At 58.2% G+C, this 111,667-nt stretch carries 112 protein-coding genes and 4 pseudogenes (1 of these 116 running past the window's edge); 51 read left to right on the top strand and 65 right to left on the bottom strand.

Annotation, left to right across the window (positions count from 1 at the left end; genetic code table 11):
• The 3 genes from phbB to yddG form a co-directional block, all read left to right on the top strand.
• Positions 1–351, top strand: partial view of an acetoacetyl-CoA reductase gene (gene phbB, locus ACR0LZ_RS05165; RefSeq protein WP_480748703.1) — the final stretch only. 372 nt of this gene lie to the left of the window's left edge; only the last 351 of its 723 coding nucleotides appear in the window; its start codon lies off the left edge, out of view; its stop codon occupies positions 349–351.
• Positions 352–654: 303 nt separating this feature from the next.
• Positions 655–1,602: a transcriptional regulator GcvA gene (locus tag ACR0LZ_RS05160; RefSeq protein WP_480748702.1), complete on the top strand. Its 948-nt coding sequence runs from the start codon at positions 655–657 to the stop codon at positions 1,600–1,602.
• A complete protein-coding gene (yddG, locus tag ACR0LZ_RS05155) occupies positions 1,599–2,465 on the top strand; it encodes an aromatic amino acid exporter YddG (RefSeq protein ID WP_480748701.1) in 867 nt (288 codons plus the stop codon). The genes ACR0LZ_RS05160 and yddG overlap by 4 nt, the downstream gene beginning before the upstream one ends.
• Here the strand turns inward: yddG and ACR0LZ_RS05150 are convergent.
• From ACR0LZ_RS05150 to ACR0LZ_RS05140, 3 genes are all read right to left on the bottom strand, one after another.
• A complete protein-coding gene (locus ACR0LZ_RS05150; protein WP_480748700.1) occupies positions 2,462–2,626 on the bottom strand; it encodes a YdcH family protein in 165 nt (54 codons plus the stop codon). The two genes, yddG and ACR0LZ_RS05150, sit on opposite strands and share 4 nt — an antisense overlap.
• 116 nt (positions 2,627–2,742) lie before the next feature.
• A complete protein-coding gene (locus ACR0LZ_RS05145) occupies positions 2,743–3,516 on the bottom strand; it encodes a tRNA1(Val) (adenine(37)-N6)-methyltransferase (protein ID WP_480748699.1) in 774 nt (257 codons plus the stop codon).
• Entirely contained in the window at positions 3,513–3,728 is a 216-nt protein-coding gene (locus ACR0LZ_RS05140; RefSeq protein ID WP_480748698.1) for a putative signal transducing protein, read from the bottom strand. The genes ACR0LZ_RS05145 and ACR0LZ_RS05140 overlap by 4 nt, the downstream gene beginning before the upstream one ends.
• 56 nt (positions 3,729–3,784) lie before the next feature.
• Here ACR0LZ_RS05140 and ACR0LZ_RS05135 point away from each other — a divergent pair, with 56 nt between their 5' ends.
• Positions 3,785–4,783 carry a polyprenyl synthetase family protein gene (locus ACR0LZ_RS05135; RefSeq protein WP_480748697.1) on the top strand — a complete coding sequence of 333 codons (999 nt, stop codon included), beginning with the start codon at positions 3,785–3,787 and terminating at the stop codon, positions 4,781–4,783.
• Here the strand turns inward: ACR0LZ_RS05135 and ACR0LZ_RS05130 are convergent.
• The 4 genes from ACR0LZ_RS05130 to soxR form a co-directional block, all read right to left on the bottom strand.
• Entirely contained in the window at positions 4,776–5,597 is an 822-nt protein-coding gene (locus tag ACR0LZ_RS05130; protein ID WP_480748696.1) for a 4-(cytidine 5'-diphospho)-2-C-methyl-D-erythritol kinase, read from the bottom strand. The two genes, ACR0LZ_RS05135 and ACR0LZ_RS05130, sit on opposite strands and share 8 nt — an antisense overlap.
• Positions 5,587–7,254: a tetratricopeptide repeat protein gene (locus ACR0LZ_RS05125; RefSeq protein WP_480748786.1), complete on the bottom strand. Its 1,668-nt coding sequence runs from the start codon at positions 7,252–7,254 to the stop codon at positions 5,587–5,589. The genes ACR0LZ_RS05130 and ACR0LZ_RS05125 overlap by 11 nt, the downstream gene beginning before the upstream one ends.
• 151 nt (positions 7,255–7,405) lie before the next feature.
• Positions 7,406–9,055: an electron transfer flavoprotein-ubiquinone oxidoreductase gene (locus ACR0LZ_RS05120; protein WP_480748695.1), complete on the bottom strand. Its 1,650-nt coding sequence runs from the start codon at positions 9,053–9,055 to the stop codon at positions 7,406–7,408.
• 136 nt (positions 9,056–9,191) lie between these two features.
• Positions 9,192–9,647, bottom strand: a complete 456-nt coding sequence (gene soxR / locus ACR0LZ_RS05115) for a redox-sensitive transcriptional activator SoxR (protein WP_480748694.1) — start codon at positions 9,645–9,647, stop codon at positions 9,192–9,194.
• Between the two features lie 90 nt (positions 9,648–9,737).
• Between soxR and ACR0LZ_RS05110 the strand changes: the two genes are divergently transcribed.
• From ACR0LZ_RS05110 to ACR0LZ_RS05100, 3 genes are all read left to right on the top strand, one after another.
• Entirely contained in the window at positions 9,738–10,118 is a 381-nt protein-coding gene (locus tag ACR0LZ_RS05110) for a VOC family protein (RefSeq protein ID WP_480748693.1), read from the top strand.
• Between the two features lie 135 nt (positions 10,119–10,253).
• Positions 10,254–10,724: a transcription elongation factor GreA gene (gene greA, locus ACR0LZ_RS05105; protein ID WP_480748692.1), complete on the top strand. Its 471-nt coding sequence runs from the start codon at positions 10,254–10,256 to the stop codon at positions 10,722–10,724.
• Between the two features lie 14 nt (positions 10,725–10,738).
• Complete coding sequence (locus ACR0LZ_RS05100; protein ID WP_480748691.1) at positions 10,739–11,743, top strand: hypothetical protein; 1,005 nt, start codon at positions 10,739–10,741, stop codon at positions 11,741–11,743.
• 15 nt (positions 11,744–11,758) lie between these two features.
• Here the strand turns inward: ACR0LZ_RS05100 and ACR0LZ_RS05095 are convergent, their stop codons facing one another.
• The 8 genes and pseudogenes from ACR0LZ_RS05095 to ACR0LZ_RS05060 all read right to left on the bottom strand — a co-directional run bounded on the left by ACR0LZ_RS05095 (position 11,759) and on the right by ACR0LZ_RS05060 (position 17,674).
• The gene (locus ACR0LZ_RS05095) at positions 11,759–13,828 is read right to left on the bottom strand and encodes a molybdenum cofactor synthesis domain-containing protein (RefSeq protein ID WP_480748690.1); all 2,070 of its coding nucleotides are present in this window, start codon (positions 13,826–13,828) and stop codon (positions 11,759–11,761) included.
• Positions 13,825–14,316, bottom strand: a complete 492-nt coding sequence (mobB, locus tag ACR0LZ_RS05090) for a molybdopterin-guanine dinucleotide biosynthesis protein B (RefSeq protein WP_480748689.1) — start codon at positions 14,314–14,316, stop codon at positions 13,825–13,827. The genes ACR0LZ_RS05095 and mobB overlap by 4 nt, the downstream gene beginning before the upstream one ends.
• A complete protein-coding gene (mobA, locus tag ACR0LZ_RS05085) occupies positions 14,313–14,954 on the bottom strand; it encodes a molybdenum cofactor guanylyltransferase MobA (protein WP_480748688.1) in 642 nt (213 codons plus the stop codon). The genes mobB and mobA overlap by 4 nt, the downstream gene beginning before the upstream one ends.
• Positions 14,955–15,014: 60 nt before the next feature.
• Positions 15,015–15,968 (bottom strand): AEC family transporter, encoded by a 954-nt coding sequence (locus tag ACR0LZ_RS05080; protein WP_480748687.1) that lies wholly within the window; start codon positions 15,966–15,968, stop codon positions 15,015–15,017.
• Between the two features lie 171 nt (positions 15,969–16,139).
• A pseudogene (locus ACR0LZ_RS05075) lies at positions 16,140–16,319 on the bottom strand (formate dehydrogenase accessory sulfurtransferase FdhD); the annotation flags it as partial.
• Position 16,320: 1 nt separating this feature from the next.
• A pseudogene (locus ACR0LZ_RS05070) lies at positions 16,321–16,389 on the bottom strand (molybdenum cofactor guanylyltransferase MobA); the annotation flags it as partial.
• Positions 16,386–16,730, bottom strand: a complete 345-nt coding sequence (locus ACR0LZ_RS05065) for a hypothetical protein (protein ID WP_480748686.1) — start codon at positions 16,728–16,730, stop codon at positions 16,386–16,388. The gene ACR0LZ_RS05065 and the pseudogene ACR0LZ_RS05070, both read right to left, overlap by 4 nt.
• A 5-nt stretch (positions 16,731–16,735) precedes the next feature.
• Positions 16,736–17,674 carry a formate dehydrogenase accessory sulfurtransferase FdhD gene (locus ACR0LZ_RS05060; RefSeq protein ID WP_480748685.1) on the bottom strand — a complete coding sequence of 313 codons (939 nt, stop codon included), beginning with the start codon at positions 17,672–17,674 and terminating at the stop codon, positions 16,736–16,738.
• On the opposite strand from ACR0LZ_RS05060, the gene ACR0LZ_RS05055 reads away from it, so the two are divergent.
• Together ACR0LZ_RS05055 and ACR0LZ_RS05050 are read left to right on the top strand one after the other, a co-directional pair.
• Positions 17,673–18,389 carry an AzlC family ABC transporter permease gene (locus ACR0LZ_RS05055; protein ID WP_480748684.1) on the top strand — a complete coding sequence of 239 codons (717 nt, stop codon included), beginning with the start codon at positions 17,673–17,675 and terminating at the stop codon, positions 18,387–18,389. The genes ACR0LZ_RS05060 and ACR0LZ_RS05055 overlap by 2 nt on opposite strands.
• On the top strand, positions 18,386–18,718 hold the full coding sequence (locus ACR0LZ_RS05050) for an AzlD domain-containing protein (RefSeq protein ID WP_480748683.1): 333 nt from the start codon (positions 18,386–18,388) through the stop codon (positions 18,716–18,718). Before ACR0LZ_RS05055 ends, ACR0LZ_RS05050 begins: the two co-directional genes overlap by 4 nt.
• A gap of 3 nt (positions 18,719–18,721) precedes the next feature.
• Here the strand turns inward: ACR0LZ_RS05050 and ACR0LZ_RS05045 are convergent, their stop codons facing one another.
• The 7 genes from ACR0LZ_RS05045 to ACR0LZ_RS05015 form a co-directional block, all read right to left on the bottom strand.
• Positions 18,722–19,351 (bottom strand): hypothetical protein, encoded by a 630-nt coding sequence (locus tag ACR0LZ_RS05045; protein ID WP_480748682.1) that lies wholly within the window; start codon positions 19,349–19,351, stop codon positions 18,722–18,724.
• Positions 19,352–19,367: 16 nt separating this feature from the next.
• Positions 19,368–19,502: an aa3-type cytochrome c oxidase subunit IV gene (locus ACR0LZ_RS05040; protein ID WP_480748681.1), complete on the bottom strand. Its 135-nt coding sequence runs from the start codon at positions 19,500–19,502 to the stop codon at positions 19,368–19,370.
• A 63-nt stretch (positions 19,503–19,565) separates the two neighbouring features.
• Entirely contained in the window at positions 19,566–20,126 is a 561-nt protein-coding gene (locus tag ACR0LZ_RS05035; RefSeq protein ID WP_480748680.1) for a hypothetical protein, read from the bottom strand.
• A complete protein-coding gene (locus ACR0LZ_RS05030; RefSeq protein WP_480748679.1) occupies positions 20,113–21,888 on the bottom strand; it encodes a glycerophosphodiester phosphodiesterase family protein in 1,776 nt (591 codons plus the stop codon). The genes ACR0LZ_RS05035 and ACR0LZ_RS05030 overlap by 14 nt, the downstream gene beginning before the upstream one ends.
• 124 nt (positions 21,889–22,012) lie before the next feature.
• Positions 22,013–22,465, bottom strand: a complete 453-nt coding sequence (locus ACR0LZ_RS05025; protein ID WP_480748678.1) for a DUF6173 family protein — start codon at positions 22,463–22,465, stop codon at positions 22,013–22,015.
• Positions 22,466–22,468: 3 nt separating this feature from the next.
• Positions 22,469–23,491, bottom strand: coding sequence for an MBL fold metallo-hydrolase (locus ACR0LZ_RS05020; RefSeq protein ID WP_480748677.1), 1,023 nt, complete (start codon positions 23,489–23,491; stop codon positions 22,469–22,471).
• A 23-nt stretch (positions 23,492–23,514) separates the two neighbouring features.
• Positions 23,515–25,218 (bottom strand): acyl-CoA dehydrogenase, encoded by a 1,704-nt coding sequence (locus tag ACR0LZ_RS05015; protein WP_480748676.1) that lies wholly within the window; start codon positions 25,216–25,218, stop codon positions 23,515–23,517.
• A gap of 137 nt (positions 25,219–25,355) precedes the next feature.
• Here ACR0LZ_RS05015 and ACR0LZ_RS05010 point away from each other — a divergent pair, with 137 nt between their 5' ends.
• The gene (locus tag ACR0LZ_RS05010) at positions 25,356–26,306 is read left to right on the top strand and encodes an L-threonylcarbamoyladenylate synthase (RefSeq protein ID WP_480748675.1); all 951 of its coding nucleotides are present in this window, start codon (positions 25,356–25,358) and stop codon (positions 26,304–26,306) included.
• Here ACR0LZ_RS05010 and ACR0LZ_RS05005 read toward each other — a convergent pair whose 3' ends face one another.
• On the bottom strand, positions 26,307–26,861 hold the full coding sequence (locus tag ACR0LZ_RS05005) for a YqgE/AlgH family protein (protein WP_480748674.1): 555 nt from the start codon (positions 26,859–26,861) through the stop codon (positions 26,307–26,309). It lies immediately after the preceding gene.
• Positions 26,862–27,006: 145 nt separating this feature from the next.
• Between ACR0LZ_RS05005 and ACR0LZ_RS05000 the strand changes: the two genes are divergently transcribed.
• Together ACR0LZ_RS05000 and ACR0LZ_RS04995 are read left to right on the top strand one after the other, a co-directional pair.
• Entirely contained in the window at positions 27,007–27,819 is an 813-nt protein-coding gene (locus tag ACR0LZ_RS05000) for a protein-disulfide reductase DsbD domain-containing protein (RefSeq protein WP_480748673.1), read from the top strand.
• A 3-nt stretch (positions 27,820–27,822) separates the two neighbouring features.
• Complete coding sequence (locus ACR0LZ_RS04995) at positions 27,823–28,248, top strand: NUDIX hydrolase (RefSeq protein WP_480748672.1); 426 nt, start codon at positions 27,823–27,825, stop codon at positions 28,246–28,248.
• Between the two features lie 9 nt (positions 28,249–28,257).
• Here the strand turns inward: ACR0LZ_RS04995 and ACR0LZ_RS04990 are convergent, their stop codons facing one another.
• From ACR0LZ_RS04990 to ACR0LZ_RS04965, 6 genes are all read right to left on the bottom strand, one after another.
• The gene (locus ACR0LZ_RS04990) at positions 28,258–31,659 is read right to left on the bottom strand and encodes an efflux RND transporter permease subunit (protein ID WP_480748671.1); all 3,402 of its coding nucleotides are present in this window, start codon (positions 31,657–31,659) and stop codon (positions 28,258–28,260) included.
• Between the two features lie 5 nt (positions 31,660–31,664).
• Positions 31,665–33,119 (bottom strand): efflux RND transporter periplasmic adaptor subunit, encoded by a 1,455-nt coding sequence (locus ACR0LZ_RS04985; protein WP_480748670.1) that lies wholly within the window; start codon positions 33,117–33,119, stop codon positions 31,665–31,667.
• Between the two features lie 107 nt (positions 33,120–33,226).
• Entirely contained in the window at positions 33,227–33,769 is a 543-nt protein-coding gene (moaB, locus tag ACR0LZ_RS04980) for a molybdenum cofactor biosynthesis protein B (RefSeq protein WP_480748669.1), read from the bottom strand.
• A 4-nt stretch (positions 33,770–33,773) separates the two neighbouring features.
• On the bottom strand, positions 33,774–34,394 hold the full coding sequence (locus tag ACR0LZ_RS04975) for a LysE family translocator (protein WP_480748668.1): 621 nt from the start codon (positions 34,392–34,394) through the stop codon (positions 33,774–33,776).
• Positions 34,391–34,987 (bottom strand): metallophosphoesterase family protein, encoded by a 597-nt coding sequence (locus tag ACR0LZ_RS04970; RefSeq protein WP_480748667.1) that lies wholly within the window; start codon positions 34,985–34,987, stop codon positions 34,391–34,393. Before ACR0LZ_RS04970 ends, ACR0LZ_RS04975 begins: the two co-directional genes overlap by 4 nt.
• On the bottom strand, positions 34,984–35,751 hold the full coding sequence (locus ACR0LZ_RS04965; RefSeq protein ID WP_480748666.1) for a uracil-DNA glycosylase: 768 nt from the start codon (positions 35,749–35,751) through the stop codon (positions 34,984–34,986). The genes ACR0LZ_RS04970 and ACR0LZ_RS04965 overlap by 4 nt, the downstream gene beginning before the upstream one ends.
• A 774-nt stretch (positions 35,752–36,525) precedes the next feature.
• Here ACR0LZ_RS04965 and ACR0LZ_RS04960 point away from each other — a divergent pair.
• The 8 genes from ACR0LZ_RS04960 (at position 36,526) to ACR0LZ_RS04925 (ending at position 42,423) form a co-directional block, all read left to right on the top strand.
• On the top strand, positions 36,526–37,461 hold the full coding sequence (locus ACR0LZ_RS04960) for an aspartate carbamoyltransferase catalytic subunit (RefSeq protein ID WP_480748665.1): 936 nt from the start codon (positions 36,526–36,528) through the stop codon (positions 37,459–37,461).
• On the top strand, positions 37,458–37,982 hold the full coding sequence (locus ACR0LZ_RS04955) for a hypothetical protein (protein ID WP_480748664.1): 525 nt from the start codon (positions 37,458–37,460) through the stop codon (positions 37,980–37,982). Before ACR0LZ_RS04960 ends, ACR0LZ_RS04955 begins: the two co-directional genes overlap by 4 nt.
• Positions 37,967–38,356, top strand: a complete 390-nt coding sequence (locus ACR0LZ_RS04950) for a hypothetical protein (protein WP_480748663.1) — start codon at positions 37,967–37,969, stop codon at positions 38,354–38,356. Before ACR0LZ_RS04955 ends, ACR0LZ_RS04950 begins: the two co-directional genes overlap by 16 nt.
• Entirely contained in the window at positions 38,353–38,805 is a 453-nt protein-coding gene (locus tag ACR0LZ_RS04945) for a hypothetical protein (RefSeq protein WP_480748662.1), read from the top strand. The genes ACR0LZ_RS04950 and ACR0LZ_RS04945 overlap by 4 nt, the downstream gene beginning before the upstream one ends.
• Positions 38,802–40,082: a dihydroorotase gene (pyrC, locus tag ACR0LZ_RS04940; protein ID WP_480748661.1), complete on the top strand. Its 1,281-nt coding sequence runs from the start codon at positions 38,802–38,804 to the stop codon at positions 40,080–40,082. The genes ACR0LZ_RS04945 and pyrC overlap by 4 nt, the downstream gene beginning before the upstream one ends.
• Complete coding sequence (plsY, locus tag ACR0LZ_RS04935) at positions 40,082–40,687, top strand: glycerol-3-phosphate 1-O-acyltransferase PlsY (protein WP_480748660.1); 606 nt, start codon at positions 40,082–40,084, stop codon at positions 40,685–40,687. Before pyrC ends, plsY begins: the two co-directional genes overlap by 1 nt.
• Before the next feature lie 457 nt (positions 40,688–41,144).
• Positions 41,145–41,621, top strand: coding sequence for a YHS domain-containing (seleno)protein (locus tag ACR0LZ_RS04930; RefSeq protein ID WP_480748659.1), 477 nt, complete (start codon positions 41,145–41,147; stop codon positions 41,619–41,621).
• Between the two features lie 268 nt (positions 41,622–41,889).
• The gene (locus tag ACR0LZ_RS04925; protein ID WP_480748658.1) at positions 41,890–42,423 is read left to right on the top strand and encodes an outer membrane protein; all 534 of its coding nucleotides are present in this window, start codon (positions 41,890–41,892) and stop codon (positions 42,421–42,423) included.
• A 71-nt stretch (positions 42,424–42,494) separates the two neighbouring features.
• Here ACR0LZ_RS04925 and ACR0LZ_RS04920 read toward each other — a convergent pair whose 3' ends face one another.
• The 4 genes from ACR0LZ_RS04920 to ACR0LZ_RS04905 form a co-directional block, all read right to left on the bottom strand.
• Positions 42,495–43,865, bottom strand: coding sequence for a glutamate--cysteine ligase (locus ACR0LZ_RS04920; protein ID WP_480748657.1), 1,371 nt, complete (start codon positions 43,863–43,865; stop codon positions 42,495–42,497).
• A 68-nt stretch (positions 43,866–43,933) separates the two neighbouring features.
• Entirely contained in the window at positions 43,934–44,461 is a 528-nt protein-coding gene (locus ACR0LZ_RS04915) for a hypothetical protein (RefSeq protein ID WP_480748656.1), read from the bottom strand.
• Positions 44,458–45,264, bottom strand: coding sequence for a hypothetical protein (locus tag ACR0LZ_RS04910; protein WP_480748655.1), 807 nt, complete (start codon positions 45,262–45,264; stop codon positions 44,458–44,460). Before ACR0LZ_RS04910 ends, ACR0LZ_RS04915 begins: the two co-directional genes overlap by 4 nt.
• Entirely contained in the window at positions 45,261–45,986 is a 726-nt protein-coding gene (locus ACR0LZ_RS04905; protein ID WP_480748654.1) for a 16S rRNA (uracil(1498)-N(3))-methyltransferase, read from the bottom strand. Before ACR0LZ_RS04905 ends, ACR0LZ_RS04910 begins: the two co-directional genes overlap by 4 nt.
• 12 nt (positions 45,987–45,998) lie before the next feature.
• On the opposite strand from ACR0LZ_RS04905, the gene ubiA reads away from it, so the two are divergent.
• The 3 genes from ubiA to ACR0LZ_RS04890 all read left to right on the top strand — a co-directional run bounded on the left by ubiA (position 45,999) and on the right by ACR0LZ_RS04890 (position 49,260).
• Positions 45,999–46,961, top strand: coding sequence for a 4-hydroxybenzoate octaprenyltransferase (ubiA, locus tag ACR0LZ_RS04900; RefSeq protein WP_480748653.1), 963 nt, complete (start codon positions 45,999–46,001; stop codon positions 46,959–46,961).
• A 66-nt stretch (positions 46,962–47,027) separates the two neighbouring features.
• Positions 47,028–48,944: an OmpA family protein gene (locus ACR0LZ_RS04895; RefSeq protein ID WP_480748652.1), complete on the top strand. Its 1,917-nt coding sequence runs from the start codon at positions 47,028–47,030 to the stop codon at positions 48,942–48,944.
• 1 nt (position 48,945) lies between these two features.
• Positions 48,946–49,260 (top strand): hypothetical protein, encoded by a 315-nt coding sequence (locus tag ACR0LZ_RS04890; RefSeq protein WP_480748651.1) that lies wholly within the window; start codon positions 48,946–48,948, stop codon positions 49,258–49,260.
• Between the two features lie 35 nt (positions 49,261–49,295).
• Here ACR0LZ_RS04890 and ACR0LZ_RS04885 read toward each other — a convergent pair whose 3' ends face one another.
• From ACR0LZ_RS04885 to pgsA, 3 genes are read right to left on the bottom strand one after another with little or no spacing between them, the layout of a single operon-like run.
• Positions 49,296–49,739 carry a molybdenum cofactor biosynthesis protein MoaE gene (locus tag ACR0LZ_RS04885; protein WP_480748650.1) on the bottom strand — a complete coding sequence of 148 codons (444 nt, stop codon included), beginning with the start codon at positions 49,737–49,739 and terminating at the stop codon, positions 49,296–49,298.
• A gap of 5 nt (positions 49,740–49,744) precedes the next feature.
• Positions 49,745–49,990, bottom strand: coding sequence for a molybdopterin converting factor subunit 1 (gene moaD / locus ACR0LZ_RS04880; protein ID WP_480748649.1), 246 nt, complete (start codon positions 49,988–49,990; stop codon positions 49,745–49,747).
• 3 nt (positions 49,991–49,993) lie between these two features.
• A complete protein-coding gene (pgsA, locus tag ACR0LZ_RS04875; RefSeq protein WP_480748648.1) occupies positions 49,994–50,662 on the bottom strand; it encodes a CDP-diacylglycerol--glycerol-3-phosphate 3-phosphatidyltransferase in 669 nt (222 codons plus the stop codon).
• A 174-nt stretch (positions 50,663–50,836) separates the two neighbouring features.
• On the opposite strand from pgsA, the gene ACR0LZ_RS04870 reads away from it, so the two are divergent.
• Positions 50,837–51,721, top strand: a complete 885-nt coding sequence (locus tag ACR0LZ_RS04870; RefSeq protein WP_480748647.1) for a DMT family transporter — start codon at positions 50,837–50,839, stop codon at positions 51,719–51,721.
• Here ACR0LZ_RS04870 and uvrC read toward each other — a convergent pair.
• The 7 genes from uvrC to ACR0LZ_RS04835 all read right to left on the bottom strand — a co-directional run bounded on the left by uvrC (position 51,718) and on the right by ACR0LZ_RS04835 (position 59,028).
• The gene (gene uvrC, locus ACR0LZ_RS04865; protein WP_480748646.1) at positions 51,718–53,592 is read right to left on the bottom strand and encodes an excinuclease ABC subunit UvrC; all 1,875 of its coding nucleotides are present in this window, start codon (positions 53,590–53,592) and stop codon (positions 51,718–51,720) included. The two genes, ACR0LZ_RS04870 and uvrC, sit on opposite strands and share 4 nt — an antisense overlap.
• A gap of 291 nt (positions 53,593–53,883) precedes the next feature.
• The gene (locus ACR0LZ_RS04860; protein ID WP_480748645.1) at positions 53,884–54,663 is read right to left on the bottom strand and encodes an SDR family oxidoreductase; all 780 of its coding nucleotides are present in this window, start codon (positions 54,661–54,663) and stop codon (positions 53,884–53,886) included.
• A 24-nt stretch (positions 54,664–54,687) separates the two neighbouring features.
• Positions 54,688–55,650: a calcium/sodium antiporter gene (locus ACR0LZ_RS04855; RefSeq protein WP_480748644.1), complete on the bottom strand. Its 963-nt coding sequence runs from the start codon at positions 55,648–55,650 to the stop codon at positions 54,688–54,690.
• A 168-nt stretch (positions 55,651–55,818) separates the two neighbouring features.
• A complete protein-coding gene (locus tag ACR0LZ_RS04850; RefSeq protein ID WP_480748643.1) occupies positions 55,819–56,616 on the bottom strand; it encodes a S49 family peptidase in 798 nt (265 codons plus the stop codon).
• A 115-nt stretch (positions 56,617–56,731) separates the two neighbouring features.
• A complete protein-coding gene (locus ACR0LZ_RS04845) occupies positions 56,732–57,493 on the bottom strand; it encodes an ABC transporter permease (RefSeq protein ID WP_480748642.1) in 762 nt (253 codons plus the stop codon).
• Entirely contained in the window at positions 57,490–58,419 is a 930-nt protein-coding gene (locus ACR0LZ_RS04840) for an ABC transporter ATP-binding protein (RefSeq protein ID WP_480748641.1), read from the bottom strand. Before ACR0LZ_RS04840 ends, ACR0LZ_RS04845 begins: the two co-directional genes overlap by 4 nt.
• Positions 58,420–58,509: 90 nt before the next feature.
• Positions 58,510–59,028: an SRPBCC family protein gene (locus ACR0LZ_RS04835; protein WP_480748640.1), complete on the bottom strand. Its 519-nt coding sequence runs from the start codon at positions 59,026–59,028 to the stop codon at positions 58,510–58,512.
• 167 nt (positions 59,029–59,195) lie between these two features.
• On the opposite strand from ACR0LZ_RS04835, the gene ACR0LZ_RS04830 reads away from it, so the two are divergent.
• Positions 59,196–60,176 (top strand): DMT family transporter, encoded by a 981-nt coding sequence (locus tag ACR0LZ_RS04830; RefSeq protein WP_480748639.1) that lies wholly within the window; start codon positions 59,196–59,198, stop codon positions 60,174–60,176.
• A gap of 7 nt (positions 60,177–60,183) precedes the next feature.
• On the opposite strand, the gene ACR0LZ_RS04825 is transcribed toward ACR0LZ_RS04830, so the two are convergent.
• The 5 genes and pseudogenes from ACR0LZ_RS04825 to ACR0LZ_RS04805 all read right to left on the bottom strand — a co-directional run bounded on the left by ACR0LZ_RS04825 (position 60,184) and on the right by ACR0LZ_RS04805 (position 66,011).
• Positions 60,184–62,415, bottom strand: coding sequence for a CHASE2 domain-containing protein (locus tag ACR0LZ_RS04825; protein WP_480748638.1), 2,232 nt, complete (start codon positions 62,413–62,415; stop codon positions 60,184–60,186).
• A gap of 5 nt (positions 62,416–62,420) precedes the next feature.
• The gene (locus ACR0LZ_RS04820; RefSeq protein ID WP_480748789.1) at positions 62,421–62,753 is read right to left on the bottom strand and encodes a hypothetical protein; all 333 of its coding nucleotides are present in this window, start codon (positions 62,751–62,753) and stop codon (positions 62,421–62,423) included.
• Between the two features lie 496 nt (positions 62,754–63,249).
• Positions 63,250–63,513, bottom strand: a pseudogene (locus ACR0LZ_RS04815) (FecR domain-containing protein); the annotation flags it as partial.
• 391 nt (positions 63,514–63,904) lie between these two features.
• Positions 63,905–64,381, bottom strand: coding sequence for an SsrA-binding protein SmpB (gene smpB / locus ACR0LZ_RS04810; RefSeq protein WP_480748637.1), 477 nt, complete (start codon positions 64,379–64,381; stop codon positions 63,905–63,907).
• A 154-nt stretch (positions 64,382–64,535) separates the two neighbouring features.
• Entirely contained in the window at positions 64,536–66,011 is a 1,476-nt protein-coding gene (locus tag ACR0LZ_RS04805; RefSeq protein ID WP_480748636.1) for an NAD-dependent succinate-semialdehyde dehydrogenase, read from the bottom strand.
• A 262-nt stretch (positions 66,012–66,273) separates the two neighbouring features.
• On the opposite strand from ACR0LZ_RS04805, the gene ACR0LZ_RS04800 reads away from it, so the two are divergent.
• The 8 genes from ACR0LZ_RS04800 (at position 66,274) to ACR0LZ_RS04765 (ending at position 75,162) form a co-directional block, all read left to right on the top strand.
• Entirely contained in the window at positions 66,274–67,482 is a 1,209-nt protein-coding gene (locus tag ACR0LZ_RS04800) for a M24 family metallopeptidase (protein WP_480748634.1), read from the top strand.
• Between the two features lie 251 nt (positions 67,483–67,733).
• On the top strand, positions 67,734–68,813 hold the full coding sequence (locus tag ACR0LZ_RS04795; RefSeq protein ID WP_480748633.1) for a hypothetical protein: 1,080 nt from the start codon (positions 67,734–67,736) through the stop codon (positions 68,811–68,813).
• 192 nt (positions 68,814–69,005) lie between these two features.
• Entirely contained in the window at positions 69,006–70,124 is a 1,119-nt protein-coding gene (locus tag ACR0LZ_RS04790) for a hypothetical protein (protein ID WP_480748632.1), read from the top strand.
• Positions 70,125–70,474: 350 nt separating this feature from the next.
• Positions 70,475–72,406, top strand: a complete 1,932-nt coding sequence (locus ACR0LZ_RS04785) for an AAA family ATPase (protein ID WP_480748631.1) — start codon at positions 70,475–70,477, stop codon at positions 72,404–72,406.
• A complete protein-coding gene (locus tag ACR0LZ_RS04780; protein ID WP_480748630.1) occupies positions 72,406–72,780 on the top strand; it encodes a hypothetical protein in 375 nt (124 codons plus the stop codon). Before ACR0LZ_RS04785 ends, ACR0LZ_RS04780 begins: the two co-directional genes overlap by 1 nt.
• 121 nt (positions 72,781–72,901) lie before the next feature.
• Positions 72,902–74,239 carry a DUF6638 family protein gene (locus ACR0LZ_RS04775; protein ID WP_480748629.1) on the top strand — a complete coding sequence of 446 codons (1,338 nt, stop codon included), beginning with the start codon at positions 72,902–72,904 and terminating at the stop codon, positions 74,237–74,239.
• Between the two features lies 1 nt (position 74,240).
• Positions 74,241–74,507 carry a hypothetical protein gene (locus ACR0LZ_RS04770; protein WP_480748628.1) on the top strand — a complete coding sequence of 89 codons (267 nt, stop codon included), beginning with the start codon at positions 74,241–74,243 and terminating at the stop codon, positions 74,505–74,507.
• A gap of 10 nt (positions 74,508–74,517) precedes the next feature.
• Entirely contained in the window at positions 74,518–75,162 is a 645-nt protein-coding gene (locus ACR0LZ_RS04765) for a DUF1523 family protein (protein ID WP_480748627.1), read from the top strand.
• 16 nt (positions 75,163–75,178) lie between these two features.
• On the opposite strand, the gene ACR0LZ_RS04760 is transcribed toward ACR0LZ_RS04765, so the two are convergent.
• The gene (locus ACR0LZ_RS04760) at positions 75,179–76,756 is read right to left on the bottom strand and encodes a DUF5928 domain-containing protein (RefSeq protein WP_480748626.1); all 1,578 of its coding nucleotides are present in this window, start codon (positions 76,754–76,756) and stop codon (positions 75,179–75,181) included.
• Positions 76,757–76,900: 144 nt separating this feature from the next.
• Here ACR0LZ_RS04760 and ACR0LZ_RS04755 point away from each other — a divergent pair, with 144 nt between their 5' ends.
• A complete protein-coding gene (locus tag ACR0LZ_RS04755; RefSeq protein WP_480748625.1) occupies positions 76,901–77,719 on the top strand; it encodes a sulfotransferase family protein in 819 nt (272 codons plus the stop codon).
• A 152-nt stretch (positions 77,720–77,871) separates the two neighbouring features.
• Here ACR0LZ_RS04755 and ilvD read toward each other — a convergent pair whose 3' ends face one another.
• Positions 77,872–79,704 (bottom strand): dihydroxy-acid dehydratase, encoded by a 1,833-nt coding sequence (gene ilvD / locus ACR0LZ_RS04750; RefSeq protein WP_480748624.1) that lies wholly within the window; start codon positions 79,702–79,704, stop codon positions 77,872–77,874.
• Positions 79,705–79,810: 106 nt separating this feature from the next.
• On the opposite strand from ilvD, the gene ACR0LZ_RS04745 reads away from it, so the two are divergent.
• From ACR0LZ_RS04745 to ACR0LZ_RS04735, 3 genes are all read left to right on the top strand, one after another.
• Entirely contained in the window at positions 79,811–80,362 is a 552-nt protein-coding gene (locus ACR0LZ_RS04745; protein WP_480748623.1) for a helix-turn-helix domain-containing protein, read from the top strand.
• A gap of 49 nt (positions 80,363–80,411) precedes the next feature.
• Complete coding sequence (locus ACR0LZ_RS04740) at positions 80,412–80,681, top strand: CBU_0592 family membrane protein (protein ID WP_480748622.1); 270 nt, start codon at positions 80,412–80,414, stop codon at positions 80,679–80,681.
• Positions 80,682–80,772: 91 nt separating this feature from the next.
• Complete coding sequence (locus ACR0LZ_RS04735) at positions 80,773–81,261, top strand: hypothetical protein (RefSeq protein ID WP_480748621.1); 489 nt, start codon at positions 80,773–80,775, stop codon at positions 81,259–81,261.
• A gap of 5 nt (positions 81,262–81,266) precedes the next feature.
• Here the strand turns inward: ACR0LZ_RS04735 and ACR0LZ_RS04730 are convergent, their stop codons facing one another.
• The gene (locus ACR0LZ_RS04730; protein WP_480748620.1) at positions 81,267–81,896 is read right to left on the bottom strand and encodes a ribonuclease T2 family protein; all 630 of its coding nucleotides are present in this window, start codon (positions 81,894–81,896) and stop codon (positions 81,267–81,269) included.
• A 129-nt stretch (positions 81,897–82,025) separates the two neighbouring features.
• Between ACR0LZ_RS04730 and ACR0LZ_RS04725 the strand changes: the two genes are divergently transcribed.
• A complete protein-coding gene (locus ACR0LZ_RS04725) occupies positions 82,026–82,793 on the top strand; it encodes a DUF1013 domain-containing protein (protein ID WP_480748619.1) in 768 nt (255 codons plus the stop codon).
• A 52-nt stretch (positions 82,794–82,845) separates the two neighbouring features.
• Entirely contained in the window at positions 82,846–83,235 is a 390-nt protein-coding gene (locus ACR0LZ_RS04720) for a hypothetical protein (RefSeq protein ID WP_480748618.1), read from the top strand.
• Between the two features lie 60 nt (positions 83,236–83,295).
• Here the strand turns inward: ACR0LZ_RS04720 and ACR0LZ_RS04715 are convergent, their stop codons facing one another.
• Positions 83,296–84,330 (bottom strand): permease, encoded by a 1,035-nt coding sequence (locus ACR0LZ_RS04715; RefSeq protein WP_480748617.1) that lies wholly within the window; start codon positions 84,328–84,330, stop codon positions 83,296–83,298.
• On the bottom strand, positions 84,323–84,631 hold the full coding sequence (locus tag ACR0LZ_RS04710) for an ArsR/SmtB family transcription factor (protein WP_480748616.1): 309 nt from the start codon (positions 84,629–84,631) through the stop codon (positions 84,323–84,325). Before ACR0LZ_RS04710 ends, ACR0LZ_RS04715 begins: the two co-directional genes overlap by 8 nt.
• 136 nt (positions 84,632–84,767) lie before the next feature.
• Between ACR0LZ_RS04710 and pdxR the strand changes: the two genes are divergently transcribed.
• The 7 genes from pdxR (at position 84,768) to ACR0LZ_RS04675 (ending at position 94,417) form a co-directional block, all read left to right on the top strand.
• Positions 84,768–86,228, top strand: coding sequence for a MocR-like pyridoxine biosynthesis transcription factor PdxR (pdxR, locus tag ACR0LZ_RS04705; protein WP_480748615.1), 1,461 nt, complete (start codon positions 84,768–84,770; stop codon positions 86,226–86,228).
• A gap of 130 nt (positions 86,229–86,358) precedes the next feature.
• Positions 86,359–88,131, top strand: coding sequence for a sulfoacetaldehyde acetyltransferase (gene xsc, locus ACR0LZ_RS04700; RefSeq protein WP_480748614.1), 1,773 nt, complete (start codon positions 86,359–86,361; stop codon positions 88,129–88,131).
• A gap of 3 nt (positions 88,132–88,134) precedes the next feature.
• A complete protein-coding gene (locus ACR0LZ_RS04695) occupies positions 88,135–88,881 on the top strand; it encodes a sulfite exporter TauE/SafE family protein (protein ID WP_480748613.1) in 747 nt (248 codons plus the stop codon).
• Positions 88,878–89,912 carry a phosphate acetyltransferase gene (pta, locus tag ACR0LZ_RS04690; protein ID WP_480748612.1) on the top strand — a complete coding sequence of 345 codons (1,035 nt, stop codon included), beginning with the start codon at positions 88,878–88,880 and terminating at the stop codon, positions 89,910–89,912. The genes ACR0LZ_RS04695 and pta overlap by 4 nt, the downstream gene beginning before the upstream one ends.
• Positions 89,913–89,976: 64 nt before the next feature.
• Positions 89,977–92,799, top strand: a complete 2,823-nt coding sequence (locus ACR0LZ_RS04685; protein WP_480748611.1) for a molybdopterin oxidoreductase family protein — start codon at positions 89,977–89,979, stop codon at positions 92,797–92,799.
• Entirely contained in the window at positions 92,796–93,545 is a 750-nt protein-coding gene (locus ACR0LZ_RS04680; protein ID WP_480748610.1) for a 4Fe-4S dicluster domain-containing protein, read from the top strand. Before ACR0LZ_RS04685 ends, ACR0LZ_RS04680 begins: the two co-directional genes overlap by 4 nt.
• Positions 93,545–94,417 (top strand): dimethyl sulfoxide reductase anchor subunit family protein, encoded by an 873-nt coding sequence (locus ACR0LZ_RS04675; RefSeq protein ID WP_480748609.1) that lies wholly within the window; start codon positions 93,545–93,547, stop codon positions 94,415–94,417. Before ACR0LZ_RS04680 ends, ACR0LZ_RS04675 begins: the two co-directional genes overlap by 1 nt.
• A gap of 99 nt (positions 94,418–94,516) precedes the next feature.
• On the opposite strand, the gene dapA is transcribed toward ACR0LZ_RS04675, so the two are convergent.
• Positions 94,517–95,389, bottom strand: a complete 873-nt coding sequence (gene dapA / locus ACR0LZ_RS04670) for a 4-hydroxy-tetrahydrodipicolinate synthase (protein ID WP_480748608.1) — start codon at positions 95,387–95,389, stop codon at positions 94,517–94,519.
• A 135-nt stretch (positions 95,390–95,524) separates the two neighbouring features.
• Here dapA and ACR0LZ_RS04665 point away from each other — a divergent pair, with 135 nt between their 5' ends.
• Positions 95,525–97,498, top strand: coding sequence for a lytic transglycosylase domain-containing protein (locus tag ACR0LZ_RS04665; protein ID WP_480748607.1), 1,974 nt, complete (start codon positions 95,525–95,527; stop codon positions 97,496–97,498).
• Here ACR0LZ_RS04665 and ACR0LZ_RS04660 read toward each other — a convergent pair.
• Both ACR0LZ_RS04660 and mnmC2 read right to left on the bottom strand, forming a co-directional pair.
• Positions 97,472–98,302 carry a DMT family transporter gene (locus ACR0LZ_RS04660; RefSeq protein WP_480748785.1) on the bottom strand — a complete coding sequence of 277 codons (831 nt, stop codon included), beginning with the start codon at positions 98,300–98,302 and terminating at the stop codon, positions 97,472–97,474. The two genes, ACR0LZ_RS04665 and ACR0LZ_RS04660, sit on opposite strands and share 27 nt — an antisense overlap.
• 35 nt (positions 98,303–98,337) lie before the next feature.
• Positions 98,338–99,003, bottom strand: coding sequence for a tRNA (5-methylaminomethyl-2-thiouridine)(34)-methyltransferase MnmC2 (mnmC2, locus tag ACR0LZ_RS04655; RefSeq protein WP_480748606.1), 666 nt, complete (start codon positions 99,001–99,003; stop codon positions 98,338–98,340).
• Between the two features lie 55 nt (positions 99,004–99,058).
• Between mnmC2 and ACR0LZ_RS04650 the strand changes: the two genes are divergently transcribed.
• Positions 99,059–100,093, top strand: a complete 1,035-nt coding sequence (locus tag ACR0LZ_RS04650) for an NAD(P)/FAD-dependent oxidoreductase (protein WP_480748605.1) — start codon at positions 99,059–99,061, stop codon at positions 100,091–100,093.
• Positions 100,090–100,569: a GNAT family N-acetyltransferase gene (locus ACR0LZ_RS04645; protein WP_480748604.1), complete on the top strand. Its 480-nt coding sequence runs from the start codon at positions 100,090–100,092 to the stop codon at positions 100,567–100,569. Before ACR0LZ_RS04650 ends, ACR0LZ_RS04645 begins: the two co-directional genes overlap by 4 nt.
• A 4-nt stretch (positions 100,570–100,573) precedes the next feature.
• On the opposite strand, the gene ACR0LZ_RS04640 is transcribed toward ACR0LZ_RS04645, so the two are convergent.
• The 5 genes from ACR0LZ_RS04640 to ACR0LZ_RS04620 all read right to left on the bottom strand — a co-directional run bounded on the left by ACR0LZ_RS04640 (position 100,574) and on the right by ACR0LZ_RS04620 (position 104,262).
• On the bottom strand, positions 100,574–101,377 hold the full coding sequence (locus tag ACR0LZ_RS04640) for an HTD2 family dehydratase (RefSeq protein WP_480748603.1): 804 nt from the start codon (positions 101,375–101,377) through the stop codon (positions 100,574–100,576).
• A 36-nt stretch (positions 101,378–101,413) separates the two neighbouring features.
• A complete protein-coding gene (locus ACR0LZ_RS04635) occupies positions 101,414–101,956 on the bottom strand; it encodes an NADPH-dependent FMN reductase (RefSeq protein WP_480748602.1) in 543 nt (180 codons plus the stop codon).
• Positions 101,957–102,097: 141 nt separating this feature from the next.
• The gene (locus tag ACR0LZ_RS04630) at positions 102,098–102,769 is read right to left on the bottom strand and encodes a YiaD family glycine zipper/OmpA-like lipoprotein (RefSeq protein WP_480748601.1); all 672 of its coding nucleotides are present in this window, start codon (positions 102,767–102,769) and stop codon (positions 102,098–102,100) included.
• A gap of 199 nt (positions 102,770–102,968) precedes the next feature.
• Positions 102,969–103,226 carry a hypothetical protein gene (locus tag ACR0LZ_RS04625; RefSeq protein WP_480748600.1) on the bottom strand — a complete coding sequence of 86 codons (258 nt, stop codon included), beginning with the start codon at positions 103,224–103,226 and terminating at the stop codon, positions 102,969–102,971.
• A 184-nt stretch (positions 103,227–103,410) separates the two neighbouring features.
• On the bottom strand, positions 103,411–104,262 hold the full coding sequence (locus tag ACR0LZ_RS04620) for a bifunctional helix-turn-helix domain-containing protein/methylated-DNA--[protein]-cysteine S-methyltransferase (protein WP_480748599.1): 852 nt from the start codon (positions 104,260–104,262) through the stop codon (positions 103,411–103,413).
• A 169-nt stretch (positions 104,263–104,431) separates the two neighbouring features.
• Between ACR0LZ_RS04620 and nth the strand changes: the two genes are divergently transcribed.
• Positions 104,432–105,076: an endonuclease III gene (gene nth, locus ACR0LZ_RS04615; RefSeq protein WP_480748598.1), complete on the top strand. Its 645-nt coding sequence runs from the start codon at positions 104,432–104,434 to the stop codon at positions 105,074–105,076.
• Positions 105,073–106,059 (top strand): adenosine kinase, encoded by a 987-nt coding sequence (locus tag ACR0LZ_RS04610; protein WP_480748597.1) that lies wholly within the window; start codon positions 105,073–105,075, stop codon positions 106,057–106,059. Before nth ends, ACR0LZ_RS04610 begins: the two co-directional genes overlap by 4 nt.
• Positions 106,060–106,176: 117 nt before the next feature.
• Here the strand turns inward: ACR0LZ_RS04610 and ACR0LZ_RS04605 are convergent, their stop codons facing one another.
• The 4 genes and pseudogenes from ACR0LZ_RS04605 to ACR0LZ_RS04590 form a co-directional block, all read right to left on the bottom strand.
• Entirely contained in the window at positions 106,177–107,709 is a 1,533-nt protein-coding gene (locus ACR0LZ_RS04605) for an amidohydrolase (RefSeq protein ID WP_480748596.1), read from the bottom strand.
• A 256-nt stretch (positions 107,710–107,965) separates the two neighbouring features.
• Positions 107,966–108,154, bottom strand: a pseudogene (locus ACR0LZ_RS04600) (DUF4399 domain-containing protein); the annotation flags it as partial.
• A 231-nt stretch (positions 108,155–108,385) separates the two neighbouring features.
• A complete protein-coding gene (locus tag ACR0LZ_RS04595; RefSeq protein ID WP_480748595.1) occupies positions 108,386–109,192 on the bottom strand; it encodes an isocitrate lyase/PEP mutase family protein in 807 nt (268 codons plus the stop codon).
• Between the two features lie 80 nt (positions 109,193–109,272).
• Positions 109,273–111,456 (bottom strand): transglycosylase domain-containing protein, encoded by a 2,184-nt coding sequence (locus tag ACR0LZ_RS04590; protein ID WP_480748594.1) that lies wholly within the window; start codon positions 111,454–111,456, stop codon positions 109,273–109,275.
• Positions 111,457–111,667: the final 211 nt, after the last annotated feature.

Here is a 111,667-nt window from a genome sequence, read left to right as displayed (position 1 = left end):
AAGTTTGGCCGCATCATCGTGATCAGCTCGATCAACGGTCAAAAAGGTCAGTTCGCACAGGTGAACTATGCCGCCACCAAGGCCGGCGATCTGGGTATCGTCAAATCTCTGGCTCAGGAAGGCGCACGCGCAGGCATCACCGCCAACGCGATCTGCCCCGGCTATATCGCCACCGAAATGGTGATGGCCGTGCCAGAGAAGGTGCGCGAGGCGATCATCGGCCAGATCCCCGCAGGCCGTCTGGGTGAACCCGAAGAAATCGCACGCTGCGTGACGTTCCTGGCATCCGACGATTCGCAGTTCATCAATGGCTCGACCATCTCGGCCAACGGCGCGCAGTTCTTCGTCTGAACACGAGCACCGGAAATGAAATCGGGCCGGTCCCAACGGACCGGCCCTTTTTTATCCCGTAAGAACGCGCGCGCTGCGTTCAGCGGGAACCCATGAACCATGCAATAACCCGTCTGACCGTTTTGCCTCGCTCTTCATGCGCGCGTCGAAACGCACACCGGGTCGCGGCCATGGCTGTCATCTCGATCATGTCTGGCATCCTTTCGATTCAGTATACTTTGACTTGCCATCAGCATGCGGCACTGTTTCATCTTCCACAAACGAGACTTTTCAACTCTTCGATTTAGTTTTACTTAACTGAGTATGAGTGACCGCCTTCCCCCTCTGACCGCCTTGCGCGCCTTTGATGCCGCCGCGCGTCACATGTCTTTCGCCAAGGCCGCGGACGAGTTGAATGTCACTCCGGCCGCCCTGTCCTTTCAGATCAAGTCGCTCGAAGACCACTTGGGCCGGCCGCTGTTTCGCCGCCTCAACCGTGCCGTCGAACTGACCAACGCGGGCAAGGCGCTGGCCCCCGGCGCGGCCGAAGGGTTCGCCACCCTGCAATCCGCGTGGACATCCACCCGCCGCCTGCTGGACAACACGACGCTCACGGTGACCGCAGGGCCAGCCCTGACCGCCAAATGGCTCGCGCCCCGCCTATACGAATTCGCCCGCGCGCATCCCGAAATCGATCTGCGGTTTTCGGCCACCCTGCGCAATCTGGACCTGAACCGGGACGACGTCGACGTCGCGATCCGCTTTGGCTATGTACAAGACGACGAGCTGTACTCGGTTCCGGTCAGAAAGGAGTGGCTGACACCGGTCATGACCCCTGATCTGGCCGAACGGTTCCCGACACCACAAAGCCTGACGCAGGCACCGCTGATCCATGACGATTCGATCGGCTTTCTGAACCCGCCCTGCGACTGGCCCACATGGTTTCGCGCCGTCGGAATCGATTTCACCCCGACCCATGGCGCCCATTTTTCGCACGCCGATCACGCCATAGACGCGGCTGTGGCGGGTGTCGGTGTCGCGCTGGGGCGGCGGCCAATGATCCTCAAGGACATGCTCGAGGGCCGGTTGGTCGCCCCTTTCAAGATTGCCATCGAGACCAGAGCCCGATTTCGGTTCCTATGCCTCAAAGGCGCCGAAACCCGCCCTCAAATCGCAGCATTCCGGGACTGGTTTCTTGCAGAGATAGAAAAGACCGCGCATATCTCGGACGAATTCGAAATCATACCGGTCGAGGATATTCCCCCGAAATGACCCGCAATCGCGCCACGACAATCGGCTTTGTCGCTGTCCTCCTTTGGGCACTGCTCGCCCTGTTCACCGTGGGTTCGACCCCGACGCCGCCGCTGCTGCTCAACGCGATCTGTTTCAGCATCGGCGGCACGCTGGGCCTGATCTGGACGGCACGGACCGGCGGGCTGTCGCAACTGAAGGATGTACGCTGGACGGTTTTTCTGTTCGGCGCGATGGGGTTGTTCGGCTATCACGCACTGTATTTTTCGGCGCTGCGCATGGCCCCAGCCGCCGAGGCTGGTCTGATTGCCTATCTCTGGCCCCTGCTCATCGTCCTGTTTTCGGGATTGCTGCCCGGAGAGCGCCTGCACGCTGGTCACCTGATCGGCGCCGTTCTTGGCTTTTCCGGCGCGGCGCTGATCATCACCGGCGGTGGAAGCGCCGGGTTTCAGGCTCAGTACCTTCCCGGCTATCTGCTGGCCCTGCTCTGCGCACTCACCTGGTCGGGCTATTCGGTTCTGTCCAGGCGATTGGGCAAGGTGCCCACCAGTTCGGTTGCGGTTTTCTGCGTTCTGACGGCACTTGCGTCATGGGGCCTGCATTTCGCGGTCGAAGAAACGGTCTGGCCGCAAACGACACTGGCCTGGGCCTCGTCTGTGGCACTCGGTCTCGGCCCCGTCGGGCTGGCCTTCTATGTCTGGGATATCGGGGTAAAACACGGCGACATTCAGATGCTCGGCACCAGTTCTTATGCTGCGCCGCTGTTGTCTACCTTAGTGCTGGTTCTGGCCGGTATCGCCGCGCCCTCCTGGGTGCTGGCGATCGCAGCTCTGCTGATAACCAGCGGTGCCGCCATCGCGGCACGCGCCAGCCTCAAATCTTAGCTTGAAAGACGTTCGATCTCTTCTTTCAGTTTGAGTTTCTGCTTCTTGAGTTGAGCGATGTGAAGATCATCGATACCTGGGGAGCGCTGGGCTTCTTCTACTTCGACACTGAGGTTAGCATGCTTCCGTTTCAGTTCGGTCAGATGTGCGCTCACGCTCATGGCGATCCTCCTTGTCAGTGATTTGTACAATTCAAGTTGAGCATATCGTATTCTGACTGTCACGCGGGATCAGCACCGAATCTGTCACAAATTCTTCAATTTCGGCCATTGGCCGCTTATCGTGTCTTGGGCCATTGCATAGGTGCCCCTTCGCGCTGAACCGCAGCGATTTCGGGCGTGTAATGATCCTCGTCGCGCAGGTGTTTCTCGCCCATGTGAAGAATCACCGGCGCGTGCAGAACAAACGCCGCCCGACCACCCTTTTGCGCCCGCAGGATCAACAACTCCGGTGCCCTGCCCAGACGTGGCGACAGGGGCAGGACCTCGACCGACCCCAACCTCCCCGTACAGGCGGCCAGCATTTCCGGCAAGCGGTCGGCACGCTGGATCATGTGCAAATAGCCGCGCGGCGCCAGACGTTTTGCCGCAACCGCGAACCACGTATCCAACGGCGTCCGCTCTCCCATGGCGACATGCCGCCCCGCATCTTTCGAAGGGCTGTGCGCGCCAGCACGGAAATACGGGGGGTTCGCAATGACATGGTCGAACTGGCGCTGGCGCAGATCAATGGGCAACTCGGCAAGATCCGCCTCCACGACCTCCAGGCCGACGCCGTTCTCCTCGCCATTGCGATGCGCCAGTTCCGCATAAGCTGGTTGCAGCTCCACACCGGTCAGGGTCATCCCGCCCACCCGTGCTGCCAGACACAGGATAGCCGCCCCTGCTCCGCACCCAAGCTCCAGCACCGATTGGCCCGCCCGCGCCGGAACCGATGCCGCCAGATAAACCGGATCGACACCGGCCCGATATCCCTTGTGCGGCTGCCACAGGCGGACACGTCCGCCAAGAAAATCGTTGCGGGTCAGATCGTGTTCCGCGAACCCCGTCATCGGCCCAACGGGATCTCGTTGTCTTTCATCGCCCGGACGGCCCGGTCGAAATCATCGACCCGCACCATCAGTCGGCGCGGGAATATCCCGATCCCGCCTTCAAGTACGCTCATATTTACGTCTATCTCAAAGCAGTCTATATCCTCGCCCCTAAGAAGAGCGGAAGCAAAAGCCATGATGGTCGGATCGGTGGTGCGCAGAAGTTCTTTCATGGGGATGGATGTAAGGGCAAGGTAGGGCGAAAGTCGAGCCTTGTATCAGGAGTGTGATGGACATCAGCACAATTTCGAAACCGCATGAAAGGCTGGCGGAGCTGCTGGCCGCCGAGATGGACGCCGTGAACGAGTTGATCCGCGTTCGCATGGCCTCGAAACACGCGCCGCGCATCCCCGAGGTGACTGCCCATCTGGTCGAAGCAGGCGGCAAGCGCCTGCGCCCGATGCTGACGCTGGCTGCGGCACGGCTGTTCGGATATTCCGGCGACCATCACATCCGCCTCGCCGCCACGGTCGAATTCATCCACACCGCCACCCTTCTGCATGACGACGTGGTCGACGAAAGCGCCCAGCGGCGTGGGCGCCCCACAGCCAACCTGCTGTGGGACAACAAAAGCTCTGTTCTGGTCGGCGACTACCTGTTTTCCCGCAGTTTCCAGCTGATGGTCGAAACCGGCTCGCTTCGGGTGCTGGACATTCTCGCCAATGCCTCGGCCACGATTGCCGAGGGCGAGGTGCTGCAAATGACCGCCGCGACCGACCTGCGCACCGACGAAAGCGTGTATCTGCAAGTGGTGCGCGGCAAGACGGCGGCCCTGTTTTCGGCGGCAACCGAGGTCGGCGGCGTCATCGCAGGCGCAACCGAGGAACAGGTGCGCGCGCTTTACGATTATGGCGATGCACTGGGCATCGCCTTTCAGATCGCCGACGACCTGCTCGATTATCAAGGCGACAGCACGGCCACAGGCAAGAACGTGGGCGACGATTTCCGCGAACGCAAGCTGACGCTGCCGGTCATCAAGGCGGTAGCGCAGGCGACGACGGACGAACACGCCTTCTGGCAGCGCACGATCGAAAAGGGCCGCCAGCAGGACGGCGATCTGGAACACGCCCTGAAGCTCATGCACAAATACCGGACGCTGGACGAAACCCGCGCCGATGCCCTCCGTTGGGCGGCCAAGGCAAAGGCGGCGCTGGGCGTGCTTCCCGATCACGAACTTCGCGGCCTGCTGCACGATCTGGCCGATTACGTGGTTTCGCGCCTCAATTAAGCTGCACCGCGCGGCACCACCAATCGGGATAGGCCACGCCGATCTCGTAGGCCGCGAAATGCGCGTCCTTCATCGTGGGGTACAACGCAAAACAGGTTGACCCTGACCCCGACATGCGGGCCAGCAGCGCCCGTGACGTCATCCTCAGTTCGTCAAGAACGCGCTCGATCTCTCGCGCCACACCCATGGCCGGAATTTCCAGATCATTCCGTTGCTGACTTAACCAATCCGCGCAATCGGCTGGTTCACCGAAATCCGGGATGTCATCCGGCATCGCGGCATTGTCGCGCCAGGCAAGCGCACCAAACACCGCACCGGTCGGCACCGCCACACCGGGATTGACCAAAAGCGCCGGCAGGTGGGGCAGGTCGACCGGTGAAACCTGCTCGCCAATCCCCTGCATCCGTGCCGCGCGCGCGGACAAGCAAACAGGCACGTCAGCCCCCAATGACAGCGCCAGTCCCTCGGGGATTTCGATACCCTGTCCGGACAAGGCCCAAAGCGTCGCCGCCGCATCCGACGAACCGCCCCCGATCCCGGCACCGTGCGGCAGAACCTTGTTCAGGCGAACATGGCCGCGCCATCCCATCGCCTCGGCCGCTTGCCAGACCAGATTGCGACTGTCGACCGGGACGCCCTCTGCATGTTCGCCAGTGACGTCCATCGTCAGGCCGGACCCGGCGGAAAACTCCAGGCGATCTCCGATATCGGCAAACACCACCAGCGAATCCAGCAGGTGATAGCCATCGTCGCGTTGGCCGGTGACATGAAGGGTCAGGTTGATCTTGGCGGGCGCAAAGGCCTCAACCGTCATTGGCCACCTGCAAGGGGTCCGCGCCCTCTTCCTGCAACACCGCATCCAGACCGATATCCAGCTTGCGGCGAATGCGTTCGGGGTCGGCCTCGCCATCGGTGTCTTCGGGATCTATGAACGACAGGGCGCGTTTCCACTGGAACTCGGCCTCGCGCGCGCGGCTGACGGCCCAGTACACATCACCCAGGTGGTCGTTCACGACCGGGTCGATGGGCATCAACTCAACCGCGCGCTCCATATGCCCGACCGCCTCGTCATAGCGCCCAAGCCGGAACAGGACCCAGCCCAGACTGTCCACGATATAGCCGCTGTCAGGCTGCGCCAGCACCGCGCGCTGGATCATCTCCAGCGCTTCATCCAGCTTTTCCCGCCGCTCGACCAGCGAATAGCCCAGATAGTTCAACACTTGCGGCTGATCCGGGCTTAGCTCCAGCGCCGCGCGGAAATCGGCTTCGGCCGCATCCCAATGTTTCAGGCGCTCATGGCTTATTCCGCGCGCATAGTGCAGGAACCATTGACCGCCCGACCCCTCTTCCAACAGTTCAAGCGCCTTGTCATACGCGGCCACGGCTTCGGAGTACTTTTCCTGCTGCCGCTGCAAATCACCCAGCGCGCTGTGGACAACCGGAAGGTTGGGATAGTGCTGCGCCAGCTGCTCCAGCACCTCGATGGCGGCATCGGGCTTGGCCGACCGGCGCAAGGCCTCGGCCCGCCCCAGTTCCGCCGCATGATAATCCGGCCCGTCGGGTGGCACCATCTTATAGGTCGCAACCGCCAGATCATACTGACCCAACCCATCCAGCAACTCGGCACTCAACAGCAGCGCATCGATGTGATCGGGGCGCAGGAAAGTTGCGGTGCGGGAATAGACCAGAACGTAATCATGCGCCGCCTCGTTATTGAGCGCCGTACCGATGGAAAAGAATACCTCGGCCATCCCGTCAGCCGCTGAGCGCGCATGGGTGAATGGCAGCTTCTCACCGGCCTCAAGCTGTTCCGACACGGCTTGCAACGCAGGGTCGGCACGCCCCGCGAACACCTCGGCCAGATTTGCCAGTGCCTGCTCATTGCGGTCCAGTTGCGAAAGAACTTCGGCGCGCGCCAGAACCGCGCGGCGCGACATCCGCGATACCCGTCCCTCATCGGCGGCAAAGATCGCTTCCGCGCCTTCATAATCACCGACCGAAGCCAGCGCCAAAGCCTTGTGATAACGGGCAAAGTCCCGCAATCCGTTCTGTTCTGAAACCTTGTCGAACTGTTCCAGCGCCTTGGATACGGCCCCGTCGCCCATATATGCCCAGGCCGTCACCAGGCCATCGACCAGCGGTCCGATCCCCATGGTTTCGGGGTCCCGCTCCAGTATCTCCTTGTACCGCCCTTCCGAGATCAGGTTGGCCACGACCACCATATGCGCGACCTGGCTGCGCAAACCCTGCGCCTCCATTTCTTGCGCAACGGTATAGGCGCGTTTCAGGTCCCCCAGCGACAACTGCGCCAGAACCACGTTTTCCATCAAAGCGGGATTGGCCGGATCAATGGCAAGCGCCTGAACAAAATACCGCGCCGCCGCTTCATAATCGTTGCGATACACCGATTGGCGCCCTGCCAGATACGCCCCGGCCCCCGAGTCGGCCAATGCCGTCGTTGGTAGGGCCATCGCAACCGCAAGTGCGGCACCTGCCGCATGTCGTACCAAGGAGAACACCGCAATCCTGCCTTTTGTCGTTATTCCGGACACAAGCTAGGGCCTCGGCGGTAAAGAGGCAATGGCAGAGCTTTCACGTCCCCGCCATTGCCCGGTTTCTTGCTTACATATTTGGATAGTTCGGGCCATCCCCGCCCTGCGGCGTGGTCCAGGTGATGTTCTGGCTGGGATCCTTGATGTCGCAGGTCTTGCAGTGGACACAGTTCTGAAAGTTGATCACGAACCGAGGCTCCTTGCCGTCTTCCTCGACCATCTCGTAAACGCCCGCCGGGCAATACCGCTGCGCCGGTTCGGCGAATTTCGGCAGGTTGACCTTGACCGGGATATCCGGATCGGCCAGCCGCAGGTGGCAGGGCTGGCTTTCCTCGTGGTTGGTCATGGCAAAGGACACGTTGGTCAGCCGGTCAAAGGACAGCGTGCCATCGGGCTTGGGATAATCGATGGGCTTGTGCTTGCTGGCTTCTTCGGTCGACTGGGCATCGTTCTTGCCATGCCCCAGCGTACCAAAGAACGAAAAGCCCAATGTGTTGGTCCACATGTCCAGACCACCCAGCACCAGCGAGGGGATCATCCCCCACTTGGACCACATCGGCTTGACGTTGCGCACCTTCTTCAGGTCCTTGCCAATCGCGCCATTGCGCACATCGGCCTCGTAAGCGGTCAGTTCATCGCCCGAACGCTCTGCCTTGATCGCGTCATAGGCCGCCTCGGCGGCTGCCTTGCCCGACAGCATCGCGTTGTGGTTGCCCTTGATGCGCGGCACGTTGACCATGCCCGCCGAACAGCCCAGCAGCGCCACACCAGGCGCCACCAGCTTCGGCATCGATTGCAGACCGCCTTCGGTGATCGCCCGCGCGCCATAGGCCACGCGCTTGCCGCCCTTCAGCAGCTCGGCCACCATCGGGTGATGCTTGAAGCGCTGGAATTCCATATAGGGGTACAGGTGCGGGTTCTTGTAGTTCAGATGAACCACAAAACCGACATAGACCTGATTGTTTTCAAGGTGATAGATGAACGACCCACCGCCTGCGTTGCCCCCCAGAGGCCAGCCCATCGTGTGGGTCACGGTGCCTTCCTTGTGCTTGGCCGGATCGATCTCCCATATCTCCTTCATGCCAACGCCGTATTTCTGCGGCTCTTTCCCGGCCTGCAGGTCGTACTTGGCGATCACCTCCTTGGACAGCGAACCGCGCACACCTTCCGACAGGAAGACGTATTTGCCGTGCAGCTCCATGCCCGGCTCGGTATTCGGCCCGTAAGATCCATCAGCCTCAAGACCAAAGACACCGGCCACGACGCCCTTGACTTCGCCATTGTCGCCATAAACCAGCTCGGAACAGGACATGCCGGGGAAGATCTCGACGCCCAGTTCTTCGGCCTGCTCGGCCATCCAGCGACAGACATTGCCCATCGAGACGATGTAGTTGCCGTGGTTGTTCATCAGCGGCGGCATCGGGAAGTTCGGAATGCGGATCTGACCAGCTTCACCCAGCATATAGAAGTTGTCTTCGTGCACCGGTGTGTTCAGCGGCGCACCCTTTTCCTTCCAGTCGGGGATCAGCGCATCCAGACCGCAAGGGTCAAGAACCGCGCCCGACAGGATATGAGCGCCCACTTCCGAGCCCTTTTCCAGAACGACGACGTTCAGGTCCGCATCCAGCTGCTTCAGACGGATGGCCGCCGACAGGCCCGCAGGACCCGCGCCCACGATCACCACGTCATATTCCATCGCTTCGCGTTCAATTTCGGCCATCGTGGGCTCCTTCGCTGACTTTCCGAATTGGCGCTCTCAACGCGTGATCTGCGCAATTTTGTTTCACGCGTGATTACCCGTTGTGAAAGACCTTGGTCAATCGAAACACGGCGTAAAATCGCTGCAATGCGGCAGTTCAGCCCTCTGGTGCGTCGCCCATGAGGTATCTGGGACCGCTACCACGGGATTTTGCCCTGTCATCGGGGTTGTACAGCCTGCATTTCGGCAAGCTCAGACAGCCGCACCCGATGCATCCGTCCAGGTTGTCGCGCAACCGGATCAGGGTATCGATTCGGCTGTCCAGATGTGCCCGCAACCCCTTGCTGATCCGTTTCCAGTCCTGCGGTGTTGGCGTCCGGTTTCCCGGCAGGTCGGCCAGAACCTCGCGGATCTCCGGCAACGACAGGCCGAATTGCTGTGCGATCATCACGAAACTCAGCCTCCGGATATCTGCACGCTGATACCGCCGCTGCCCACCCGCATTGCGCCAGGGCGAAATCAGGTTCTGCGCTTCGTAATAGCGGATCGCCGACACCGCCAGACCGGTCCGCCGCGCCAATGCGCCGATGGAAAGCCCCTCTGACACCGCCATCTCTCAACTCCGGAAAAATTCCTTGACCTAAAGTTAGGTTTAGAAATTAGGGTGAGTCGTGACAAGACCCGAATTCGAAAGGGAGCAATCATGCCTGCAACACTGGAACACACGAATTTCACCGTCAGCGACCCCAAATCGACCGCCGCCTGGATGCAGGATGTGTTCGGCTGGAAAACCCGCTGGGAAGGCTCGGCCAAGGCGGGCGGTTACACGGTTCATGTCGGCAACACGCATACCTATCTGGCGCTATATGCACCCCAATCCCCCAGGCCATCAGGCGAAAGCAGCTATGACATCGTTGGCGGCCTGAATCACGTGGGCGTCGTTGTCGAAGACCTGGACGCCACCGAACAAAAGGTCCGCGCCGCCGGATTCGAACCCCACAACCACGCCGATTACGAACCCGGACGGCGGTTCTACTTTGACGATGACAACGGCATCGAATTCGAGGTGGTCGCCTACGATTAGGCCGTATTCCGCGCGTCGGCGCGTGCTGACCCCTTGCATTCTGCCGTCCATTTGGTTCAGGTATTGACTGAACCTACCAGTCGCCCCGACGCATTGCGCGGCGGGGCGACGCAATTTATGCGTGGAACAGTAACGATGGAAAAGATTCCGATGACGCCCGCGGGCTTCGCCGCGCTTGAGGCCGAGTTGAAAAAACTCAAATCCGAAGAGCGTCCCGCCATCATCAAGGCCATTGCCGAAGCCCGCGAGCATGGCGATCTGTCCGAAAACGCCGAATACCACTCGGCGCGCGAAAAGCAGTCCTTCATCGAGGGCCGCATCAAGGAACTCGAAGGCGTCCTGTCTCTGGCCGACGTGATCGACCCCAAAAGACTGTCCGGCGCCATCAAGTTCGGCGCCCGCGTCACGCTGGTCGACGAGGACACGGACGAAGAAAAGACCTGGCAGATCGTGGGTGAGCACGAGGCCAATATCGAAAGTGGTCTGCTCAACATCAAATCGCCCATCGCCCGTGCCTTGATTGGCAAGGACGAAGGCGACAGCGTCGAGGTCCATACGCCCGGCGGCCTGAGGTCTTACGAAATTCTGACCATCCAGTATTCCTGACGGGGGGCACGGCCATGTCGGGCACCCCACCGGAAAAGGAATCGGACCGCCCGACTTCGCTTGGCATCTACGACCGCCCGCAAAAGCAGTCCATCACCGGGATCGAGATTGCGGCCATCGTGCTCAGTGTACTTTGGCTGGCCTTCGCCGTGGTCTTCATCGTCATGCCCCGCAACGAAGCCGCCAGCGGGCCGCTGGTCGTCATGCTGGCGGTCTTTCTGCCGGTGGCAATGATATGGGTCGCGGCAACCGCCATGCGCGCCAGCCGCATCATGCGCGAGGAAAGCCAGCGCCTGCAAACCGCGATCGACGCGATTCGCAACGCCTATGTCCTGCAACAGCAGCGCGCCGCGATCATTCAGGAACCGACGGTCACCAAAAAGCTCGACCAGATCGTCGCAGCGGCGAAAAAGGCCGAAACCACGCTGGCAACCTTCTCGACCTCGCGGGCAGCCGAAAAGGTCAAACTGGCGACGCAAGTCAAGTCCGGATCATCCAACGGCCAGACCACGCTGGAACTTGGCACCCCTGCCGAAGCGCTCGCACCGCCGCTTGCGACCGAGGATTTCATTCGCGCCCTCAATTTCCCGGAAACCGCCGAAGACACTGACGGGTTCGCCGCGCTGCGCCGCGCATTGAAAGACCGCAAGGCCGCGCAGCTCATTCAGGCCGCGCAGGACGTGCTGACCCTGCTCAGTCAGGAAGGCATCTATATGGATGACCTCAAACCGGATATGGCACGCCCCGAAATCTGGCGCCAGTTCGCCCAGGGTGCCCGTGGCCGCGCAGTGGCCGGTCTGGGCGGCATTCGCGACCGCTCGTCGCTGGCCCTGGCTTCGGGCCGCATGAAACAGGACCCGATCTTTCGCGACGCGGCCCATCATTTCCTGCGCCGTTTCGACCACATGATCGTCGCCTTCGAACCCGAGGCGACGGATGCCGAGATCGCGGCCCTTGGCGAAACCCGAACCGCGCGCGCCTTCATGCTGCTGGGCCGCGTGGCCGGGACGTTCGACTGACCGGCGTCGCAGGGTCTACAACCCGAAACTGCCATAGGGAATGAACCGCACCGGATCGCCGGGGCGGATATGCTGCTCGCCGTCGCCAATCTCGACCAGCCCGTCAGCCCAGCTCAACCCGCTGATACGGCCCGACCCTTCCGAGCGGAACACCTCGACCCGGCCCTCGCGCACCCGCGCCCGCAAGTATTCCCGCCGCCCTGGCTTCTTGCGCTTTTCGAACGCGGCAGGCAGGTCGAACCCCTGCGGCTCCTGCCAGTCTTCACCCGCCAGCAGGCCCATCGCGGGCCGCGCAAAGATCAGCGTGCACACCATCGCCGCCACCGGATTGCCGGGAAGGCCGAAAACCGGGGTTCCGTTCCAGATACCCAAGGCCAAAGGCCGCCCCGGTTTCAGCGCGATGCGCCATTCCTGCATCGCGCCCGCCTCTCGCAGCAGGGCCGACATATGATCCTCGTCCCCGGCAGACGCCCCGCCGCTGGTCAGGATCACATCCGCCTTTTCGGCGGCCTCGTCCAGCCTGGCCCTCAGTGTGGGCCGGTCATCCGGCACCCGCCCGATATCGACCGTTTCGAACCCGAACCGCTCGGCCATCGCCAGCAACATCGGGCGGTTGGCGTCGAATATCTGGCCCGGTCCCGCTTCGTCTCCCGGCTCGACCAGTTCGTCACCGGTCGATACCACCGCCACACGCAGCGGCAGATGCACCGGTGCCACGGCCACGCCCACCGCCGACAACAGCGCCAGATCGGCCGCGTTCAGCTTGCGCCCCCGGCGCAAGACAATATCGCCGGCGGCCACGTCCTCGCCCGCCCTGCGCGTGTTGGCCCCTTGCTTCAACGGACCGTGAAACGCGACATGGCCGTCCTGAACGGTCACGTCCTCCTCCAAAATGACCGTATCGACACCTTCGGGCAGCGCCGCGCCCGTCAGAATGCGCAACGCCTGCCCCCCGGCCAGAACCCCGTCGAACGGCACCCCCGCCGCCGCCCGCCCCTCGGCCAGCGGCACCACATGCGCGCCCTCCGGATAGCCCCCGGCAAAGCCATATCCATCGACCGCCGAATTCGGCAGCGGCGGGTTGGAACGCAGCGCCACCACATCTTCGGCCAGCACCCGGCCCAGCGCCCGCATCACCGGCAATCTTTCAGTCCCGGTCACGGCATGCATCCGCTCGCGCAGCATCGCCAGCGCGTCGTCAACCGGCGTCCAGTTCACGCCCGCAGGTAGGGCGAAACAATCGTTTTTCAAAGGCGGCGGCGCGATATCCGGTTTTGCTTGCGTCACACCCATGATCCACCCTTCCTCTGCTGCGCTGACATCCAATTGTTGCGCCAAGTCTTGCCGCGAAAGGCCTGCCAGATTCAATGCGACCTGTTCGACCTGCCAGGCATCCCTGATCCGCCCTTCCGGCGCCGCACCCAGCGTCAGCGACGGCCAGACCTCGACAAACGCCACCGCCCTGTCCAAAGGCTCATAAGGCCAGACGGCGACCTGCCCCGCAAACCTTCGGCGCAACCGTGCCAGAACGGGCAGGCCCATCATCACCTGTCCGCCCACCGCGCCCGCGCCACCCATCTGCCAGCAGGTGAAACTTCCCCTGGCAAGCGTCTCGACCCTGCGGCGATCCGGAAACGGGTTGTGATAGTCATCCTTGCGGCGCGGCAGCCCCTCGATGTCCCGTTGCAACCCGTTCATCCAGAACGGTCCCCTGCCCCCGAACACCCGATTGATCTCACCGGCCAGATCGAACCGGTTGTTCGCCGCCGGATCGTCCTCGATCCGCGCCTCGAACCAGTCCCACAGCTCCAGCGGATCGTCGGTTCCGGTCATCGCGCGGGCAAACCCCCGCGGATAGCCGAACGGAAAATCGAACCCCAGAAACAGACGCCGCCCGGCAGCCACCTCTGCGGCAATCAACTCTGCCAGCCAATCTTCGGCCCGCTGCCGGTTGCGCAGATAGACCGGCTCGTCGGCCTGCCCGCCCCGCACCACACAGACCCAGATCGCATCCCTTCGCGGGCGTGGCCCGGTGTCGTTGCCACCCGACCAGTCCACCATCGCAAAGGTCCTGAATGGGGTCACAAACCGACCTCTTTCAGGATGAAATCCGCAATGGCCACGGTGTCGTTCAGATCGAACACAGGCCGGTCCAGGTCAAGCGCCACATCGCTCGCCACAGCCCGGATGCTGGCATCCCCCGGCGCAATCAGCTCATTGCCCGGCTCGGCACGATAGGCCTCGATCTTGGGGTGACGTTCGCGCTTGTACCCTTCGATCAGCACCAGATCGACCGGCGACAACCGCGTCAGCAACTCCGACAATGCCGGTTCCGGCGCACCGCGCAACTCCTGCATATGCGCCACCCGGTATTTCGAGGCCAACAGCACCTCTGCCGCCCCCGCCTGCCGGTGGCGAAAACTGTCGCGTCCGGGGTGATCCACGTCAAACGAATGATGCGCATGCTTGACAGTTGACACACTGAAACCGCGCCCGGTGATCTCGGCCACCAGACGTTCCATCAGCCCGGTCTTGCCTGCATTCTTCCAGCCGGTGACGCCATAAACCTTCATGCCCGCTCCAACAGATTTTCAGCCATCGCCAGATCCTCGGGCGTGTTGACGTTGAAAAACGGGTCGAACTCGCCTACCGGAAACAACGCCTCGCACCCCTCATGCCGGTCGGTCCACAGCACCACCTTGCGCAAGCCCTCGCTCAGCGCGGCGCGCAGATCATCACGCAAAGCCACCGGCCACAGGCCAAAGGTCGGATGACGGTTCACCTTGCCCCGGCCACCCGATTTCAACTCTTCCCCGGTGCGCGGCGTGGTTGCCAGCACCAGAGGATGCGCCTGCCCTTCGGCAGCAGCCATGAGCCGCGCCACCAGATCGCGCGGAAAGAACGGCGTGTCGGCAGCGGCGGTGACAATCGCCTCGGCCCCCTGATCTGCGGCCCAGTCCAGCCCGGCCAGAACCCCGGCCAGAGGCCCTGCAAAGCCTTCGATGGAATCTGCAATCACCGGCAAGCCCAGATCGGCAAACCGCGCAGGATCACCGTTGGCATTCAGCGCCAGTCCCGCCACTTGCGGGCCCAAACGGCCCATGACATGCGACACCAGCGGCTTGCCGCCCAACAGCAGCCGCCCCTTGTCGCCACCGCCCATCCGGGTGGCCAGACCGCCTGCAAGGATCACGCCCAAAGGCTGCTTCATTGTCACTCCCGCCATGCTCAAGCGAACGAGGCAACACCTTTAAATCATTTCCACCGAGACTCAATTCAATTGAAACGCTGTCGGATAGAGATGGTGGAGAATGAACAACCACGCAATCAAAGTCCCAACCGACAGAAACGATGTCGCCGACACGGTATGCGCCGCCAACTCGGTCTCCTGATCATAGTGCTTGGCCAGTAGAAAGATGTTTTTCGCAGTCGGAACCGCCGCCGATATCGTCGCCGCAATCGTCCAAAGCGGGTCAAGCCCGACCAGGTGTGCCGCAAGCAATACCAGCCCCGGCGCGACAATCAGCTTGGTCAGGGACAAGACCAGAATAAGTGGCCCTGTCTTGACGATGACTCGCACGCTGGTCGTGTACCCGATTGCAAAAAGCGCGACCGCCGCCAGACCCTGGCTTAACACCTCCAGGTAATCCTTGACTGCCGGAGCAAAACCCAAACCAGTGATCGAATATGCAACGCCCAGCAGGGTTCCAAGAATGATCGGGTTTTTCAGAACATTGATGAGCAGCCTTGCAACACCGGTTTTTTTTGCCGCCGATTGCCCGGAAACGCTTTCCAGAATGATCGTCAGCGTCAAAAGCAAAACCGCGACAACCAGATTTGCCAACACTGCAGGCAGTGCGCCGCTCGACCCGAAAATCGCGTGGAGTATCGGCAAGGCGACAAGCGCCGTATTCGATGCCACTGCCGCAAAGGATGCAACTGTCGCCGCACCGGTCGAAAAATGCTGGACGCGCCTCAACACCAGAAAGAGCACGGCAAACAGAATTGCCAGCGCCCCACCATAGGCCATGTAGAAGCCATAGTTGAGCAGATCACCAAATTCCTCCTGCCCGATGAGATAGAACATGATCGCCGGAAGCAGAACATAGACAGCAAACTGTACCAGAGATTCAGAAATCGTATCGGACAGCAATCCAGTCCACGAAAAGACATAACCCGTCAGAATGACCGCAAACACAGGTGCAATAAGGTTGAGCAGTTCCATGCGGTCCCTCGCTGGCTTTTCGAGCGCAAGTCAGATCGCATTTCCAGATCATTGCAGTAACAAAACCCAACGCCCGAGGCTTTATGCTAACCCAAGCGCGGGAAATTTCTCAAATTATTGTGCTCTTTATGAGGAGTTTGAGGCCGAAATCACCCCACAGCGCCAATCGAACTACTCACCCGCACTCTTCCGCCGATGTTTCTTATCCTCGAGCGGCACCGTCGCCGGGTCGACATCCCGCACCAACCGGTCCTCGCCCGACAGACACACGAACCGCTGTCCGCGCATACGCCCGATCAGGGTCAGGCCCACCTCGCGCGCGATCTCGACACCCCAGGCGGTAAAGCCGGCACCCCTTGTCGCCACCGCCCATCCGGGTGGCCAGACCGCCTGCAAGGATCACGCCGAGAGGTCGGGTCATTTGTTGTCGTCTTTCAATTCGATAGGTTTCGAGATCAGCCAGGTAACCGCGAAACAGGCACCCAGATACAGCGTACCCTCAAGTCCAAGCAGAAAAATCGCGAGGAGAAAAAAACCGGCAATGACCAGCAAATAGTTGCGTCGGCACCGGGCCAGCTCTGCACGCAACTCCTCCGGACAATTTACCACTCCCCGAAACAGCACCCGACGCGCCACACCGCGATCAATCGGTGGCAAACCCAGACTGTACATCAGCGGAATCCACTGACGGACATGAATCACAATCCCGCCAATTCCCAAGCTTGCACAGCAAAAAACCAGCAAGGCGACCACATAGCCCAAGGAAATCACCCCGCACTCTTGCGCCGATGTTTCTTATCCTCGAGCGGAACCGTCGCCGGGTCGACATCCCGCACCAGCCGGTCCTCGCCCGACAGGCACACGAACCGCTGTCCGCGCATACGCCCGATCAGGGTCAGGCCCACCTCGCGCGCGATCTCGACACCCCAGGCGGTAAAGCCGGAACGCGAGGCCAGCACCGGAATACCCATCATCGCCGTCTTGATCACCATCTCGGACGTCAGCCGCCCGGTTGTGTAAAGGATCTTGTCCGCCGCCGTCTCGCCCTCGGACAGCATCCAGCCCGCGATCTTGTCCACCGCGTTGTGACGGCCCACGTCCTCCATATAGACCAGCGGCCGGTTTTCGCGGCACAGCACGGTGCCATGAATTGCCCCCGCCTCCAGATACAGCGACGGGGTCCGGTTTATCCTTGCCGCCAGTTCATACAGCCAAGAGGTCCGCACGCTCACCTGCGGCAGCGTCACGCCCTCCAGCCCCTCCATCATGTCGCCGAACACCGTACCCACGGCACAGCCGCTGGTGCGGGTCTTTTTCTTCAGCTTGTCTTCATACGAGGTTTCCCGCGCCGTACGCACCACGACGGTTTCCAGTTCGTCGTCATAATCGACGCGCACGATCTCGTCATCGGGGCGCAGCATCCCCTGATTGCGCAGAAAGCCCAGCGCAAGGTATTCGGGATAGTCCCCGATGGTCATCGCCGTGACGATTTCCTGCGCGTTGAGAAAGATCGTCAGCGGGCGCTCCTCGACCACCGAAATCCGGCTGAGCTCGCCATTCTGATCCACGCCTTCGACGGCGCGCGTCAGCCGCTCCGCTTCGGGATCGGGGGCGATGATATAGTCCGACAGGTCCGTCTCAATGGCCAATTGCAACCCTTTCCCAAGCCCGTTACTGCTGTCGCGGTCACCATAGGATCTAGGCATGGCATTCACCACATCCAATTCCTACTACTGGAAGGGTTTTCGCGATGGCTTCCCCTTCATCTTCGTGGCCATCCCGTTCGGCACCCTGTTCGGTGTGTTCGCGACCGAGGCCGGGCTGAACATCGTCCAGACCATGACCTTTACCGCAACCGTGTTTGCCGGGGCCGCCCAGTTCGCCGCGTTGCAACTGCTGCAGGACAACGCGCCGACCGTGATCGTGCTCGCCTCGGCGCTGGCGGTGAACCTCCGGGTGGCAATGTACTCGGCCTCGCTGACCCCCTACCTCGGGGCCGCACCTTTGTGGCAGCGCGCCTGTGCCGCGTATTTCGTCGTCGACCAGTCCTATGCCTGCTGCATGGTCCGGTTCGAGCGGGAACCTGATTTGTACATTTCGGACAGGATGGCCTATTTTTTCGGTACAATTTCGCCAATTGCGCCGCTCTGGTATCTGTGCACCTACCTCGGTGCGGTTCTGGGCACGCAGATCCCGGAAAGCTGGGCACTTGATTTTGCGCTCCCGATCACCTTCCTGTCGATGGTCGGCCCCATGCTGCGCACCCTGCCCCATGTCATCGCCGCCCTCGTCGCGATCACCGTTTCGCTGCTGACCGTATGGGTCCCTTTCAACCTCGGCCTGCTGATTGCCGGATGCACCGGCATGATGGCCGGAGCACAGGCCGAAGTGATGCTGAAGCGCAGGGAGGCCCGGGCATGACCCAGATCGACCCCGCCACCATGTGGATCGTGATCGCCGGTCTTGCGGTCGGCAGCTTTGCGTTGCGGTTCGTCTTTATCGGGCTGGTCGGCGACCGGCCGATGCCCGAGTGGCTGTTGCGCCACTTGCGCTATACCGCCGTGGCGGTTCTTCCAGCCCTCATTGCACCGCTGGTAGTGTGGCCTTCGGCCACGGATGGACAGCCCGATCTGCCCCGGATGAGTGCCGCCGCTATGGCAATCGTCGTTGGTCTGTTGACCAAGAACGTGCTGGCCGCGATCTTTTCGGGCGCGGCCACGCTTTATGGTTTGCTTTATTTTCTTGGCTGAACGTCAGTTCTGTGCCGGTGCTTGGGCGTTGAGTTGCGCGTTATTCGCCGCGATGCCCTTTTGCAGATCTTCGTCATCGTTTTCATAGTAGCGCTCGGTGATGGCACCCGGCAGATCACCGAACTGATCGGCCAGTTTCACCGGTTGCAGAACCGGCTTTATCCCCTCCAGACCCGGCACTTGCCTGAGCAGCCGCCCGGTATAGTTGGCACAGAATGCCCCGGGCACAGGCCCCATCTGTTTCGCCAGCCGATAGGCCGCCTCGGCCTGTTCCGGCGTCACTTCCAGTTCCTGGATAACCACGTGAAAGGTCGATCGCGCATGCGATCCTCGATAAGCCTTTTCGACCGCCGGTGTGATACCATAGAGCACGTCGTCACGCTCGGGCACACGATCGGCGCGGAACGATCCCGCCGGATCGAAAATCACCCGCTCAGACGCGTTGATCATAAGCGAGGCATGTCCACCCGAACCCGTGCGGTTGTTCACCATCGTGAACAACGTCAACTTGGCCGGCCCCGGATCGCGATAACGAACGGCCGCAATAGTCTCGAAATCCGCCTGCGGCGCGCTTTGTTTCGTGCAAGCGGACGCCGCGAGCAGCAAAGCGCATGCGATCACCAATCGACGCATGATAGAATTTGCCCGATCAGGAAGCGAAGACCGCCAAGAAAAGCAGAATGAACAGAATGACCGCAACAGTCCAGACCATGAACTTGACGAATCCGTTAAAGGTTTCGGTCTGTACCTTGATGTCCATATCGCCGTGTTTGTATTCAGCCATGTTTTCAGTTCCTATTCGCGTGTTTACCGTTGGATAGTGGATTCGCTCGCCTGTGTCACGACGTCAATCGCGCGCAGGGGACAAAGTATCAAATGGGGTGCAGCCGGGATAGCCATATCCCCAGCGCCATGGCGTACCGGTGCATGGACCGCCCCCGAAACGAACCGCCAGATACATAGCTTCGGAAATCGCGTCATACGCCAGCAGAACCCGTTCGGGGTTGGACTTCAGGCGTTCAGCAATTTGTTCGGCTTGCTCCTCGCCATTTTGCAGCACACAGGCCCGCAACTCCGCATCCGCTGCAAGCCTGGCATCAAAGCTGTCTTCGGCCTGATCGGCGCCACCCGCATCGTGATAGGCCCTGTCATGGGTGACGCAGCAATCTTCCCACGGCGGCGCCTCCTCGTAGGTTCGGGCAAACTCGGGAAAGATATCGGCGGCAAATCCCCAGACCGAGGACATGCCACCTGAACATCCGTCGGTCTCGAATGGCCGCAGCTCTACCGTTTCCCGGGCCAGCATCAATGCGCGGTGTGCCGGTAGCTCGATCGTTCGGATCAGTTCCTGTGCGCCCGCTTGCACCGCCAGACAACACAAAAGCGCAGATACCTTAGGGACTGTCATCGCGCATCTTCTCGGTCTCGATCTCCATCCCCAGTTCTCCCGCAAGCCACAGCATCAGCCGTTCCGCCGGGCCCAGTTGGGACCGTAATTCCAGAACCCGCCGCGCCAGGGCCGGTTTGTCGGTGATCAGCCCATCGACCCCCATCGATGCCATTTGCGACATCTGGATCGGGTCGTTTATCGTCCAGACATAAAAATCCTTACCGGCCTCGTGGACTGACCGGATCAGCCCGGGTGAAGCCATGTTGGCATTCACGGCAACGAAATCGGCATCCAGCCCGGCAAGGTTGCCGACAGCCGTCGCCGCCAACACGCCCGTTCGCCAGTCAGGTCGCAAGGCGCGCATTTTCTGTACAGCAGGGTATTTCAGCGACATGGTGGCCACATCGTCTTCCATGCCGAGGTCTTCGACAATTTGTACAACCCGGTTTTCCAGATCTTCGTCATGGCCATAATACTTCAACTCGATGATGACCTTGGAATTCCCACGCGCCGCCGCCAGCACATCGCGAAGGGTGGGGGTACGCTCCTCGGCATATTCCGGGTCAAACCAGCTGCCAATATCAATATCGTCCAGATCCGACATGGTGGCATCCCAGACTTTCAGATCGGTCTGCGCCAGTTTCATGAAATCGCTGTCATGCGCGACAACAACGACTCCGTCCGCCGTTTCCTGCACGTCGATTTCAACCCAGTCAGCGCCGTCGTCGATAGCCTTCAGCACCGACGCCATGGTGTTTTCCGGCCGCAACGCAGCGGCCCCGCGATGGCCAATCACGTCAACCGCATCATTGGCCTGAACATTTGCCAGCAAGCCGTTGCTCAGCCAGAATCCGGCCAGAACCGCCAGACCCGAGATGCCAACAAGGGCGATCAAACGGGTTTTGATGCTACCCTCTTTTCCTGGCACCTGCGGCTTGACTTCGCCCACATAAAACCCGTCCAGCAGAGCGGCCAGAGCACCCAAAGCGACCGCGGCCAAAACCAAGCCAGCCAGGGACCACAGCCCTGCAACGGCCAGAGAAATGGTCAGAGCGAGGCGCAGGTTCGTACCTTGGTCCAGCGGAATGAGGCCAAGAACACCGCTTGCGACTGTGCCAATGATAGCTGCAAACACAATCCGCACGGCCAGCCACAAGACCAGCTTGATCTTGAGTCGGCCCTGATGCCCCGCCATCCGTGTCGCACTTTCGTCGAATGCCGCTTTCGGAGCGATCTTTTCAAACAGTACCAAGTGCAGCGACAGGGCCCAGGCAGACAGGCGCCAGATCAAAATCCACGCCATGACCAGCAGAACCGCACCAATCAGTACCACCGCGACCCAGAAAGCTGGCGGTTGGAAAGTCAGGTAATAGTTGATGTCGTATTCCGTAAGCGTCCACCAAGCGATCAACCCGCTGAAAGCGACAAACGGCAGAACCAAAAGCAGCACGCGCAGAACGAACCGCGCAGCGAATTCCAGCAGGCCAGGCAATCGTGCGGCGACAAGTGTCAGCGCCGAGCGCCCTGCATTCCACAGGTCGGTTTCGTTCATACGCAAACACGCAGCCATGACAGAGAACCCCAGAACCTCGGCCACGAGAAACAGGCTGAGTACGGCCAGCGTAACGACAAACCCGACAGGGGACAGGATGAACATCGCAATGTCCTGATCCGTCAGGGCTGCCTGATCCGAGAGAAGAACCGCAAGGTTGACGGCAATTGCCAAAGCCGGCGCAATCACCGCCAGCGTCATGAGGCGCAAAACCAGGTAAAGCGGCACAAAAATCCGCCGGCGAGACCATGACACCCGATATGCGTTTGTTACTGTTGTAAAATGCGTCACGCGTCGAACTCCTGAACAATGCAGTCATTCAACGACGTGGGCAGATGAAAAGCAAGAAAAGTCAGTCGCCTTCGAGATCTGCGGCCAGACGGAACCCGATGCGTTGGGCCGGTTCATCCTCGACCGTCTTGGGCATTGCCCGCAGCATCACGTTCAGTTGACTGACATGCTGGACAAGCTGGGTTTTGGCCCCGGTGGCATCGGACCCATAGAACGTCACGATATCGGGGTCAAAATAACCCATCCCCTCGATCCGCAGGACACCTGCATCGCCCCCGGTAAAACCCATTGCAACCTCTTGACTGTTGTCGAGCTGCTTTTCGAAATTCTGGATATACAGGATCAACCGCTCATACGCCCACTGCGCCGGACTTTTGGTCTCAACCGGTTTCTGTAGCGGCTTTGGCAATTCTTTGGGACCATTACCCGCAGCAGGGTCGGCGTGAACCTCATGGCAACGCGGTATTGCCATGGCTTCGGCGGCCTCGGCAGAAGTTTCGATCTTGTCGTCCATCTCTCACCCGTTGCGTTGGTACAGCCAGGCCCCGTCCGCGCGGCGCGTCCGGGTCACCGCACCAATGTGGTAGAGATGGTTCACATGCGCAACCGCTTCGACCAAAGCCAACCCATATTCGCCCTCTCCGATGTTTCGCTTGAACAGTGGAACAAAGCAATCTGAGGCCGGCTTTGGTGTGTCCAGGTGCTGCAGCAGGCGTTCCAGCGCCCCATGATGGTTGTCAATCAGTTGCCGCATCCGTGTGGGCAACCCGGTGAAGGGCAGCTTGTGACCACCCAGCGTCAGGTGGTCCGGTCGCGCCAGCGGTTGCAGCCGCTCGCACGCCTCCAGCCACTCGGCCACCGGATCAGCCAGAGGTTCGGTCGCATAGACGCCTATATTGGGGCTGATCGAGCTGAGAATCTGATCGCCGGTAATCACCAGGTTGTCGTCTCGGCTCCAGAATGTCGCGTGTTCAGGGGCGTGACCGTTGCCCATGTGAACGTCCCAATTGCGACCGCCCATGCGGAAAACTTCGCCCTGCCGAATACGCGTGAACCCAAGCGGCATCGGATAAACCATGTCGGCAAAGTTGAATGGCCGCTCGGACATGCGCTTTTTCAGCACCTCCGGCGCCATCCCCGCGCTACGGTAGTAGTCGAGCGTTTCCTTGGGCCAGCTTTCCTGCACGTCAAGCGTCAGCATCCGCGCGAACAACCAGGCCGTTCGCGTCGTGACAAGCTCGGCCCCATGGACGGATTGGAACCATCCTGCGTTACCTACATGATCGGGATGGTGGTGCGTGACTACGACGCGCCGCACCGGCTTGCCAACAAGCGGCCCGGCCATCAATTGTTCCCAAATGCCGCGCGTCTTTTTCGAAGAGAACCCGGTATCGATGATTGTCCAGCCATCGCCGTCATCCAGTGCATAGACATTGACGTGATCCAGCTTCATCGGAAGCGGCAGGCGCATCCACAAGACACCTTCGGCCACTTCGATGGCCTCTCCGCTTCGGGGTGGTTCTACCCAAGGATACTGCATGACAGGCGACTGCGCCCCATCCATCAGGCGGCCAAATCGTCAGCGCTGAGCGCATAGAGGTCGGTCGAACCATTTTGTGCCTGTACCAACAGACCCGTGTGTTCCGGCAGCAGTACATTGATATAGAAGCGGGCCAGTTTGGCGCGTGGCCCGTCAGGATCGGCCAAAGCCGCCGACAGGTGATAATTCGCGCCCAGAACTCGGGCAAAAGCACGCAAATATGGTAAAGCCCCGGCAAAGCGTTCAGTCATATCGTCCTGGCCAACAAACCATTCGGTCGCCTCACGCAAAGATTCAGTGGCTTCCCAAACCGGCCCAGCCAGTTCGGGCAACCTGGCGCGTGCGGCTTCGGCCTGCGCCTCGATTTCATCCAGCAGCTTTGAGGCCGCCTCGCCGCCGTCCATCATTTTGCGGCCGACCAGATCCATCGCCTGAATACCGTTCGTACCCTCGTAGATCGCGGTCACGCGCACGTCTCGGTAATACTGAGCCGCGCCAGTTTCCTCGATAAAACCCATGCCGCCATGTACCTGTACTCCGGTCTCGGCCACTCGTATTCCAGTTTCAGTGCCAAAAACCTTGGCAATGGGCGTCAGCAACGCAGCCCGCACTGTCCATTCCGCATCTTCGGTGGCCTTGGCCATGTCGATTGCGACGGCGTTCGCCAGCAGGATCGCTCGAGACGCAAATACGTCGGCACGCATCTCCAATAGCATCCGGCGCACATCCGCATGGTCTATGATCGTCCCCGAAGGCGTCCTGCCCTGTTTACGCTCCAACGCATAGGCCAAGGCATGCTGATAGGCCCCCTCGGCTACACCGACGCCCTGACCGCCGACACCAAGCCGGGCATTGTTCATCATGGTGAACATCGCCGCCATACCACCATGTTCCGCGCCGACGAGCCATCCCGTCGCCCGGTCGTATTGCATCACACAGGTGGGAGAGCCATGCAGGCCCAGCTTGTGTTCCAGCGATACGACCTTGAGGCTGTTTGCAACGCCGGGGTCTCCGTTTTCATCCGGTATGAACTTGGGCACCAAGAACAGCGAAATCCCCTTGGTTCCGGGCATGCCTTCTGGCAGGCGCGCGAGAACCAGATGGCACACGTTGTCACAAAAATCGTTGTCGCCCCACGAGATGAATATCTTTTGTCCGCTGACAGCATAGGTTCCATCGCCGTTGGGTTCGGCCTTGGATGACAGCGCCCCGACATCCGAGCCTGCCTGCGCTTCGGTCAGGTTCATTGTTCCCGACCATTCGCCCGATATCAGCTTGGGCAGATATAGTGCCTTGATTTCGTCGCTTGCATGATGCTCCAGTGCTTCGATCTGGCCCTGGCTCATCAACGGAGCCAGCTGCAGCGACAGGCAGGCAGCGCTCATCATTTCGTTGACGGCGGTCGCTACAGTTGTCGGCAGGCCCATGCCGCCATGCTCCGGATCGCTACTCATCCCGATCCAACCACCATCAGAAATCGCCTTCCATCCGTCCGCATAACCGGGAGTGGTGCGCAGCACGCCGTTTTCCAGCCGGGCAGGTTCCAGATCACCGGGGCGTTGCAACGGTGACATGACCTCTTCGCACATTTTGCCGGCCTCGGTCAGAATGGCGCTGACAACATCCCGGCTGGCTTCGGCAAACAAATCACTCGCCGCCACCTGATCAAAGCCGACCACGTGATCGAACAGGAACTCATAATCGGAGGTGGGGGCGCGATAGGGCATGGCTTTCCTCGGAGGTTATTCTCGGCTTTCACAAGCGCGGGCTTGGATTCCGCTGCTGGCGTCGGTAAGCATCGGAGCTTGATCGATTACCTAACCAACATGATCTTGCAAGCAACCAAAACGCCGCGTCACTGCCTATGAACTCCTGCGTCACCGAATACCTGACCGCCGATCTTGCGGGGCTAAACCGCGCCGCAGAATTGCTGCGGGACGGGCAACTGGTCGCGTTTCCCACGGAAACGGTCTATGGATTGGGGGGCGACGCCTCGAACGGAGAAGCCGTCGCGGCCATCTATGCTGCCAAAGGCCGGCCCAGCTTCAACCCCCTGATCGCCCACGTGGCGTCAATCGAAGCCGCGCGGCGTTATGTTGAATGGAGCGATGAGGCGCAGAAGTTGGCCGATGCCTTCTGGCCCGGTCCGTTGACACTGCTATTGCCGCTGCGACCGGGGCATGGAGTTTCCTCGCTCGTGACTGCCGGGCTGGATACCTTGGCGGTTCGCGTCCCGGCCCATGCGACGGCACGCGCGCTATTGACTGCATTCGACGGTCCGGTCGCCGCGCCCTCGGCCAACCCATCGGGGCGCATCAGCCCGACCACAGCACAGCACGTGCGCTTTGGCCTTGACGGAAGGATCGCCGCGGTGCTGGACGACGGCCCCTGTGGTGTGGGATTGGAATCGACCATTGTAGGGCTGGCAGGGGACCCGACGCTATTGCGCCCCGGAGGAATAGCGGCGGAGCAGATCGAGGCGTGTCTTGAAGCACCTTTGCAACACTATGAGACAGGCGGTGCAGTTTCCGCGCCGGGCCAACTGTTGTCGCACTATGCCCCGGACGCACCGGTTCGGTTGAATGTCCGCACCAGGCGCGGGGACGAAATCCTGCTGGGCTTTGGACCCGTCGAATGCGACTTGAACCTTTCGAAGACAGGCAATTTGTCGGAAGCCGCAGCCAACCTGTTTTCGGCCTTGCACCAGTTGAACGAAACCGGTCGCCCGATTGCCGTCACGCGCATTCCGGAAACCGGCCTGGGTGCAGCGATCAACGATCGCCTGCGCCGCGCCGCTGCACCCAGGCTAACCTGATCAGGCGTGACCCGCACTGGCGGAAAGTGTCAGCGGATCGACGCCAAGTGTCGCCAGAGCGGCCTCCCATTTCTCATCATCGGCCACTTGAAAAACCAGCTCGGGCGAGGCATCGGTGGTAAGCCAGCCGTTCATGGAAATCTCGTCTTCCAATTGTCCGGGGCCCCAGCCGGAATACCCCAGCATCAGCATCGCCTCTGCAGGGCCTCGTCCGGCAGCGATGTCTTCGAGAATATCCAGGGTGGCAGTCATGCTGAACCCGCTCTTTACCGGCATTGAGTGCAGGTTCGCCTCGTAGTCCGAGCTGTGCAGCACGAAACCGCGAGACGTTTCTACCGGCCCGCCAAACCGCACGAGCCGTTCACCCACAACCGGGATTTCGCAGGCAATGTTCAACTGCGACAGGAGCGCCTTGATTCGAAGATCGGCGGGCTTGTTGACGATCAGTCCCATCGCCCCGTCGTCGCTATGGCTGCAAAGATAAATCACCGAATGATCGAAGCGCGGATCCCCCATACCAGGCATCGCGATCAACAGTTTTCCGGTTAGATCCATGCGAACACTCTTTCAATGCTTATCTTTAAACAATGGCCCTCCTGCACCGCGGTTTGCAAGGTATGGGGCACCAATTTTCTCAGATTTCACATTCCTGACCTGAACGTGACTTGGCATTTCCCGATTCAAGGCGCATGTATTCACTATGTTGAAGTTGAAAAAACTGGCGTCCTGCGCCCTGACCGCCTGTATTTCGTTCGCAATGCCTGCTTTGGCAGGCGGGCTTGATGATGTGGTGAGGCTTGAAATCCTGGATGGTGGGTCAACAAAGAATGGCACCTATCTGGGGGCTATTCGGCTGACACTTGCCGAGGGATGGAAAACATATTGGCGCGCGCCGGGCGATGCAGGCATTCCGCCTCAGTTCAACTGGAACGGGTCGGACAATATCGGCGAGATTTCGATTACCTGGCCAACCCCGCACGTATTCGATCAGAACGGGCTGCGGTCAATCGGGTACAAGGACCAATTGGTACTGCCGGTCGAGATTACCCCCGCCAAACCAGGTCAGCCCGTACGACTGAGGGGTGAGATGGATTTCGGCGTTTGCAAGGACGTCTGTGTTCCCGGCAACCTTGGCTTTGATCATACGCTGTCAGGGACAGCCGGGCGCAATCCGGCCATTGCCGCTGCGATGGCCCAGCGACCCTATTCCGAGCGCGAAGCAGGTGTTCAGTCGGCCAGCTGCCACCTGAAGCCGACTCAGAACGGAATGCGGATAGAAGCGCACATCGCCATGCCCCCGGCGGGCGGGGAAGAGGTCGCAGTTATTGAGTCGGGCGATCCGTCGCTTTGGACATCGGAAACGCAAACGACGCGACAGGGAAACAAACTGGTCGCCAGTTCCGAACTCATCAGCAACTCTTCGTCCGCTTTTGCGCTGGACCGCTCGGAAATCCGGATCACGGTGCTTGGGTCCAATCATGCGGTCGATATTCAGGGTTGCACAGCTGGCTAGAACATGAGCCGGACACCCTCCATCGGAGCGTTGGCTGTCGTCATTCATGACGGTCACGTTCTTTTGGTGCAGCGCGGCAAACAACCGGACGCCGGCCTGTGGGGTTTTCCCGGCGGCCATGTGGAATGGGGTGAGACGGTGATGCAGGCTGCAGCACGGGAATTGCAGGAGGAGGCCGGTGTCATTGCTGAACCGGTGCAGTACCTCGATAACCTGGATTTGCTGCGGCGCGATGACTGCGGGAATGTCGTCAGCCACTATCTGCTTGTCGCGGTTACGTGCCATTATATCAGTGGAGCACCTGTTGCCGGGGATGACGCAATGGATGCCGGGTGGTTTCCTGTCGACAAAATTCGTGGGAACGCTTTGCCGATGAGCGCCCGGGTTCCCGATCTTTTGCTTACGGCACTTGAGCGGGCGAGTAACTAGCCACAGTCATTACGTTTTGGTTCGCGACGCCAACCGTGGATATAGCAGCGCCGATATCACCACCGAGGCAAACAGAATAATCAGCGCACCGAGCACAAATAATCCCAAGCCCGCCTGCGCGAGGCTTGCTGTTTCCAGAACTGGTGCGAATTGGGTCAGAAATCCGGGCAAGCCATTATAGACAAGCGGCCATATCATTGTGATACCCATCCAGATCAGCATCAGAACACCTGTGCCCGCCACCGTTGATCGCACCAAAGGGTCCGGACCACGAATAGCCCGGCGCAGCGCCATCAACGGGCGGGCGAAATCGCGCTGTATCGCGAGAAGCGCTGGAACAACGAACAGAACAAGCATCATACCGAACCCCAGCCCGTATACTAGCGTGATCACCGTGGGTTTTAGAAACTGCGCCTGCTGGGATTGCTCGTAAAGCAAGGGCGCAAGACCCAGAACCGTCGTCATAGTAGTCAACATGACCGGACGAAGACGATCCGCCGCTCCGTCGATGATCGACGGAATCAGCCCCCTGTCCCGCTGATATTCATCAATCGTCGTCACCAGAACGATTGAGTCGTTGATGATGATACCTATCATCCCGAGCAATCCGACAACAGTGAACATGGAGAGCGGCACCTCCCAAATGTAGTGCCCCCAGATCGTTCCCACCAATCCGAAAGGTATGATTGCCATTACCACCAATGGTCGGGTCCAACTCGCGAACACCCATGCCAGGACAAGATAAATTCCTGTCAAACACAGGATCAGACCGGTGCGCGCTTCCTTGAGAAACTCGTCCTCCTGCTCGCTCAATCCGGCCATGCGCCATTCGACCTGACGTTCGCTGGCAATTTTGGGCAGGATCTCGTTTTCGAGCGCGGCTGCGATTTCTGCCGCGCGTGCCGGGTCATCTTCGGCAATATCGCCGATCACTGAAATGACGCGCAGCCCGTTTTCACGACGTACGGTTGAGAACCCGACTTCGCGCCGCACCGAGACCACATCAGCCAGCGGAACATATACACCCTTTGGTGTGCGCATGAGCGTGTGCTCCAGAAAATCGGCGGTCAGTTCGTCCTTTGGAAGTTCCACACGTATCTCGGCGCTGCGCGGCCCATCCGGGAAAGTGGCCGCCTCGATCCCGTTAAGACGGTTTCGCAAAGCGCGCCCAAGGGTTTCAATGGTAAAACCAAGCGCCTGCCCTCGGGGCGTCAAATCCAGAATAAATTCTTCCTTGTCATAGGCAAGGTTGTCCTCCAACGCCGAAACTTCGGAGTATCTCATCAGGGCCGCTTGCAAATCTTCTGAAGCGGCCTTGAGCGTTCCGACTTCTGACCCGGAGAACTGCACATCGATTGCATCACCGGCAGGCCCCGACCGGTAGCCCCGGAAAGTCAGAAACTCGGTCATCGGGTGGCGGTTCACGAAATCCTGCAACTCTCCGACAAATTCAAAGCTGGAATAGGGACGAAGATCAGCGTCGATCAACTCAATCGAAATTCCACCCAGCAGATCAATGTCTTTGCCTTCGGCAGCAGACAGGCCCCATCCCGCGTTGCCCCCGACCTCTGCCAGAACATAGTCTATTGGATTTCGCCCGTGCCGCTCCTCGTAGATCTTCCCAAGCTCTTCGGTTGCACGCTGTAATTCTCGCATCATGGCAAACGTATCTGCACGCGTGGCACCTTCGACCATGATGAAGTTGCCAGTAACGGAACCCCGTTCGGGCGCGTTGAAAAACCGCCAGTTCACGTCGCCCCGAATGAACAGGGCAAGCTGGCTCGCCAGGACGACCACCACTCCGGCCAAAACAACGTATCGCGCCCAGATGACCCACGCGATCAGCGGGCGGAAGAGGTGGTCGCGCACCCATCGAAAGCCCCGATTGACGACACGGTTGGGCAGATCATACCAGTGCTCTTTCGCAGAGTGAGCGATCGCATGGGACAAGTGGTTCGGCAGGATCAGGAAGCATTCGATCAGGGACGCCAGCAACACCGCGATCACGGTAAAGGGAATGTCATAGATCAACTCACCGAACCGACCACCGATAGCCGTCAGGCCGAAGAAGGCGATAACGGTGGTTACCGTGGCGGCAAAGACCGGCATCGCCATACGAGAAGCAGCGCGTTCAGAGGCGGCAACCGGAATTTCACCCAACCGACGCGCCCGAAAATCCGCGTGTTCACCAACCACAATCGCATCATCCACAACAATGCCGAGCGTAATGATCAGGCCGAACAGCGACACCATGTTGAGCGACAATCCAGCCATATACATGAATGAAATGGCCGCAAACATCGCAACTGGAATACCGGCTGCCACCCAGAACGCGATACGGGCGTTGAGAAACAAAAACAGCAGGCACACTACAAGGGCCAATCCCATGAGGCCATTGTCGACCAGAATGTTGAGGCGATCCGTTATTGCCTGGGCGCGGGTTCGGATCAATTCGACCGTAACCCCATCCGGAAGACTGGCCTGCATCTGGGTCACGACTTCTTCGACAGTGCGCTGGATCGCAATGGCATCACCGCGATCGGATCGATTCACGCGGACGGACATGGCCGGATGTTCGCCCACATAGTAGCTGCGATTGCGTGTCACACCCTCGATCCGCACGTCGGCCACGTCCTCGATTGTCAGCGTGGAGCCATCCGCAAATGTGCGCAAGGCGATGCCACGGATCTCTTCAGGCGTGCGTTTTTCGATACCGGTTCGAATCCGGGCATTCGCCCCACTCACGTCTCCTGCAGGATTCGCATCAACCTCGGCAGCGATGGCCGCTGCAATTTCGGCCATGCTGATGTCGTTGGCAATCAATTGCGCTGTCGGCACCTCGACCACGATACGCGGAGCCGCAATTCCCCGGATCGTGGTGCGCGTAACACCGGCCTTGAAGAGGCGGGTGATCAGTTCGTCGGTGAATAGCGCCAGCCGCCCCGTGTCCACTGGGCCAGTAACGACGACATCCGTGACCCTGTCGCGCCACCCGCCACGCCGGACGCTTGGCTCTTCGGCATCTTCGGGCAGGTTGGTTACACCGTCGATGATGGTTTGGACCTCATCAACGGCGCGCGACATATCCCAACCCGGTTCGAATTCCAGCTCAATCCTCGCATCACCTTCTCGCGATCTGGATTCCGAGCTCTGCACCCCATCCACCGCCAACAGGGCAGGTTCCAAAACTTGCACGATGGCGTTGTCTACATCTTCAGGCCCGGCTCCTTCCCATTCGACTGTGACCTCGACCTGCTCCGTGATGACATCAGGGAAAAATTGAGCCCGCATATTCGGAATCGCGGCGGCCCCCATCACCAACATGATGATCAAAAGCAGGTTTGCGATTGTGCGATGACGCGTGAAATAGCTGATAACTCCACCGGCTGCGCTGGGGATTTCGCGGATCATCGAACTTATCCCCCGGACCGCGCTTCGATACGATGCACCAACTGTGCGGGTACGCGTGCTTCGGCCAATTGATTCAGGACCCGTGCCTTGTCGTCAGGAGCAAGACGGTCATTTGCTTCGACCGCGGCGACCAAGAGCGCCCGGCGCTCGTCGGTCAGTTCAACCATGCCCGGATCAAGCGCGGTACTGGCCTCTGTCCGCAACGGACGCACCCGCACGCCCTTTCCGAGCAAAGGTGTCCTGCCAATAACAACCTCGCGCCCTTCCAGCCCTTCGCCTCGCACCAGCACTTCGTCCTTTTGGCGGCGCACCAATTGCACCGGGAGTGTTTCGAGACGTTTGTCACGACCAAGCACCAGCACAGTACCCGACGCGTCCAGTGCCGAAGCCGGAAGACGTGCTACCTGTTCAACAGGGTTTTCCTGTACCGATACCGTCACGAAATCTCCGGGTTTGAATCCGGGGGCCTCGTCAAGGCGGGCAAAGATAAGGCGTCCGGACTGCCCCTCTCCGGCCGAGCCGCTGTCTCGGCTGATCCTGCCAGTTGCCGTGAGATCGGTTCCGGTGACCTCCAGCGAAACGGTCACGGGGGCTTCGATCAGAACACCTTTTGCATCAAGCAATCGTACATATTGCGCAGTCGACACCCGAAAGGCGACTTCCAAAGCATAGGGGTCAACCAATTCGGCCAGCTTTTCATTGGCCGACACCAGTCGTCCTTCTACTAATGTCACACCACTGAGAGTCCCATCGTAACGTGCGCGCACCGTCATATCGTCAAGGTCGCGTTTTACGGCATCAAGCGCAATGCGGGCGCGGGCCAGTCGCGTTTCCGTCTGGTCGACCCGCGCCTCAGCTTGCGCTACTGCGATCCTGCGGGCGAGGGTGGCCTGACGCGCCGATACCGCTGCCAGTTCTGCAGTCTCAACTGCCGTGGCAGAACCAAACCCACGTTCTTCGAGATCGCGCTGACGCTGAAGCGCACGGTCGCGCAAAGCGGACTGTTCCGCCGCTGCCTTCAATTCATCCCGTGCCAAAACCAGTGATCTTTCGGCGTCTCGTTCTTCAACCTGAGCATCCAGAAGATCCGATTCGGCACGATCCAAAGCCGATTGCGCGTCAGCAGGATCCAATTCAACCAGAACCTGCCCTGCAGATACCGCGCCGCCCTCTTCGAAGTTTTCCGACAACCAGATCACCCTGCCTCCGGTTGCAGCCCGCAATTCGAGCCGACGTCGGCTTTGTACTTCGCCAAAAACGTCCAGATAAGGAGTCACCGTTTCCAGTTCGGCAGTCACGACGTTGACCGCAAAGATTCGTTCACGCGACGGCGGAGCCGGGTTTTCCTTGTTTACGAAGTCCTGTACTGCGCCAGTGACCAATTGCGCCGCATATAACAGTAGGGCAAGCGTCATCGAGGCCAGAAATACCCCAATAAGGCTTTGCCGCAAGAATCGCATCGGTCACATTGCTCCGATCATTTCTAAGTGCCCTCACAAGTAAGTAGCCGGACTGCAAAAAATGCCAAGCCACAAAGCGTTTACAGGCAGTGAAACGTATGACCAGTCTACTTCCGTCGCTTGTGTTCGTCCAATCGCGGCATGATCTCGACGAAATTGCATGGCATGTGGCGGTAATCGAACTGCTTTTCCAGTATCCCGTCCCAACCATCCTTGCAGGCGCCAGGACTGCCCGGCAGGGCAAACAGATAGGTTCCACCCGCCACTCCGCCAGTGGCGCGGGATTGCACGGCCGATGTACCGATCTTTTCCATCGAAATCATCGTGAAGACGGTGCCGAAGGCCTCGATCTCCTTCTCGTACACGTCCCTGTGCGCCTCGACGGTCACGTCTCGCCCGGTCAATCCAGTGCCGCCGGTCGAGATCACAACGTCAATTCCGGGGTCGGCCACCCATACGCGCAGTTGCTCCGCAATCTCGGTTCTTTCGTCTTTCAGAATTTTCCGGTCGACCACTACATGCCCGGCCTTCTCAATGCGATCGACAAGTGTCTTGCCCGATCGGTCCTCCTCGATGGATCTGGTGTCAGAAACGGTGAGAACCGCAATGCGGACAGGAATGAAATCTTTGCTTTCGTCGATGCGGGACATCGGATCAGGACCTTTCCAGGATAGCCAAGCGTAGGGCGAGGGCCGCGAACAGGCACCCTGAAACCCAGCCCAATACGCGTGAAATCGCAGGGTTGCTCGTTAGCTTCCGGCGCATCGCGCCCGCAAAAAAACCAACTCCGGCGTTGATGAACAACCCCCCGAATGCAAGGACCATGCCAAAGATCAAAAACTGTGGCAGGATTGATCCCGCATTCGGGTTCACAAACTGGGGGATGAAAGCAAGAACAAACAGGATAACCTTGGGGTTTGTCAGATTCACCATCAAACCGTCGCGAAATGAATGGTTGGCAGGCCTTGTCGCAATGTCCGGCGATACCGCTCCAGATCGTATGGCGCCCCAGGCGAGCCAAAGCAAGTAAGAAACACCAAGCCAGCGGATGGCGTCGAACAGAACCGGTGCCGCCTCGACAACCGCCCCAAACCCTAGTCCGGCCAGCGTGACGTGCACCATCGAACCAGTCGAAATCCCAGCGCTTGCAGCCGCCGCAGCGCGAGGACCTGAACGCAGACCCTGCCCCAAGCAAAACATCATGTCCGCCCCAGGCGTCAGGTTCAGCGCCAGCGCCGCCGGAACGAATGTCCAAAAAACAACTGGGTCGATCATTTCAGTGAAAACCAATTGATAGTCGGGCCGAGATTGGCAATTTCGGTCCGACCCATTTTTCCGCGAGCGCCCCAACTGTCGTGGATATGCCCACAAAAAGCCAATGAGGGCTGAATGCGTTCGATCGCATTGCGCACCGCAACCGATCCCACCGACACCCCTTGCGAGGTTTTGTCCCCGATCCCTTTTGGCGGGGAATGGGTGATGAGGATATCGGTATCCTTGCAGCGGTCCAACAACTCTGTCGCTTCAGCCTCGGTCAGATCGCAAGACCAGTCGCCAAAGGGTGTGACCGGTACGCCATAACCCAGCCCGAACATGCGCACCCCATCCACGGTCATTCCGTGGCCGTGCAATACGTGCGCGCCTTCGTGAGCGGCTGTGTCCAATTCTTCCGCACTTTCCGCGTTTCCCGGCACCAGAACCAGAGGGGCTGATATTCTGGAAAGCATCTCCATCGCTTCATCCAGCCCATGCCGCATATTGCAATAGTCCCCGGCGCCGATCACCAGATCAGCATCGTTACTGGCCACCACTAAATCGGCGGCTCGCGTCCGCGCCATATGAAGGTCAGAGAACGCAAGAATTTTCATTTCGCTTCCTCAAGCCGTTCCTTGAGCACCAGAAGATCCGCCCAGGCCTGCCTTTTCATATGAGGCTGGCGAAGAAGATCTGCAGGGTGAAACATCGGTATGACCGGCAGGTTCATTGCTTGTTCCCATTGCCCTCTCAAACGGGTTATGCCGCGCTTTCCCAGTACCGCCTGACAGCTGATATTTCCCATTAGCACCAGAACCGCTGGCTTTGCCAATGCGACATGCCGCTCGAGAAACGGTTTCATCATTCCAATCTCGTCGGGTTTAGGATCGCGGTTTTGCGGAGGCCGCCACGGCAAAACGTTGGTGATATATACGTTTTTGCTGCGGTCTAGTTCGATCGCTGCCAGCATCCGGTCCAGCAAATGACCCGCGCGTCCTACAAATGGGCGGCCCTCCCGGTCTTCATCACGCCCCGGAGCTTCGCCAATGATCATGACGCGCGCGCCTGGTGTTCCGTCTGCAAAGACCAGTTGCCGTGCCCCGCGTTTCAATTCGCACAGATCGAACGCATCCATTGCCGCGCGCAACTCTGGCAATGAGTTTGCACTTCGCGCCGATCTTTGCGCAACCTCGGTCGCATCGGCATCCTTCGGTTTTACATTGACCTCTGGAGTTGGAACAGTTGCCTTGGGCTGTGCCGTCGTGTCGGGTAAAGCATACCGGTCCACCGGGTCATCTCCGATGGCTTCGGTTGCTCCCAACTCGATCTGCCATTCCAGCAGAGCGCGAGCCGTGTGATGATCCAGTACCGATTCCATAGCAATCAATCTAACCGCTTGAACGAAGAGGGAAAGCGAATTGCCCTTGTCATCTGCTCAAGACACACCAAACTAATTGTTTATCATGTATATTAAATCGCTGCTCTTCGTGTCGATAATTGCTCTCGTTCTCGCGAGTAACCAATCGGCACTCGCCAACTTCCACAATCAATGTCCGGCAGGGAAATTGCAGTGCGGCCAATCGAATTGCTGCAACCTTTCCGAAAGATGCAGTTGGGATGGTCACTGCATCCCCTCTGGCGGCACATATTGCGGCGGCGGTCGTTCCTGCGGGCCGTTTGAAGAATGCGTCGCGGGTGGAACGCGGTGCGCTCCGAAAGGATCTGGCAAGTGCACCTCCGGCCTGACTTGCGGGCCGGGAATGATCTGTACTGCTACTGGGGAATGCGTGCGCCAGGAGGAACCGAAACTTCAAGCACCGTCAGGCAATACGTGCAAGGATGGTCGCGTGTGCCCCGGCGGATCGACCTGTTTGCCGAATGGTGGCTGTTCTCGTCCGGATTGGTTCTTGTGCCCGGAAACCGGGTCGCAATGCCGCCCCGGTTTCAAGTGCTCGGCTCATCAAGGTTGCGTCCCGGTTCGCGCCATTGATTGCGGCTATGGGAAATGGTGCAAACCGGGCTTTGCTTGCAACCAGGATGGAGGCTGCGAGGAACTGCCGCAAAAGGAAAACGCGAAGGACCGTTAGATCATGTTGCCCGACCGGCGCGTCCTTTCTATAAGCGGCCCGAATGTCTGATCGGAGTTCGCCCCATGAGTTTCGCCCATCGTCACCTTCTTGGCATCGAACAGCTTTCACCCGCTGACATCACCGCCATTCTGGATCTGGCTGAGAAATACGTAGAGCTTAACCGCCAATCGGCCAAACGCGCCGATGTTCTGGCGGGCCTGACGCAGATCAACATGTTCTTTGAAAACTCCACGCGAACGCAGGCCAGCTTCGAACTGGCGGGAAAGCGGCTGGGCGCGGATGTGATGAACATGGCGATGCAAGCCAGTTCGATCAAGAAGGGGGAAACACTGATCGACACGGCGATGACCCTGAACGCGATGCATCCCGATCTGCTGGTGGTGCGGCATCCGCATTCCGGCGCGGTGGACCTGTTGTCGCAGAAGGTCAACTGCGCTGTTTTGAACGCAGGCGACGGACGGCACGAGCATCCGACGCAGGCGCTGCTCGATGCTTTGACCATCCGCCGCGCCAAGGGGCGGCTCCACCGGCTGAACGTGGCAATTTGCGGTGATATTGCTCATTCCCGCGTGGCACGCTCGAACTTGATTCTGCTGGGCAAGATGGAAAACCGCATCCGCTTGATCGGTCCGCCGACACTGGTTCCCGGCCATTTCGCCGAATTCGGCGCCGAGGTGTATGATGACATGCGCGAAGGCCTTCAGGACGTGGACGTCGTGATGATGTTGCGGCTTCAGAAAGAGCGGATGGATGGCGGGTTCATCCCATCCGAGAGAGAGTACTATCACCGCTACGGCCTTGATGCAGATAAGCTCTCGCTCGCGAAACCGGACGCCATAGTGATGCATCCGGGCCCGATGAACCGGGGCGTCGAGATCGACGGCACACTGGCGGACGACATCAATCGCTCGGTTATTCAGGAGCAGGTGGAAATGGGCGTCGCCGTCCGCATGGCCGCGATGGAGCTTTTGGCCCGCAATTTGCGCGAGGCCGCATGAGTGGATTGACCGTCGCCCAAAGCGAACGAGGCGTTTTACGTTTGTTCACGCTCGACATGCGTGCCGAAGAGGCACGGTTTTTGCGTGAACCGGGCGCGGCGGAACAGGTTCTGAACATACAAGGCTTGGACCATTCACAGATCGAGGTATTCCCCGTTTCCGATCTGGAGGAACTAGGTCTTTATGGCTACCTGACCGAGGGTTGCGGCATTTCCGACGGCCAGCTTGATCGGGTAAAACTTGATGCGCTCGCAGGTTGGGTCATGGTTATTCGCAGCAAGGCGTTCAATGGGCGCGCTACTGTATTGAACCCTGACCCAAGGGTGCAACTGGCTGGACTTTTCACTGAAGCGACCACGAACTGGGCCGGGCAACCCATCGAAACCGAAAGTGCAAAACCCTACTCCGCGCCGCGCGTCCCACCCCGTCAGGCCCGTGCCCAAGCCCGGCGGATCGGATTTGCGCTGTTCGCCGTGATCATGGCTCTCATTGTCGGAGGTGTTCTGTGGCTGGTGAGGTGACCCGCTTTCCCGCTGACAAACAGGCCTATATCCGCACCAATGCGTGGCTTGCCGCCTTTGCCATGGCTGCAGCAATGGCGGTTCTTTGGCTGATCGGCAACCCCTATGTCTGGACCGGCGCGCCTGCCGGGCTGGCCGCAGTCGTCGTGCGCGCCTGGTATCTGGCCTCCGAGGAATTGGCCACCAACTGGGAAATCCGGGACGGCGCCCTCGTCGGACCTGGTCAGCGCAGGATGACGCTCAACCAGATCGAAACCGTGCGCACGATGGGCAGCTTCGTTCAGATCGTCAACCGAAACGGCGACAAACACCTGATCAAGTATCAGACCGATCCCGCCGCCACGAAGGCCGCCATCGAAAGGGCTGTTGGATGAGTGGTGAGTGGTGGCGTGAAAAAATACCGGAGGGCGAGGAGGTTTTGTGGTATCAGCGACCGGAGCAAGGGTTTTTCCCTTTGCGAATTGGTTGGTTCTACAAGATGACAATCGGTCTGATTGCATTAATTTGGCTGGCAAGCCCTTGGATGATTGAGACGGCTGGAGATTTTTGGAAAATTTTTGTCTGTACGATTGGATTGGTCTTTTTCGTTTGGGCTGATCGTTTCATTCGCGCACAACGCGTCTATGTTGTGACCTCGCAAAAAGCGTGGGAGATAAACAAAGACCTGAAGTCGAAATATCTGAAAATCGACCGATTTCTGAACTTTTCTTGCCATCGAAGACGGGTGACTTTTGACCGCCACCCGTTTTTTTCGTTCGATCATCTATCTGACCCGGCTGCCGCATTGCAGGCGCTGAAGCAAGCCCGAGAGACCGCACAATGACTTCCGTTCTTTTCACCAACGCCCGCCTGATCGACCCCGAAGCCGGAAAAGAGTCAACTGGCTGGTTGCAGGTGAACAATGGCTGGATTACCGCCCGAGGCGAAGGAAGCGCGCCGAGTTCTGATGGGCAGACCGTAGATTGCGGCGGCAAATGCCTCGCGCCCGGTATCGTCGATATCGGTGTCAAGGTTTGCGAACCGGGGGAGCGGCACAAGGAGAGCTACAGGTCCGCCGGCCAGGCGGCGGCGGCGGGCGGCGTGACCACGATCGTCACACGCCCGGATACGACACCCACCATCGACACACCGGAGACGCTGGAATTCGTTACGCGACGGGCACAGGCAGATACGCCGGTGAACGTTCTGCCGATGGCTGCGCTCACCAAAGGCCGCGAGGGCCGCGAAATGACCGAAATCGGGTTCCTCTTGGATGCCGGTGCGGTCGCTTTCACCGATTGCGATCATGTGGTCGCCAACACCAAGGTTTTCTCGCGCGCGCTGACCTATGCACGTTCATGCGGCGCACTGGTTATCGCCCATCCGCAGGAACCGGGCCTGAGCAATGGCGCCGCCGCGACCAGCGGCAAAATTGCCACGCTATATGGCTTGCCCTCGGTCTCGCCGATGGCAGAACGTATGGGGCTGGACCGTGACATTGCCCTGCTGGAGATGACCGGGGCGGCCTATCATGCCGACCAGATCACAACCGCCCGCGCCCTGCCCGCGCTGGAACGGGCCAAACGCAACGGGCTGGACATCACCGCCGGAACCTCGATCCACCATCTGACCCTGAACGAATTGGACGTGGCCGACTATCGCACCTTCTTCAAGATCAAGCCACCGTTGCGCTCGGAAGACGACCGGCAAGCCGTGATAGAGGCCGTACGGACAGGGCTGATCGACATTATCAGTTCGATGCACACTCCGCAGGACGAGGAGAGCAAACGTCTGCCCTTCGAAGAGGCCGCCTCGGGTGCGGTCGCGCTTGAAACTCTGTTGCCCGCTGCGCTGCGCCTCTACCACGCCGGACAACTTGATCTGTCGACGTTATTCCGCGCCATGGCGTTGAACCCGGCAAAACGGCTGGGGTTGGAATGCGGCAGGCTTTCCAAAGGTGCACCCGCGGATTTGGTGTTGTTCGATCCGGATGTGCCTTTTGTGCTCGACCGTTTCACTTTGAAATCGAAATCGCAGAATACTCCGTTTGACGGCCAGCGTTTGCAAGGTAGGGTTGCGGCAACCTATGTCGCAGGCAAAGAAGTTTACCGGAGAGCGTAATGCCGCCCATCGAAAACACTATGGCCCAACTCCTGATCTGGGCTGTGATTGGATACGGATTGGGGTCCATTCCTTTCGGCATGATCGTGGCCAAGATCATGGGGCTTGGAAACCTGCGTCAGATCGGATCGGGCAATATCGGTGCCACCAACGTCCTGCGCACAGGCAACAAGGCTGCTGCCGCGTTGACGTTGCTGTTCGATGCCGGAAAAGGCGCCGCCGCTGTTTTGCTAGCCCGCGCCATCACGGGAGAGGACGCGGCACAGCTTGCCGCATTGAGCGCCTTTGTTGGGCATTGTTTCCCGATCTGGCTTGGCTTCAAGGGTGGCAAGGGGGTGGCGACCTTTTTGGGTATTTGGCTGGCACTTGCCTGGCCAGTGGGACTTGCCTGCTGCCTGACCTGGCTTGTCGCTGCACTGGTGACACGTATTTCATCAATGGGCGCGCTTGCCGCTGCGGCTTCGTCGACGATTTGGCTGCTGGTCCTCGACCACGGGACTGCTTTTTTGCTGGGAATTCTCCTGACGTTGCTTATCTTTTGGCGCCATTCAGCAAATATCTCTCGCATCAAGGCCGGGACCGAACCGAAGATCGGACGCTCTTGAAAGCGCCGCAGGTATTTTTGGACGCCTTCTTTGCGTTACCTTCGGGCAGTTTTCAGGGAAAGTCGCAGGGCCGCAGATATATCGCCAGTCGGACCGAACTGGCTGGGAAACGATCGCACAAGCTTGTCGCTCACGAGTTAGGCGGCACCGACTATATTAGCTTGAACCTTTACATCTTGTCAAACGGCAAGACCCTTCTGCGCCCTTGTGAAATGCCCGCAAAGAAAGTCGTGGACTTTGTGGTCGGTCTGGTTCCAAGTCGTTGATCACAAGCTGGAACTCTCTATTTCCGCACAATCTCATTTCGCTCTCGCACATACACAATTGTTTGTTTTGAACGTGAACAGTGCGCGTCCCAACTCGAGTTGCGTGACGCAGATTTCGCGGCACTTCATGTCTTCACATAGTTGGCTGAGCGAAATTTCGGCGGGTCGGCCGCGCATAAAAAGGTAAATCCATGAACAAGATCAAAACACTCCTCAGTGGCGTCGCACTGTCGGTCGCGCTGGCAAGTTCGTCACTGGCGGCGGGCGTGGAAATCAATGCATCTTCAACGGGTTTGGCAATGCAAGGCTATGACCCGGTTGCTTATTTCACCGAAGGCGAGGCAACCAAGGGCAACTGGAAAATCACCACGCTGCATGACGATGCCCTGTACCGTTTTGCCTCTGAAGAAAACAAGGCCGCGTTCGAAGCCAACCCCGAAGCGTATCTTCCGGCTTATGGCGGGTATTGCGCCTTTGGCACGGCGATGGGCTTCAAGTTTGACGGCGATCCAAACTACTGGAAGATCGTCGACAACAAGCTCTACCTGAACCTGTCGGAAGAAATTCAACAGAAATGGGAAGGCGATATTCCCGGCTTTATCGAAAAAGCCAGTGTCAACTGGGAAGACATCGCAGACAAAGACCCGGCGGCGTTGCAGCAGCAATAACTTGCCGAGAAAATACGATATTTCGGCGGCAGGTCATACTGCCGCCGCTTGAGATTTGCATCCGTTGATTGAGAAGGATAATCTGTCGATTATCAATGAGTCCTGATTAATGGACCTGCAGGGCCAACAGATTCTGGCACTGCTCATCAAATGTTCGGAATAAGTGGGAATCCAGTGATCCGCTTTGCGGATCGGGGTGTATCGGAGTGGGCCTACCCTTTGAGCCGATGCGCATCCCAAGAATGCATTTGTACGAAAGGACACTGAGATGACGGGAAAATTGGTACTTGTTTCGACCTTGGCAACATTGGCGACGGGGCCGGGGTTGGCGCAATCTTCGGGCAATTGGAGCGGCTTTTATGCGGGGGCGGAGATCGGCTATGCCGACGTCGACACCAGTGTATCTGGGCTGGACGGTGACGGTGTTATTGGCGGTATCATCCTTGGATATGACTATGACTTTGGCACCTGGGTCGCTGGCGCCGGGTTCGACTATGACTGGACCGACGTCGATCTGTCCGGGGCCGCCACTGTCGAGGATGTCTGGCGATTGAAAGCGCGGGCGGGATACAAGATCAACCCCGACAGCCTGCTTTACGGCGTTGCAGGCTATGCCGAAGCCGGAACCGACAACTTTGGAAGTGATGACGGTTGGTTCATCGGCGCAGGATATGAACAGATCATCGTGCCTAACATCAGCCTTGCCGGCGAATTGCTTTATCACGAGTTTGACAATTTCAACTCGACCGGCGTCGATGTGGACGCAACCACGTTCCAAATTCGTCTGGCTTACCGGTTCTGACAGTGAACGAGGGCCGCACTACCGGATTCAGGTAGTGTGGCCACACACGGTTACAGTAACCGCAGAGGTGCTCAATAGCTGAACGCCCGGTAAATTCGCGTCAGGTCTTCATCCCAATCGCCTTTGTAATGCGCCAGCAACTCGTCTGCCGGTACTTTGCCGGTTTCGATGCTGTCCTTCAATGCATTGAGGAAATGGGCCTCATCTGGCACCAGTCCTCCGGCACCGGGTCGAGCGCGCGCCTTGAGACCAGCCTCGGAAATTGCCACGGCTTCGCGCGCCAGATCATGCATTTTGATACCATTCACTTGGGCTTGCAGACCATCTCTACTGGCTGCGATGCGCAACTCCTCGCGGGTTTCGGCGTCCCAGCCTTTCACCAGATCCCACGCCGCATCCAGCGATGATTGTTCATAAGTCAGCCCGACCCAGAATGCAGGTAGCGCACACAAGCGGCGCCACGGACCGCCATCGGCACCGCGCATTTCGATAAACTTCTTGATCCGGGCCTCAGGAAAAAGAGTGGTCAGATGATCCGCCCAATCGGACAATGTCGGCGTCTCTCCCGGTAATGCGGGCAGTTCGCCTTTGAGGAAGTCACGGAACGACTGGCCCAGCGCGTCGATGTATTTCCCATCGCGATAGACAAAGTACATCGGAACATCGAGCGCATATTCCACCCAACGTTCGAATCCGAAACCTTCTTCGAAGACAAAAGGTACCATCCCGGTACGGTCGGCATCCAGGTCGCGCCATACCCGAGAACGCCACGATTTATGACCATTGGGCTTGCCGTCAAGGAACGGCGAGTTGGCGAACAATGCCGTGGCCACCGGTTGCAACGCGATGGCGACGCGCAGTTTCTGCACCATGTCCGCTTCGGAGGCGAAATCAAGATTGACCTGAACCGTACAGGTCCGCCGCATCATGGTGGTGCCCATGGTGCCGACCTTTTGCATATAACTGTCCATCAGCTTGTAGCGGCCCTTGGGCATCAACGGCATGTCCTCGTGCCGCCAGATCGGGGCCGCGCCCAGACCGATGAAGCCCACGCCGATCTTGTCAGCGATATCCTTGACGTCACGCAGATGCGCGTTCACCTCGTCACAGGTTTCGTGGATCGTTTCCAGCGGCGCTCCGCTGAGTTCCAGTTGACCACCCGGTTCGAGCGAAACGTTGGCACCGTCCTTGGTCAGCCCGATCAGCTTACCGCCTTCTTCCAATGGTGCCCAACCATGCAAGTCGCGCAACCCTTCAAGCACGGCTTGAATCGAGCGTTCCCCCTCGTATGGGAGCGGCTTGAGCGTGTCCTTGCAATAGCCGAACTTTTCATGCTCGGTTCCGATGCGCCACTCGACCTTGGGCTTGCATCCATCCGCCAGGTATTCGGCCAGTTGTTCATGGCGTTCAATCGGTCCTCCGCCGGACTGAGGGATAGACATAGGCCGCGCTCCGATGCTGGGTCTCTAGAAAATGTAGGGGGAAGTCCTGAGGGTAAACGCCTCCGGTGTCAATGCAACCGCAACCCCTGTGGACGAGAAGGATGACGTTCCCAGATCACGACCGGGTGAACCGCGCGTCCTGAAAGCTCCGACAGCATCTGTTCGGTTTTTATTCCGGGAAGGGACGAAAAGACGTCAAAAAGCGCCTCGGCACCTTCGGCATTAACCGGGATGTGAAGACTGGGTTGACCTGGTTGCTCCAACACCCAATGCGCGGGCCGAGTGGTTGGATCAAGCGCCAAACGCTCCAGTTCACGCGCGGCGACCACTCCGCCAGTCAGAGGACCCAGATAGGAAATCTGGCCTTCGTCAACCGAAACGACACCGGGCCCACCTGCACCGTTGCGAAACCGTCCCCGCTGAATACCTATGACCGTCAACGCGACTGAAACGACAATCAACACCCAACCCAGCCAGCCCAATAACCCGCCCGGACCACCAATCCAGCTGATACCAACCAGCATCATCGCAGCAGCAACCAGAATCTCGCGCCAGCGCCACATGGCCGCCTTGGCTTCGGGACGAACAAAGCTCATGTTTCGGGGCTTCCCTGAACACCCTTGTAGGGCGCCTTGATCGCATCGTAGGTCATGTCAGTGAAATCGTACTTCTGGACACGATCTTCAAGGTCTCCATCATCTGCCAAACGGGCCTGCCACAACACGCCTTTTTCGGCCCATTGTATTTCTCCTTGCCAAAGATCGGCCCATTCCCAACCCGGCAGATCAACAACCGCGTCGGTTCCAGGGCCTATCAGGGCATAATTGCTGGATACCAAAGCCCGGTTCTTTTCCCCAATACGAAACCCGCATTGCAAAGCCCAACCGCTTGATACGGGTTTGCGCAGGATCGTCTCGTACCGGTCGCCACAATCGTGCGTCCAGCCACGAAGGCGCATTTTCTCGGCCACCAGTCCGCCCATGTGAAACCCGTCGGTGGAATGGGAAAACGCATCTGTAGCGGCAGGCCGCAATCCATCTTGCATTTCAGCTGGCGCTTCCGCTCCATTCAGCCACAGTGCGCCGATTTCAGTAAATGCACCTCCTCCATGCCAGCTGTGCGACTGAGGCCAATAGGAAATTGCCCGCAACCAGGGCGCGCGCGACACGGCCGTCCAACACCGCCCCCCGCGCCCGGCGAAATAGACGAGATATTTCCCGTCTGGCGAAATGTCCGAGCGGTACTCGTGAATGCGCCCATTAAGCCATTGACCCAATTCAATGGTGTCTTTTTTTCGGTCCCAAAGAATGGATGCCACCTGATCGCTCGGCCCGCGTCGCAGGACCACTGCACGGTCCGAGTTAATGGCCGTCAGCACATGCAGGCGAGGTGCCGTCACCTCCAGTCCCCCAATACCTGCTGCCATAAGGTCATTGCGGCAACCGCAGCCGTATCTGCACGCAAGATACGAGGGCCAAGGCTGACCACATGGGAAAAGGGCAATGTGGACAACCGGGTGCGCTCCTTTTCTGAAAATCCACCTTCAGGGCCAATGAGAATCGCCCAGGGTTGGCCTTTTTCACTTTTCGCCAGGCGCAAGGCCGATCCGGCCTCGGCCTCGTCGCAGAACATCAGTCGGCGGCCTTCAGGCCATTGATCCAGCAACCGATCCAGTTTTGTCAGGTCGCTGACCTTGGGAACGAATGTTCCGCCGCATTGCTCGGCAGCCTCGATCGCGTGAGCTTGCAGTCGATCCTGACGTATGCGCTCGGAATTGGTGAAATCCGTCTGAACCGGAATGATTTGTGCAGCTCCCATCTCGGCGGCCTTTTCCACGATGAAATCGGTTCGTGCCTTTTTGATGGGCGCGAACAGAAGCCACAAATCCGGGGGCATCTGCAACGTGCGTGTCTGCTGGATGCATCGCAATACGCCACCCTTCTTTCCAGTTTCCAACACCTCGGTCTGCCACTCACCGTCCTGCCCGTTGAACAGGGCAACAGGAGCGCCAATGCCAAGGCGCATCACGCCGAACAGGTAATGCGCCTGTTCGCGCGTCAAAGGAACCGATTGCCCCGCACCCAATCGGTGCTCTACATACAGCCTGATTTTCGCACTCATGAGACCCTACATATGCAAGGCAAAGCCCCAACACCAGACGGACAAGTCGCCGACGCGATCAAGGACAACTGGGTTGACACCCACGCCCCCGCCTTTACCCGGCCCTATCTCCGGTTGTCTCGCGCGGATCGTCCCATTGGAACGTGGCTGTTGCTGATCCCTTGCTGGTGGGGGGTGGCCCTTGCTGTTCTGGATGGTGGGGATCCCGAATGGACGGATTTGTGGATCGGCATCGGATGCGCCCTTGGAGCTTTTCTTATGCGCGGTGCGGGCTGCACTTGGAACGACATTACAGATCGGGATTTCGACGGCAAGGTGGAACGAACACGCTCGCGACCCATTCCCTCAGGGCAGGTCACGGTTCGAAAAGCGGTGATCTGGATGGTGGTACAGTGCCTGCTTGCCTTGATGATTCTTTTGACCTTCAACATGGCAGCAATTGCTATGGGTGTTCTTTCGCTGTTACCCGTCACAATCTATCCCTTTGCCAAACGCTTCACATGGTGGCCACAGGTGTTTCTTGGTCTGGCCTTCAACTGGGGCGCCCTGCTGGCCTGGGCCGCCCACAGTGGCACAGTGGGCTGGCCCGCTATTCTTCTGTATTTGGCCGGCATATCGTGGACCCTTTTTTATGACACGATATATGCGCATCAGGATACTGAAGACGACGAACTTATCGGCATCAAGTCTACAGCCCGCCTGTTTGGCACCGATACCGCGAAATGGTTGAAGTACTTTCTGATTGCCACCGTCAGCCTGATGGGATTGGCCGTGATCGAGGCGGCCCTGCCCGATGCGTCGATCATGGCAATGGTTCTTGCGATTGCGGGGCCTTGGGCGATGGGCTGGCATATGGCGTGGCAACTGCGAGGCCTCGATATCGAGAATAACGCCAAACTGCTGCAGCTTTTTCGCGCCAACCGCGACACCGGCCTTATTCCGCTGATCTTCTTCGGGATTGCACTGCTGCTGTGATTGCACCTTGGGCCGGGCGGCTGTAAGACTCCCGGCCAAAAGCATGACGAGATACCCGATCTGCATATGCGAGTTCCCTTTTCCCTCGTGGTCGCTCTGACATTTGTGATGGCGGCCGGACTGTGTCTGTTTGGCGCTAGCTTTGCCGTAACCGCTGTCGAGCAAAATTCCGAAGCGTCTATTCGGCGGGCGCTGGACCTGAAGGGGCATAACTGGGCGGAGGTTCAAGCCGACGGGTTACGAGTCATTTTGACTGGAACCGCCGCTGACGAAGGTGCCCGTTTCAATGCCCTAACGGTTGCGGGTGCCGAAGTTGACCCTTCCCGCGTCATCGACGAGTTGGATATTGCGCCGACCGCCGATCTGGCACCACCCAGATTTTCAGCGGAAATTCTGCGCAATGACAGCGGGATATCCGTTATTGGCCTGATCCCCGCAACCGAGGATCGCGAAGGACTCATTTCATCCCTGCAAGCCTTGGACCGGCAAGCACGGGTATCGGATTTGATGGAGACAGCGGACTATCCCAAGCCGAGGGGGTGGGACGATGCGCTTGCTTATGCCATTTCCGCGCTATCCCGGTTACCCCGCGCTAAGGTTTCTGCCAGCGGCGGGCTGGTCAAGGTCACGGCAATCGCGGACAGTCCCAAGGAAAAGGTGCGTCTAGAGCAGGAACTCACAAAGGCCGCACCGCCGAGCTTGCGCATCGGACTTGCGATTTCAGCCCCCCGCCCGGTTATCACCCCTTTCACTCTTCGTTATCTGATCGACGAATCAGGAGGGCGTTTCGACGCGTGTTCGGCACAAGACGAAACGGCAAGGGATCGCATTATCGCCGCCGCACATCGTGTTGGCCTTACCGGCAAGATCAACTGCACTATCGGTTTGGGGGTTCCGTCTCCGCGGTGGGCAAGCGCTGCAGAGCTCAGCATCGGCGCCCTGGCCGAGCTTGGACGTGGCAGCGTCACAATAGCGGACGCGGATATCACGCTGGTCGCACAGCAAGGAACGGATCAGTCGACGTTTGACAGGGTCGTCGGAGAGTTGGAGAACAGCTTGCCCGACGTGTTCGCACTGCACGCCGTTCTGCCCGAACCTGAAGTCAAAACTGCCGCCGAGGTATTGGAGTTTACTGCGACACGTAGCCCCGAGGGTTTGGTGCAACTGCGCGGACGCCTGGGAGACGAATTGCTGCGGGAGATGGTCGACAGTTATGCCAAGGCCGCATTCGGATCAGAAGCCGTACACATGGCCACTCGCGTCGTGCCTGATTTGCCCGCCGACTGGTCAGTCCGAGTTCTTGCCGGTCTCGACGCCTTGTCTCGCCTTCACAATGGATCTCTTTCGGTAACAGTGGAAACAGTCATCATCCGCGGCATGAGTCATGATGAAGAGGCAAAGGCAGACATATCACGGTTGCTATCCGACAAACTAGGCGAGGCTCAGGACTTCAAGCTGGACATCAGTTTTGAACCCCTGCCCGAACCCGAGGATGCATTGCCGGATCCGGAAGTGTGCGAAGCAGACATAGCCGTTATTCAGCAAGGCAACAAAATCACATTCGAACCCGGCTCTGCCACGGTGTCGACCGACTCCTTGGAAACGGTGAACCGAATTGCGAACATCCTGAGAGAATGCGGGCCAATCCGGATGGAAATTCAAGGCCACACCGACAGCCAGGGCCGCGAAGAGATGAACCAGAAACTTAGCCAAGCGCGCGCGCAGTCTATTCTCAACGAACTGCGCGCCCGGCGCGTGCCAACGTCGAGTTTCGCCGCGATCGGCTATGGCGAAAGCCAGCCGATCGGGGATAACGGGACCGAAGAAGGCCGCGAAGAGAATCGGCGGATCGATTTCAGGCTGGTTCGCCCTGAACCCGTGACCGAGCGTAAGACCGGGCTGGAGGCGGCGGAACAGGCAAAAGAGCGGCCGACCGGGAAACAGGCGGACAACACATCGCAAGAGCAGGCAGAGGATCAGTGACATGAACAGAACCGAATTCATTATCGCCACCGCGATCATCCTGTTCGTGGCGTTTTCACTGGGCTGGTTCACCAACTGGCTGGTTCACCGGCTGTCCCGCGTTCGCCAAAGCGACGTGGCTGATCTGGACCGTATGAGTCAGGAGCTGCACGAAGCGGAGGAAACCCGCGATCAGGCGATCACGTATCTTCAGCAGCGCGAAGCCGAATTAACCAACCAGTTAACACAGACAGAAGCTGAACTGTCCGCGGCGATGGATGGATTGCGAGCGGCACGGCAAGAAGCCGAAGAGTTAAGGGTACAATTGGCAGGTTAAGCACAAAGGCCAGTCTTACCCATGGAACAACCGAACTACCAACGGGTCAAGGCGTCTTCGTCTTCATCCTTGGCCGCAACCCAACTAGCGCCGCCAGCTGTGATTTCCTTTTTCCAGAACGGTGCCCGAGACTTCAGGTAATCCATCAAATACTCGGCAGCCTCGAAGGCATCCTTGCGATGGCGGGCCGCAGTGGCGACCATCATTATCCGGTCACCGGGTGCGAGCCGGCCATAACGATGGATCACTAGAACATCACCCAATGCCCAACGTTCTTTCGCTTCCTGAGCGATTTTCGACAAAGCTTTCTCGGTCATACCGGGGTAATGCTCGATCTCCATCACGGCGAGATCGTCCTCCGCAAGATCACGCACCACCCCTGTGAACGTCACGATGGCACCGTTTGCCGCTCCTCTGGCAGCGAAAGAACTGACTTCTGTCCCTAGATCGAAGGGTTCTTCCTGAACAGCTACGCGCACGGAAATCACCCTCCGGTCATGGGCGGAAAGAACGCAACCTCTCTGACGCCGGACAAAGAGGCATCAAAATCCGAAAGCTCCTGATCCAGAGCCACCCGAAGCGCCGAGAGGTCGGCAAAAGCCACTTCGTACCGGACCTCGCGCATCCGCAACTCATCGACCAATTCCGAAACAGTCGCCGCATTGGTTTCAACTCTTTCTTTCGGCAATCCGATGCGTTCGCGAACCCAGGCGAAATACAGAATGTCCATGTCTTACGTATCCTTCAGATGCGGCATAGCTTTACGTAGGTAATCATAGCCGGTGATCAACGTCAGACCGGCTGCAATCCACAGCAACCACAGACCAACACGCCCGGCCCAGACCATACCGTGGTATTTCCAGCGCAAGCCGTGAAGGTCTTCCACCTGCCCGGTCATGATCTGCTCGACCAACTGCTGATCCATCCCGAACGAGGACATCACCAGGTAGTGCTCGAATATCCCCTGACCGAACAAAACCGCGATGGCAATCATCTGTGATGTTGTCTTCCACTTGGCAAGCTTAGTCACCTTGAGCGTGCCTGAGACATCGCCAAGATACTCGCGCAAACCGGAAACGAAAACCTCGCGAAACAGGATGAACGTGGCAGGCAGCACCAACCAGGGTGTCCAATGTTCAGCGGAATACCCGACGATAATCATCAATGCGATGACTACCATTGCCTTATCGGCGATCGGGTCCATCATCGCACCCATCTTGGTTTCCTGTTTCCATGCCCGGGCCAAATATCCGTCGAACCAGTCGGTAACTGCGGCGGTCACGAATAGAATCAACGCGAACCAATCCGCATAAGGCCGGGTAAAGTACAAAAACATCACAGCCAGCCCGGGGGCAGCCAAAAGGCGCAGAACAGTCAGGATATTGGGCAAGTTCCATTTCATGCAGCGGACCCTACATCGGCGGTTACGGACAGAAAAGCCAAAGTGCCAAAAAACTCGACTTATCACAGAAGCTTGGTCAAAGCGCCGCAGTCTTGAAGTCTCTGAACGATACGGGTTGGCCTTTGCCAGTATTGCAGTCAGTTTGCGCGACAGAGCCAAGCCAGAAAGCGCATCATGACTACCCAAATCCGAACCGATGCCCGATCGAATTTGGCCGGCAGTCTTTGGATGATTGCCGCGATGGCGGGCTTTGCACTGGAAGACTCGCTGCTGAAGGCGGCCTTTGCCTCTTTGCCAATTTGGCAGGTTTTAGTACTGTTTGGTGCTGGCGGAGCCGTTGTTTTCGCGGGCGTGGCGCAGGTACGCAGGGTTCGTCTGTTTCAACCCGATGTGCTGTCACGCCCGATGAAGGTAAGGGGGGTGTTCGAAGTACTTGGCCGGTTGTTCTATTTTCTGGCCATCGCCCTGACACCCTTGTCCTCGGCTACCGTCATCTTGCAAGCCACGCCTCTTGTCGTGGTCGCGGGGGCGGCGCTGTTTTTTGGCGAAACCGTTCGCTGGCGACAGTGGAGCGCCATTATCGTCGGCATGATCGGTGTTATCCTTTTTTTGCAACCAACTGGTAACAGTTTTTCCGCCCTGTCGATTCTGGCAGTGCTGGGCATGCTGGGCTTTGCCGGACGCGATCTGGCCAGTCGCGCGGCCCCGACCAACTTGGGGGCTGAAGTTCTTGGATTTTATGGATTTCTTAGCATCATCGTTGCAGGTCTTGTCTATCGATTATGGGAAGTTGCGCCAATTGCACCGCTTAGCTTGCACACATGCCAGCATCTGAGCGGCGCGGTTCTGATGGGGGTAATAGCCTATACCGCACTGATGAAAGCGATGCGCACGGGCGAGGTTTCGGTCGTCACCCCGTTCCGCTACACGCGTTTGCTGTTCGGTATTGTTTTGGGCGTGATAATGTTCGGCGAAAGCCTGGATCGAAACATGTGGATCGGAAGCGCGCTGATCGTGACCTCGGGGCTTTATATACTGTGGCGCGGGCGGCGGGCCTAACCCTTGTCGTGGAAGAAATCATACACCTTTTGCGCCAACCCGGCTGATATCCCTTCGACCGCTTTAAGGTCTGCCAAATTTGCCCGGCTGACAGCCTTGGCACTGCCGAAATGAGTCAGAAGTGCCCGCTTGCGGGCCATACCCACACCGGGGATTTCGTCCAACGGGGTCGCGCCGACGGCTTTGGCCCGTTTGGCACGGTGGGTGCCGATAGCAAACCGGTGTGCTTCATCACGCAAGCGCTGGATGAAATACAGCACCGGGTCATTGCGTTTCAGCGCAAAAGGGCGCTGGCCAATGCGGTGGAACTCCTCTTTGCCGTGGTCGCGGTCTATTCCCTTTGCGACACCTACTATCGGAATATCCTCGACCCCGTGTTGGGACATTATCTCGTGCACAGCACCGACCTGTCCAGAACCACCGTCGATCAGAAGCAAATCCGGCCACAACCCTTTGTCCCGGTCCGGGTCTTCTTTGAGCAACCGGGAAAAGCGGCGGCCTAGAACTTCTTTCATCATTCCAAAATCGTCGCCCGGTGTCAGGTCGTCGCCACAGATATTGAATTTGCGATAGGCGTTTTTCATGAACCCATCCGGCCCGGCCACAATCATGCCGCCGACCGCGCTTGTGCCTTGAATATGTGAGTTGTCATAGACTTCGATCCGGTTCGGCGGCCCGTCCAGTTCAAACGCCTCGGCAATGCCGCGCAACAGCTTGGCTTGCGTAGCACTTTCGGACATGCGGCGGGCAAGAGACTCGCGCGCATTTCTTAGTGCACCGGTCACCAACTCATGCTTCTCGCCACGTTGGGGGACCAGGATTTCGACCTTGCGTCTAACTTTTCCCGTCAAGGCCTCCTGCATCAAGTCAGCGTTTTCAATTTCGTCGGACAGGATCAATTGCCGGGGCGGTTCCTTGTTGTCGTAAAACTGGCCAATGAAAGCCTCCATCACTTCGGCAGGCGAAACGTCCGGCCCAACACGCGGATAAAAGTCCTTGTTGCCCCAGTTCTGGTTGGCGCGGATAAAGAATACCTGAACACAAGCCTGCCCGCTTTCCATGTAGAGTCCGATGACATCCGCTTCGGTGACACCGCGAGGATTGATACCCTGACTCGTCTGCACCTGCGTCAGTGCCCGTATGCGGTCGCGCAAGCTGGCGGCGCGCTCAAATTCCATCGCCTCCGATGCTGCCATCATCTGTGCTGCCAAATCCTCTTGCACCTTGGTCGACCGACCGGACAAAAACCGTTCGGCATCCTTGACGCTTTCACGGTAGTCCGCTTCGGAGATCAGTCCAACACATGGTCCTGAACAACGTTTGATTTGGTAAAGCAGACAAGGTCGCGTACGGCTATCAAACATCGAATCCGAACAGTTGCGCAAAAGAAAGGCCTTTTGCAGCTGGTTCAGCGTGCGGTTCACGGCTCCCGCACTGGCAAAGGGACCAAAATAGGCGCCCTTTTCCTTCTTCGCGCCACGGTGTTTCTTGATCTGGGAAAAGGGGTGATCCTTGGCCACCAGAATATTGGGAAAGCTTTTGTCGTCGCGCAGCAGCACATTGTATTTGGGCTTAAGTTGCTTGATCAGGTTCTGTTCTAGCAGCAACGCTTCGGTTTCAGTCTTGGTAGTCAGAAACATCATCGAAGCGGTGGCCGCTATCATTCGCTCGATCCGCCCTGAATGACCCGGCCTGGTATAGTTCGAAACCCGTGCCCGCAAGTTCCGCGCCTTGCCGACATAAAGCACCCGACTGTCAGCATCGAGCATCCGATATACACCGGGTGAACTGTCCAGAGTTTTCATATATCCCTGAATACAGGCATAGCCTGTCTGTGGGATTGCAGGAATATCGTCGCCGTGGTGCGTCATTGCCTTGAACTATGATTCTCTGGCCATGGCTGCAATCTTGGAGCACCGATTTCAAGAGAAAACAAATCCACGATTTCTGTGGATAAGTGTGCCGATAACTTTTGGGGCATCGGGATTTTTCCTTGTTTACAGGTGCCTTCCTTGAGTTGCACAAAAAATAGGCATTATCATAACTGCTTGATTCTTCGATATATTTTTTTGATGGCCTGACAAGTATATGAAACAAAAGACATTTTTGTAACGTATCGGTAACGCTTTTGAGAGCGGTGCAAAACTTGCAGCGTATACTCGTTATTCGGGTCCCAGAACATCCGGTGTACGCCATCCCAAATGCTGTCCGCCGTCGACGCAAAGTAACTGCCCGGTGACTGCCGGGGCGTCCAGAAAATATCCCAACGCGGCGGTAATGTCAGACGGGTGCGCGCCCCGTTCCAAGATCGTATTCGCTCTTTGGGCAGAAAAATGTGCGTCGCTTTGCCGATGTCCCTGCAACGTGGGTCCGGGACCAATAGCATTCACACGGATGGCTGGCGTCAATGCTTGAGCCGCCGTGCGCGTCAAAGCCCAAAGCCCCATTTTGGCCAATGAGTAAGTCATGAACTCGGGCGTTGGTTTCCTTACCCGCATGTCGACCATGTTGACAATGAGACCCGACGCAACGGGTTCACCAAACTCATCCATTCTGTGGGCCAACCCTTGCCTCGCCATCGCCTGCGTCAGAACAAACGGCGCGCGCAGATTGCTGTCCATGTGACGATCCCAACTCTGCCGAGTCGCGGTATGAATGTTGTCGTATTCAAAGATAGATGCGTTATTGACAAGACAGGTGATCGGCCCTCCCAGTGCTTCTGCTGCACGAGGCAACAAGGCCACTGTCTGTACCTCATCCAAAAGATCCGCCTGCAAGCTGATTGCTGTGCGCCCTTTGGCCGATATTGCTCGCACGGTGTCCTCCGCTTGCTCTTGCGAGCTCGCATAGTGGACGACGACATCGAAACCGCGATCAGCAAGGTACAGGGCCATGGCACGGCCCAAACGCAGTCCGGCGCCAGTCACGAGAGCTCGGGTCATGCAAATCTCCCAGTTGCTGAGACGTCAGGTCAGTACGGCAACCACATAAATCCCGTAGAGCCCCGTCAGCGCAAGCCCCCAAAAACGGGTGATGTTCTGTTGGAGAAACACAAAGGGGATCAACAAAAGCGATGCCCCCAGCATGACCCACAGGTCGAATTCCAGAAACTCCGGATCAACCTCGATGTTTCCAAACAGAGTGGCAATCCCGACAATGGCCAACAGGTTGAACATGTTCGAACCAATCACGTTGCCAAGTGCTACGTCGGCCTGACGCCTGAGGGCTGCCATGACAGTCGTCGCCAGTTCAGGCAAAGAAGTGCCAACAGCAATCAAAGTCAGGCCGATCACGGTTTCGCTGACACCGTAGGTTCGGGCGATGATGGCGGCATTGTCCACCAACAGATGCGCCCCCATCGGCAAACCAATCAATCCAAGGATCAAGTAAACAGCGACGCGCCAATACGGCATGTCCGGATCAGCTTCTTCCAGCGTTTCAAGACCTTCCTCGTCCGCACAAGCGCCGTTGCAAGCCTTGCGGTGCGCATGCGCCTGCCGAAAGGCGTTCATCAGGATCAAGAACAATCCCACCAACAGGATGGCCCCACTAGCCAGCGTGAACGTACCGCAGAATGCCAGCGCAATGAACAGTACGGACGCGATCAGCATGAACACATAGTTCCGCCGCGTATTGCACTCGCTAGTGTGAAGGGTGGCAAGCATAGCGGGTATGCCCAGAACCAGCAGGATATTGGCTGTATTCGAACCGACGACGTTGCCTAGTGCAATACCCGGTGCATTTTCCTGCACCGCCTTGATCGCAATCAGGAGTTCCGGCGCAGAAGTCCCGAACGCGACGATGGTCAGGCTCACGATCAACGCGGGAACTCCAAGGCGCAAACTGAGATTTACCGCTCCCCGAACCAGCGCATCGCCAGCCAGCAACAGAATCAACAGGCCCAGCGCTGATAATACCCATGCGGTCATGTCCGCCCCCCTTTTTCGCAGGCACAGGGACCCTTGCCGATCCGAAAACGTCCACAGCGCTTGCACCGCGCTGACGCCAACCGCTTTTGCCCGGGAAACCTGAGTTTTCCGAACATCGCCAGAACGGCCATGCCAATGAGAAAAAGGGTGACAGCCTTGATGATCACGTCAAAGCCCGAAACGCGCGTAGGCTGCGCGTTCCTCTACGCCAGCGATAGCATCCTGCGCCACCTGTGCCCCAAACCGCGTCCAGATCGGGCGGCGCACGCCATAGCGTCGAAACTTGACCTTCTGGCCAAATCGTTCCTGCATCTTGGGCTTCAGATGACCAATCCCGTCGATCAGGCCAAGTTCTGTCGCTCGCTTGGCCAACCAGACCTCACCGGTGAACAAGTCCTCGCCCCGGTTTAATTTGTCTCCGCGGCGATTTCGAACATGAGCGATGAAATTGGCATGAATGTCTTCGAGAAGGACATTGAGTCGTTCGACATCATCCTTTTTTTCCGGCGCGAAAGGATCCAGCATCGATTTGGACTTTCCTGCGGTGTGCACGCGACGTTCAATCCCCTGTCGCGCCAGAAATACATGCGCTCCGAACCCGGCGGAAATCACGCCGATGGACCCCAGAACCGAGCTGTCATCAGCCCAGATTTCATCCGCCGCGACAGCGAGCCAATAACCGCCCGAGGCTGCCACATCCTCGACAAAGGCGAAAACCGGGATTTTCAGTTCTTCACTCAAACGCCGGATGCGGGCACCGATCAGCGAGCTTTGCACCGGCGAACCACCCGGCGAGTTGATCTCCAGTGCCACCGCAACGGGTTTACCCTTGCGAAATGCCTTCTCCAGCACTGGTGTCAGCGCATTGTCATTCAGCGACGCACGCCCGGCCATCCCGATGGCACCGGACAAACGGACCACGGCCACAACTGGCGGTTTTTTTAGAAACGGCAGGCGAAAGTTCATGGATGCCGATGTAGAGTGCGGCCAAGCCGTAAACAAGACGCCCCACGTGACAGAAGCGAAACGTGAACCAAATTCAAACAATCGGAGGGCAAAAATGCAACGCCCCCGTGCGATTTCAGCTACGAAGACGCCAACCTGTTTTGAAGATCCACCAGATGATTCCAAGGCAAATTCCGGTAAACACGACTATGGCCAGCAGGCTGAACCCGATGGGTACATCGGCCAATCCATAGAACGACCACCGAAATCCCGAGATCAGATAAACCACCGGGTTGAAGAGTGTAATCGTCTGCCAGACCGGAGGAAGCATAGAAATGGAATAAAACGTGCCGCCAAGAAAAATCAACGGCGTCACCACCAATTGCGGGATAAGAGACATCTGTTCGAAGTTACTTGCCCAGATGCCAACGATAAACCCGAGCAGCGCAAAGCTGAGGCACGACAAAATCAGGAACGCAGCCATGGCCAAGGGATGCTCTACCCGGATATCGACAAAGAAGGTCGATGTGACCAGAATCACCAGCCCGACAAACAACGCCTTTGTCGCGGCCGCTCCGACATAGCCGATAACGATTTCCAAGAAGTTCACGGGCGCGGACAGCAATTCATAAATCGTTCCAAGGAATTTGGGAAAGTAGATGCCAAACGACGCGTTCGAAATCGACAACATGACAACTGATAGCATGATCAGACCAGGAACAATGAACGCACCATAGGAGACGCCTTCGACTTCCTGAATGCGACTGCCGATAGCTGTTCCAAAAACCACAAAATAGAGCGATGTGGAAATCACCGGCGACAAAAAGCTTTGCGCCAGCGTGCGAAAGAAACGTGCCATCTCGAAGCGGTAGATCGCAGCGATTGCGGCCCAGTTCATTGCATGTCCCCCGACACCAGATTGACAAAGATTTCTTCCAGGCTGGATTGTCGTGTCTGCACATCTCTCAGAACAAGTCCCGCCTCTGCAACGTCGTTCAGCAACGTAGTGATACCGGTCCGCTCGGCATGGGTATCATACGTATAGACCAGCGCTTCGCCATTCCCGCTTAGTGACAGTTTGTGATGGCTAAGACTTTCGGGAACCGCAGTGATCGGCTCAGTCAGCATCACCTCAATCTGCTTTTGGCCCATCTGCGCCATAAGGGTGCTCTTGTCCTGCACCAACAGCAACTCGCCTTTGTTGATGACGCCTACCCTGTCGGCGATTGCCTCGGCCTCTTCGATATAATGTGTGGTCAGGATGATGGTGACGCCGCTCTGCTTCAGTTCAGCTACGATATCCCACATGTCCTTGCGCAGTTCCACATCCACGCCTGCGGTAGGTTCGTCCAGAAAAAGGACACGCGGCTCATGCGCCAGCGCCTTGGCAATAAGCACCCTTCGTTTCATGCCGCCGGACAGTTCCTTGATAGCGTTCTTGCGCTTGTCCCAAAGCGAGAGTTTGCGCAGGATACCCTCGATCTTTGCATCATCCATCCGATGCCCGAACAGCCCGCGCGAGAACCGGACCGTGTTCCAGACCTTTTCGAACGGTTCAAGCGCAATCTCTTGCGGAACCAGGCCAATCATTCGACGGGCCGATCGAAAATCGTTCTGAATGTCATAACCACCAACAGTCACAGTTCCCGACGATGGGGTAGTGATGCCGCAAATCGTGGAAATCAATGTGGTTTTGCCAGCGCCATTTGGCCCGAGCAAGGCAAGAATCTCACCTTCCTCGATGTCGAGCGTGACGCCTTTCAACGCCTCAAAACCGTCAGCATAAGACTTGCGCAGGTTCTTGATGGACAAAATGGTCGACATGCCTGTTCCCCGTTCTGCCGGAGACCCTATCGCGCGCCGGGCTGACAGAACAGGCCATTTGCGCACAGAAGCTTGCGCGATTGCGCAAATTCAGGACGAACCTGTCAGCTTACCAAGCCAGCCTTTCTTTTTGGCAGGCTCGTCTAACTCTTCCACCAGTTCAGCCGGGCCTTCGAGATGTGCCTGAAGGTTCTCGAAAAACTGATCCGCCATTTTCTTGGCAAACCCGTCGATCAGTCGGCTTCCCAACTGTGCAAGCTTTCCTCCAACCTTTGCATCGACATCATAGGACAACACAGTGCCACCACCATCGGCCGGAGCCAATGTCACCGCCGCCTCGCCCTTTGCGAAACCGGCAGCACCTCCCTTTCCTTCCCCGGCGATGGTAAGACGCTCGTTTTTCAACATGCCGGACATGGTCACGGTGCCTTTGAAGGTTGCCTTGACCGGACCAACCTTTTGAACAACGGTCGCTTCATAACCGTCCTCCGGGTTTCCGGTGACCTCTTGCGCGCCAGACACGCATTCTTTGAGAACGTCAGGGTCCAGTAACGCTGCATAAACTTCCGCAGGTGCCGCCTGGATCTCCCGAGTATCACTCATGTGCATGCCTGCACCTCCTCTGCCGTCGTGCGTATCCGGTCAAAACCTTGCGCCAGAAGGCAGACCTGCGCAACAGGTACAATTCCGATATTGAGATTGGGAACTCCAAAGTCTTAATGATAGCGGTGTTTCTGCTTGGCAAAACATCAAGTCGTTCGCTGGGAGAGCCTACCGTGTCACATGTACAACAAAACCGGTCAGCCGCCGGTATCGCCTTTATCATTTGTGGCATGTTTGCGATTTCTGTCAACGACATGCTGATCAAGCAGTTTTCTGGCGATTATCCCTTGCACGAGATAGTGTTCCTGAGGTCGTCGATCGGCATGGTTCTATCGCTAGCGCTGGTATATTTCGAAGGTGGCGTCGGAATTTTGCGAACACGCCATCCATTTTTGCATACCGTGCGATGTCTTTTGGTCGTGATATCAAACATGACCTTCTTTGTTGCACTCGCCGCAGCACCGCTTGCCGATGCGACAGCGCTATTCTTTGCTGCGCCACTGTTCATTACCGTCCTTTCTATCCCGGTCCTTGGCGAGAAAGTCGGTCCGTTGCGGATCGGCGCAGTCGTCGTCGGATTTGTTGGCGTCGTCGTCATGCAACGGCCTTGGCAAGGTAGCGACACGATGGATGCAAATCGGCTTGTATTGATGCTGCCGGTTCTTTCAGCGCTTGCCTATGCATTGAACCAACTCATGACACGAAAACTCGGCGCAACGACGTCGGCCTCGGCGCTGGCAACCTATATCCAAGGCATGTTCATCCTCGTCTCCGTTGGCTTCTATCTGGTTGCAGGTGATGGGCGCTTCGTAGCGGGGACAGACAACCCCAGTCTAAGTTTTCTTTTGCGTGCCTGGGTATGGCCTGCGAACGAAGATTGGGTTTTTGTGATTTGGCTTGGCTTGAACTCGGGAATCGTTGCCTATTGCCTGGCCCAAGCCTATCGGGTTGCCGACGCAGCAACTGTCGCCCCATTTGAATATGTCGGCCTGCCGATGGCCGTATTCTGGGGCTGGTTAATCTGGGGACAATTGCCGGGGACAGTGGTTTGGCTGGGCATGTCGATGATCATAGGGGCCGGGCTGTTCGTCTTTTTGCGCGAACGCCAAAAAGCGAAAGAAATTGCGCGCACCGAAATCAAAGCCCGATATTGATCTGTGGTCATTCACCGGCCATTCGCGAACGCTCGAAATGCCTGAAGGCGATATCGGTCGTGGCGATGTGCTGAGAAAAATCCTGAACCCGCCTTGGTATTTCCCTATAGAATGCAGCCAGTCCGGGTTCTACCTTTGAGGCCAGTTGCGCGCAGTCAGACGCCAACGCGGCCATGTCCCGAGATTGTTCGGCATTTTGCAGTTTTTCCATCATCTTGGAATGGGCTTCTGCCAGCCTTGCAAAGCCCTGCGACGTCAAAACTTCCTGATCGCCAACAACAACAAAAATCGATTCTGGTTCGGATTTTCCCCTGAGGTGAACAGCACCTGCTTCCAACATGGCAAGCTTGCCTTTAGTCGCTTCGTAAACCGGCTTCGACACAACAATGTCATAGTTGACGTATCGGCAAGCGACCTCGAGACGCGAGGCAACATTTACCACGTCGCCAATGGCCGTGTAGTTGAACCTTTTTCGCGATCCGATATTGCCGACACAAGCGCTGCCAGTGGCGCAGCCAGTTGCCAGCGCCAAAGAGGCCTGCCCGTCCATCTTTTGGGAGGCGTTGAATTCGGCCATTGCCCGCCGCATCGCCAATGCGGCACACACCGCCCGCGCCGGGTGGTCCTCAACCGGCAACGGTGCATTCCAGAACGCCATGATGGCATCACCGATGAACTTGTCGATCGTGCCCTTTTCCGCAAGAATTTGTTCTCCCAGTTTGGAAAACAACGCGTTCAGCAGGGTCACGAGTTCGGACGCGGGTAGTATTTCAGACAACGGGGTGAAACCGCGAATGTCCGAGAACATGACGGTTATGTCCTGCGTTTCACCGCCAAGTTTCAAGGCCTGACCGCTCGCTTCCATTTCGTCCAGAATCTCTGGAGCGACATAGTGGGAAAACGTCTGCCTGATCGCGCGCTTGTCGCGCTCGGTCACGATGTACTGATACCCGGCCAGCAATCCGAAATTCGCCATTCCACCAATTAGTGGAAATGTCACATCAAATAAGATGGAGTTGGAGTGAAAGGCAAACCAGCTCACCCCGACAACCGATGCCGCCGCAATCCCACCCGAGACGAATGATGGGACCGCGCCTGAGCCGGACATGACGCTGGTCACTATCAATCCCAATGCGATGAACGCGATCAATTCCAAGGCGGCCGTAACATCGCTGCGGCGCAGAACCTCTCCGAGAAGGATTTGCTCGATGATCTGGGCATGGATCGATACGCCTGGAACCGACTCTCCCAGAGCGGTTTCGCGGATATCCAGCAGGCCCGCAGCTGATGTACCCACCAATATGATCCGACCTTGGATTTCTTTCTGAAAAGCGGAATCCAGACCCGTCTTCAGGACATCCTTTGCTGAAAGGTAAAGTCCGGGATCATCGCGTCTGTATCGCACCCATATCTCACCGTTTTCCGTTGTCGGCACCTGAAAGCCACCGAAGTCCAGCGAAAGCATGACACCGGGTTCATCCTGGGAACCCTCGACAAAGATATTAGCTACGCCGGTGGCAACACGCAGAACTTCGACATTCAGACTGGGCAAGGCCCCGGTGGGCCCCATCCACAAAAGGGGAACCGTGCGGACCACACCAAGCCCACCGAGCGGCGAGACGTTTACACCGCCAATCCCTAGCGCTGTTTCTCCCAAAGGCGTTGCCAGAGGTGTCCAACTGGATACACGAGGCAACCTTGACGTCGGGCGCTCACCAATCTCGACGATGCCGGTCTTCGGCGCTACTTCGAAACCGTCACTTTGCAGTCTGGCCGCTACACCAAGAACTACCGGCCATTCTGCAATGGTATTTGCAAACCGGATATCGTTGTCTAAGAGGGTTGCCGCAATATCATCCCGCAACAGTTCCTTGAAAGCCGGGTCCCCCGATAATCGCGCGGGGGAATACCTGTCCGGTTCGGCAAACAGCATATCAAACGCAATGGCCGCCGCCCCATATTCTCCAAGCCTTTGGACAAGCTCGGCCAGCTTCGTGCGCGGCCAGGGCCAATGACCGATTTCAGACAATGAGGCCTCGTCGATATCGACGACACGGACCGGCAGTTCAGGATTGAAGTCTCGGGGGGACAACCGCTGCAGATAATCGAAATAAATCATCCGTGCGGCCTGAACCGGATAAGGATCCGATATCCGCAGCAGGCACCCCAAAAGGATCAGCAACAGCCCAATACCCCGAAACGTCCAATTGCGCTGCTTGCTTGCGGTCAGCCGGGCCATGTCACTCAGCTTTCGATCCCGGGCCCATCAACCTCTTCCTCCTTTCTCGCCCGATGACCCGTTTCCACCGCCATTGCTTCCGGCACCGACCTCGCCACGACCGGCAGAGCTTCCGCGCCCGGCGCTTTGTCCCGGCGATCCACCAACCCCAACGCCTTTGCCATTTCCTGAACCGGCGGAAGAAGCACTTCCTTTACCTCCGCCCGGCGCCGACCCTGAATTACCTTGCCCCGCACTTTGACCGGGACCATCGCCGGTTGCTCCTGTATCTGGGCCATTTCCGCCGCGATTGGCGGCACCCTGCCCATTCCCGGCGCCAGTACCATGCTGACCGTCACTCACCGCGTTCCCTTGGCCACGACTGTTGCCCCCGGCTACACCGCTCTGCCCCGGGAAGCCCAGAATGCCTGGTGGCTGAGGCTGAGGCGGCGAAGGCGGTTCGGTCGTCGGAGGGGATGGAGGAGGATCAGAAGGTGGGGTTGCTGTATCGACCACGGGTGGATCTGGCGTAACCGGCGTTTTAGGTACGGGTACAGCGCGAATTGGGATGATGCCCGCCCCAGTTGGCACAACAGCAAAGCTTCCACAACCGCCGACATCTGCCCGAAAGGCAGGATCCAGTTGGCTTTGGGACAGGATGAACGGAAATCCGTTGTTCAACGCACGAACAGCCTGTTGGTTATCGATCGGACGACCGACACCACCCCCCGGCGTTGTGGCAACCATCGAGCATTGCCCTCGCACGAACGAGCATCTGTTGCGTATGCCGCACATTCGGACGGTGCCTTCGAGGATCACCATCGTGCTTTGTTGTTCACCCAGAACCCAAACATCAAAAATTGTTCCGCGGACACCCATGGTCGCGGTCGGCGTCGTGATCGAATAGGCCGACTTCCGGCTGTTTCCGGATATGAAACGGAAACTACCCCCCAGCGCTTTGACCGCAAAATTCCTGGCGGCCTGATCGCCACGCATCATCGAAACATCCAATACCATGCGTGTATTGGGGCCTATTGCAATCTTGGTTTCGTCGCTGAACAGGATCTGAACGACCCCGCTACCATCCGTTGTAATGACGTCGCCGTTTTCGACGACCATTCCGGCACGCATCACACGATCATCCCCGCCAGATGTCACACTGGCCCCCTGGCGGACGTCTATCACTTTGCCGATTGCAGCAAACACCCGACTGGCCGGGAATAAGACAAGCAGAAAGAGGACAAAAGCTCCAGCAAGACGCAAACAGGTCAACCCACACCCCCTCCATGAGGTACACAACACCCACCCAAAGCTTGGGTGAGGCAGACCCTTGCCGGGCCTGGAGGCGCCTGTATTGGCTCTATAATGCCACTAAATTGACACAACTATGCCGCATAGTCGGAGAGTTTTGCAAGAGTTCGCCTACGTATGCGTTTGTCCATTGCGCACCACGACAGTCACATTTGATTGTCGATATTGAAGCTTGACCGGCGGAAAACCGTGCCAATAATCATCCGTGATCTTTCATCAGCCGCTGTTTTTGGCGAGACCAATCGCGTTTCGCCTCGGTTTCACGCTTGTCGTGCAACTTTTTGCCCTTGGCTATTCCGATCTTAATCTTCGCCAGTCCCTTGTGGTTGAAATAGAGCACCAGCGGAACCAAGGTCATTCCCTTGCGTTGGGTAGCGTTCCACAGATCCGACATCTGTTTTCGTGATACCAACAACTTGCGTCGACGGCGTTCTTCGTGCTTGAACGCTTTGGCCTGTTCATAGGGCGGGATATAGGAGTTGACCAACCATAATTCACCGTTTTCCACCGCTGCGTAGCTGTCGGCGATGTTCGATCCACCCGCGCGCAGGGCCTTGACCTCGGACCCATCAAGAACAACGCCGCACTCGATATCGTCCTCGATAGCATAATCGAAGCGCGCGCGCCGGTTCTCGGCGATCACCTTGTAATTCGGGTCTGATTTCGGTTTGGCCATAACGCTGTGATTTAGGGGCCTTGCAACACCCATGCAAGCGGTTTGATCGCAAAAGTTGCGAAGGTACGCCATTTGAAAAATCAACAATGGATTGAAAATTACCCAAGCAGAAAAGCCCGCCTAACGGCGAGCTTTGAACTCGATTTCAATGCTCTTACACCGACATGCAAATATACTTCATTTCAAGATAGTCCTCGATCCCATGGTGGCTGCCTTCGCGACCGAGACCAGACTGTTTGACGCCGCCGAATGGCGCGACCTCTGTTGAGATGATGCCGGTATTGACGCCCACGATTCCGTATTCCAGCGCCTCTGCAACCTTGTAAACCCGGCTAAGATCCTTGGCATAGAAATAGGCGGCCAGCCCGAAAATCGTGTCATTGGCCATCGCTATCACATCATCCACGTCATCAAACTTGAAGAGGGGGGCAAGTGGGCCGAAAGTTTCTTCCTGTGCGACTTTCATGTTCTGTGTCACACCTGTCACAATCGTTGGCTGAAAGAATGTACCCCCCAAATCGTGGGGCAGCCCACCAGTCAGAACCGCGCCGCCATGCGAGGTAACATCCTTGATATGCTCGCGCACCTTTTCAACGGCATCAGCATTGATCAATGGCCCGGTCGTTGTGCCTTCGGCCAAACCATCGCCAACCTTGAGGGCCTCAACTGCCGCCTTCAGCCTGGCTGCGAATGCGTCATATACACCGGCTTGGACATAGATCCTGTTGGCACAAACACAAGTCTGGCCGTTATTGCGGAACTTGCACATCATTGCGCCTTCGACGGCTGCATCCAGATCGGCGTCGTCAAACACGATGAATGGCGCGTTCCCACCCAACTCCATAGAGCATTTCATCACCTGATCGGCTGCCTGACGCAGCAGTATACGGCCAACTTCGGTCGAACCGGTAAAGGTCAGCTTGCGAATGCCCGGGTTTTCGCAGAATTCCTTGCCGATCTCGCTGGCGCGTGAGGACGGAACCACGCTAAACACGCCTGCTGGAATACCAGCCTGCTCTGCCAGCACAGCAAGAACCAACGCAGACAACGGCGTTTCTGCGGCAGGGCGCGCGACGAACGCGCAGCCAGCGGCCAGCGCCGGACCCGCTTTGCGGGTAATCATCGCGTTGGGGAAGTTCCACGGAGTGATCGACGCTGCAACACCAATCGGCTGTTTCAGCACCATGATCCGCTTGTCCCGCTGATGCCCCGGTATGGTCTCACCATAGATGCGTTTGGCCTCTTCGCCAAAGAATTCGATGAAGGACGCGCCATATCCGATCTCGCCAATCGCTTCGGCCAGCGGCTTTCCCTGCTCGGCGGTCAGGATTTTACCCAGGTCCTCGGCATTTTCCATCATCAGGTCATACCAGCGACGCAGGATCGCAGCGCGTTCCTTGCCAGTGTATTTCGCCCACTCTTTCTGTGCCGCCTCTGCTTGCGCAATCGCTCCCGCAACCTGTGCCCGGCTGACATCCGCCACCTCGGCCACCACATCGCCGCGTGCAGGATTGGTCACGGCAAACGTCCCGTTTTCGCCATCAACCCATTGACCTCCGATAAAGGCTTTGGTTGCCAGCAGCTCCGGTTTTTTCAGGAGCGATTTGAGGTCGGTCGTCGTATCCAGCATGGGTCAGCCTCCGGCTAGAGAATGGTTTCGCCCACTCAATCAAGTGGTCTGGCACTTGTCTATGTCCACTCGGCCCTATGAATCAATCCAGATTTGATCAAATTTTTCATCTGACCAAAACATAACGAAAACTCCCGCTTGATCGACTCTCTGCGATAGTACAGATTGCGCGCGGGCCCTGGCGATGGCGTCGCCTCATGCCGCAATGCATGCGCCCACTTCCCCGTCCTGAACGCCGGGACCTTCTGTCAAGGAGGGTCTTATGACCGCACGTCCGGAATTCTACCGTTATCACAACGGCCAACAAACCCAATTGCAGTTCGAGGACACCGAATACGAGGCCAGACTGAAAGGCTTGCGCGCGCGCATGGCCGATCTAGGTGTCGGTGCCGCCGTTTTCACGTCGATGCACAACATCGCTTATTATTCGGGCTTTCTGTATTGCGCTTTTGGCCGCCCCTATGGCTTGGTCGTCACCGAAACAGAGTCGGTCACAATAAGCGCAGGCATCGATGCTGGCCAGCCATGGCGGCGATGCTATGGCGACAACATCACCTATACCGACTGGCAGCGCGACAATTATTGGCGTGCCATTCTATCGGTTGCCGGCGAAGGCCAGGTGGTCGGTTATGAAAGCGACCACCTGAGCCTGATGCAGCGCGACAAGCTGGAAAACTTTCTCAAGCCCTCGGCCATGGTCGATATGTTCGAAACCACCATGCGCCAACGGATGATGAAATCGCCCGCAGAAATCGCGCTGATCCGCCACGGTGCACAGGTCGCGGACGTGGGTGGTTATGCCATCCGCGATGCTGTCAAGGCTGGTGTGCGAGAGATTGACGTTGCGATGGCGGGCCGTGATGCAATGGAATTGGAAATCGCAAAACGGTTTCCGGATGCCGAGTACCGCGACACTTGGGTCTGGTTCCAGTCCGGCATCAATACCGACGGCGCACACAACCCGGTGACAGGCCGCGTTCTGCAGCGCGGTGATATCCTCTCTTTGAACACCTTTCCCATGATCTCGGGTTACTACACTGCTCTTGAACGGACGATGTTCGTTGAGGAAGTCGACGAAGCCAGCCTGAAAATCTGGCAAGCAAATGTCGCCGCTCATGAATACGGCATGAGCCTGTTGCAGCCCGGTGCAAGCTGCGCCGAGATCACCCACAAGATCAACGACTTTTTCGCCGAACGCGACCTGCTGCAGTATCGCACTTTTGGCTATGGCCACTCGTTCGGCGTGCTGTCGCACTATTACGGCCGCGAGGCTGGGCTGGAACTGCGCGAAGACATCGACACGGTTCTGGAACCGGGCATGGTTATTTCGATGGAACCAATGTTGACGATTGCGGATGGTCAACCCGGCGCTGGGGGCTATCGCGAGCACGACATTCTGGTCATCAACGAAGACGGCAACGAAAACATCACCGGCTATCCCTATGGCCCGGAGTTCAACGTCGTTGGCTAAGCGGGTTTGGCCCTGATGGGCCAAGCCTCCGGCGGGAGTATTGGAAAAAGATGAAGGGGCTGCCCAAGATCGGGCGGCCCTTTTTTGTTTGATAACGGGGCGCGACGTCGCAGGGGCGCCCTGTTCCGCCATATCTCTTTTCTTTTCGGAGAAGGTTTGTCAGAGTTCGCGTGCAAATTGAAAAGGCAGGGATGTAAATTAACTTAACATACCCTATCTCTAGCTTGAATAAGAAAAAACGAGAGGGCAAAATGTCGAACCAGCAATTTGAAGCGTTGATTGAAGATACGCAGAAGAAGGTCCGCGAAAGCCAATCGCAGATCGAGGGGCTGACCTCGCGCATCGAAGCGGCACGGGCCAAGATCGGCACCGCCGAGGCCGATATCGACATCGAAAACGCCACGCTTGAGGATGTTCACGCCCACACCGAAGTGATGAACGCCAACATCGCCGAGCTGATCATGGGTCTGGACGATGTTACCAACGCGTTTTCCAAGGATTTCGACGACATGCGCTCGAAAACCGGGTGGGAGTCGTTTGTTGGCATCTTTTCCAAGGGAAAATCCGAGTCGCTCCGGCAAGAGCGGATGCGAACGGCCAATATCGACGACAAATTGCAAGACCTGATCGCCAAATCCGATGTGATCGTCAAGCTGCTGCAGGGGCAGCTGACCGTGCTGGAAGAGCAACGTGTAAAGGTCGAGGATAACCTGACAGGCACGCTGGACGATCGCGAGGCAACCGTGGCCGAACTGGAAGCACTGCGGACCGAGATCCAGGGCATGGACCCGGCGATTATCACGCTGGAAAACAAGATCAGTGTCGAACAGGACGCCGCCGCGCGCACCCAGCTGGAAACTCAGCTGGCCGAGCTGAACAAGCAATACAACGCCAAGGTTCAGGAAGAACAGGTCAAGCTGGCTAAATCGCAGACACTGGAGCGTTATATCGAAAAGGGCAAAACCTGGGTCGACTCGCTGCAGAACCAGGCGGCAACGCAGATGGTGCTGATCAACAAGCTGCAAACAGACACGCAACAGCGCGTGGTGCTGTATGACGCCCTGACCAAATCGCTGAAAACCGCGCAGCAGCAGGACGTGGCCCACCGCATCAACGAGATCGGCGTGCAGACCGACCAAGAGGCGCAAACCGCCATGGCCGCCATCGGCACCGCGACCAACCAGAAGATGGCCGACATGCTCGAGGCGCATGAGGACCACATGGTCTTTGCCCGCGACGTGCTGGAGAAAAAGGCCAAGGCGGATGAGCGGTTCGCTCGGCGCTTTGCCTCGATTGTCGAGAAGCATGATAAGAATTTGTATGGAGGATGATTTTGGAACTGCTGGAATTACTTACATTTCTAGTGGCTCCTGAGAACTGGTTTTGGTGGGTCGTTCTAGGCGGTTTTTGGCTTGTATTCTCAGTTATGTACGCGGTTCTGGGAGGGCCATTTGGATGGCTGGCTGTTTGTCTTGTAGTCGCAGGCCTGTCTCATTCTGCCTATCGTTTGTGGAACGAAACCGTTGACTGACCCCACCCAAGACCATGTCGGCCTGACCGACACTTTCGCCTCGCGCCGGTATTTCCGGAAATTTGAGGTGATCACCGTCCACCTCCTGCGCGTGGCCGCGACGATGGAGGCTGAGGGCGCGATCTCGAAGCAAGAGGTGCGGATCGTGTCGCGCTACCTCTCGGGGCTGCTCTACACTTTCCGCGCGCTTTCCATGAAATATCTGCTGGTCGGGCGCGATACGGGGCGGTTCTTTGGCAGCCTCGCCATGGACAAACGTGACAGTGGGTTTCCGGTGGCGGCTGAGTTGCTGACCATGGCCAATGACGCGCAGCAGGCGCAGGTGCATCTGGCCAATATGCCCTCGGAAGACGACCTGAAAACCGACATGGTTCGCACCATCATCGGTGACCGGGACATCCCGACCAAGTTGCAATTCGCGCTGTCGCAAAGGCTCTATTACGAGGAATTATTGAAGGGAGAGCTGTTCTGGGCCCGCAACGATCCCGAATGCCACTGGATCGGGAACGAGGGCGAGCGGCGCAAGTTCATGATCCATTGGGCGGTCTATGACAGCCAGATCAATCTGCCGGTCATCTACCTGATGCAGTTGGAGGACAGCGGCAAAACCGCCCTGCCCAAGGACCAGCGCCGCTGGCCCGAGGTGCAGGCACATCTGATGGCGCAATCCTTGGGCGGGTTGAAACTCGTGACGATCGCCAAGGGCTTCGATCAGGATTTCGACGATCTGCACCCCAAACACCTGCGCCGCATCCATGTGGGCCCGATGTATTCCTCGGCCTATACCGAACAATCCGGCCCTTTGCGGCAGGTGCTGGAGGATGCGCAAGCACCCGAGGGTCAGGATTGGGCACTGGCATGGACCACCGAAGAGTTGGAAAGCGAAGAGGTCATCGAAGAACGCGCCGGGTGGTTTTCCACCGTCGAGCGCGAGGTTTTTGCGCTGGATCCGTTTGGTGGGCAAGGGGCCGAGACCGGGGCCACACGCACCCAACGCTCGATCATTCTACCCCAGCGCCCGTTTCAGGTGCTGGCCGAACGCAACCCGCCGGGGTTTGCCGATGTGCGTAAGTTCGTCGTCAGCAAGACCGGGCAGGTGTTGAGGTACTAAATGAATAAATTTCTCTTAGCCCTTCTATGTCTACCGCTGTCAGGATGCAGCGGGTATCTGGTAGAGGATTTTGAGACCTTCCGCTCACGGATCGCCGAAGATTATCCCGTTGGCAGTTCGGAAGACATGCTAGCGCGGGACCTACGTAGACACGGTTTCAGAAAAAGCGGACCTGCTTTCATTCCCACGGCAAATGATCCGGATCCGCTGCCTGTCTGTTTTAATAGAAACATGAGTTACGGATTTTGGGCGGGAGGCCGGCGCTGGGTTTGTGCCCGGCTAGACGAAAACCAAACTATTACCGAGATTAAAACCTATGAATTAGTTGCTGGATTGTAAGGGCTTTTGAAATGAGTTTGACGTTAGATCACATGGAATTGCGCGAAGACGACATTCGCAAGCACTATCCGGCGGCGACCGCCTTGCTAAACGGGTTCGAGCATGCGCCGCGAATTGCCAAGGCGGTAGAAGCCACCGTTGAACGCTCGCCGGGTGTTTCGACTGGTCGGCGGTTTCGCTCGACGACACCGGGGTTGGTGACACGCCGGACCGTGCGCGCAGACGGGGTGCATCTGGTTGAGCGGATCGAGGCGTCGGATGATGGTGACGCCTTGGTTTCGCCGCCGCAGGCAACTGCACAACAAGCGATCCGCCGCGCCATCGCAATCGCTCTGGCCGTGGCCGACAACTATGCGGAACAGACCCCATTGGCCGACCTGAAACGCGCCAATCTGGCCGGGGATCTGCCAGCTGCGCGCAAGACCGAGTTCTCGGAATTGCTGACGGCTGAGGCGCTGATCACGTCGCACACCTTCGGCAATGCGCTGGCCTATCTGATGTCCTCGCACCTAGGCGAAACCACCGTCGATATCGGCGAGATCGAAGAGGTCCTGACCGACAATGGCCAACTTGCCCTGCACGGCGCGCTGTGGGAGCTGGACCAGACGCTGGCCAAACATGCCCCCGACGACGCGCATCTGATCGCCGCCACCAGCGCCTATGCCGAGCAACTGATGGAGAAGTCAGCCCTGCGCGCCCAATCCGCAGGTCATCTGGCCCCGTTCCAAAACGCGGCCTGGCATATCGAGGCGGATGACCTGACCATCCGGGGTTTTGAGCCGGCCTCAAAGGCCAAATCCACCACCCTGACCATGACGTTCAAGAAACCGAACGAGGTGGTGGGCAACCATATCGCCAAGTATCAGGCGATGAAGCTGGCCAAGATGCTGATGGCCTATGACTTCGACCGCCGCCTGAACCCGTTTGCGGAACTTGGCGGGTTCATCTTTACCTTCATGGGTGACGGCAAACCGGGCACCGGCAAGACCACCCTGATCCAGATGATGGCCGGGCTGATCAACGAGTATTGCCAGAACGCGGGCTATCCGTTCCGCTATCAGAACCTGAGCACCGACAATATCGACAGCTATCAGGGCAAATCCGGCCAGAACGCCAAGGCGTTTATCAACACGATCATCGACCCCTCGGTCATCGGCTTTGGCACCATCGACGATATCGACCAGCTGGCGGGTAAGCGCGGTGACCGGCAGTCATCAGCCGGGCAACTGGAAATCACCGCCGTGTTGATGGAGAGCTTTGCGGGCGCCAACACCGTCGTGCGCGGCAACTGCACTTTTGGCATGTTCTCGAACTACCCCGAGAATGTGGACGACGCCCTGCGACAGCGGGCGGGCGCGCGTTTCCTGGTCGATGGGCCGCAGACGCGCGAGGATTACATCGACATCCTGCACCTGTTGATGGGCCGCAACCACGACATTCCGCTGGGCGAACACGAGGCCTATGCCGCGCAGGAAATCAAAAAGGCCGTCGCCGCCAGTTTCGAAAGCCATTCCCGCCCGCATGAGGACGCTTTGCTGCAGGTCTATGATCGGGTCTCCGGCGAGATCGGCCAGATGGACACAATCGCCAAGCTGGGAACCTACCTCAAGGCGATCCAGCAAGCGGATGAGCGGTTCACCGGCCGCGCGATCAAGAACATCACCGACGCGGTCAAGGTCCGCGCGATGGATTTCGAACTGCCCGACGAATGGATGGAAAAGCCCGACCTGTTCCTCTTCAAGTCCTACGACGAGAAGAAAGCCATGATCGCGGACCTGCGCCAGCCGATCACGGTCGAGATGGTGATCCAGGAAATCAACCGCTACGCCGATTCAGAATTCCGCTACGCCGACAAGTCCGACGAGGTGGCGATTGAAAATACGGTGCGAGAGATGAGCCGGATGGAAGAGGCGAAGAGAAGGTATTTGGAGGGGAAGGGGTGATGACGGAATTATGTCAGTCTACAATTGGAGCTTTGGTTTCTGCTGGTATCGAATTTGCTGCAGGCGTACGTGCACCCGGTGGCCAAAAAACCGTTTCCTTGGAAGTAGACGATCTTGCGGAATTTGTCGCAGACAAGGGACTGTGGTTTGCCCGAAAGCACGGTGCGACCAAAGAAGATTACTTGCGTTGGGTGGAAACCGATGGAACCCCGCAGTGCGGTTTTGTTCTAAACAACGGGCAGCGTTGCCGGAACTCGGTCAGTGGGGGCAGCCAAAGAGAATTTCTTGATTGGCTTAACGAAGATGCTGGCTTCTGTACAATTCATGGAGGTGAATGCAGCGATGAAGCGAAAGCTAAACGGTGGAAACGTTGAAGATTCGTTACCCTTTCGCGGCGAAGCCGCGACGCGCCCGACCCGCCCCCCAGGGCGGGCGCGTTCCGCACCCACCCTCGGGCCGGGCGCATCGCTACCGTTGTGCGGAAAGGCCTATGTCATGATCCGCCTCATCAAAAAAGGCCTGATGTTCGGCAACCTTGTCCACATCTCCAGCCCGGCTCTGGTTCAGAGGTATAACCGCGCGCTGCAGCATCTGGCGGGCAAGGCTACGGCGCTGACGGATTTCCACGTCGATATCTCGGGCTATTCGCCCGAGGTGGGGATTGAGCTGGAGGATGAGCTCTACCTCAACCCCAACGGGGTCAACCGGCAGTTCATCCTTCTGACGACCGAGCAGAAACGCGCGCCTCTGCTGAACGTCAAATTCTCGACCTCGCGCGATATCCTGCGCGAGTTCATCGAGATGAATGAAGCGCAGCTGTTTGCCCTGACCGCTACCGATTCCGTGGCCGGAGAGTTGGTGAACTCGGTCTTCAAGCTCACGACGCCCAATGATCTGCTGAACCTGCGCAAGATCGAGATTGAGGCTGATACCGCAGGCGGCACCCTACGCAAAGCCCAGCAGCTAGCGGGCATGGTCGAACGCTTCAAGACCGAAGAGGACGCCTGGTTCGACGACGTACTGATCGCCAGGATGATCGAAACCGCCAAAGAAACCGGCGACGTCACGCGCAACCCCGTCCATCTGCGCCACACGGCCTTTGAGCAGCGCAATTTCTGGACGGCCCATTTCGGCGGGCTCTATTTGTTTCCCGATCTAGACCACCCGGCGGCGATATGTGCAGGCACGAAACCGGATGACCTGCCGATCCGCTACGTCTTTGATCTGACCGAGCGGAACCGGATCGCCAAGTTTCTGGACCTCAACGACTTGGTCGAACCTATCGTCAAGGCGCGTGGCGTCGACGCGGCAGCGATCCTGCGGCAAAAGATGGATTTCATCACCATCGACACCGCTGCTGGCGCGGGCATCGACCTGACCGGGCTGGATCGCACCGACATGCGCCGTCTGGCACGCAATCATGCGGACCGGTTGCCGGAAGCTTATCACGGGTTGGCGCAATTGCTGCGCTGGGCCGAGGATGGAGGGTCGTGGCCGCGCATTACCTCGGACCACCCGGCCTATTTCTACACGCTGCGCGCGGCGGACACGCGCGACCGTGATCTGGTCAACATGCTGCTGACCGAGCTGGCGCCGCTTGACCCGCGCCAGATGTTCATCTGCCACAAGGAACTGTTTTATCGAACCTATGCGACCTGGCCGGATGCCAAGCGCGCCTATGTGGCAGATTTCCTTGCGCGGGAATATCAGGTGGACAAGGCGGGCGCGCGCGCCGCACTCTTCGGGCACGAACCCGATATGAGCGGCGAGGACCAGGTGAGCGAAGACATCATTCACCGCGCCGGCCCCTGGGGCGCGATCAGGAGAGGTTGAGATGCTGGGTGCGCTGCGGCTGATATTCATTTTGCTTGTGCTGCAGACGATTGCCTATGTCGTCCTGTCGATCTATTCCCGCAATGTCCGGCGCGACAAGCTGGAAACGTGGTGGGATGAACAGCGCAAGACGGGCAACAAAGAAGCGTTTGTGGAACGCGGGCTCAAGGTCTATGACAATTCCTTCCGTCGCAAACTGATCCTTGGTGTCTATATCATACCGTGGGTGGCAATCGCGGTATTGATCTATATCGTGAATTACATGTGAGGACCCTCAAATGGTCTATGTCAAATGGGCAATCATCCTGATCTTCTGGGTTACACTGGGTGCTTTCCTGCAATACTCCCTGCCCCAACATGACGTGGTGCGCATCGTCAACACCTATGAGGAACGGCAGGACCTGACCGACTGGACCCGCATCTTCTGGTCGGAACCCGAGGATCAATCGACCAGCCTGTCAAACCGCGACGTGCAGTTCATTCAGGCAGTACGGGCCAACGGCAAGCCCATCGTCTATCGCAACGAAGATACCGGCTGGGGCTGGCCGCCGTATTTCAAATTTGACACCGCCAATCTGTATACCGAGGCAAATGACGCCATTTCGACCAAGGACAATCCCGAATGGGTGGCCGTCACGCATTATGGTTGGCGAAACGAATTCCTGTCGATCTTCCCGAATGCAATCATCATCAAGCCGGTCGACGGACCAGATGCCCGCATCATCCCGTGGTTCAACATCTTCTTCCTGACTCTGTTTTTCGCACTTGTTTGGGCCATCTGGGTGCGCTGGCGCCGGTTCCGCAAAGCACGGATCGATCCGATGATCGACAGCGTCGAGGACAGTCTTTACGCGGCTGGCGACGCTATTGATGAACGGCGCGGTCGGTTGCGCCGTTGGTTGGACAGCTGGAAGTCCAAGTAAGCCGGCAGAACCGCCCTCAATCGGAAAACAGATAATCTACCGACAATATTTCTAGCGCCAGTTCTTGCGGAATCCGCAGAACCTCGGCCAGTTTTTTTGCGTTCTCTTCTTTCGGGTGTGTTTCACTAATCCTGCTGTAGTTTTGAAACCCGGCATCGCGAATACAATCGGCCTCATGAGCGATGTCGTTTCGGATCGTGGGCAAAAGTCGGTCCAGATGTGCTGGCGGTGTATGCTCTCCGGCCAATCCGACGCGATGGGCATGGCCCACGAGATATTCGTCGGTGTATTCACACTCGATTTCCAGGAGGCGGGTCACCGAGCGGTCAGAGCAAAAATCCTCGATAAGATCCAGATTCGCAGGGTCCAGGCAGATCACGAGACAGTTGGATTCGAAGTAATCGAACAACATCCGCAGCAACGCGCGACAATGGCGGCTGCGCTTGTACAAAGCCGATTCAATACCACCAAGATCCGGCAGGAGAGTGTCTTCCTCGTTGAACAGATACTCGACCACCGGAAAGTTGGTGTGACTAGATATCTGGTCTAGCAGGCGTTTGGCGACATGCCACTTCTTGCAGATCAGGATTATCAGTTCCCGATCCCGCCCCAGAGTGCTTTCCGTCTCCCAGAATCGCTGACCGAACCGCCGCCCAATCCGTCCCCGGCTGGTCAGGTAGCTGTATAGATTGCCCCCTTCGTTCGATATCTGAAACGTCACACCCGTCGCCGCATAAAGCTGCCCCAACCTTTTCTTGAGCTCCAAAGCTTCGGCGCTGATCTTGCGGGCGAATAGGAAGTCCTGGCACAGCAACAGATCGTAGTGATCATTGTAGAATGTAACCGGCATGCCATAATCCGAAAACATCAGAAATGTGAGCGTTCTGCTTTCGATTTCGGTTCGGGGAATGAGATGGCGCACGAGCGTCTGGAAGAAAGTCTCGTCGGGTATCCATGTGGTTCTGAAGAACCGCATCACGTCGCGCCTTACGCGGGTGACTTCCAAGATTTTCTCGATGGTCTGACGGCGCAGGCACCACCACTGGCTGCCGATCATGATCTGAATATCCGAGGGTATGTCCCGCGACAGCCCAAGTGATTTCTGCAGTTCATACGACCTGTAAAACCACCACGCCTGCGACCGTTCGTTGAAGAAATGGCGATATATCAGCCGTTCTTCCTTCATTCCGGTTTTGATCCAGTCGCTTTCAAAAAAATCAAAGCTTTCAATGAAATCCTTGTCGTTAGCATCCAGAAAACCATGCGCGTATTCAGCCGTCTTTATCGCCATGCAGTCCCCAGACAGCATATAGAAATGGCTGGCATGCGGAAATGCCTCGACGGCGGCCTCGACAGCGTAAAGCGAAGCTTGCACCAAGGACCATTCGCCCCAACCGCATTTGATGCGTTTACGGGCAAACGTCACGTTCGGATTGGGTGACAGGGCAGACCGAATACGTTCGAATTCCGCGCTTCCCGCCCTGGCATCGAAATGAATCGCGATATAGTCGCCCGCCGCCGTCAGTTGCTCTGACTGGGCAATGATCGCCTCGGGGTCCTTGTGGCACAAAAGGATATACGCAATTCTAGCCATTTCTTTGGACGATGTGCCTTATTGCTGCTCTTGGAACACCCTGATAATGCGAACGAGCGATTGAATAAACTCGGTATTTTTGCTTTTTTGAACATAACGCCTGCCGATTGAATTGAAACGAAGCAGGTATTGGAGGCACGGCAGATGGGATTTCCCGGCACTTGGATGACGGAAAGTGAAAGCATGGTGTATCGCGTGGTGCCGAAATGCGCCTGCTCGACCATCGGCCAGATCATGTATTATTCGGATCACGGCAGGTTTTTCGACGGCGACATCCATGATGCTCAGGACGGCTTGCATAAATGGGCCTTCGACCATAGCCAGGAGCCGATCAGCCGCAATGTGAAATCTCACAGTTCTTTTGCTTTCACCTGCGTACGCAACCCATATACGCGGATTCTCAGCTCGTTCTTCGACAAGATTTGCGGAATCCAGCGCAATGGGAAAAGGTACCGTGGCAACCTGGTTCCGTCACTAATATACAACTACGGTATCGAAGTTGGCGGTGACGACGGCAAACAGGACTTCGACCAGATCAAGAGCTTTCGTCGCTTCCTGCTGTTCGCACGCGACACGATCCGCTGGCGACGCCCGATGGATCCAGACATTCACTGGTCGGCCATGTCGGGACACATCTCCACCTTCATTCTAAATGGCGGAAAATACGACCGGATTTTCTGGACCGAGAATTTCAATGACGGCATGCAGGGTGTCTTGGACAGTATCGATGTCCGGCATCCGGTCGATCTGGCAGAAATTCCACGCTTCAACGAATCCGAAGGGCACGGCCCAAAACGCGCCCATCCGGTCGAGGACTATTTTGACGATCTGTCGATGCATCTTGTCTATGAAATCTACAAGCGCGATTTCGAGCTGTTCAAATACGACTTCGCGAACCCCGCCAACAAGTTGCCAATAGGCGAGATCGACCTGGACGAGGTGCACGCCAAGCTGGGGGATTGAAGCGTCGATCAAAACGCCTCCCGTGCGGAATGCCAATGATGACACTCCACCAGTTCACAAAACCGGTTGGCACAGGTCATCGATTTTCGAAATCACATTCGTGAAACAGGACGATCCGCCAATTGGGCGGATCGATTGTTTTTACTTGGCGTTCAAAGCTGACGAACGGCCCCTTTTGCCGCGCTGGTGGCCAGTTTGGCATAGGCCTTCAGCGCGGTTGACACCTTGCGCTTGCGCGGCTCTGCGGGACGCCAGCCTGCAGCATCTTGCTGTTTTCGGCGTTGGGCAAGTTCTTCATCCGTGACGGCCAGATGGATCGAGCGGTTTGGGATGTCGATTTCGATCTTGTCACCCTGACGTACCAGGCCGATGGTCCCGCCTTCGGCTGCCTCGGGCGAGACATGGCCAATCGACAGGCCCGATGTGCCCCCCGAGAATCGCCCATCGGTCAAGAGAGCGCAGGCTTTGCCGAGGCCCTTCGACTTCAGGTAGGAGGTCGGGTAGAGCATTTCCTGCATGCCCGGACCGCCGCGCGGGCCTTCGTAGCGGATCACGACCACGTCACCTTCTTTGACCTTGCCGGTCAGAATATCGTTCACTGCGGCGTCCTGACTTTCGCAGACATGGGCCTTGCCGGTGAACTTGAGGATGCTTTCATCCACACCAGCGGTTTTCACGATACAGCCGTCCTGAGCGATGTTTCCGAACAAAACCGCAAGACCGCCATCCTGACTGAAGGCGTGTTCCTTGGAACGGATCACGCCCTTTTCCCGGTCTGTGTCCAACTCTTTGAACCGGTTGGCCTGCGAGAAGGCTTGCGTTGTGCGGACACCTCCGGGCGCGGCCTTGAACAACTGCTCGGCCTCAGGATTGTTGGCCACCTTGATGTCCCATTTTGCAATCGCCTCACCCATGGTCGAGGAATGCACGGTGGGAACGCTATTGTGCAAAAGGCCTGCACGGCTGAGTTCCCCCAAAATCGAAAAGATCCCGCCCGCACGGTGCACGTCTTCCATATGAACATTGTGAATATTCGGCGCGACCTTGCACAAACAGGGAACCTGTCGGCTGAGCCGGTCCATGTCGGTCATGGTGAAGTCCACCTCACCTTCATTGGCGATTGCCAGCAGGTGCAGCACGGTATTGGTGGAGCCGCCCATGGCGATGTCCAGACTCATCGCGTTCTCGAACGCCTCGAAGGTTGCAATTTCGCGCGGCAGCAGGCCCTTTTCCTCGTCCTGGTAGTGGCGCTTGGTAATGTCGACGATCTTGCGTCCTGCCTCCAGAAACAGCCCCTTGCGATCGGCATGCGTGGCCAGCGTCGAACCGTTGCCCGGCAGCGCCAGACCCAGCGCTTCGGCCAGACAGTTCATCGAGTTGGCGGTGAACATACCCGAGCACGACCCGCAGGTCGGGCAAGCGTTTTCCTCGATATGTCGGACCTGCTCGTCAGTGTACTTGTCATCTGCGGCGGCAACCATCGCATCAACAAGATCGATTTTTTTGGCATCCAGATCGGCAATATCGATCTTGCCCGCTTCCATTGGCCCGCCAGAGACAAAAATTGCGGGAATATTGAGGCGCATGGCAGCCATCAACATTCCGGGAGTGATCTTGTCGCAGTTGGAGATGCAGACCATTGCATCAGCGCAATGGGCGTTGACCATGTATTCGACCGAATCCGCGATAATCTCGCGCGACGGTAAAGAATAGAGCATGCCGTCATGACCCATGGCGATGCCATCATCCACCGCGATGGTGTTGAACTCCTTGGCGACACCGCCTGCGGCCTCGACCTCGCGCGCAACCATCTGACCAAGATCCTTCAGATGCACGTGCCCCGGCACGAACTGCGTGAACGAGTTGACGATGGCGATGATCGGCTTGCCAAAATCATCGTCCTTCATGCCCGTCGCACGCCATAAACCGCGCGCGCCAGCCATGTTGCGTCCGTGAGTCGAGGTTCTGGATCGGTACATTGGCATGATGCTCTTTCCCTTTTGCCCGCCCCTGCGATAGGGTGCTTGTACGTTATAGCGCACGCTACCCGATGTACGTTATAACGTACAAGCGATATTGCGGGGCACGGGCATGGAATCGAACGAAATCACCCTAAAACTTCGGGAAGTAAGGTCGGCAGCGGGATTGAGTCTCTCGAAAGTGGCCGAACTGACTGGCGTCAGCAAAGCCATGCTGGGCCAGATTGAGAGAGGCGAATCAAGTCCGACCATTGCCACGCTTTGGAAGATCGCCAAAGGCTTCCAACTGCCGCTAAGCGCATTGATTGGACACGATGTCCTGCGTGACCCGACCGATGCCGGTGTGTTCCGTACGGTGACCTTTCCGGGTGAAATCAGGGTTAAGATCGTATTTCCTTTCGACCCTGTCTTGTGTGCGGAAACGTTTCACGTGGCTTTGTACGCCGATCAATACCACGAATCCCCTGCGCATGCCGCAGGCGTGACAGAAGAGGTTTTCGTCCTGAATGGAACTCTGGATGTGCTGCGCGACGGCGAATGGGTTCCACTGAACGCAGGTCAGGGGCTTCGCTTTGCCGCCGATCTGCCCCACGGCTACCGAGCGGGACACGCGGGAGCAACCTTTCTCAACATGCACCATTACGCGCAACCGACACCTGCGTAATCTCTAGGCTGACTTGTTTTGCACAAAATATGAAGTTCAGGAGACCTCCTTGGCCGAATTTCTTGATACCTTATCCTTGGCGGACGCCATCGGATCATTCGGAGCATTGATCGTTGTGATCGCCTACTTCGCGACCCAGATGCGTTGGTTGAACTCGGACGATCTGAGATTTCCGGTGGTGAATCTCGTAGGATCAGCTCTGATCGTTTTCTCGCTGATGACCAATTTCAACCTGGCCTCGATGCTGATTGAATGCTTTTGGATCTTGATCAGCATTGTCGGAATCGGTCAGCATTTTCGGACACGCCACCTGCGATAGCCTGAAATCCACGCGAGAGTTTGCAATAATACTTCAGGCTCAAGGGCTCATGCGATATGGCTGGAAAAAATCCAGCGCCGGAACCCTATCCATGACAAAACTGTTTGCCCTCGCCCTTACCGCCCTAACTGCCACATCTGCTCCGGCTCAGGAATTGGTCGACAAAGGTTTTGCCGAAGGATGGAATATTATGATGGACCCGGCTTTGGGCAATGGCTGCTTGATCCAGACCGTCTATCAAGACCTTTCCGTGGTTCGGCTGGGATATGATGCATTGGACAATCGCGGGTATTTCACCGTTTACAACAAGGCTTGGGGAGATGTCGAACCGGGCAAAATCTATCCAATCCGGTTTGATCTGGATGGCGAAAACTTTGATGCGACCGCCATAGGTTTCCGTCAGGATCGAATTCCGGGGGCCACAGTGTTCTTCAAGGACCGGAATTTCGTGACTGCGATTGCCCTACGCAAGGTGATGACAGTGTATAATCCTGCAGGGCAAAAGGTCATGGCAATAGATCTGAAAGGAACCGCTAAGGCGCTGGAATATGCTCGCGAATGCCAAAAAGACCAGGGATGACAGCGCTAGCGAATCGGCTGGAACACCGCATTCTTGGCCTGACAGTCCTGTATCGTGTCTCGCGCGCAGGGAACAGGTTCCAGCGATTTTGACAGGCACACCCGAACTTCTTCGATGAACCCATCGCGGCAGGTGACGGTGAGCATGTCGGGATCAAGAGCGGGGTTGGCCTCCAGAAAAGCGTCCTCAACAACTGCGGCCGGCAACTTGATGGTCTTGTCCAGTTTACGAAATACCTCAGGCCGAACCACCATTTCGTAGGCCCGACGCGACAGGCCAAAATAATCGGCCGCGCTCAATCCCGAACATGTGCCGTGCTTTTTCCACTGGTGCCACGCCAAACCAGCACTTCCCTGAATATCCTCCATTTCCCGGGTCATCCGCCGGGTCGGCGGCGCTTGGATCGTACGGCAGTAGTCAGGCCAACCCCTGTGATACTGCGGCCAAAGCCCATGCATTATCCATCCGTAGTCGTGGCGCGCATCGCACTGCTCCGCTCCGCGTGCGTCTCCTTCGCGGGCGCACCAATTGGGCGACCAACTGAGAGACAGAACATAGTAGTCAAATTCGCCCGCCTCCTCACCAATCGCCAATGCTGGAAAAACCAAAAAAACCCACAAAAATACCCAGCGCATTCACCTCTTCCCTTCTTCGTCACGTCGGACTATATACGGCCCGAGTTCCCCGACAACGGAAACCTGCCCCGCTTCGCGAGGCCGCCGAATTCCGGCGACGGGAAAGATGTATTCAAAGGAGTGAGGCTCATGGCAAAACCTCTGATGGCCAAGGCGACCGCCGTGTGGCTGGTGGATAACACCACGATCAGCTTCAAGCAGATCGCCGATTTCGTGGGTATGCACGAATTGGAGATTCAAGGCATCGCCGATGGAGACGTGGCAGTCGGCGTCAAGGGTTTTGATCCGATTGCCAACAACCAGTTGTCTCAGGAAGAGATCGACAAGGCCCAGAACAACCCGCTGCATAAGCTGAAGCTCAAGTTCAACCCGGCGGCATCTGGCGAAGAAAAGCGCCGTGGCCCGCGTTACACGCCGCTCAGCAAACGGCAGGACCGCCCGAACTCTATCCTGTGGCTGGTCAAGTTCCACCCCGAGCTAAGCGACGGCCAGATCGCCAAGCTGGTGGGCACCACCAAGCCGACGATCCAGTCGATCCGCGAACGCACACATTGGAACATTGGGAACATGCAGCCAATCGACCCGGTTGCTTTGGGTCTGTGCAAGCAGTCCGAACTGGATGCCGTGGTGCAGAAGGCCGCCGCCAAGAAAGCCGCAGAAGGCGGCGTGATGAGTGACGACGAGCGTCGCAAGCTGGTGTCGACCGAACAGTCGCTTGAAATGGACGCGTCACCAAAGATCCCTACCGCGATCGAAGGATTGGAGACATTCTCTTTGTCGGACGACAGCGACAGCAAGGAAGATGACGAACCGATGATCGACGCCGACAGCTTCTTCAACCTGCCCAAAGGCGGAGCAGACGAGGAAGAAGACGACAGCGACGATCCACGTTTCTGACAGGTAACAAGCCTCGGAGATTGCTCCGGGGCTTTCTTAACCCGGATTTCTCATGCTGGAACTGCTTTCCAAACTGATCGGATCGCATCGCGCGGTGTCGGTATACGTATTTCTTCAAACCAAGGGACTTGCCGTTCTTGGAGTTGCCGGACTGGCCACAATTCTGACTGGACTGCTGCTGTTCGGCGGCGACGAAGCCCACGAACACGAAGCGTATATAACGGTGCCGGTACTTTCGGCGACTGCCGTCAACGGCGATATGAGCCAAGGAGTGATCACCTCGGTTCGTCTGCCTGACGGTTCAGCAACATCGATTACTTCGACAGAGGGAGAAATTGCCCAGACGGTCGGAACAACGGCTTGTATCGAAAAGCGGATCTATGTGGACAGCGGCAATCCCCGGTATCGCCTGAAATTACCGAAATATTGCAGCGAAAGCTGACCAGAGTTTGGCATTTCATCTGAAGCGAGCCTCCCAGTCTCCAGACCAGGAGGGTCTTTTTCAGATAATCAATTGGAACGTGACCCCGGCGACGATCGCGCCACTTATACCAAGCCCAAGATACATCACAAAGACTCTGGGTTTGACGAGCGACCAGACCGCCGCCATTGCCGGAATGGAGCTGACCGCACCCGCGACCATAAAGGCCATCGCGGCGCCCGCGCTCATCCCCTGCTCCACAAGTCCAGCCAACAAGGGCGGCGCGACGTACGAATTCAAATAGGCCGGCATGCCAACCAGAGCTGCCACGACAATCGGCCCCACCCCTTCGCCCCCGACGACACCGGCGATCAAATCGGCGGGAACATAGATGACCAACAAGGCTTCCAGCACATAGGCCAATGCCAGCCATTTCAGCAGGAAGAAACCGTTGTGAACGAATTCGGCGCGAAACCGGGTTCTGCGTTCCGGGTCCTGCCAGAACTGCCACATCGGCATATCTGCTTTTTTGAGCCCGCATCCACAGCATCCTGCAGGTTTGTACACGCGCAACGGGGCCGCGAACACACCACGGGCCATCAATGCCCTGACGACAAAACCACCGAACAGGCCCAATCCCACCGCTGCCACGGCCTTGCCGATGGCAAAAGGCCATCCCAGGGCACTTGCCGTGATCAGCAGGGTCGGCGGGTCGATCAAAGGTGAACTGAGCCAAAAGGCCATGACTGCCGACAATGGCGCACCCAAAGCCAGAAGCCCCGCGATGAATGGAATAACCTCGCAGGAACAGAACGGTGCCAACCCCCCGATCAGGGCGGCCAATATGATCATTCGAGACTCTCGCCCTTCAAAGGCGCGCGCGATCAGGACTTCGGCACCGGTTGCCTTGAGGTATGCCAGAAGCAGCACCGCGAACAAAATGTACTGGCCAGTATGGGCCAGGGCCTTCGCCGCAAATGTCACAACCAGTCCCCAGTTTCCCGGATCGAGGACCGCGACACAAGCCAGGATCATTGCAATCGCCGACCACGGTGTTTTTAGGTAGGTAAAAAGCACTTTTGCAGGTCGAACCGGCGTTTGTGTCAAATCAGCCATCGTTTGCCGCCTTTGATTGGGTGTCCGCACAGCATTCGCTCAGGATGAAGTCCGCAAGCTTCCTCAACTCTTCGAACCGAGCCCTGTTGATGGTGCTTCGACCTTGTTTTTCCTGCTCGACCACACCGCCAGCAGCAAGGAACTTGAGATGATGAGCAAGCGTTGATGGCGGAATCCCGGTACGGTTCTGGATTTCGCCGACGGACAAACCTGGCACACCTGCCCGAACCAACGTCTTCAGAACTTTCAGTCGCGCTTCCGACCCCATGGCCGAAAACCCTGCAGCAGCTGTTTCCCACATTTTCAGGCTCCAGTTATAACTATATTTCTAGTTATATAGTTTTAAAACTCAAATCAACCCACCAAAAACCGAAAATTCTGCCTCCACTCGGTAAGTCCAGATTGCACCCAAATTAGGTCCACTCTAAGGTAACCTCATGGGGATATCGGTCGACACATTCTTTCTGAAATCTGACGGACAAGGCACGCTACAAGCCCAGATTCAACAGATGATTGCCGAGGGCATTCTGTCCGGACGTTTTCACGTGGGCGAAAAACTGCCCTCATCAAGAAAGCTTGCCAGCCATCTGGGTGTCAGTCGCATCACGGTGACATTGGCATATACCGAGCTTTTGGCGAACGATTATCTCGTATCAAAAGGGCGGTCAGGCTATTACGTTTCGGAAAATGCACCTGTCCCGCCGACCTATTCACCGATGCAACGCGGTGAGGAGACGGTAAATTGGGGTCATTCGATCGCACGCCGGTTTTCCGGCGGTGATGTTTTGCCCAAGCCGCGGGACTGGCGCAACTTTCGCTATCCCTTCATCTATGGTCAGGCAGATCCTACGCTCTTTGATCACGCCAACTGGCGGTTATGTGCAGTCCGTGCACTGGGGCACAAGGATTTTGCATCGCTCACGGCAGATTATGTCGACGAAGACGATCCCTTACTCATTGAATTCATCGCCCGCCACACACTGCCCCGACGTGGGATTACAGCCAGGCCCGAAGAGATCCTGATCACACTCGGGGCGCAGAACGCCCTTTGGATCGCGTCCCGCGTTCTGCTGGACGCGGATCGAAAAGCCGCAATAGAAGACCCATGCTACTACGCTTTGCGCGAGCTTTTGGCGAAATCGAGCTGCCGCATGGCCACACTGAGGGTCGACATGGATGGTTTGCCGCCAGACGCCATTCCCGATGATACCGACGTCATCTTCACTACCCCCAGCCACCAATGCCCGACAACGGCGACAATGCCGATCGCGCGGCGGCGGGAACTGCTGCAACGCGCGCAGGAAATCGACGCCATGATTGTCGAGGACGATTATGAATTCGAACTCGCTTTTCTGGGGGCCCCCTCCCCTGCCCTCAAGTCGCTCGACAAGGATGGGCGCGTGATCTACGTCGGAAGCTTCTCCAAATCGCTCTTCCCCGGTCTGCGGCTGGGATACATGGTCGGCTCAGAACCCTTCATCCGTGAAGCCCGCGCGTTGCGCTCGCTTGTCTTGCGGCACCCACCGGGCCACATACAGCGCACTGCAGCCTATTTTCTGTCTCTGGGTCACTACGACGCTCAAATCCGCCGCATGTCCAACGCGCTGCTGGAGCGACGCAAGACAATCGAGGCGGCAATCGCTCAACAAGGCCTGACCATCGCCGGACGAGGCGCCTATGGTGGCTCGTCACTCTGGATGAAAGCGCCCGAGCACGTCAACACGACGGCCTTGGCAAACACCCTGCGCAGCCAAAGCGTTCACATCGAACCGGGAGAGCCATTCTTTTCCGGACCAGCACGTCCCAGAAACTACTATCGCCTAGGCTATTCCTCGATTTCAAATGAACGGATCGCACCAGGAATCGAATGCATTGCTGCCGCAATACCTAGGGAATGACGCAACTCTGGACTTAGCCTGCCACCTCGACTGGCCCTAACGACTTCCCCCTCGTTACGCCAAAACCAATTGCAATCGCCTGAGACAACCGTTTCAGGGACTCACTCATCCTGTTTGGGAGCGCTTACACATGAAAATGACAACGGAAGAAGCCTTCGTCAAAACACTGCAGATGCACGGTATCGAACACGCGTTCGGAATCATTGGCTCGGCCATGATGCCAATCTCGGACATTTTCGAAGAAGCGGGCATCACCTTCTGGGACTGTGCCCACGAAGGCTCTGGCGGTTTTATGGCCGACGGTTACACCCGCGCCACCGGCAAGATGTCGATGATGATCGCGCAAAACGGCCCCGGCATCACTAACTTCGTGACTGCAGTCAAGACCGCCTATTGGAACCACACCCCGCTGCTGCTGGTGACTCCGCAGGCCGCAAACAAGACTATGGGCCAGGGCGGCTTTCAGGAAATGGAACAGATGCGCGCTTTTGCCGACTGCGTCTGCTATCAGGAAGAGGTCCGTGACCCCTCCCGCATGGCCGAAGTCCTGAACCGCGTGATCATGCAGGCCAAGCGCAACTCTGCTCCGGCCCAGATCAACGTGCCGCGCGACTACTTCACGCAAGTAATCGATATCGAGCTTCCGAAGATTGTCGAGTTTGAACGCCCCGCAGGCGGCGCCGAGGCGCTGGATCAGGCGGCCGAACTGCTGTCCAACGCCAAGTTCCCTGTCATCCTGAATGGCGCAGGCGTGGTCATCGGCGGCGCGATTGAACAGTCCAAAGCATTGGCCGAGCGCCTGGATGCACCAGTCTGCTGTGGCTATCAGCACAACGACGCCTTCCCGGGTTCGCACCCGCTGCACGCAGGCCCTCTGGGCTACAACGGCTCCAAGGCAGCAATGGAACTGATCTCCAAGGCTGACGTTGTTCTGGCTCTGGGCACCCGCCTGAACCCGTTCTCGACCCTGCCGGGCTATGGCATCGACTACTGGCCGGCTGACGCCAAGATCATCCAGGTTGACATCAACCCTGATCGCATCGGCCTGACCAAGAAAGTCACCGTCGGCATCGTCGGAGATGCAAAACAGGTTGCCACGACCATCCTGGAGAAACTAGCAGATACCGCAGGCGATGCAGGCCGCGACGAGCGCAAAGCGCTGATCGCCCACACCAAGTCGGCCTGGGCGCAAGAGCTGAGCTCGATGGACCACGAGCAGGATGATCCGGGCACCACCTGGAACGAGCGCGCCCGTGCCGCCAAACCCGATTGGCTCAGCCCGCGCAAAGCATGGCGTGCGATCCAGCAAGCGCTGCCGAAAGAGGCGATCATCTCTTCCGACATCGGCAACAACTGCGCCATCGGCAATGCTTACCCGTCCTTCGAGGAAAGCCGCAAATATCTGGCGCCCGGCCTGTTCGGTCCCTGCGGCTATGGCCTGCCGTCAGTTGTGGGCGCGAAAATCGGCTGTCCGGACGTTCCGGTTGTCGGCTTCTCGGGCGACGGTGCCTTCGGTATTGCCGTGACCGAACTGACCGCCATCGGCCGCGAAGAATGGCCCGCCGTGACCCAGATCGTCTTCCGCAACTATCAGTGGGGTGCTGAAAAGCGCAACTCCACCCTTTGGTTCGACGACAACTTTGTCGGCACCGAACTGGACACTCAGGTGTCTTACGCCGGTATCGCCAATGCCTGCGGCCTGAAAGGCGTGATTGCCCGCACCCAGGACGAGCTGACCGCGGCCTTGGACCAGGCGATCAAGGATCAGAAAAACGGTATCACCACCCTGATCGAGGCCATGATCAACCAGGAACTGGGCGAGCCTTTCCGTCGCGACGCGATGAAGAAGCCTGTCAAGGTTGCGGGCATCGACAAGGCCGACATGAAGCCGCAACAGGTCTGATACATGACCCTTCCCTTTGACCTCACACTGGGCCAAGGGGGCTTTCTGGCCGCCGCGCTGTTCGCGGCGGCCTTTATTCGCGGATATTCCGGGTTTGGGTTTTCCGCGATCTTCATCATCCTCGCGGCACTGACAACCAATCCGATCCCACTTATCCCCGTGGTGTTTTGCTGCGAAGTTCTGATGACTGTTTTTCAGGCGCGCGACATCCGACCTCATATCGACTGGAAACGGGCGACCACTCTTCTGATCGGGGCAGGGATTGCCATTGTTCCGGCCGTATACGTCATGGCGCGACTGGGTGAACAGGAGGCGCGCATCGCGGTATCCTGCCTGATTCTGGTTCTAAGCCTGCTTCTGCTTAGCGGCTGGCAGTTTCAACGGCCGATCGGGCGTTCTGGTCATATCGGTGTCGGGATATTCGCCGGAATGGCCAACAGCGCTGGCGTGGGTGGACTGCCGGTTGCGGCCTTCATGACCGCCCAACCCATCCCAGCAACTGTATTCCGGGCGACGATGATCGTATTTCTGACCGGAATTGACCTGATGACGCTTCCGGTCATGGCCGCGAATGGTCTGGTTACGTCAGATACCGTGTTTGGCGTCGTTCTGGCATTTCCCATCCTTGGGCTAGGTATCTGGGCCGGAACGCATCGGTTTGCAAAGACTTCGCAATCCCAGTTCCGCAAGTTCGTGGTTCTGATGTTGTCCGTTTTTTCGATCCTCAACATCCTGAAGGTTTTGGTATGACGCTTTTGCCCATTGATCTTCTTCGCCAAAACCCTCCGACCACCCGCCCGATTGTCGCGATGAGCGAGGGCAGTGATCCGCGAATTGTTGCAGGGGCACTTGCCGCGCACAACACGGGTCTGACCGACATCATCCTGGTTGGGCCTCAGGCCCAGGTCGAGGCAACCTTGCAGACCGAAGGCGCAAGCCAGGGCGACGGGTTGACCATTCACGACCCCGCATCATCGGACCTTACCGACGAGTTTGCTGGAATCTTTCATCAATTGCGCAAGCACAAGGGCGTCGACGAAGCGGCGGCCCGCGTGGCGGTCCAAGATCCCTTGACATATGCCGCCATGCTGGTTCGCACGGGTCGCGCGACCGGAACCGTGGGCGGCGCCGTACACACGACCAGCGATGTCGTAAGGGCTGCCATTCAGGTCATCGGAACAGCACCCGATGCTGGTATGGTGTCTTCCTTTTTCCTGATGTACCCGCCCGAAAACGCCACCGTGGGGGCACGCGCGATGCTGTATTCCGACTGCGGCCTCGTGATCGATCCCAACGCATCGGAAATGGCCTCTATCGCTGTGGCCTCCGCACAGTCCTGCCGCGCGCTTCTGCGTCAGGAACCGAAGATTGCGATGCTCAGCTTCTCTACCAAGGGCAGCGCCAGACATCCCGCCGTGGACAAGGTGACTGAGGCCACCAAGCTTCTGCAAACCAATCGCCCCGATCTGGAAGCGGACGGAGAGTTACAGTTCGATGCCGCCTTTGTTCCGTCGGTTGGGGAACGCAAATCTCCGGGCTCCACAGTCGCCGGGCACGCGAATGTCATGATTTTCCCGGATCTTGATGCCGGAAATATCGCCTACAAGATCACCCAGCGGCTGGGGGGATATTCGGCTATCGGGCCAGTCATGCAGGGGCTCGCCAAACCAGCCAACGACTTATCCCGCGGCTGCAGCGCAGAGGACGTAACTCAGATCATTGCCGTTACCATTCTGCAGGCCACGCAAAACTCCCTCCCGGAAACACAAAAAATACCGTGACGACGTTCCAATATCTCAAATAGCCTGAGAACTTGTTCCCTTTACCAACCAGCAGGACCCGCCAATGACCCATCAGCAGCCGATCCTAGATACCTCGCCCAAAGTCTCGGACGAGATCCGGCGGACCACCTGTTACATGTGCGCCTGCCGTTGCGGCATCAACGTGCACATGAAGGACGGCAAGGTCGCCTATATCGAAGGTAACCGGGATCATCCGGTGAACAAGGGGGTGCTTTGTGCCAAGGGGTCAGCGGGCATTATGCAGGTCAATGCACCGTCGCGCTTGCGTGCACCACTCAAGCGCGTGGGGCCGCGCGGTTCGGGAGAGTTCGAAGAAATCAGTTGGGACGAGGCCTTGGATATCGCGACCGGCTGGCTGAAGCCTCTGCGCGAGAATGACCCGGAAAAACTTGCCTTCTTCACCGGTCGCGATCAGTCGCAATCCTTCACCAGTTTCTGGGCACAGAATTTCGGCACCTGCAACTATGCTGCCCATGGCGGTTTCTGTTCGGTCAACATGGCCGCTGGCGGAATCTATACGATGGGCGGCGCATTCTGGGAATTCGGCCAGCCCGACTGGGAGCATACCAAGCTGTTCATGCTGTTTGGGGTCGCCGAAGACCATGACAGCAACCCGATCAAGATGGGTATCGGCAAGATCAAGAAACGTGGCGCGCGGGTAATCGGCGTCAACCCGATCCGCTCGGGCTACAATGCTGTGGCGGACGACTGGGTCGGCATTACGCCCGGCACCGACGGGCTGTTCATCCTGTCGCTGATTCACGTTCTGATGAAGGCCGGCAAGATCGATCTGGACTACCTCAGTCGCTACACCAACGCTCCGGTCCTGATCAACGCCTCGGATGGCCCCGACAATGGTCTGTTTCTGCGCGACGCAGATGGGAAGCCATTGGTCATTGACCGCGCCACTGGCGAACTGACCCCGTTCGACAAGTCCGGCGTCCGCCCCGATCTGTCGGCGGTTTATGAAAAAGACGGCGTGATCCATCGCCCGGTCTTTCACCTGATGGCCGAGCGCTATCTCAGCGAAGAATACGCCCCAGAATCCGTTGCGGAAAAATGCGGTATCCCCGCCAAGCGTATCCGCGCCATCGCAGGAGAACTGGCCCGCGTGGCGTTCGAAGAGGCTTTCGAGCTGGACCAGGAGTGGACGGATTTCCGGGGCGAAAAGCACGCCAAGATGATCGGGCGGCCTGTTTCCATGCATTCGATGCGCGGAGTTTCGGCGCATGCCAACGGGTTTCAGACCTGTCGCGCGTTGCATATCCTGCAAATCATACTCGGAACCGTCGAGGTTCCCGGAGGGTTTCGCTTCAAACCGCCCTATCCGAAACCGATCGAAGCGCATCCGACGCCCCACTGCAAGGTAACCAAGAACACACCGCTGGATGGTCCACATCTGGGCTTTGTGCGTGGCCCCGAACATCTGGCGCTAAAGGCGGATGGCAGTCCTGCCCGCATCGACAAGGCGTTCACATGGGAAAACCCGATGTCCAGCCACGGGCTGATGCACATGGTGATTTCGAACGCACATGCGGGCGACCCCTACAAGATCGATACGCTGTTCATGTACATGGCCAACATGTCGTGGAACTCGACCATGAACACCAAGGGTGTCATGGACATGCTGACTGACAAGGATGAAAACGGCGAGTATGTGATTCCGCGCATCATCTATTCGGATGCTTATTCGTCCGAGATGGTCGCCTATGCCGACCTGATCCTGCCCGACACCACGTATCTGGAAAGGCACGATTGCATCTCGCTGCTTGATCGTCCGATCTGCGAAGCGGATGGCGCGGCCGACGCCATTCGCTGGCCGGTAATCGAACCGGACCGCGATGTGCGCGGTTTCCAAACCGTGTTGGTGCAACTGGCAAACAAGCTGAAATTGCCTGGATTCACCAACGAGGATGGTTCGGCCAAATACGCCGACTATGCCGACTATATGGTCAACCACCAGCGCAAACCGGGCATCGGACCGCTCGCCGGTTTCCGGGGTCCGGACGGGGATAAATCCGGTAGGGGCGAAGTGAACCCCGACCAATTGAATCGCTATATCGAAAACGGCGGCTTTTTCATAGAACATGTGCCTGAAGAGGCGCTGTATTACAAACCATGGAACACGGCCTATCAGGATTGGGCCGTTGGCATGGGCATTTATGACAGCCCGCAACCCTATCTGTTCCAGCTCTACTCCGAGCCGATGCGCAAGTTTCAGCTGGCGGCCGAAGGGTATGGCGAGCGCCAGCCTCCGGACCATCTGCGCGAGCAGATCAAGGAGCGCCTGAACCCGCTGCCTATCTGGTATGAAACCGATCAAACCGGCAACGAGGGCTTTACCGTCAATGCCCTGACCCAACGTCCGATGGCGATGTATCATTCCTGGGGCACACAGAACGCATGGCTACGCCAGTTGCATGGCCGCAATCCCCTGTATGTGCCCACCAAGCTGATGCGGGAACACGGGCTGAAAGACGGAGATTGGGCCAAAGTGTCTTCGCCACACGGTTCCATCACCGTTCCTGTGATGGAAATGGCCGCGCTGAACGAAAACACCGTTTGGACATGGAACGCCATCGGCAAGCGCAAAGGCGCTTGGGCACTGGAACCCGATGCGCCCGAAGCAACCAAGGGGTTCCTGCTCAACCACCTGATCCATGAATTGCTGCCGCCCAAGGGTGATGGGATGCGTTGGGCCAACTCGGACCCGATCACCGGGCAGGCGGCATGGTTCGACCTCAAGGTAAGAATTGAAAAAGCGGCGAACCCGGAAGAGATGGGTGAAAGCCAGCCGGCTTTTGACCCGATCAAATCGCCGGTCGGAACCGGCCCGAAAAATCTGGCTTGGAAGGTAGGCAAATGACCCAGCTCCCTCAATCCACCGAGCGCAAAATGGGTCTGGTCATCGACCTGGATACCTGTGTCGGCTGCCACGCCTGTGTTATCTCATGCAAAGGCTGGAACACCGAGAACTATGGCGCCCCGCTCAGCGATCAGGATGCCTATGGCGGCAACCCGTCGGGAACGTTCCTGAATCGGGTGCATTCTTACGAAGTGCAACCCGCAGAGGGACATGCGCAGCTTATCCACTTCCCCAAATCCTGCCTGCATTGCGAGGATGCGCCTTGCGTCACAGTCTGCCCCACTGGCGCCAGCTACAAGCGGGCCGAGGACGGAATCGTGCTGGTCAATGAAAGTGACTGCATAGGTTGCGGGCTTTGCGCCTGGTCCTGCCCCTACGGTGCGCGTGAACTGGACATGGCCGAAGGGGTGATGAAGAAATGCACCCTCTGCGTCGACCGGATTTACAACGAAAACCTTCCCGAGGTGGACCGTATCCCGTCCTGCGTGCGCACCTGTCCGGCCGGAGCCCGCCATTTTGGCGATCTGGGGGATCCCGAAAGCGATGTTTCCAAACTGGTTGCCGAACGTGGAGGCATGGACCTGATGCCGGAAATGGGAACCAAGCCGGTTAACAAATACCTGCCCCCCCGACCCAAGGACAGGATCGAGGACCAGATTGACATACTCGCCCCCCTGCTCGCACCCGTAGCCGAAGAACCCAAAGGTTTTCTTGGCTGGCTCGACAAGGCACTGGAGAAACTCTGATGCATCCCGCACCTTCCGTCATCATCTTTACCACGCTGTCGGGTCTTGGCTTCGGCCTGCTGTTCTTTCTTGGCCTCGGGCTTCCGGCGGTGTCTGGCGTGGTCGCTTTTGTTCTGTTTGCTGTAGGTTTCGGCCTCGCGGTGGCCGGCCTTCTGGCGTCGACCTTTCACCTCGGACATCCGGAAAGAGCGTGGAAAGCGTTCACCCAGTGGAAAACCAGCTGGCTTTCACGCGAAGGCGTTTGCGCGGTTGTCGCGCTTGTGGTCATGGGGCTCTATGCTATTGGCGTGATCTTCCTTGGCCAGCGCTGGACGCTATTGGGTCTCGTCGGATCGGTGTTTTCACTGGCGACGGTTTTCACCACCTCCATGATCTACACTCAACTCAAGACTATCCCCCGCTGGAACATGAAACTGACACCCGCGATGTTCCTGTCGTTCAGCCTGGCTGGCGGCGCATTGCTGAGCGGGCAGATCAGGGCCGCTTTGGTATTGTTGCTGATCGCTGCGCTGGTTCAACTCGCCTACTGGAAACAGGGTGATCACGCACTGGAACAATCAGGTACCAACCTCGGAACGGCAACCGGTCTGGGTTCGCGTGGTAAAGTCCGCGCCTTCGAGCCGCCGCATACAGGCACCAACTATCTGCTGCGCGAATTCGTACATGTCGTGGGGCGAAAGCATGCCGTCAAACTTAGAATCATCGCATTTGGCTTGGCATTTTTCCTGCCAATCCTGTTGCTGTTGATGCCTTTCAACCACGTGTTTGCCTTGCTGGCGGTACTATCCCATCTCACTGGTGTTGCTGTATCTCGATGGTTGTTCTTTGCTCAAGCTGAACACGTCGTGGGCCTCTATTACGGCAAACGTTAAAATTCGCGATTGCTCAGGGGGCGCTGCCCCCAGACCCCCGGGGTATTTCGGACCAGAAAGAAGCGAGAAGGCGACGCCGAAAAAGCGCCGTTTGTCCTTTTACAGAATGCCAGCGTGGGCCATGGCTGCGTCTATGGCGGTCTTGGTGCTGTCTTCGAGGCCGGTTAAGGGCGAGCGAACCTCTTCGCTGCACAGGCCCACTTTGCTGAGCGCATATTTCGCACCGACCAGGCCGGGCTCAATGAAAATTGCCTCGTGCAGCGGCATCAGGCGATCCTGATATTCCAGCGCCGTGGCGTAGTCACCCGCAAGCGTGGCCTGCTGGAACTCGGCACAAAGCTTCGGTGCCACGTTCGCGGTGACCGAGATGCAACCGACCCCGCCATGTGCATTGAAACCAAGTGCGGTGGCGTCCTCACCCGAAAGCTGGCAGAACTCCGGTCCGCAGGTGGCACGTTGTTGGCTGACGCGTGCAAGATCGCCAGTGGCGTCTTTGACACCGACGATGCGCGGCAGTTTGGCAAGTTCGCCCATGGTGGCAGGCGTCATGTCGATGACAGAGCGGCCCGGGATGTTGTAGATGATGATCGGAATATCTGCGCAGTCATGCAGAGTGTTGAAATGTGCCAGCAGTCCACGTTGGGTGGGCTTGTTGTAGTAAGGCGTCACCACGAGCGCCGCATCTGCCCCGACCTTTTCGGCAAATTGCACAAAACGGATGGCCTCGACGGTGTTGTTCGATCCCGCTCCGGCGATCACCGGAACCCGGCCCGCAGCCGCCTTGACCACTTCGGATATCACGGTTTCATGTTCTTCATGCGTCAGCGTGGGGCTTTCTCCAGTCGTTCCAACTGGCACCAGCCCCGTCGAGCCCTGTTCGATCTGCCATTCCACTAGATGTTTGAGCGCGTCCAGGTCCAACTCGCCGTTGTGGAACGGGGTGACGAGCGCGGGCATAGAGCCTTTGAACATGAAGTGTGCTCCCAAAGTGTCAGCGTAAGCGGGCGAACCGCAGGAAATGCGCGCCGAACAGATTGTGAGTTGATCCTGCCGCCGCACGGTTTATCGTGAAAGGCTGTATCCTTGGTTTGGCGGGAATTGCAAGGGATGACACGCATTCTGAAAGCGATCGCGGGGGTGATTCTGTGCTGCATGGCCCTGTCGGGACCTGCACGCGCAGAAACTGCCGACGATCTGCGGCTGGCTCTTGCCGAAATGCGGAATGACAACTGGAACGAGGCGTTAAAGGCGGCAGGACAGCGCGGTTCGGTCGCGCGCGATATCATCGTGTGGCACTGGCTACGCCAGGGATATGGCGAATCGGGTGACGCCCTTGTGTTTCTGGACCGCCGCCCGGATTGGCCCGGCCTTGATTGGCTGCGGCGGCAAAGTGAGCCCTCGTTTACGAATGCCGATCCGGATCGTGTACTGAAATTCTATGACAATATCCCGCCGCAGACAGCGGAAGGCGCCTTGAATCACGCGGTTGCACTGATGTCCAAAGGCATGCGCGGCGATGCCGAGGCGGATATCGTCATGGCATGGCGTACGATGCCGATGGGGCCGGGGCTGCAACGAAATTACCTTGAAAATTTCTCGACCTTGCTGAAACCGCATCACGAGGCGCGTCTGGACCGCATGCTGTGGGATGGCCACTTGATCAGCGCAAAGCAGATGCTGCCCTTGGTCAGCGAGAATCAACGCAAGTTGGCACGGGCACGGATCGATCTTCGCAGTATGGCGCCAGGTGTGGACGCCCGGATCGCCGAAGTACCAAAAGCCTTGGCGAATTCTCCGGGTCTGGCGTATGAGCGATTTGTCTGGCGCGACCGGAAGGAACTTGATGACAGCGCCATCGAATTGATGCTGCAACGATCAAACAGCCCTGAGACGCTGGGTGAGCCTGGGAAATGGGCCGAAGGACGCGCCCGCCTGGCCCGGTTGAAAATGCGGAACGGTGAAGACAAAATCGCCTATGACATCGCGTCCCGCCACCACATGACCCCCGGCTTAGGGTATGATTACGCGGAACTTGAATGGCTGGCCGGCTTCCTTGCCCTGCGCAAGCTGAACGATCCCGGCACCGCTGTTCGCCATTTCCAGAACTTCTCGCAAGCAGTGGACTCGCCGATCTCAGTCGGCCGCGCCGGGTATTGGCTGGGCCGGGCCTATGCCGAGATTGGGGATGCTGATAAAGCCTATGAAGCCTATGCCACGGGGGCCGCGCATCAGACCTCTTTCTACGGGCTTCTTGCTGCCGAACGGATAGGTCGCGCTTTTGACCCAGATTTGGCATTGCCGCGGCGCGCGCCGCATTGGAAACAGGCGGAATTTGCCGAATCCAGTGTTCTGGAGGCGGGGCTTTTATTGTTGCAGGCCGGCGAGCGTGATCTGGCAGAGCGGTTTCTCACCCATTTGGTGGAAAGCCTGGATGAAACGCAAGCCGCGCAGCTTGGGGACATGGCACTGGAAATGGACGAGCCCCACGTCGCCGTGATGATCGCCAAACGGGCTGCTCAGACTGGCATTGTGTTACCTGCAGCCTACTATCCGGTGCACCCCATCGCCGATCTTGGTCTTCCGATGGCTAAGGAAATGACGCTCGCGATCGCTCGTCGCGAAAGCGAGTTCGACCCGGTTGTGATCAGCGGTGCCGGTGCCCGCGGATTGATGCAGGTGATGCCTGCCACGGCAAAAATCGTTGCACAGGATCTAGGTATTCTCAGCGGGCACAAGACGAACCGGCTGACCTCGGACTGGAGGTACAACGCCAAACTTGGCGCGAACTATCTGGCCAGCCTTGCCGCCGATCTTGGAGGCAACGTGGTCATGATGGCAGCTGGTTACAACGCCGGGCCAAGGCGACCGATTTCGTGGATGGAACGGTTCGGCGATCCAAGGGCCGGAGAGATCGACGTGATTGACTGGATCGAGCACATCCCGTTTTCCGAAACACGGAACTATGTCATGCGGGTCACGGAAAGCCTGCCAGTCTATCGTGCTCGGCTGGGCAAACCAGCGTTGCCAATTCCATTCTCGCAGGAGCTTGTCGGTTCAACGCTGCTGTCGTTCGCGCCATAAGGTGAACAAACCGGCGGCAACGATCAGCCCCGCGCCTATGATCACAGCCGTGCGCAGAGTTTCTCCGAAAATGGTAATGCCCAAAATGGCGGCCCACACCAGGTGGAAATAGGCGAAGGGCTGAACTGCGCTTGCCTCGGCCATTTCATAGCATTTGATCAGCAGCCAGTGCCCCGTAACCCCGGTCACGCACAACAGCGCCATCCACATCCAGTCACGGCTGATCATCGGTTCCCAGAACCACATGCCAACCGCTGTCATCGCCACGGCGCCGGCAATTCCGGTCCAGAAGAAACTGGTTGCTGTGCCGTCCTGACGGGCAACATAGCGTGTCAAAAGGCCATACAGGGCGAACATTAAGGCTGAAATCAAAGGGACGATCGCCCAAGGGTTGAATACGCCCATGCCTGGTTGGAGAATGATCAAAACTCCCACACAGCCGACGCCGATGGCCGCCCAGCGCCGCCAACCGACGCTTTCACCCAGTACCGGTCCGCTGAGTGCGGCGACCAGCAAAGGATAACAAATGAAAACTGCCTGACTTTCAATGAGACCCAGAACCGTGAAGCCAAAGACGGCCACGCAAATTTCGCCCGCCAGCAGCAACCCCCGAGTTATTTGCAAGCCAATCTGATTGGTTCGCGCTGCCGCCAGAATCCCACCGGACGTCCGTGCCGCCAGGACAATTACAAACGCGGCAAAGAACCAATACCGGATCATGACGACCATGTAGGTATTGTAGGTTCCCGCCAGATGGCGCGAAATGCCGTCTTGCAGCGCAAATACGATTGTCGCGCCAATCATCAGGGCAATACCTGCCGGAATGTTGTTCTTTTGCGTCACGCTTTGATAGCCCGCGTCATGTGTCTTTTGCGGCCATAGCCGGGGATTCGTGTGACGGTAAACCCCGCCTCCTCCAGCCCCCGGCGGACAAAGCCCGCTGCGGTATAAGTAGCAGCCGTGCCACCGGTTGCTGTGTGGTTTGCGACATCGGCCAATAAATCCGCCTCCCACAATTCAGGGTTCTTGGCAGGGGAAAACCCGTCCAGAAACCATGCCTCGGCCTCGCCTGCCCAACCTCTTACGGTTTGCCGCGCATCGCCTTCGATCACTTCAAGCTGCAAGGTGCCAAGATCGCATGCGCCGCCTCGCCAATGGGCAAGAAACCGGCTGCTCCACTGGTCAAGTTCAGGAAAGGCTTGCAGCGCCTTTTCCATATCCGCCAAATCCATGGGAAACGCCTCGAAGCTGGTAAACTGAAGCCGGCCGGCCTGCCCCGCTTTTTCCCATTCCGACCAGACTGTCAGCATGTTCAGACCGGTGCCGAAGCCCAGTTCGGCAATCCGGAAGCCAGGTGTAAACCGCGCAGGCAGATCGTTGCCCGCCAGAAAGACATGCCGGGTTTCCTCCAGCCCGTTTTGCAGCGAGAAGTAGGGATCGTCGAACCGTTGGGACACGGGCACCGCGTCCCCTGTCCATGTCAATTTGGCGCGCTGGTCTGCCATCGTGATATCCTGTAGCAAGGCGGCGCGACACTGAACAAGGAACGGGGAATTGGCAATGGTCGATGTGACGGTTCGCGGCGCCGGTGTTTTCGGCCTCTCCATCGCGTGGACCTGCGCCCGACGCGGGGCAAAGGTGCAGGTGGTCGACCCTTTCGGTCCCGGCGCGGGATCAAGTGGCGGCCTTGTTGGCGCACTGGCGCCACATGTCCCCGAGAACTGGAACGCCAAGAAAGCCTTTCAATTCGAAAGCCTGATCATGGCGGAACCCTATTGGAAACAGGTTGAGTCGACGGGCGGCGTATCTGCCGGCTACGGTCGCCTTGGACGGCTTCAGCCGATTGCCGACGTTCGGTCTCTGGAGCTTGCCAGACAGCGTGAGATCTCCGCACGCGAGCTGTGGCAAGGACAGGCCGAGTGGCGGGTCGTGCCGGTGGCCAAGCTCGGATCATGGTGCCCACCCAGCGTCACTGGCCATGTCATTCACGATACGCTGAGCGCTCGGATGCACCCCAGGCGAGCGGGTGCGGCACTGGTGGCCGCACTTTCCGTGATGGGTGTCGAAGTCGTGGCTGATGCCCCTGATTCGGGTCGGGTGGTGCATGCAACTGGCGTTGCGGGGCTGGAAGAGTTAAACCGGGCCTATGGCAAGACTGTCGGCAACGGCGTCAAGGGGCAATCCGCGCTGCTCCGCTTCCATGCCGGTGAGGTGTCACAGATATTCGCGGATGCGATCCACATCGTGCCACATGCCGATGGAACACTGGCGATCGGCTCGACGTCGGAACGCGACTATGACGATCCGACCAGCACCGACAGCGCGCTGGACGACGTGATCGAACGCGCCATGCGGGCGGTGCCTGTCCTGCATGGGGCCGAGGTGATCGACCGCTGGGCCGGGGTCCGCCCTCGCAGCAAAAGCCGCGCGCCGATGTTGGGGCAACACCCGCTGCACAAGGGCCAGTTCATTGCCAATGGCGGGTTCAAGATCGGCTTTGGCATGGCCCCGAAAGTGGCCGAGGTGATGGCCGATCTGATCCTCGAGGATCAAAACAACATTCCCGATGACTTCCGACCCGAGGCGTCCTTGTGAGCGGAACTGACCAGAATCCGCGGCGAGTTGGACCGGATGACCCATCTATCCCGCAAATCCTGTCGCTGATCAGCGAATGCTTTGCTTTCATGGAAGGCCGGATCGATCCGCCATCCTCGGTGCACCGCCTGACCCAAGCGAGTATACGCCAGCAAGCCACCGAGGGTGAAATCTGGACCATCGGAAGACCCCCACATGCGGTCGTATTTCTGACGCCCAAGTCCGATCGGCTTTACCTCGGCAAACTGGCAGTGTCCGAAAACAAACGCGGTGCCGGACTGGCCCGGCAGTTGGTGACCCTGGCCGTGAGACGCGCGGTGGTGCACGGCCTGCCGACACTGGAACTGCAGACCCGGGTCGAACTGGTCGAAAACCACATCGCGTTCACGCGTCTCGGCTTTGTCAAAACCGGAGAGACCGCCCATCCCGGCTATTACAGCCCCACGTCGATCACCATGTGCAAGGTCGTTGGCTGACTGATCAGGTCTCGGCCGTCGCGCGCATACATTCGCGGCCATCCGGGCCGCGCACCCAAAGGTCGTCCCCGCTCCGGCACAGCTCTGCGCGCTCGAAATGCATCAGCGGCGAGGAGGCGCGAAAGGAAAAACCGGTCAGGGGGCCAATCAATTCTTCGGCCAACAACATAAGGTGCTGCGCCAGCAAGGGACCGTGCACCACCAGTCCCACATACCCTTCGACGTCGCGGGCATAGTCCAAATCGTAATGTATCCGGTGCCCATTGAAGGTCAGCGCAGAATACCTGAATAGCAGCGTGGAATCGAACCCGACCTCGCGCCTGTCGGTCTCGTCCCTGCGGGCCTCGGGCGGGTGTGGGCGCGGTGCATCCGGGTTCGGATCTTCGCGATAGACCAGATCCTGCCACTCGGTCAGGCGCAGGCTGTCCTGCTGCCAGATTTCATGCCTGAGCGTCACGAAAGCCAAGGGACCAGTACGACCTATCTTCGAGGTCGCGCTTTCCAGTACCGACCGCCGTTCCGCCGGGAGACCTGCACGAAGCGGGCTTGAAAACCGCAAGCGCCCGCCGGCCCACATCCTGCGCGGCAAGCCCATATCAGGGATCAGCCCGCCGCCAACTTTTGGATGCCCGTCACGGCCCAGGTATTCAGGCGGGCGCGGTGTCCAGAAATAAAGCTGGTGAAAGAACGGGGGCAAAGGCGATCCTGCACCGATCACAGGAACCCGCCCCAGTGCCACCTCGAACGCGGTAGCGCGGGCCGGGTCCATTACATCCCGTTGGATTTCCTGCGAAACATCCTGATCCATGCCGCCGACACTAACAGCCCCGCCGCTCCGGGCAAGTCAATGGCCAGCTTCGACCCGCAGTTTCTGCATCAGTATCTGCAAAGTCCTTGTATAGTGTTCGCTGGAGAGGCGTCCTGCTTCGTCGAACTCGGCGGAACTGTTCGCAAGATGCACCTCAGGTCCTTGCAGCATTCGGGTCTGAAACGGCACCATGAAGGCGCGCAGGATCATCTGGGCGCGTTCGCCTCCGGCCCGACCAGCCGCCGCCGACATCACCGCAACCGGCTTGTCGGCCCAGGGCTTGCCGTCAGTCCGGCTGACCCAGTCCAAGGCGTTCTTGAGAGCACCAGAGGGGCCTTTGTTATACTCTGGCGTCGAGATCACCACCGCATCGGCCTGCACGATCTGATCGGCCAGCTTTTGGACCGTATCGGGAATGCCGTCCGCCTTTTCGTCATCACCGTTGTAGAGTGGCAGGTTCAGATCCGCCTCGACGAATGTACACGGCCCGAACAGCCTTGCTGCCTCGCGCATGAGCTTGCGGTTCGTAGCCTCTTTCCGCAACGAGCCAGAGAGGCCAAGCAGGGTAAGTCTTGACATGATCGAAAGCCCTTTCGTTGGTTTTGCATTACCTAGCCACTGACGGCGATCAACCAAACCCCACCTGACGCGCAGTCAATGTGCGCAAGCAAGAAGGGCCGCCATTGGCAGCCCCCCATTTCAGATACTTTTTTCCGGACTTCACCCAGCGCGCGTCGGCACGATCACGATCTCAACGCGGCGGTTCTGCGCCTTGCCTTGCGGAGTGAGGTTCGACGCAATCGGGTTGTTTTCGCCCTGCCCTATGGGGGTGATCCGGTTATAGCTCACACCGCCGGCCTGCAGGATATCGGCAACGGAATTCGCCCGGCGCACGGAAAGTCCCTGGTTATAGGCCGCATCGCCATCGCTGTCGGTATGGCCGATGACCTGCACGTTCGACTTGGGGTAACGCACAAGGTTCTGCGCGACTTTCTGCAAGTCCGACCGCAAGGCCGGCCGCACGGTGGCGCTGTCGGTGTCAAAGGTGATGTCGTTGGGAACCGAGACGATCAGGCGGTCACCCGCATTCGTGATCGTGATCCCGTCATTTGCAAGCTGCTGACGCAGTTCGGCGGCTTGCCTGTCCAACTCGTTGCCGACCGCCCCACCGGCAGCGGCACCGATGGCAGCACCGGCCAATGCACCAAGGCCCGGATCGGAGTCGTTGGCAATCGCCCCGATCCCGGCGCCCAACAGGCCACCAATCAGAGCGCCCTGTTTTGTGTTCTGGTTCGGATCAGTCTGCGTGCTGCGGGTAAGCGGATCGGTACATGCGCTCAGGACCACCGCAGAACTCAGCGCGGTCGCAAGGACAAATCTGGAAATCGTCATGGAATCACCTTCTGCTCAAGACCCCAACTTCGGGATTGCGTTGTTTGCCGCAGTATATCACGGCCTGCAATCGCAAGCTCAAGCAACAATCGGGCGAGATCGGCGGTTCCTCGCCCAACCAATGGAAACTGCACGTTCACCCCCACAGCTCAACGAACGTGGGTGTTTTTTGTCTAGTAACCGTACCTATCCGAAGAAGTCAGGCTATGTCGTTCAATCCGTCGATAAACTCACAGGTCGCGTGCAGGTTGCCCTGTTCGATCACATTGGCCAGACCAACGCGCTCTTCTGGCCCGACACCGTCACCGCTGGGGTCCGATGCGTGCGCCCCCTGGTCAAAACCATCCTCGATGGCGTCACTCGTCAACTCGCCCCAGCTGCATCCCGGATGGGCCTCGGTGGCGAATTCGAATGGATCAAAATCCACGTTGTTCGGCAAATCTGGCTTGTTTGGCATGTGTATTTCTCCTCGTTGACCCTTTGGGGTTACCTCAACAAGAAAAGTAACATCCACATTCATCTTTTTCGCAACTCTTTAATAATATTGAGAGTCTTTTCGGCAACATTCCTCCGATCACCGAATTTTCGGTATCAGTCGCGGATTCCATAATCTTGGAAAACGCGATTGACGTTGGACATGTTCATGCGTCAGCGCGCGCGCCTTCATAGGCCAGCATTGCCCGTTTCACCGGCAGCCCCCAATGATATCCGCCCAATCCGCCGGATTTTCGCAAGGCCCGGTGACATGGGATCAACCAACTGATCGGGTTTCGTCCCACGGCGGTACCAACTGCACGGACGGCTTGTGGCACGCCAATGGAACCGGCGATTTCGGAATAGGTGGAGACATGCCCGGTCGGAATTTGCAGCAAAGCTTCCCAAACCTTGATCTGCAAAGGCGCACCGATCAGATAGAGCGGTGTCGGTTCCGCCCCTTCGCGTTCTGCGCCAAAGGCGCTTTGTACCCATGCTCGCAAGCGCGTGGGTTCCTCGACGAATTCGGCCTTTGGCCAGCGAGAAACCAGATCGTCCATCGCCGCCTCTTCACCCGTCTCGGCCGCAAAGCCTATACCGCAGATTCCCTTGCTTGTTCCCATCACCAATGCGGGGCCAAAGGGGCTTTCGAACCACCCCCAATAGATGCAGAGCCCCTCGCCTTTTCGCGCGTACTCGCCGGGGCTCATGGACTCCCACCGGAGGAAAAGATCATGTAACCGCCCGCTGCCCGAAAGGCCCACATTGTGCGCGGTTTCCAGGGTGGTGAACCGTTCGTGCAGCAAAGCCTTGGCGTGACCAAGTGTCAGGTACTGCTGATATCGCTTTGGCGATACCCCGGTCCAGCGCGAGAACAGGCGTTGGAAATGTGCGGGGCTCATGTTCATCTGACTTGCAAGTTCGTCAAGTGAAAGGGTTTCTCCGCCCTGATCAATCAGATCGATTGCCCGCCGCATGACGTTGTAGTGATAGCCGGATTCGGTGGTCTGGACATTCATCGCGCACCTCATTTCTTTTTCTTAACCTATCCCGCATTCCCACAGGCAGCGACCCGAATCGTGCGAAATGTACCTGTTCCCAGAGGGTAGTTGTCCGAATTGTACAAACCGCTGAACCGGTGCCTCTTTGCACTTGTGCGACCGAAGCGCGGACGGCATACCGGGCGGGATGGCAAAGCAACTCGATTATCACACGATCCACGAGATCTTTACCCGCTTCCATGCAGCCGACCCCGAACCCAAGGGCGAGCTGGAGCATGTGAACGCCTATACTCTTGTCGTCGCCGTGGCGCTGAGTGCGCAGGCCACCGATGCAGGTGTCAACAAGGCCACCCGCGCGCTGTTCCGGATCGCGGACACACCGCAAAAGATGCTGGATCTGGGCGAAGAGGGTCTGACCGAGCATATCAAGACCATCGGCCTGTTCCGCCAGAAAGCCAAGAACGTGATCAAGCTCAGCCGTATTCTGGTCGAGGAGTATGGCGGCGAGGTGCCCAATTCGCGTGCGGCGCTCCAATCGCTGCCGGGTGTGGGGCGCAAGACCGCCAATGTGGTGCTGAACATGTGGTGGCACTATCCGGCGCAGGCGGTCGATACCCACATCTTCCGGGTCGGCAACCGCAGCGGCATCTGCCCCGGCAAGGATGTGGATGCGGTCGAGCGCGCCATCGAGGACAACATCCCCGTCGACTTTCAGCAACACGCACATCACTGGCTGATCCTGCATGGCCGCTATCACTGCAAGGCGCGCAAGCCGATGTGCGGCACCTGCATCATCCGCGACCTGTGCCAATTCGAGGACAAGACCCTATGAAGACCTACGATATCGTCGGTATCGGCAATGCAGTTGTCGATGTCATCTCGCAATCCGATGACGTCTTTCTCGACCTGATGGGGATCGAGAAGGGCATCATGCAACTGATCGAGCAGGACCGGGGCGAGGTGCTGTATGCGGCGATGGAAAACCGGGTGCAGACGCCCGGCGGATCGGTGGCAAACACCATCGCCGGCGCCGGCGCGCTGGGGCTTGACGCGGCCTTCATCGGGCGCGTGCGCGACGATGCGCTGGGTCATTTCTATGCCGACGCCATGAATGAGGACGGCGTCGATTTCGTCAATCCGCCGGTGGCGGGCGATCTGGCGACCTCGCGGTCGATGATCTTTGTTTCACCCGACGGCGAGCGGTCGATGAACACCTATCTGGGCATCTCGACCACGTTAAGCTCGACCGATGTTCCGGAGCAGGTGACGGGCAACGCCAAGCTGATGTTCCTTGAAGGTTACCTGTTTGACCACGATGCCGGAAAATCGGCCTTTCGCGAGGCGGCGCGGGCCACCCGCGCGGCGGGCGGCAAGGCGGGAATTGCGATTTCCGATCCGTTCTGCGTCGACCGTCACCGCGCCGATTTCCTGTCGCTGATCCAGCATGACCTGGATTTCGTGATCGGCAACGAGGCCGAAATCCAGTCGCTGTTCGAAAGCGACCATCTGGACGACGCGCTGATGCTGACCTCGGGCATCTGCCCCCTGGTGGTGTGCACCCGTTCGGGCGACGGTGTGACGGTAATGGACGGCACCCAGCGCATCGACGTGCCGGTCGACAAGATTGTTCCAGTAGACGCAACCGGCGCCGGTGACCAGTTTGCAGCGGGTTTCCTGTACGGCATGGCCACGGGGCGCGATTTCGAGACCTGCGCCAGGATCGGCAACGTCTGCGCCCGCGAGGTCATCAGCCATATCGGGCCGAGACCAGAGGCGAATATGGTCGAGCTGTTGAAGGAAGAAGGCCTGCTTTGAGCCCAGAGCACCAGTTCGGTGCCTTGCCCTCATGAGCCGAAAATAGGTCTAAAGCCGCCTCTCTGATTGCGAAGGGCCCACCGCACCATAGGTCACCAAAAATCTCGCTCAGAATACTTATTTGCCTAGGACATCCAGCGCCAATACCGTGGCGAGCCGGGTGCCCCAAGGGATCGCGTCGAGATCGACCACATAATTGGGCTCGTGAGGAGCAAACGGGAACTCCAAGCCCTCTGCACGGGCCTTGGCGTAGACCTCCGGATTGGCCGTGCCGACAAAGATGTAAGCGCCGCTTGCACCCTCGATACCCTCGATCAGAAGAAACGCATCGTCCGAACCCGGAACTTGGACGCCAGCAACTGCATTTCCCTCGATCACCGGCTGGTTGCTGATCATCGCGTCCACGGCCTTCGCTTCGGACAGGACCTCCCCGATGCGATCCATCCACTCCCCGTCATTGAAGATGATCGGTGCATATCCCTTTTCCACGATGGTCGGCATCATGTTCTCGTCCGTAATGCCGTACGTCCGGGCGTTGTTGTTGGCGATCCGCTCGATGCCGGACACCATTACCTCGCGCAGCTCTGGTGTCGAGTAATGCAGCTTGAGCTTCAACTCGGCCTCCGTCGGGATGACGTTGTTGTCGATACCGGCTTGCACACTGCCGACCGTTAGCACAGCCGTTTCGGTCGGATCGGTCATGCGCGAAATGATTGTCTGGTACTGAAGAATGGACATTGCGGCCATGATGACCGGATCGGTGGCATGATGCGGTGACGATCCATGGCCACCGGATCCCCGGAAGGTGACGTCGATATGATCTGTTCCCGTGCTGATCCGGCCCTTAGTCAAGGCGATGGTGCCAAGCGGAAACGGCCCGGTGTGAAGAGCTAGAAAGTAATCTGGCTCAGGCACGCCATGGGTCTCGTAAAACCCGTCATCCCGCATGGCCTTGGCACCCTCCACGGGCTCCTCCGCCGGCTGCCCGACAAGAACCAGTGTCCCGGACCATTCGTTCTTCAACTCGGCCATGGTCTTGGCCAACCCAATCAGCCAGGTCGTGTGAGCATCATGGCCGCACATGTGGGCGACGTAGGTCTCGACGCCGTCGAGATTGGTGACGCGTTGCGTGCTGGCGTAGGGCAGGCCCGTCTCTTCGCGGACGGCATTGGCATCCATGTCGGCCCGAAACATGAAGGTGGGGCCGTCGCCGTTTTCCATGATCCCCACGACGCCGGTGACGCCGATGCCGGTCTTCACCTCGTAACCGAGCGCCTCCAGTTCGGCGGCGACGATCCCAGCGGTCCGGACTTCCATGAAACCAAGCTCGGCATGTTGGTGTATGTCCTTGAAGATGTCCTGCAAGCGCGTGGTATCTGCTTCGACAATCCGGTTGATTTCGGGAACCAAAGCGGCCCCCTTGCTTGATGTTTCGGCGACAGCGGCAAACGTCTGGAGGCCTGTCAAAAATGCGGCACCAAAGAGTACGCTGGCAAATCCACAACTAAACTTCGACAAAGTCATTCTCCCAACTTGATCAATTAACCCATGGGTTGCCAGCGAACGCAGATACTTACGGATCGTCTGGCTGGGTTCGCCAAAGAAATACACGACCACGATTTTCCAGCCCTGATCGAGATCAAGTCCCATTACAGGAGAGCAATCCCGACTTGTTTGCTCTTGTACGCAGCTAAAGAGCGTAAACTTGGCTATATGGGAATAGTAGTATCTACCGATCAGCCAACTGTCGAAAATGGAGGCGTAACCCGCCACACCTCTGGCGTAGGCTCTGTCCCGCACACCGGAACCTCACTCATCCATGTGCCGGAGAGGTCAGGGCAAAGCCCGGATGCGTTGTTTGGAACCGGGCATTCCCTGCGCCAGGGGAAGCTGGCGATTCTACCGGTTATTCGACCGTGATGGTGATGACCTCGGACATGATCGGGGTTGCGTGGGGGACGTGAGAGTGGTCGCCAAGCACCAGTTGCAGGGTGTGGTCTCCCGGTGGCAGGTCGATGGCCACCTGGGTTTGGCCGCCGCCGAAATGGCGGTGGTGATCATCAACCGGAAGGCCATAGGTCAGTTCCTCGGCCCCAACCTGCGCAGTCGCAAAATGGAGACTCGGACAACCGAAACCCGGATCGCTGTCAAAGCTTTCAACCGCATGACCCATCTCGGTCGCGCGACCTGTGAACGTGTCGCATAACGAACAGGGGAAAGGCGCAAATGCGGCCCAACCACTATTCGTGCAACACGGTCCATTCCAATCCGAAAAGCCCGAGACCCGGCGCGCCTGATGGTATGCGGAGTTTTCTCTGGATGCAGCTCAGCCGTTCAGCAGTGCATCGACCTCGGCCGTGTTCGCAGCGCCGTTGAGGATGGTGAAGTCGCCCTGTTCCAGCATGGCGCGGGTGCCGTCGAGGAGCACCTGCTGCGTGACCCGCGCCAATCCACCGCCGATGGAGATGCGGGCCGCGCCCAACGTGCCCATCTGGTCGAGCGTCAGATCACGCATCGTGCCCGCGGCCAACAGGTTAACCGGCGTTCCGGTGGCGGCCATAGCGCGGGTGGTGTCGGCATCGACCAGCGGTGCATAGATCACATCGGCGCCCGCGCGGGCGAAAGCCTGACAGCGGCGCAGGGCCTCGGCCTGATCATAGCTTTTGCAAAGCCAGCCATCGGCACGGGCGGTCAGCACGATGCCAACCTCTCGTGCTGCTGCAACTGCCGCCTCGATCCGGGCCAACGCCAGGTCGAACGGATAAGAGCCGGACCCCGGCAGCGCGGTATCCTCGATCGAGACACCGGCCAGCCCAGCCTCGGCGGCCAGCCGCACGGTTTCGGCCACGGTTTCCGGAGTATCGCCGAATCCATTCTCGAAATCGCCATTCACCGGCACATCGACGGCTGCACAGACGGCGGCGGCGTGTTGCAGGGCCATGTCGCGTGTCATCTGCCCCCCATCGGTCAGGCCCAGTGTGAACCCATACCCCGAAGATGTCGTGGCCAGAGCTTGCGCCCCCAGCCGCGCCATCACCTTGGCAGAACCCAGATCCCAGGGGTTCGGCATCACCAATGGCTGGCCCGGCACATGCAGGGCACGAAAGCGTTCCGTCAACTCGTTGCGGCGCATGACTTGGCCCTCCTCTGGGTCGTTTCGGCCAGACGAGCTTGCCTTTGGCCGCACTGTCAATCAAGCGCGGTTTGCGCCGCTCAGTTTCTGCCGAACAGATCCTTGAAGAAATTGTCAACCGCGTTTCCGATCGTGTTGTTCCGCCGCTTCTGCTGCTTGGGCTGTTCGGTGCGGGTGGGTTGCTTGGGGACCATCATCGGCAGCGGGGACGGTGTCATGCCTTCGGTCACGCGCACCATGGTTTCGTGCCAGATCTCGGCAGGCAGGCCGCCGCCAGTGGTGCCGGACAGGGGCGTGTTGTCGTCATAGCCCATCCAGACGCCGGTCACGTAATCCGCGGTGAAGCCGATGAACCAGGCATCGCGGGCGGCCTGTGTTGTGCCCGTCTTGCCCGCCACCTGCCAGCCGGGCAGCGCCGCCCGTTTGCCCGATCCTTCGGAAACGACCTTTTCCATCATCCAGATCAACTGGCGCGCGGCATCCTCGCGGATGACCCGCTCGCCGATACCCGAGGTGGTGGCCATCATCGGTTGGTCGTCGCCAATAAGCTTGAGTTCGGTCAGCCCGTAAGGTTCGACCGAGGAACCACCGTTCAAGATGCCCGCATAGGCCCCCACCATTTCGATCAGGGTGCTTTCCGACGCACCCAAAGCCAGCGCAGGGCCAGCGGCCAGATCGCTTTCGATGCCGAACTCGCTGGCGACGCGCCGGACGTTGTCAAGCCCGGCGACCTCGGCCACCTTGACGGCGGGGACGTTCAGCGAGTCCTTGAGCGCAGCGGCCAGCGTCACCCGCCCGTAATGCTTGTTGGTGTAGTTCTTGGGGCACCATTGGCCCGAACCGGGAATGTCAATGCAATAGGGTTCATCCATCACGGTATCGAGCGGTGAATAGCCCAGTTCCAGAGCCGTGGCGTAAACGAAGGGCTTGAAGGACGATCCGGTCTGGCGCAGCGCCTGCGTGGCGCGGTTGAAGGCGCCCGAGACCTTGGTCTTGCGTCCGCCGACCATCGCCCGAACAGCACCGTCCGAGGACATGACCACAATCGCCGCCTGTGCCTTGGACCCTTCCTTGATCTTTTCCTGGAAGACGAATTTGAGCGCCTCTTCGGCCGAGGTTTGAATGCGCTGGTCCAGCGTGGTCTTGATCACCACATCCTCGGTCGTGTTGCGGGTGAAATATTCGGGACCGCTGGCCATGACCCAATCGGCGAAATACCCGCCTGCACGCGCCTCGGCGGCATCGGAAAGTTCCGCCGGGTTGTCGCGCGCCCAGTCCGCCTCGGTACCGGAGAGATAGCCCTGATCCTCCATCAGGCTGATGACCAGCCGGGCGCGGTTCTGGGACCGTTCCAGATCGTTGGTCGGCGCATAGCGGGTCGGCGCGACCAGAAGTCCGGCCAGCATCGCCGCTTCGGCGGGGCTGACCTCGGCGGCGGATATGCCGAAATAGCGCTGGCTTGCCGCCTCGAACCCGCGCGCACCCGCACCAAGGAAGGCCCGGTTGAGGTAGATGGTCAGGATTTCATCCTTGGTATACTTGACCTCCATTGCCATGGCATAGATGGCTTCTTTCATTTTTCGCCACAGCGACCCCTGGCGGCAGTCGGCCTCATAGGCGGCCTCCGACTCCCACTCGGCGGGAACATACGGAACGCCAAGACACAACAGCTTGGCCGTTTGTTGGGTGATCGTCGAACCGCCATGCCCCGACAGCGGACCTCGCCCTTCGCTGAGGTTGATGCGCACCGCACTTGCCACGCCACGCGGGCTGACGCCGATGTGGCGGTAGAACCGCTTGTCCTCGGTAGCGACAACCGCGTTCTTGAGGTGCGGCGAAACCGTATTGGCGGTGACAACCCCGCCGAACTGATCGCCGCGCCAGGCATAAACATTGCCGTCACGATCCAGCATGGTGACCGACCCGCGCGCACGGCCGTCAAGCACGGTGTCGGCCTCGGGCAACGTCGTGTAGACAAGACCAACCGCGAGGGCGACAAGCAGGGCCACGATGGCTCCGACACGCCAGGTAATCCCCCAGATCAGGCGGAACATCCAACGGAACAGCCGCTGGAACAGCCCGATGATGCCGCCGCGCGTTTTCCTGGGCGTCCGGCGCGTGGTCTTGCGCGACGCCTTTCGGGCCGCGGCCTTTTTCGGCGCCGCCTTCTTTGCAGTCGATTTCGACGGCGCCTTTTTCTTACCCCCGGACGGGTATCGCTTGTCGGCCACCAATGTCGGCCTGCGGCGCTTGGAGTCAGTCATGCTCAAATCTGCCCGATCTTTGCTTTTGCCGGACAATACCCTGCCCAGCCGCCCATGTAGAGGTGCGAATTTCCTTAAATTTCCTTCATCTTTGCGCCGCTTTTTTCATCACAAGTGTCGTTTTGTGCAAAAATTGTGCGATATCTCGCGGTTTTGGTTCCGCCACACGCCCCAATTCCGTTCCCCGCCGACGATTCAGCAGTTTTTCTGC

The sequence above is a fragment of the Ruegeria sp. CI1 genome (assembly GCF_056536925.1).
The sequence above is the reverse complement of the archived record's forward strand: the minus strand, read 5'-3'. Positions and strand labels throughout refer to the sequence as shown.

Excerpts from the sequence above, each read along its gene's own strand:
- ACR0LZ_RS05160 (WP_480748702.1), top strand. The coding sequence starts at position 655 with ATGAGTGACCGCCTTCCCCCTCTGACCGCCTTGCGCGCCTTTGATGCC.
- yddG (WP_480748701.1), top strand. The coding sequence starts at position 1,599 with ATGACCCGCAATCGCGCCACGACAATCGGCTTTGTCGCTGTCCTCCTT.
- ACR0LZ_RS05150 (WP_480748700.1), bottom strand. The coding sequence starts at position 2,626 with ATGAGCGTGAGCGCACATCTGACCGAACTGAAACGGAAGCATGCTAAC.
- ACR0LZ_RS05145 (WP_480748699.1), bottom strand. The coding sequence starts at position 3,516 with ATGACGGGGTTCGCGGAACACGATCTGACCCGCAACGATTTTCTTGGC.
- ACR0LZ_RS05140 (WP_480748698.1), bottom strand. The coding sequence starts at position 3,728 with ATGAAAGAACTTCTGCGCACCACCGATCCGACCATCATGGCTTTTGCT.
- ACR0LZ_RS05135 (WP_480748697.1), top strand. The coding sequence starts at position 3,785 with ATGGACATCAGCACAATTTCGAAACCGCATGAAAGGCTGGCGGAGCTG.
- ACR0LZ_RS05130 (WP_480748696.1), bottom strand. The coding sequence starts at position 5,597 with ATGACGGTTGAGGCCTTTGCGCCCGCCAAGATCAACCTGACCCTTCAT.
- ACR0LZ_RS05125 (WP_480748786.1), bottom strand. The coding sequence starts at position 7,254 with ATGGCCCTACCAACGACGGCATTGGCCGACTCGGGGGCCGGGGCGTAT.
- ACR0LZ_RS05120 (WP_480748695.1), bottom strand. The coding sequence starts at position 9,055 with ATGGCCGAAATTGAACGCGAAGCGATGGAATATGACGTGGTGATCGTG.
- soxR (WP_480748694.1), bottom strand. The coding sequence starts at position 9,647 with ATGGCGGTGTCAGAGGGGCTTTCCATCGGCGCATTGGCGCGGCGGACC.
- ACR0LZ_RS05110 (WP_480748693.1), top strand. The coding sequence starts at position 9,738 with ATGCCTGCAACACTGGAACACACGAATTTCACCGTCAGCGACCCCAAA.
- greA (WP_480748692.1), top strand. The coding sequence starts at position 10,254 with ATGGAAAAGATTCCGATGACGCCCGCGGGCTTCGCCGCGCTTGAGGCC.
- ACR0LZ_RS05100 (WP_480748691.1), top strand. The coding sequence starts at position 10,739 with ATGTCGGGCACCCCACCGGAAAAGGAATCGGACCGCCCGACTTCGCTT.
- mobB (WP_480748689.1), bottom strand. The coding sequence starts at position 14,316 with ATGAAGGTTTATGGCGTCACCGGCTGGAAGAATGCAGGCAAGACCGGG.
- mobA (WP_480748688.1), bottom strand. The coding sequence starts at position 14,954 with ATGAAGCAGCCTTTGGGCGTGATCCTTGCAGGCGGTCTGGCCACCCGG.
- ACR0LZ_RS05080 (WP_480748687.1), bottom strand. The coding sequence starts at position 15,968 with ATGGAACTGCTCAACCTTATTGCACCTGTGTTTGCGGTCATTCTGACG.
- ACR0LZ_RS05055 (WP_480748684.1), top strand. The coding sequence starts at position 17,673 with ATGGCATTCACCACATCCAATTCCTACTACTGGAAGGGTTTTCGCGAT.
- ACR0LZ_RS05060 (WP_480748685.1), bottom strand. The coding sequence starts at position 17,674 with ATGCCTAGATCCTATGGTGACCGCGACAGCAGTAACGGGCTTGGGAAA.
- ACR0LZ_RS05050 (WP_480748683.1), top strand. The coding sequence starts at position 18,386 with ATGACCCAGATCGACCCCGCCACCATGTGGATCGTGATCGCCGGTCTT.
- ACR0LZ_RS05045 (WP_480748682.1), bottom strand. The coding sequence starts at position 19,351 with ATGCGTCGATTGGTGATCGCATGCGCTTTGCTGCTCGCGGCGTCCGCT.
- ACR0LZ_RS05040 (WP_480748681.1), bottom strand. The coding sequence starts at position 19,502 with ATGGCTGAATACAAACACGGCGATATGGACATCAAGGTACAGACCGAA.
- ACR0LZ_RS05035 (WP_480748680.1), bottom strand. The coding sequence starts at position 20,126 with ATGACAGTCCCTAAGGTATCTGCGCTTTTGTGTTGTCTGGCGGTGCAA.
- ACR0LZ_RS05025 (WP_480748678.1), bottom strand. The coding sequence starts at position 22,465 with ATGGACGACAAGATCGAAACTTCTGCCGAGGCCGCCGAAGCCATGGCA.
- ACR0LZ_RS05020 (WP_480748677.1), bottom strand. The coding sequence starts at position 23,491 with ATGCAGTATCCTTGGGTAGAACCACCCCGAAGCGGAGAGGCCATCGAA.
- ACR0LZ_RS05015 (WP_480748676.1), bottom strand. The coding sequence starts at position 25,218 with ATGCCCTATCGCGCCCCCACCTCCGATTATGAGTTCCTGTTCGATCAC.
- ACR0LZ_RS05010 (WP_480748675.1), top strand. The coding sequence starts at position 25,356 with ATGAACTCCTGCGTCACCGAATACCTGACCGCCGATCTTGCGGGGCTA.
- ACR0LZ_RS05005 (WP_480748674.1), bottom strand. The coding sequence starts at position 26,861 with ATGGATCTAACCGGAAAACTGTTGATCGCGATGCCTGGTATGGGGGAT.
- ACR0LZ_RS05000 (WP_480748673.1), top strand. The coding sequence starts at position 27,007 with ATGTTGAAGTTGAAAAAACTGGCGTCCTGCGCCCTGACCGCCTGTATT.
- ACR0LZ_RS04995 (WP_480748672.1), top strand. The coding sequence starts at position 27,823 with ATGAGCCGGACACCCTCCATCGGAGCGTTGGCTGTCGTCATTCATGAC.
- ACR0LZ_RS04990 (WP_480748671.1), bottom strand. The coding sequence starts at position 31,659 with ATGATCCGCGAAATCCCCAGCGCAGCCGGTGGAGTTATCAGCTATTTC.
- ACR0LZ_RS04985 (WP_480748670.1), bottom strand. The coding sequence starts at position 33,119 with ATGCGATTCTTGCGGCAAAGCCTTATTGGGGTATTTCTGGCCTCGATG.
- moaB (WP_480748669.1), bottom strand. The coding sequence starts at position 33,769 with ATGTCCCGCATCGACGAAAGCAAAGATTTCATTCCTGTCCGCATTGCG.
- ACR0LZ_RS04975 (WP_480748668.1), bottom strand. The coding sequence starts at position 34,394 with ATGATCGACCCAGTTGTTTTTTGGACATTCGTTCCGGCGGCGCTGGCG.
- ACR0LZ_RS04970 (WP_480748667.1), bottom strand. The coding sequence starts at position 34,987 with ATGAAAATTCTTGCGTTCTCTGACCTTCATATGGCGCGGACGCGAGCC.
- ACR0LZ_RS04965 (WP_480748666.1), bottom strand. The coding sequence starts at position 35,751 with ATGGAATCGGTACTGGATCATCACACGGCTCGCGCTCTGCTGGAATGG.
- ACR0LZ_RS04960 (WP_480748665.1), top strand. The coding sequence starts at position 36,526 with ATGAGTTTCGCCCATCGTCACCTTCTTGGCATCGAACAGCTTTCACCC.
- ACR0LZ_RS04955 (WP_480748664.1), top strand. The coding sequence starts at position 37,458 with ATGAGTGGATTGACCGTCGCCCAAAGCGAACGAGGCGTTTTACGTTTG.
- ACR0LZ_RS04945 (WP_480748662.1), top strand. The coding sequence starts at position 38,353 with ATGAGTGGTGAGTGGTGGCGTGAAAAAATACCGGAGGGCGAGGAGGTT.
- pyrC (WP_480748661.1), top strand. The coding sequence starts at position 38,802 with ATGACTTCCGTTCTTTTCACCAACGCCCGCCTGATCGACCCCGAAGCC.
- plsY (WP_480748660.1), top strand. The coding sequence starts at position 40,082 with ATGCCGCCCATCGAAAACACTATGGCCCAACTCCTGATCTGGGCTGTG.
- ACR0LZ_RS04930 (WP_480748659.1), top strand. The coding sequence starts at position 41,145 with ATGAACAAGATCAAAACACTCCTCAGTGGCGTCGCACTGTCGGTCGCG.
- ACR0LZ_RS04925 (WP_480748658.1), top strand. The coding sequence starts at position 41,890 with ATGACGGGAAAATTGGTACTTGTTTCGACCTTGGCAACATTGGCGACG.
- ACR0LZ_RS04920 (WP_480748657.1), bottom strand. The coding sequence starts at position 43,865 with ATGTCTATCCCTCAGTCCGGCGGAGGACCGATTGAACGCCATGAACAA.
- ACR0LZ_RS04915 (WP_480748656.1), bottom strand. The coding sequence starts at position 44,461 with ATGAGCTTTGTTCGTCCCGAAGCCAAGGCGGCCATGTGGCGCTGGCGC.
- ACR0LZ_RS04905 (WP_480748654.1), bottom strand. The coding sequence starts at position 45,986 with ATGAGTGCGAAAATCAGGCTGTATGTAGAGCACCGATTGGGTGCGGGG.
- ubiA (WP_480748653.1), top strand. The coding sequence starts at position 45,999 with ATGCAAGGCAAAGCCCCAACACCAGACGGACAAGTCGCCGACGCGATC.
- ACR0LZ_RS04895 (WP_480748652.1), top strand. The coding sequence starts at position 47,028 with ATGCGAGTTCCCTTTTCCCTCGTGGTCGCTCTGACATTTGTGATGGCG.
- ACR0LZ_RS04890 (WP_480748651.1), top strand. The coding sequence starts at position 48,946 with ATGAACAGAACCGAATTCATTATCGCCACCGCGATCATCCTGTTCGTG.
- moaD (WP_480748649.1), bottom strand. The coding sequence starts at position 49,990 with ATGGACATTCTGTATTTCGCCTGGGTTCGCGAACGCATCGGATTGCCG.
- pgsA (WP_480748648.1), bottom strand. The coding sequence starts at position 50,662 with ATGAAATGGAACTTGCCCAATATCCTGACTGTTCTGCGCCTTTTGGCT.
- ACR0LZ_RS04870 (WP_480748647.1), top strand. The coding sequence starts at position 50,837 with ATGACTACCCAAATCCGAACCGATGCCCGATCGAATTTGGCCGGCAGT.
- uvrC (WP_480748646.1), bottom strand. The coding sequence starts at position 53,592 with ATGACGCACCACGGCGACGATATTCCTGCAATCCCACAGACAGGCTAT.
- ACR0LZ_RS04860 (WP_480748645.1), bottom strand. The coding sequence starts at position 54,663 with ATGACCCGAGCTCTCGTGACTGGCGCCGGACTGCGTTTGGGCCGTGCC.
- ACR0LZ_RS04855 (WP_480748644.1), bottom strand. The coding sequence starts at position 55,650 with ATGACCGCATGGGTATTATCAGCGCTGGGCCTGTTGATTCTGTTGCTG.
- ACR0LZ_RS04850 (WP_480748643.1), bottom strand. The coding sequence starts at position 56,616 with ATGAACTTTCGCCTGCCGTTTCTAAAAAAACCGCCAGTTGTGGCCGTG.
- ACR0LZ_RS04845 (WP_480748642.1), bottom strand. The coding sequence starts at position 57,493 with ATGAACTGGGCCGCAATCGCTGCGATCTACCGCTTCGAGATGGCACGT.
- ACR0LZ_RS04840 (WP_480748641.1), bottom strand. The coding sequence starts at position 58,419 with ATGTCGACCATTTTGTCCATCAAGAACCTGCGCAAGTCTTATGCTGAC.
- ACR0LZ_RS04835 (WP_480748640.1), bottom strand. The coding sequence starts at position 59,028 with ATGCACATGAGTGATACTCGGGAGATCCAGGCGGCACCTGCGGAAGTT.
- ACR0LZ_RS04825 (WP_480748638.1), bottom strand. The coding sequence starts at position 62,415 with ATGGCCCGGCTGACCGCAAGCAAGCAGCGCAATTGGACGTTTCGGGGT.
- smpB (WP_480748637.1), bottom strand. The coding sequence starts at position 64,381 with ATGGCCAAACCGAAATCAGACCCGAATTACAAGGTGATCGCCGAGAAC.
- ACR0LZ_RS04805 (WP_480748636.1), bottom strand. The coding sequence starts at position 66,011 with ATGCTGGATACGACGACCGACCTCAAATCGCTCCTGAAAAAACCGGAG.
- ACR0LZ_RS04800 (WP_480748634.1), top strand. The coding sequence starts at position 66,274 with ATGACCGCACGTCCGGAATTCTACCGTTATCACAACGGCCAACAAACC.
- ACR0LZ_RS04795 (WP_480748633.1), top strand. The coding sequence starts at position 67,734 with ATGTCGAACCAGCAATTTGAAGCGTTGATTGAAGATACGCAGAAGAAG.
- ACR0LZ_RS04785 (WP_480748631.1), top strand. The coding sequence starts at position 70,475 with ATGAGTTTGACGTTAGATCACATGGAATTGCGCGAAGACGACATTCGC.
- ACR0LZ_RS04780 (WP_480748630.1), top strand. The coding sequence starts at position 72,406 with ATGACGGAATTATGTCAGTCTACAATTGGAGCTTTGGTTTCTGCTGGT.
- ACR0LZ_RS04775 (WP_480748629.1), top strand. The coding sequence starts at position 72,902 with ATGATCCGCCTCATCAAAAAAGGCCTGATGTTCGGCAACCTTGTCCAC.
- ACR0LZ_RS04770 (WP_480748628.1), top strand. The coding sequence starts at position 74,241 with ATGCTGGGTGCGCTGCGGCTGATATTCATTTTGCTTGTGCTGCAGACG.
- ACR0LZ_RS04765 (WP_480748627.1), top strand. The coding sequence starts at position 74,518 with ATGGTCTATGTCAAATGGGCAATCATCCTGATCTTCTGGGTTACACTG.
- ACR0LZ_RS04760 (WP_480748626.1), bottom strand. The coding sequence starts at position 76,756 with ATGGCTAGAATTGCGTATATCCTTTTGTGCCACAAGGACCCCGAGGCG.
- ACR0LZ_RS04755 (WP_480748625.1), top strand. The coding sequence starts at position 76,901 with ATGGGATTTCCCGGCACTTGGATGACGGAAAGTGAAAGCATGGTGTAT.
- ilvD (WP_480748624.1), bottom strand. The coding sequence starts at position 79,704 with ATGCCAATGTACCGATCCAGAACCTCGACTCACGGACGCAACATGGCT.
- ACR0LZ_RS04745 (WP_480748623.1), top strand. The coding sequence starts at position 79,811 with ATGGAATCGAACGAAATCACCCTAAAACTTCGGGAAGTAAGGTCGGCA.
- ACR0LZ_RS04735 (WP_480748621.1), top strand. The coding sequence starts at position 80,773 with ATGACAAAACTGTTTGCCCTCGCCCTTACCGCCCTAACTGCCACATCT.
- ACR0LZ_RS04730 (WP_480748620.1), bottom strand. The coding sequence starts at position 81,896 with ATGCGCTGGGTATTTTTGTGGGTTTTTTTGGTTTTTCCAGCATTGGCG.
- ACR0LZ_RS04725 (WP_480748619.1), top strand. The coding sequence starts at position 82,026 with ATGGCAAAACCTCTGATGGCCAAGGCGACCGCCGTGTGGCTGGTGGAT.
- ACR0LZ_RS04720 (WP_480748618.1), top strand. The coding sequence starts at position 82,846 with ATGCTGGAACTGCTTTCCAAACTGATCGGATCGCATCGCGCGGTGTCG.
- ACR0LZ_RS04715 (WP_480748617.1), bottom strand. The coding sequence starts at position 84,330 with ATGGCTGATTTGACACAAACGCCGGTTCGACCTGCAAAAGTGCTTTTT.
- ACR0LZ_RS04710 (WP_480748616.1), bottom strand. The coding sequence starts at position 84,631 with ATGTGGGAAACAGCTGCTGCAGGGTTTTCGGCCATGGGGTCGGAAGCG.
- pdxR (WP_480748615.1), top strand. The coding sequence starts at position 84,768 with ATGGGGATATCGGTCGACACATTCTTTCTGAAATCTGACGGACAAGGC.
- xsc (WP_480748614.1), top strand. The coding sequence starts at position 86,359 with ATGAAAATGACAACGGAAGAAGCCTTCGTCAAAACACTGCAGATGCAC.
- ACR0LZ_RS04695 (WP_480748613.1), top strand. The coding sequence starts at position 88,135 with ATGACCCTTCCCTTTGACCTCACACTGGGCCAAGGGGGCTTTCTGGCC.
- pta (WP_480748612.1), top strand. The coding sequence starts at position 88,878 with ATGACGCTTTTGCCCATTGATCTTCTTCGCCAAAACCCTCCGACCACC.
- ACR0LZ_RS04685 (WP_480748611.1), top strand. The coding sequence starts at position 89,977 with ATGACCCATCAGCAGCCGATCCTAGATACCTCGCCCAAAGTCTCGGAC.
- ACR0LZ_RS04680 (WP_480748610.1), top strand. The coding sequence starts at position 92,796 with ATGACCCAGCTCCCTCAATCCACCGAGCGCAAAATGGGTCTGGTCATC.
- ACR0LZ_RS04675 (WP_480748609.1), top strand. The coding sequence starts at position 93,545 with ATGCATCCCGCACCTTCCGTCATCATCTTTACCACGCTGTCGGGTCTT.
- dapA (WP_480748608.1), bottom strand. The coding sequence starts at position 95,389 with ATGTTCAAAGGCTCTATGCCCGCGCTCGTCACCCCGTTCCACAACGGC.
- ACR0LZ_RS04665 (WP_480748607.1), top strand. The coding sequence starts at position 95,525 with ATGACACGCATTCTGAAAGCGATCGCGGGGGTGATTCTGTGCTGCATG.
- ACR0LZ_RS04660 (WP_480748785.1), bottom strand. The coding sequence starts at position 98,302 with ATGATTGGCGCGACAATCGTATTTGCGCTGCAAGACGGCATTTCGCGC.
- mnmC2 (WP_480748606.1), bottom strand. The coding sequence starts at position 99,003 with ATGGCAGACCAGCGCGCCAAATTGACATGGACAGGGGACGCGGTGCCC.
- ACR0LZ_RS04650 (WP_480748605.1), top strand. The coding sequence starts at position 99,059 with ATGGTCGATGTGACGGTTCGCGGCGCCGGTGTTTTCGGCCTCTCCATC.
- ACR0LZ_RS04640 (WP_480748603.1), bottom strand. The coding sequence starts at position 101,377 with ATGGATCAGGATGTTTCGCAGGAAATCCAACGGGATGTAATGGACCCG.
- ACR0LZ_RS04635 (WP_480748602.1), bottom strand. The coding sequence starts at position 101,956 with ATGTCAAGACTTACCCTGCTTGGCCTCTCTGGCTCGTTGCGGAAAGAG.
- ACR0LZ_RS04630 (WP_480748601.1), bottom strand. The coding sequence starts at position 102,769 with ATGACGATTTCCAGATTTGTCCTTGCGACCGCGCTGAGTTCTGCGGTG.
- ACR0LZ_RS04625 (WP_480748600.1), bottom strand. The coding sequence starts at position 103,226 with ATGCCAAACAAGCCAGATTTGCCGAACAACGTGGATTTTGATCCATTC.
- ACR0LZ_RS04620 (WP_480748599.1), bottom strand. The coding sequence starts at position 104,262 with ATGAATGTCCAGACCACCGAATCCGGCTATCACTACAACGTCATGCGG.
- nth (WP_480748598.1), top strand. The coding sequence starts at position 104,432 with ATGGCAAAGCAACTCGATTATCACACGATCCACGAGATCTTTACCCGC.
- ACR0LZ_RS04610 (WP_480748597.1), top strand. The coding sequence starts at position 105,073 with ATGAAGACCTACGATATCGTCGGTATCGGCAATGCAGTTGTCGATGTC.
- ACR0LZ_RS04605 (WP_480748596.1), bottom strand. The coding sequence starts at position 107,709 with ATGGGACTTGATCTCGATCAGGGCTGGAAAATCGTGGTCGTGTATTTC.
- ACR0LZ_RS04595 (WP_480748595.1), bottom strand. The coding sequence starts at position 109,192 with ATGCGCCGCAACGAGTTGACGGAACGCTTTCGTGCCCTGCATGTGCCG.
- ACR0LZ_RS04590 (WP_480748594.1), bottom strand. The coding sequence starts at position 111,456 with ATGACTGACTCCAAGCGCCGCAGGCCGACATTGGTGGCCGACAAGCGA.